Annotated in this window: 101 protein-coding genes and 1 tRNA gene (2 of these 102 only partly in view); 43 read left to right on the top strand and 59 right to left on the bottom strand. The window is 67.4% G+C overall.

The genetic code is table 11. The features are described from left to right. Together ACW5DW_RS09925 and ybeY are read left to right on the top strand one after the other, a co-directional pair. A protein-coding gene (locus ACW5DW_RS09925; RefSeq protein WP_457018681.1) for a PhoH family protein crosses the window boundary here: on the top strand, positions 1 to 280 show its end. The gene continues 698 nt to the left of window position 1, outside the view; only the last 280 of its 978 coding nucleotides appear in the window; the start codon falls outside the window, past its left edge; it ends in the stop codon at positions 278 to 280. Positions 281 to 518: 238 nt separating this feature from the next. Then, entirely contained in the window at positions 519 to 1019 is a 501-nt protein-coding gene (gene ybeY / locus ACW5DW_RS09920; RefSeq protein ID WP_457018680.1) for an rRNA maturation RNase YbeY, read from the top strand. Positions 1020 to 1043: 24 nt separating this feature from the next. Here ybeY and ACW5DW_RS09915 read toward each other — a convergent pair whose 3' ends face one another. Continuing rightward, positions 1044 to 1523 carry a hypothetical protein gene (locus ACW5DW_RS09915; protein WP_457018679.1) on the bottom strand — a complete coding sequence of 160 codons (480 nt, stop codon included), beginning with the start codon at positions 1521 to 1523 and terminating at the stop codon, positions 1044 to 1046. Positions 1524 to 1798: 275 nt separating this feature from the next. On the opposite strand from ACW5DW_RS09915, the gene ACW5DW_RS09910 reads away from it, so the two are divergent. The 6 genes from ACW5DW_RS09910 to ACW5DW_RS09885 all read left to right on the top strand — a co-directional run bounded on the left by ACW5DW_RS09910 (position 1799) and on the right by ACW5DW_RS09885 (position 9682). Then, positions 1799 to 2671: an HlyC/CorC family transporter gene (locus ACW5DW_RS09910; RefSeq protein WP_457018678.1), complete on the top strand. Its 873-nt coding sequence runs from the start codon at positions 1799 to 1801 to the stop codon at positions 2669 to 2671. 60 nt (positions 2672 to 2731) lie between these two features. Then, positions 2732 to 3964 (top strand): lipoprotein N-acyltransferase Lnb domain-containing protein, encoded by a 1233-nt coding sequence (locus tag ACW5DW_RS09905; protein WP_457018677.1) that lies wholly within the window; start codon positions 2732 to 2734, stop codon positions 3962 to 3964. A 196-nt stretch (positions 3965 to 4160) separates the two neighbouring features. Beyond that, the gene (locus tag ACW5DW_RS09900) at positions 4161 to 6200 is read left to right on the top strand and encodes a glycoside hydrolase family 97 protein (protein ID WP_457018676.1); all 2040 of its coding nucleotides are present in this window, start codon (positions 4161 to 4163) and stop codon (positions 6198 to 6200) included. A gap of 77 nt (positions 6201 to 6277) precedes the next feature. Then, positions 6278 to 7276 carry a magnesium and cobalt transport protein CorA gene (locus ACW5DW_RS09895; RefSeq protein WP_457018675.1) on the top strand — a complete coding sequence of 333 codons (999 nt, stop codon included), beginning with the start codon at positions 6278 to 6280 and terminating at the stop codon, positions 7274 to 7276. Between the two features lie 106 nt (positions 7277 to 7382). Then, on the top strand, positions 7383 to 9458 hold the full coding sequence (locus ACW5DW_RS09890) for a carbon starvation CstA family protein (protein ID WP_457018674.1): 2076 nt from the start codon (positions 7383 to 7385) through the stop codon (positions 9456 to 9458). Further along, positions 9458 to 9682: a YbdD/YjiX family protein gene (locus ACW5DW_RS09885; protein WP_457018673.1), complete on the top strand. Its 225-nt coding sequence runs from the start codon at positions 9458 to 9460 to the stop codon at positions 9680 to 9682. Before ACW5DW_RS09890 ends, ACW5DW_RS09885 begins: the two co-directional genes overlap by 1 nt. Positions 9683 to 10021: 339 nt before the next feature. On the opposite strand, the gene ACW5DW_RS09880 is transcribed toward ACW5DW_RS09885, so the two are convergent. The 8 genes from ACW5DW_RS09880 to ssb all read right to left on the bottom strand — a co-directional run bounded on the left by ACW5DW_RS09880 (position 10022) and on the right by ssb (position 19595). After that, a complete protein-coding gene (locus ACW5DW_RS09880) occupies positions 10022 to 11278 on the bottom strand; it encodes a DUF819 family protein (RefSeq protein ID WP_457018672.1) in 1257 nt (418 codons plus the stop codon). 75 nt (positions 11279 to 11353) lie between these two features. Further along, on the bottom strand, positions 11354 to 13414 hold the full coding sequence (locus ACW5DW_RS09875) for a prolyl oligopeptidase family serine peptidase (RefSeq protein WP_457018671.1): 2061 nt from the start codon (positions 13412 to 13414) through the stop codon (positions 11354 to 11356). Positions 13415 to 13637: 223 nt separating this feature from the next. After that, the gene (locus tag ACW5DW_RS09870; RefSeq protein ID WP_457018861.1) at positions 13638 to 15518 is read right to left on the bottom strand and encodes an alpha/beta hydrolase family protein; all 1881 of its coding nucleotides are present in this window, start codon (positions 15516 to 15518) and stop codon (positions 13638 to 13640) included. Between the two features lie 164 nt (positions 15519 to 15682). Further along, positions 15683 to 16564: a dTDP-4-dehydrorhamnose reductase gene (rfbD, locus tag ACW5DW_RS09865; protein WP_457018670.1), complete on the bottom strand. Its 882-nt coding sequence runs from the start codon at positions 16562 to 16564 to the stop codon at positions 15683 to 15685. Continuing rightward, on the bottom strand, positions 16561 to 17118 hold the full coding sequence (gene rfbC / locus ACW5DW_RS09860; protein WP_457018669.1) for a dTDP-4-dehydrorhamnose 3,5-epimerase: 558 nt from the start codon (positions 17116 to 17118) through the stop codon (positions 16561 to 16563). Before rfbC ends, rfbD begins: the two co-directional genes overlap by 4 nt. Further along, positions 17115 to 18002: a glucose-1-phosphate thymidylyltransferase RfbA gene (rfbA, locus tag ACW5DW_RS09855; protein WP_457018668.1), complete on the bottom strand. Its 888-nt coding sequence runs from the start codon at positions 18000 to 18002 to the stop codon at positions 17115 to 17117. Before rfbA ends, rfbC begins: the two co-directional genes overlap by 4 nt. Beyond that, complete coding sequence (gene rfbB, locus ACW5DW_RS09850; protein ID WP_457018667.1) at positions 17999 to 19054, bottom strand: dTDP-glucose 4,6-dehydratase; 1056 nt, start codon at positions 19052 to 19054, stop codon at positions 17999 to 18001. The genes rfbA and rfbB overlap by 4 nt, the downstream gene beginning before the upstream one ends. A gap of 37 nt (positions 19055 to 19091) precedes the next feature. Next, on the bottom strand, positions 19092 to 19595 hold the full coding sequence (gene ssb / locus ACW5DW_RS09845) for a single-stranded DNA-binding protein (protein WP_457018666.1): 504 nt from the start codon (positions 19593 to 19595) through the stop codon (positions 19092 to 19094). A gap of 161 nt (positions 19596 to 19756) precedes the next feature. Between ssb and ACW5DW_RS09840 the strand changes: the two genes are divergently transcribed. Beyond that, on the top strand, positions 19757 to 20755 hold the full coding sequence (locus ACW5DW_RS09840; RefSeq protein ID WP_457018665.1) for a polyprenyl synthetase family protein: 999 nt from the start codon (positions 19757 to 19759) through the stop codon (positions 20753 to 20755). Between the two features lie 129 nt (positions 20756 to 20884). Here the strand turns inward: ACW5DW_RS09840 and ACW5DW_RS09835 are convergent, their stop codons facing one another. The 4 genes from ACW5DW_RS09835 to ACW5DW_RS09820 form a co-directional block, all read right to left on the bottom strand. Next, positions 20885 to 21622 carry a dienelactone hydrolase family protein gene (locus ACW5DW_RS09835; protein ID WP_457018664.1) on the bottom strand — a complete coding sequence of 246 codons (738 nt, stop codon included), beginning with the start codon at positions 21620 to 21622 and terminating at the stop codon, positions 20885 to 20887. 168 nt (positions 21623 to 21790) lie between these two features. Beyond that, complete coding sequence (gene murD, locus ACW5DW_RS09830; RefSeq protein WP_457018860.1) at positions 21791 to 23221, bottom strand: UDP-N-acetylmuramoyl-L-alanine--D-glutamate ligase; 1431 nt, start codon at positions 23219 to 23221, stop codon at positions 21791 to 21793. Continuing rightward, a complete protein-coding gene (gene murL / locus ACW5DW_RS09825) occupies positions 23211 to 24608 on the bottom strand; it encodes a UDP-N-acetyl-alpha-D-muramoyl-L-alanyl-L-glutamate epimerase (RefSeq protein WP_457018663.1) in 1398 nt (465 codons plus the stop codon). Before murL ends, murD begins: the two co-directional genes overlap by 11 nt. Further along, positions 24605 to 27199 carry a bifunctional aspartate kinase/diaminopimelate decarboxylase gene (locus tag ACW5DW_RS09820; RefSeq protein WP_457018662.1) on the bottom strand — a complete coding sequence of 865 codons (2595 nt, stop codon included), beginning with the start codon at positions 27197 to 27199 and terminating at the stop codon, positions 24605 to 24607. Before ACW5DW_RS09820 ends, murL begins: the two co-directional genes overlap by 4 nt. 91 nt (positions 27200 to 27290) lie before the next feature. Here ACW5DW_RS09820 and ACW5DW_RS09815 point away from each other — a divergent pair, with 91 nt between their 5' ends. Then, on the top strand, positions 27291 to 28175 hold the full coding sequence (locus tag ACW5DW_RS09815) for a PhzF family phenazine biosynthesis protein (RefSeq protein ID WP_457018661.1): 885 nt from the start codon (positions 27291 to 27293) through the stop codon (positions 28173 to 28175). A 146-nt stretch (positions 28176 to 28321) separates the two neighbouring features. Here the strand turns inward: ACW5DW_RS09815 and ACW5DW_RS09810 are convergent, their stop codons facing one another. From ACW5DW_RS09810 to ACW5DW_RS09800, 3 genes are all read right to left on the bottom strand, one after another. After that, a complete protein-coding gene (locus ACW5DW_RS09810) occupies positions 28322 to 29077 on the bottom strand; it encodes a glycine zipper 2TM domain-containing protein (protein ID WP_457018660.1) in 756 nt (251 codons plus the stop codon). A gap of 106 nt (positions 29078 to 29183) precedes the next feature. Continuing rightward, positions 29184 to 29870 (bottom strand): alpha/beta fold hydrolase, encoded by a 687-nt coding sequence (locus tag ACW5DW_RS09805; protein ID WP_457018659.1) that lies wholly within the window; start codon positions 29868 to 29870, stop codon positions 29184 to 29186. Continuing rightward, positions 29863 to 30297: an OsmC family protein gene (locus ACW5DW_RS09800; protein ID WP_457018658.1), complete on the bottom strand. Its 435-nt coding sequence runs from the start codon at positions 30295 to 30297 to the stop codon at positions 29863 to 29865. The genes ACW5DW_RS09805 and ACW5DW_RS09800 overlap by 8 nt, the downstream gene beginning before the upstream one ends. 485 nt (positions 30298 to 30782) lie before the next feature. Between ACW5DW_RS09800 and fusA the strand changes: the two genes are divergently transcribed. The 6 genes from fusA to ACW5DW_RS09770 all read left to right on the top strand — a co-directional run bounded on the left by fusA (position 30783) and on the right by ACW5DW_RS09770 (position 35846). Next, complete coding sequence (fusA, locus tag ACW5DW_RS09795; RefSeq protein WP_457018657.1) at positions 30783 to 32846, top strand: elongation factor G; 2064 nt, start codon at positions 30783 to 30785, stop codon at positions 32844 to 32846. Between the two features lie 10 nt (positions 32847 to 32856). Continuing rightward, complete coding sequence (locus ACW5DW_RS09790) at positions 32857 to 33276, top strand: DUF2784 domain-containing protein (RefSeq protein ID WP_457018656.1); 420 nt, start codon at positions 32857 to 32859, stop codon at positions 33274 to 33276. 138 nt (positions 33277 to 33414) lie between these two features. Beyond that, positions 33415 to 33810 (top strand): HU family DNA-binding protein, encoded by a 396-nt coding sequence (locus ACW5DW_RS09785; RefSeq protein WP_457018655.1) that lies wholly within the window; start codon positions 33415 to 33417, stop codon positions 33808 to 33810. 102 nt (positions 33811 to 33912) lie between these two features. Next, a complete protein-coding gene (locus ACW5DW_RS09780) occupies positions 33913 to 34566 on the top strand; it encodes a tellurite resistance TerB family protein (RefSeq protein ID WP_457018654.1) in 654 nt (217 codons plus the stop codon). Positions 34567 to 34638: 72 nt separating this feature from the next. Beyond that, on the top strand, positions 34639 to 35070 hold the full coding sequence (locus tag ACW5DW_RS09775; RefSeq protein ID WP_457018653.1) for a hypothetical protein: 432 nt from the start codon (positions 34639 to 34641) through the stop codon (positions 35068 to 35070). 122 nt (positions 35071 to 35192) lie between these two features. Then, a complete protein-coding gene (locus ACW5DW_RS09770; protein ID WP_457018652.1) occupies positions 35193 to 35846 on the top strand; it encodes a YybH family protein in 654 nt (217 codons plus the stop codon). A 263-nt stretch (positions 35847 to 36109) separates the two neighbouring features. Here the strand turns inward: ACW5DW_RS09770 and ACW5DW_RS09765 are convergent, their stop codons facing one another. After that, a complete protein-coding gene (locus ACW5DW_RS09765; RefSeq protein ID WP_457018651.1) occupies positions 36110 to 38356 on the bottom strand; it encodes a DUF5916 domain-containing protein in 2247 nt (748 codons plus the stop codon). Between the two features lie 118 nt (positions 38357 to 38474). After that, a complete protein-coding gene (locus ACW5DW_RS09760; RefSeq protein WP_457018650.1) occupies positions 38475 to 38960 on the bottom strand; it encodes an SET domain-containing protein in 486 nt (161 codons plus the stop codon). Between the two features lie 257 nt (positions 38961 to 39217). Between ACW5DW_RS09760 and ACW5DW_RS09755 the strand changes: the two genes are divergently transcribed. The 13 genes from ACW5DW_RS09755 to ACW5DW_RS09695 all read left to right on the top strand — a co-directional run bounded on the left by ACW5DW_RS09755 (position 39218) and on the right by ACW5DW_RS09695 (position 53901). Next, entirely contained in the window at positions 39218 to 39676 is a 459-nt protein-coding gene (locus ACW5DW_RS09755; protein ID WP_457018649.1) for an SUF system Fe-S cluster assembly regulator, read from the top strand. A gap of 17 nt (positions 39677 to 39693) precedes the next feature. After that, positions 39694 to 41157: a Fe-S cluster assembly protein SufB gene (gene sufB, locus ACW5DW_RS09750; protein ID WP_457018859.1), complete on the top strand. Its 1464-nt coding sequence runs from the start codon at positions 39694 to 39696 to the stop codon at positions 41155 to 41157. Between the two features lie 136 nt (positions 41158 to 41293). After that, entirely contained in the window at positions 41294 to 42058 is a 765-nt protein-coding gene (gene sufC, locus ACW5DW_RS09745; protein ID WP_457018648.1) for a Fe-S cluster assembly ATPase SufC, read from the top strand. Then, a complete protein-coding gene (gene sufD, locus ACW5DW_RS09740; protein ID WP_457018647.1) occupies positions 42055 to 43317 on the top strand; it encodes a Fe-S cluster assembly protein SufD in 1263 nt (420 codons plus the stop codon). The genes sufC and sufD overlap by 4 nt, the downstream gene beginning before the upstream one ends. Before the next feature lie 71 nt (positions 43318 to 43388). Beyond that, positions 43389 to 44591: a cysteine desulfurase gene (locus ACW5DW_RS09735; protein ID WP_457018858.1), complete on the top strand. Its 1203-nt coding sequence runs from the start codon at positions 43389 to 43391 to the stop codon at positions 44589 to 44591. 243 nt (positions 44592 to 44834) lie between these two features. Beyond that, entirely contained in the window at positions 44835 to 45377 is a 543-nt protein-coding gene (locus ACW5DW_RS09730) for a GNAT family N-acetyltransferase (protein ID WP_457018646.1), read from the top strand. Continuing rightward, the gene (locus ACW5DW_RS09725) at positions 45374 to 45706 is read left to right on the top strand and encodes a non-heme iron oxygenase ferredoxin subunit (RefSeq protein WP_457018645.1); all 333 of its coding nucleotides are present in this window, start codon (positions 45374 to 45376) and stop codon (positions 45704 to 45706) included. The genes ACW5DW_RS09730 and ACW5DW_RS09725 overlap by 4 nt, the downstream gene beginning before the upstream one ends. A 555-nt stretch (positions 45707 to 46261) precedes the next feature. Next, on the top strand, positions 46262 to 48628 hold the full coding sequence (locus ACW5DW_RS09720) for a TonB-dependent receptor domain-containing protein (RefSeq protein ID WP_457018644.1): 2367 nt from the start codon (positions 46262 to 46264) through the stop codon (positions 48626 to 48628). A 117-nt stretch (positions 48629 to 48745) separates the two neighbouring features. Next, on the top strand, positions 48746 to 49390 hold the full coding sequence (locus ACW5DW_RS09715; protein WP_457018643.1) for a PepSY-associated TM helix domain-containing protein: 645 nt from the start codon (positions 48746 to 48748) through the stop codon (positions 49388 to 49390). Positions 49391 to 49412: 22 nt separating this feature from the next. Then, positions 49413 to 49928 carry a DUF2271 domain-containing protein gene (locus tag ACW5DW_RS09710; RefSeq protein ID WP_457018642.1) on the top strand — a complete coding sequence of 172 codons (516 nt, stop codon included), beginning with the start codon at positions 49413 to 49415 and terminating at the stop codon, positions 49926 to 49928. 37 nt (positions 49929 to 49965) lie between these two features. Next, positions 49966 to 50847, top strand: a complete 882-nt coding sequence (locus tag ACW5DW_RS09705) for a DUF4198 domain-containing protein (protein WP_457018641.1) — start codon at positions 49966 to 49968, stop codon at positions 50845 to 50847. A gap of 454 nt (positions 50848 to 51301) precedes the next feature. Next, a complete protein-coding gene (locus tag ACW5DW_RS09700) occupies positions 51302 to 52270 on the top strand; it encodes an FAD:protein FMN transferase (protein ID WP_457018640.1) in 969 nt (322 codons plus the stop codon). Then, positions 52267 to 53901 carry a sulfite reductase subunit alpha gene (locus ACW5DW_RS09695; RefSeq protein ID WP_457018639.1) on the top strand — a complete coding sequence of 545 codons (1635 nt, stop codon included), beginning with the start codon at positions 52267 to 52269 and terminating at the stop codon, positions 53899 to 53901. Before ACW5DW_RS09700 ends, ACW5DW_RS09695 begins: the two co-directional genes overlap by 4 nt. Positions 53902 to 53970: 69 nt before the next feature. Here ACW5DW_RS09695 and ACW5DW_RS09690 read toward each other — a convergent pair whose 3' ends face one another. Beyond that, on the bottom strand, positions 53971 to 54558 hold the full coding sequence (locus ACW5DW_RS09690; protein ID WP_457018638.1) for a HutD/Ves family protein: 588 nt from the start codon (positions 54556 to 54558) through the stop codon (positions 53971 to 53973). 304 nt (positions 54559 to 54862) lie between these two features. Next, positions 54863 to 55198, bottom strand: coding sequence for a ComEA family DNA-binding protein (locus ACW5DW_RS09685; RefSeq protein WP_457018637.1), 336 nt, complete (start codon positions 55196 to 55198; stop codon positions 54863 to 54865). Positions 55199 to 55401: 203 nt separating this feature from the next. Between ACW5DW_RS09685 and ACW5DW_RS09680 the strand changes: the two genes are divergently transcribed. Both ACW5DW_RS09680 and ACW5DW_RS09675 read left to right on the top strand, forming a co-directional pair. Beyond that, positions 55402 to 56895: a M20 family metallopeptidase gene (locus ACW5DW_RS09680; protein WP_457018636.1), complete on the top strand. Its 1494-nt coding sequence runs from the start codon at positions 55402 to 55404 to the stop codon at positions 56893 to 56895. A gap of 77 nt (positions 56896 to 56972) precedes the next feature. After that, positions 56973 to 57239, top strand: a complete 267-nt coding sequence (locus ACW5DW_RS09675; protein WP_457018635.1) for a GlsB/YeaQ/YmgE family stress response membrane protein — start codon at positions 56973 to 56975, stop codon at positions 57237 to 57239. A gap of 6 nt (positions 57240 to 57245) precedes the next feature. Here ACW5DW_RS09675 and cysC read toward each other — a convergent pair whose 3' ends face one another. Continuing rightward, complete coding sequence (cysC, locus tag ACW5DW_RS09670) at positions 57246 to 59114, bottom strand: adenylyl-sulfate kinase (RefSeq protein WP_457018634.1); 1869 nt, start codon at positions 59112 to 59114, stop codon at positions 57246 to 57248. Between the two features lie 132 nt (positions 59115 to 59246). Beyond that, positions 59247 to 60173 (bottom strand): sulfate adenylyltransferase subunit CysD, encoded by a 927-nt coding sequence (gene cysD, locus ACW5DW_RS09665; RefSeq protein WP_457018633.1) that lies wholly within the window; start codon positions 60171 to 60173, stop codon positions 59247 to 59249. A gap of 138 nt (positions 60174 to 60311) precedes the next feature. Between cysD and ACW5DW_RS09660 the strand changes: the two genes are divergently transcribed. The 3 genes from ACW5DW_RS09660 (at position 60312) to ACW5DW_RS09650 (ending at position 64708) form a co-directional block, all read left to right on the top strand. Beyond that, on the top strand, positions 60312 to 62153 hold the full coding sequence (locus ACW5DW_RS09660) for an assimilatory sulfite reductase (NADPH) flavoprotein subunit (RefSeq protein WP_457018632.1): 1842 nt from the start codon (positions 60312 to 60314) through the stop codon (positions 62151 to 62153). 102 nt (positions 62154 to 62255) lie between these two features. After that, positions 62256 to 63974, top strand: a complete 1719-nt coding sequence (gene cysI / locus ACW5DW_RS09655; RefSeq protein WP_457018631.1) for an assimilatory sulfite reductase (NADPH) hemoprotein subunit — start codon at positions 62256 to 62258, stop codon at positions 63972 to 63974. Next, positions 63971 to 64708, top strand: a complete 738-nt coding sequence (locus ACW5DW_RS09650) for a phosphoadenylyl-sulfate reductase (protein ID WP_457018630.1) — start codon at positions 63971 to 63973, stop codon at positions 64706 to 64708. Before cysI ends, ACW5DW_RS09650 begins: the two co-directional genes overlap by 4 nt. A gap of 167 nt (positions 64709 to 64875) precedes the next feature. Here the strand turns inward: ACW5DW_RS09650 and ACW5DW_RS09645 are convergent, their stop codons facing one another. The 4 genes from ACW5DW_RS09645 to ACW5DW_RS09630 all read right to left on the bottom strand — a co-directional run bounded on the left by ACW5DW_RS09645 (position 64876) and on the right by ACW5DW_RS09630 (position 70150). Beyond that, positions 64876 to 67164, bottom strand: coding sequence for an FG-GAP-like repeat-containing protein (locus tag ACW5DW_RS09645; RefSeq protein WP_457018629.1), 2289 nt, complete (start codon positions 67162 to 67164; stop codon positions 64876 to 64878). Positions 67165 to 67395: 231 nt separating this feature from the next. Beyond that, on the bottom strand, positions 67396 to 68028 hold the full coding sequence (locus tag ACW5DW_RS09640) for a CoA transferase subunit B (RefSeq protein WP_457018628.1): 633 nt from the start codon (positions 68026 to 68028) through the stop codon (positions 67396 to 67398). Next, complete coding sequence (locus tag ACW5DW_RS09635; protein ID WP_457018627.1) at positions 68028 to 68735, bottom strand: CoA transferase subunit A; 708 nt, start codon at positions 68733 to 68735, stop codon at positions 68028 to 68030. The genes ACW5DW_RS09640 and ACW5DW_RS09635 overlap by 1 nt, the downstream gene beginning before the upstream one ends. Positions 68736 to 68839: 104 nt before the next feature. Continuing rightward, complete coding sequence (locus tag ACW5DW_RS09630) at positions 68840 to 70150, bottom strand: glycosyltransferase (protein ID WP_457018626.1); 1311 nt, start codon at positions 70148 to 70150, stop codon at positions 68840 to 68842. A 191-nt stretch (positions 70151 to 70341) separates the two neighbouring features. On the opposite strand from ACW5DW_RS09630, the gene ACW5DW_RS09625 reads away from it, so the two are divergent. The 3 genes from ACW5DW_RS09625 to wecB all read left to right on the top strand — a co-directional run bounded on the left by ACW5DW_RS09625 (position 70342) and on the right by wecB (position 73308). Then, positions 70342 to 71088: an electron transfer flavoprotein subunit beta/FixA family protein gene (locus ACW5DW_RS09625; RefSeq protein ID WP_457018625.1), complete on the top strand. Its 747-nt coding sequence runs from the start codon at positions 70342 to 70344 to the stop codon at positions 71086 to 71088. A gap of 93 nt (positions 71089 to 71181) precedes the next feature. After that, positions 71182 to 72120, top strand: a complete 939-nt coding sequence (locus tag ACW5DW_RS09620) for an electron transfer flavoprotein subunit alpha/FixB family protein (RefSeq protein ID WP_457018624.1) — start codon at positions 71182 to 71184, stop codon at positions 72118 to 72120. A gap of 48 nt (positions 72121 to 72168) precedes the next feature. Then, on the top strand, positions 72169 to 73308 hold the full coding sequence (wecB, locus tag ACW5DW_RS09615) for a non-hydrolyzing UDP-N-acetylglucosamine 2-epimerase (protein ID WP_457018623.1): 1140 nt from the start codon (positions 72169 to 72171) through the stop codon (positions 73306 to 73308). 79 nt (positions 73309 to 73387) lie between these two features. On the opposite strand, the gene ACW5DW_RS09610 is transcribed toward wecB, so the two are convergent. The 20 genes from ACW5DW_RS09610 to ACW5DW_RS09515 all read right to left on the bottom strand — a co-directional run bounded on the left by ACW5DW_RS09610 (position 73388) and on the right by ACW5DW_RS09515 (position 99584). After that, the gene (locus tag ACW5DW_RS09610) at positions 73388 to 73891 is read right to left on the bottom strand and encodes a hypothetical protein (RefSeq protein WP_457018622.1); all 504 of its coding nucleotides are present in this window, start codon (positions 73889 to 73891) and stop codon (positions 73388 to 73390) included. 85 nt (positions 73892 to 73976) lie between these two features. After that, the gene (locus ACW5DW_RS09605; RefSeq protein WP_457018621.1) at positions 73977 to 76868 is read right to left on the bottom strand and encodes an acyltransferase family protein; all 2892 of its coding nucleotides are present in this window, start codon (positions 76866 to 76868) and stop codon (positions 73977 to 73979) included. Then, positions 76865 to 78328, bottom strand: a complete 1464-nt coding sequence (locus ACW5DW_RS09600; RefSeq protein WP_457018620.1) for a hypothetical protein — start codon at positions 78326 to 78328, stop codon at positions 76865 to 76867. The genes ACW5DW_RS09605 and ACW5DW_RS09600 overlap by 4 nt, the downstream gene beginning before the upstream one ends. A 329-nt stretch (positions 78329 to 78657) precedes the next feature. Then, the gene (locus tag ACW5DW_RS09595; protein WP_457018619.1) at positions 78658 to 79578 is read right to left on the bottom strand and encodes a glycosyltransferase family 10 domain-containing protein; all 921 of its coding nucleotides are present in this window, start codon (positions 79576 to 79578) and stop codon (positions 78658 to 78660) included. Then, the gene (locus tag ACW5DW_RS09590; protein WP_457018618.1) at positions 79575 to 80153 is read right to left on the bottom strand and encodes a class I SAM-dependent methyltransferase; all 579 of its coding nucleotides are present in this window, start codon (positions 80151 to 80153) and stop codon (positions 79575 to 79577) included. The genes ACW5DW_RS09595 and ACW5DW_RS09590 overlap by 4 nt, the downstream gene beginning before the upstream one ends. Beyond that, complete coding sequence (gene fcl, locus ACW5DW_RS09585; protein WP_457018617.1) at positions 80150 to 81118, bottom strand: GDP-L-fucose synthase; 969 nt, start codon at positions 81116 to 81118, stop codon at positions 80150 to 80152. The genes ACW5DW_RS09590 and fcl overlap by 4 nt, the downstream gene beginning before the upstream one ends. After that, on the bottom strand, positions 81111 to 82151 hold the full coding sequence (gene gmd / locus ACW5DW_RS09580) for a GDP-mannose 4,6-dehydratase (protein ID WP_457018616.1): 1041 nt from the start codon (positions 82149 to 82151) through the stop codon (positions 81111 to 81113). Before gmd ends, fcl begins: the two co-directional genes overlap by 8 nt. A 338-nt stretch (positions 82152 to 82489) precedes the next feature. After that, on the bottom strand, positions 82490 to 83776 hold the full coding sequence (locus ACW5DW_RS09575) for a nucleotide sugar dehydrogenase (protein ID WP_457018615.1): 1287 nt from the start codon (positions 83774 to 83776) through the stop codon (positions 82490 to 82492). Between the two features lie 15 nt (positions 83777 to 83791). After that, positions 83792 to 86224: a glycosyltransferase family A protein gene (locus tag ACW5DW_RS09570; protein WP_457018614.1), complete on the bottom strand. Its 2433-nt coding sequence runs from the start codon at positions 86222 to 86224 to the stop codon at positions 83792 to 83794. Further along, positions 86221 to 87909 (bottom strand): class I SAM-dependent methyltransferase, encoded by a 1689-nt coding sequence (locus ACW5DW_RS09565; RefSeq protein WP_457018613.1) that lies wholly within the window; start codon positions 87907 to 87909, stop codon positions 86221 to 86223. The genes ACW5DW_RS09570 and ACW5DW_RS09565 overlap by 4 nt, the downstream gene beginning before the upstream one ends. Before the next feature lie 31 nt (positions 87910 to 87940). Further along, positions 87941 to 90679, bottom strand: a complete 2739-nt coding sequence (locus tag ACW5DW_RS09560) for a glycosyltransferase family 2 protein (protein ID WP_457018611.1) — start codon at positions 90677 to 90679, stop codon at positions 87941 to 87943. 78 nt (positions 90680 to 90757) lie between these two features. Further along, a complete protein-coding gene (locus ACW5DW_RS09555; RefSeq protein ID WP_457018857.1) occupies positions 90758 to 91549 on the bottom strand; it encodes a DUF6270 domain-containing protein in 792 nt (263 codons plus the stop codon). After that, positions 91549 to 93591 (bottom strand): glycosyltransferase family 2 protein, encoded by a 2043-nt coding sequence (locus ACW5DW_RS09550; protein ID WP_457018609.1) that lies wholly within the window; start codon positions 93589 to 93591, stop codon positions 91549 to 91551. The genes ACW5DW_RS09555 and ACW5DW_RS09550 overlap by 1 nt, the downstream gene beginning before the upstream one ends. 69 nt (positions 93592 to 93660) lie before the next feature. Next, the gene (locus ACW5DW_RS09545) at positions 93661 to 94461 is read right to left on the bottom strand and encodes an ABC transporter ATP-binding protein (RefSeq protein ID WP_457018608.1); all 801 of its coding nucleotides are present in this window, start codon (positions 94459 to 94461) and stop codon (positions 93661 to 93663) included. Between the two features lie 3 nt (positions 94462 to 94464). Beyond that, positions 94465 to 95313: an ABC transporter permease gene (locus tag ACW5DW_RS09540; protein ID WP_457018606.1), complete on the bottom strand. Its 849-nt coding sequence runs from the start codon at positions 95311 to 95313 to the stop codon at positions 94465 to 94467. A gap of 7 nt (positions 95314 to 95320) precedes the next feature. Further along, a complete protein-coding gene (locus ACW5DW_RS09535; protein ID WP_457018604.1) occupies positions 95321 to 96502 on the bottom strand; it encodes a cystathionine gamma-synthase in 1182 nt (393 codons plus the stop codon). A 64-nt stretch (positions 96503 to 96566) separates the two neighbouring features. Then, positions 96567 to 97943 (bottom strand): pyridoxal-phosphate dependent enzyme, encoded by a 1377-nt coding sequence (locus ACW5DW_RS09530; RefSeq protein ID WP_457018603.1) that lies wholly within the window; start codon positions 97941 to 97943, stop codon positions 96567 to 96569. Positions 97944 to 98078: 135 nt separating this feature from the next. Continuing rightward, a complete protein-coding gene (locus tag ACW5DW_RS09525) occupies positions 98079 to 98297 on the bottom strand; it encodes a YdcH family protein (RefSeq protein WP_457018601.1) in 219 nt (72 codons plus the stop codon). A gap of 391 nt (positions 98298 to 98688) precedes the next feature. Next, positions 98689 to 99285, bottom strand: a complete 597-nt coding sequence (locus tag ACW5DW_RS09520) for a hypothetical protein (protein WP_457018599.1) — start codon at positions 99283 to 99285, stop codon at positions 98689 to 98691. Next, the gene (locus ACW5DW_RS09515; protein WP_457018598.1) at positions 99282 to 99584 is read right to left on the bottom strand and encodes a DUF4398 domain-containing protein; all 303 of its coding nucleotides are present in this window, start codon (positions 99582 to 99584) and stop codon (positions 99282 to 99284) included. The genes ACW5DW_RS09520 and ACW5DW_RS09515 overlap by 4 nt, the downstream gene beginning before the upstream one ends. A 177-nt stretch (positions 99585 to 99761) precedes the next feature. Here ACW5DW_RS09515 and ACW5DW_RS09510 point away from each other — a divergent pair, with 177 nt between their 5' ends. Then, on the top strand, positions 99762 to 100868 hold the full coding sequence (locus tag ACW5DW_RS09510; protein ID WP_457018596.1) for a PilT/PilU family type 4a pilus ATPase: 1107 nt from the start codon (positions 99762 to 99764) through the stop codon (positions 100866 to 100868). A gap of 160 nt (positions 100869 to 101028) precedes the next feature. Here the strand turns inward: ACW5DW_RS09510 and maiA are convergent, their stop codons facing one another. The 6 genes from maiA to rplM form a co-directional block, all read right to left on the bottom strand. Next, positions 101029 to 101688 carry a maleylacetoacetate isomerase gene (maiA, locus tag ACW5DW_RS09505; RefSeq protein WP_457018595.1) on the bottom strand — a complete coding sequence of 220 codons (660 nt, stop codon included), beginning with the start codon at positions 101686 to 101688 and terminating at the stop codon, positions 101029 to 101031. A 200-nt stretch (positions 101689 to 101888) separates the two neighbouring features. Then, on the bottom strand, positions 101889 to 102875 hold the full coding sequence (locus ACW5DW_RS09500; protein WP_457018593.1) for a fumarylacetoacetate hydrolase family protein: 987 nt from the start codon (positions 102873 to 102875) through the stop codon (positions 101889 to 101891). A gap of 274 nt (positions 102876 to 103149) precedes the next feature. Next, positions 103150 to 103893, bottom strand: coding sequence for a 2OG-Fe dioxygenase family protein (locus ACW5DW_RS09495; protein WP_457018592.1), 744 nt, complete (start codon positions 103891 to 103893; stop codon positions 103150 to 103152). A gap of 276 nt (positions 103894 to 104169) precedes the next feature. Next, positions 104170 to 104244: transfer RNA gene (locus ACW5DW_RS09490), tRNA-Gln, on the bottom strand. 48 nt (positions 104245 to 104292) lie between these two features. Next, positions 104293 to 104685, bottom strand: coding sequence for a 30S ribosomal protein S9 (gene rpsI, locus ACW5DW_RS09485; protein ID WP_457018591.1), 393 nt, complete (start codon positions 104683 to 104685; stop codon positions 104293 to 104295). 3 nt (positions 104686 to 104688) lie between these two features. Continuing rightward, entirely contained in the window at positions 104689 to 105117 is a 429-nt protein-coding gene (rplM, locus tag ACW5DW_RS09480) for a 50S ribosomal protein L13 (protein WP_457018590.1), read from the bottom strand. Positions 105118 to 105316: 199 nt separating this feature from the next. Here rplM and coq7 point away from each other — a divergent pair, with 199 nt between their 5' ends. Then, positions 105317 to 106012, top strand: a complete 696-nt coding sequence (gene coq7, locus ACW5DW_RS09475) for a 2-polyprenyl-3-methyl-6-methoxy-1,4-benzoquinone monooxygenase (protein WP_457018589.1) — start codon at positions 105317 to 105319, stop codon at positions 106010 to 106012. Positions 106013 to 106093: 81 nt separating this feature from the next. On the opposite strand, the gene speD is transcribed toward coq7, so the two are convergent. Next, positions 106094 to 106888 carry an adenosylmethionine decarboxylase gene (gene speD / locus ACW5DW_RS09470; protein ID WP_457018588.1) on the bottom strand — a complete coding sequence of 265 codons (795 nt, stop codon included), beginning with the start codon at positions 106886 to 106888 and terminating at the stop codon, positions 106094 to 106096. Positions 106889 to 107070: 182 nt separating this feature from the next. On the opposite strand from speD, the gene crp reads away from it, so the two are divergent. Together crp and ACW5DW_RS09460 are read left to right on the top strand one after the other, a co-directional pair. Continuing rightward, a complete protein-coding gene (gene crp / locus ACW5DW_RS09465; RefSeq protein WP_457018856.1) occupies positions 107071 to 107706 on the top strand; it encodes a cAMP-activated global transcriptional regulator CRP in 636 nt (211 codons plus the stop codon). Beyond that, positions 107703 to 108176 (top strand): GNAT family N-acetyltransferase, encoded by a 474-nt coding sequence (locus ACW5DW_RS09460; RefSeq protein ID WP_457018587.1) that lies wholly within the window; start codon positions 107703 to 107705, stop codon positions 108174 to 108176. Before crp ends, ACW5DW_RS09460 begins: the two co-directional genes overlap by 4 nt. Before the next feature lie 11 nt (positions 108177 to 108187). Here the strand turns inward: ACW5DW_RS09460 and ACW5DW_RS09455 are convergent, their stop codons facing one another. The 5 genes from ACW5DW_RS09455 to ACW5DW_RS09435 all read right to left on the bottom strand — a co-directional run bounded on the left by ACW5DW_RS09455 (position 108188) and on the right by ACW5DW_RS09435 (position 112111). Next, a complete protein-coding gene (locus tag ACW5DW_RS09455) occupies positions 108188 to 108907 on the bottom strand; it encodes a haloacid dehalogenase-like hydrolase (protein ID WP_457018586.1) in 720 nt (239 codons plus the stop codon). Further along, a complete protein-coding gene (gene trpC / locus ACW5DW_RS09450) occupies positions 108904 to 109731 on the bottom strand; it encodes an indole-3-glycerol phosphate synthase TrpC (protein WP_457018585.1) in 828 nt (275 codons plus the stop codon). Before trpC ends, ACW5DW_RS09455 begins: the two co-directional genes overlap by 4 nt. A gap of 133 nt (positions 109732 to 109864) precedes the next feature. Beyond that, entirely contained in the window at positions 109865 to 110227 is a 363-nt protein-coding gene (locus ACW5DW_RS09445; protein WP_457018584.1) for an antibiotic biosynthesis monooxygenase family protein, read from the bottom strand. Between the two features lie 34 nt (positions 110228 to 110261). Then, complete coding sequence (gene trpD / locus ACW5DW_RS09440) at positions 110262 to 111299, bottom strand: anthranilate phosphoribosyltransferase (RefSeq protein WP_457018583.1); 1038 nt, start codon at positions 111297 to 111299, stop codon at positions 110262 to 110264. 233 nt (positions 111300 to 111532) lie between these two features. Next, positions 111533 to 112111 (bottom strand): anthranilate synthase component II, encoded by a 579-nt coding sequence (locus tag ACW5DW_RS09435; protein WP_457018582.1) that lies wholly within the window; start codon positions 112109 to 112111, stop codon positions 111533 to 111535. A gap of 137 nt (positions 112112 to 112248) precedes the next feature. Here ACW5DW_RS09435 and ACW5DW_RS09430 point away from each other — a divergent pair, with 137 nt between their 5' ends. Further along, positions 112249 to 112506 (top strand): DUF2249 domain-containing protein, encoded by a 258-nt coding sequence (locus tag ACW5DW_RS09430; protein WP_457018581.1) that lies wholly within the window; start codon positions 112249 to 112251, stop codon positions 112504 to 112506. Positions 112507 to 112509: 3 nt separating this feature from the next. Continuing rightward, on the top strand, positions 112510 to 113178 hold the full coding sequence (locus ACW5DW_RS09425) for a hypothetical protein (RefSeq protein WP_457018580.1): 669 nt from the start codon (positions 112510 to 112512) through the stop codon (positions 113176 to 113178). 53 nt (positions 113179 to 113231) lie between these two features. Here the strand turns inward: ACW5DW_RS09425 and ACW5DW_RS09420 are convergent, their stop codons facing one another. Further along, positions 113232 to 113967, bottom strand: partial view of an SIMPL domain-containing protein gene (locus ACW5DW_RS09420; protein ID WP_457018579.1) — the 3' portion only. It continues 59 nt past the right edge of the window; the window shows 736 of its 795 coding nt (coding positions 60-795); the start codon falls outside the window, past its right edge; it ends in the stop codon at positions 113232 to 113234.

The following is a 113967-nucleotide window of genomic DNA, read 5'->3' as shown; positions in this document are numbered from 1 at the left end:
CCTCGACGAGGCGCAGAACACCACCATCGAACAGATGAAGATGTTCCTGACCCGCCTCGGTTTCGGGTCGACCGCGGTGGTCACCGGCGACATGACCCAGGTCGACCTGCCCAAGCACGTGAAGTCCGGCCTCAAGGACGCGATCGAGGTATTGCGCGACGTCAACGGGGTCAACTTCACCTTCTTCGAGGCGCGTGACGTGGTCCGCCACCCGCTGGTGGCGCGGATCGTCGAGGCCTACGAGCGCCGTGACGCGGAGCCGCCGACCGAAGGGCGCTGATTGGCCACGGATTTCGCGGATGGACGCGGATGGACGCGGATTTTGAACGTCAGGTGGGGCTGCACGGCCCGTTGCAACCCCTGCCAAGATCACTGTGCGCAGTCGTCGCTGCCCTTCCGGATGACACCGGCATGCCCGGCCAACTTTCATCCAGATCCACGTCCATCCGCGTATTCCGCGACAAAACGCTGTGCCCGGGCACGCCCCACCGCGCCCCGCTGCGCCTAGAATCGCGATGATGACCCAAGGCCCTGTCCACCTCGATATCGCCGTCGGCTACGCGGCGCCCCGCAAGGGGATCCCCGCTGCGGCCAGTTTCCGTCGCTGGGCCGGCGCCGCCCTGGCGGGCCGCATCCGCGAGGCCGATCTCGCGATCCGCATCGTCGACGAGGCCGAAGGCCGCGCGCTCAATCGCCACTACCGCGGCAAGGATTACGCAACCAACGTCCTGAGCTTTCCAGCCGAACTGCCCGAAGGCCTGCCGCCCGGCGTGCGCATGCCGCTGTTGGGCGACCTGGTGATCTGCGCGCCGGTGGTGGCGCGCGAGGCACGCGAGCAGAGCAAGTCCACTGCCGCGCATTACGCCCACCTCACCGTGCACGGCGTGCTGCACCTGCTCGGCTGGGACCACGAGGACAGCCGCGAGGCAGATGCGATGGAACAGCTCGAGCGCGAAATCCTCGCCGCCCTCGGCATCCATGATCCGTACCTGCTGCCCGAAGACCAGGCGGAGCCCTGACCCTTCCGCACGTGCGCCCTGCCCTTACAGGCAGTCGATCAGGCCATCCATGATCGAGCGCTGGGTGCCGGGCAACGCCGCGTACAGCGGTTCGTCGACTGCGAGCGCATCGAGCAGCTGGTCGATCGTCGTGCCAGCCGCCAGCGGGGTGCGGCACTGCCAGAACGCGCGCTGCACGCCGATCCGACCGGTGGCCTGGGCGATCTCCTCGTGGCTGGCCGCGAACACCCACGTACACATGCCGATCCGCCCGCTGGCCCGATGCACCGAGCAGCGGTAGCGCAGCGACTGGATGTTGCTGTACTCGCCCTCGCAGAATGTGTCGCCGCAGATCCAGTCGAAGTCCCGCCGCAGCGCGTGGGTCAGGTTGAACCAGGCCTCGTACTGCGTGTCGGTCTGGAAGTACTCGGTCGCCTCGCCATAGCCGGGCCGGTCGACGGCCAGGCCGATGGCGGGCAGCAGGCAGGCCAGCGCACAGGCGGCCAGTCGTGTGATGGATTGCATGGAACGTCCTCCTTGACGTCGTGACGGGTGGAGACGCCAGCATCCCCGCCCACCGGGCCCGTAGTCCGTCGGCGGCGACCGCAGCGTGGTGTGGGAAAACCCCGAGGGCGCACCGGTCCGCCCGCGCCGCGGCCGTCCCGGAGCGACGAATGGGCGCTTCCCACCCCAGCAGATCGCAGCGTTCCGGGCCGGGCCATTTGGGCAGACGGCCCCGACCCGGGTAGACTTGCCCCGCTGCCCGCAACGGGCGATTTTCGAAGCAAACCTTTACTGCAATGTCCGAGGACGACAGTAGTAGCGCCTCCGAGACCCCGGAAAAGCGGCGCGGTTGGCTGGAACGGCTCAGTTCGGCCATCTCCGGTGAACCCAGCACCCGCGAAGACCTGGTCGAGCTGCTGCGCGACACCCATTCCGATGGCCTGATCGAAGCCGACACCCTTCGCATGATGGAGGGCGCGCTGGCCGTGTCCGACATGACCGTGGGCGACGTGATGGTGCCGCGGGCGCAGATGGTCGCGCTGTCGGCCGAGGCGAAGTTCCTGGACCTGATGCGGCAGGTGGTTGAATCGGGCCACTCGCGCTTCCCGGTGCACGGCGAGGACAAGGACGAGATCCTCGGGATCCTGCTGGCCAAGGACCTGCTGCGCTGCGCGGTGGCCGACAACGGCCCCGGCTCGGTCCATGAGCTGCTGCGGCCGGCGGTGCTGATCCCCGAATCGAAGAAGCTCAACCTGCTGCTGCGCGAGTTCCGGCAGTCGCGCAACCACATGGCGATCGTGATCGACGAGTACGGCGGCGTCGCCGGGCTGTTGACGATCGAGGACGTGCTGGAGGAGATCGTCGGCGAAATCGACGACGAACACGACGACGCGGAAGACCCCAATGCGCTGATCGCCGCGCAGGCCGATGGCCAGTACGCGGTCGATGCGCTGACCCCGATCTCGGATTTCAACGAGCGGTTCGGCGCGGACTTCGACGACGACGAATACGACACCATCGGCGGCCTGGTCACCGCCGAGATCGGCCACCTGCCCGAAGCCGGCGAAGAGCTGACCCTGGGCCGCTTCGGATTCCGCATCACGCGCGCAGACGCGCGTCGCCTGCATGCGCTGCAGGTGAGCGTGCATGCCGATCGCGTTGCGGACTGACGCTGCCCCATGAATGCAGGAACCCTGGTCGCAACGGCGGCAGTGGCGGCGGTTGAAAGAATGACGATACCGGCGAAAATGACAATGCAGGCGTCTTGTGCGCGCGCCGGACGGCGCGGCCTGGCGTGGCTGCCTTCGCTGATGTTGCTGCTCGCGCTGCTGGCGCTTGCGCCGGCCATCCAGGCCGCGCCGCGCATCGGCGTGATGACCATGCAGCCGGGCGAGATCTTCTTCGAACGTTTCGGCCACAACGCGATCGTCGTCGATGATCCGGCGCTTGCCGAGCCGGTGTCCTACAACTTCGGCTTCTTCGACATGGAAGAGCCGGACTTCATGTCGCGCTTCGTTCTGGGCGACATGCGCTACCGGCTGGTGGCGCTGCCGCTGTCGCAGGACCTGGCCTATTACCGCGACGTGGGCCGCGGCGTATCGGTGCAATGGCTGGACCTCGATGAGGCGCAGGCGCGCGCGCTGGCAGATGCGCTGGCGGAGAACGCGCGACCTGAAAACGCGGTCTACCGCTACGACTACTTCACCGACAACTGCTCCACGCGCGTGCGCGACGCGCTCGACGCGGCGCTGGGCGGGACGCTGCAGCGCCAGTTCACGAGCCGCTCGCGGGGCAATACCTTCCGCGGCGATGCGGTGCGGCTTGCGTCGCCCGCAGCCTGGATGTGGCTGGGTTTCGACCTGGGCCTGGGCCCGTCCGCGGACCGGCCCAACTCGCTGTGGCAGGACGCGTTCGTGCCGATGCGACTGGCTGATGCACTCGCCGGACTCCGGCTCGATGACGGTCGCCCGCTGGTCACCGGCACCGAGCAGCTGCTGCCGCACCGCCTGCGCGCGGAACCGGCCGAAGCGCCGCGCCCGTGGTGGCCCTGGCTGCTGGCCGGGCTGCTGCTGGCCGCCGGCATCGGGATGCTCGGGCGCACGCGCCCCGCCGCGCTGGCCGCGGCTGCGCTGCCGTTCTGGACGATCTGCGGCGTGCTGGGCCTGGTGATGCTGGCCCTGTGGGGCTTCACCGACCACCGCGCGGCCTGGGCCAACCACAACCTGTTGCTGCTCTCGCCGCTGGCGCTGCTGCTGCTCCACGGCGGCTGGCGGATCGCACGCGGCCGCGAGGCGGGGCCGGTGTTCCGCGTGCTGGCCTGGATCGTGGCGGTGGGCGCGGTGATCGCACTGTTCCTGCACCTGCTGCCGGTGCTGCCGCAGCGCAACGCACACTGGATCGCGCTGCTGCTGCCGGTGCATGTGGCACTGGCCCGCGGGCTGGCGATGCGCAGGCGCGAGTAGCCGCCGCGCACGCATGCGCGTCTCGACGCGCCGCATGCATGCGCCTGTCATTCCGAACGCAGTGGGGAATCTGCTGCGGGGTACGTCGATGGACGGGTGGGACAGCGCGGTATATCCGCTGCATACGTATGCACGGATCGCGCCGCCAACGCTGTGGCAACATCGGGCCGATCCCGGGAGCCAGAGAGAACGCACGATGCCGATCCGCAACCTGTCCGCCGCCCTGCTGCTGTGCACTGTCGCGACGGCCGCGACGGCCGCCGCGCCATCGCCGACGGCACAGGCCTGCTCGCCCGGCAAGACGCTCTGCGTCGAACTCACCACCGACAACGACGGCCGTCCCAGCTACACGGTGATGCGCGAGGGCCGCAGCGTCATCGCGCCTTCGCGGTTGGGCATGATGTTCACCGACGTTCCGAAGTTCGAGCGCAATCTCGAGATCGCCGCGCAGCGCCACGACAGCTTCGACCAGACCTGGGAACAGCCCTGGGGCGAGCGCCGCGAGATCCGCAACCACTACAGCGAACTCACCGTCACCCTGCGCGAGCGGACTGGCCCGAAGCGCGATTTCGACGTGGTCTTCCGGCTCTACGACGACGGGCTCGGCTTCCGCTACGTGTTCCGCGACCAGCCGGGACTGGAGCGGCTCAACATCGCCGAGGAGCTCACCGAGTTCACCCTGGCCGAGGACGCCACCGCCTGGTGGATCCCGGCGTTCGAATGGAACCGCGAGGAATACCTCTACCACACCACCCCGCTGCAGCAGGTCGGCGATGCACAGACGCCGATCACCCTGCGCACCGGAGACGGCCTGCACGTGTCGATCCACGAAGCGGCGCTGGTCGACTATTCCGGCATGAACCTGACCCGGGTCGAGGGACGCAAGCTCAAGGCCGCGCTCACGCCGGGCAGCGGCACCTCGGCGAAGGTCTCGGTGGCCACGCCTTTCAGCACGCCGTGGCGCACCCTGCAGATCGCGCCACGCGCGGGCGATCTGGTGGAGTCCTCGCTGATCCTCAACCTCAACGAACCCAACCGTCTTGGCGATGTGTCCTGGGTGAAGCCGATGAAGTACGTCGGCGTGTGGTGGGAAATGCACCTGGACCTCAAGACCTGGGCCTCCGGCCCGAAGCACGGCGCCACCAACGAGAACGTGCGGCGCCACATCGACTTCGCCGCCGAGCACGGTTTTGGCGGCGTGCTGGTGGAAGGTTGGAACATTGGCTGGGACGGCGACTGGTTCGGCAACGGCGAGGAGTTCAGCTTCACCCGGCCCTACCCCGACTTCGATATCGAGGCGCTGAGCGCGCACGCGCGCAGCAAGGGCGTGGTGCTGGTCGGCCACCACGAAACCTCGGGCCACGCGGCGCACTACGAATCGCAGCTGGGCGATGCGTTCGACCTGTATCAGCGGGTCGGCATCCCGGCGGTCAAGACTGGCTACGTCGCCGATGCCGGCCAGGCCAAGGTGCGCGATGCAGAGGGCAACGTCGTCTACGCCTGGCACGAGGGCCAGGACATGGTGAACCACCACCAGCGCGTGATCACCGAGGCGGCCAAGCGGCGGATCTCGGTCAATCCGCACGAGCCGGTGAAGGATACGGGCCTGCGCCGCACCTGGCCCAACGCGATCACCCGCGAGGGTGCGCGCGGCATGGAGTTCAGCGCCTGGGGCCATCCGGGCAATCCACCCGAACACGAGGCCAACCTGGTGTTCACCCGCCTGCTGGCCGGGCCGATGGACTACACGCCCGGCATCTTCGGCATGCAGACGCGCGCGTCCGGCGGCATCGAGACCACCTGGGCCAAGCAGCTGGCGCTGTACGTGGTGGTCTACAGCCCGCTGCAGATGGCGGCCGACCTGCTGGACAACTACGAGGCCAACCCGGGCCCGTTCCAGTTCATCAAGGACGTGCCGGTGGACTGGGACACCACGCGCGTGCTCAATGGGGAGGTCGGCGACTTCGTGACCATCGCGCGCCGCGAACGCGGCGGCGACGACTGGTACCTGGGATCGGTGACCGACGAGGCGCCGCGCACGCTGGAGGTGACGCTGGACTTCCTCGATCCGGGCCGCCGCTACAGCGCCCAGATCTACCGTGACGGCGAGCAAGCCGACTACCGCACCCGGCGCGAGGACATCCTGATCGAGACCCGCGAAGTCACTGCCGCCGATACGCTGCACCTGCGGCTTGCCCCGGGCGGCGGCCAGGCCATCCGCTTCGTCGCGCAGTAGGATCGACTGCGCGCCAGCCGCGCGCCCCGGCCCGCACCCGGTTGCCGAGCCGTGCCGCGCTGGCGCAGGATGGGGCGATGGAAACAACCCCTGCCGCCAACCCGCCCAGCGTGATCAACTGCGTCGTCTATGCGCGCGACGGCGTGCGCCGCGACGTGTCGCTGGAAGCCATCAGCGATGTCCTCGCCGAAGAAGACGGCAGCTTCGTCTGGATCGGGCTGTACGAGCCGGACGATGCGGTCCTGGAAACGCTGCAGGAGGAATTCGGCCTGCACGATCTGGCCATCGAGGACGCGCACAAGGCCCACCAGCGACCGAAGGTCGAGGCTTATGGCGACTCGCTGTTCCTGGTCGCCAGCACCGCGCAGGTGGTCGCGCAGAAGATCGCCTATGGCGAAACCCACGTGTTCTTCGGACCGCGCTACCTGGTCACCGTGCGCCACGGCGCATCCCTGTCGTATGCGCCGGCGCGCTTGCGGGTGGAGCGCGAGCCGGGGCTGCTGGCGCTCGGCCCCTCGTTCGGCCTGTACGCGGTGCTCGACGCCATCGTCGACAACTACCTGCCGATCGTGGACGAGTTCAAGGCCACCCTGCCGGCGCTGGAGCAGGACATCGTCAGCGAGTCCTTCGATCGCGCCACCGTCATCCGCCTCTACGACCTCAAGCGCGAGTTGACCTACATGCAGGTCAACGTGGCGCCGATGCAGGACGTGTTGTCGCAACTCGTCCGCAGCAGCAGCCCGCTGATCCCGGAAGAGGCTCGGCTGTACCTGCGCGACGTGCTCGACCACTGCGTGCGCATCAACCAGACCATCGAGGTGCTGCGCGACATGCTGAGCACCGCGTTGGCCGTGAACCAGGCGCTGGTGACCCAGGCACAGGGCGAGGTGGTGAAGAAGCTCGCCGGCTGGGCCGCCCTGCTCGCGGCGCCAACGCTGATTGCGAGCTGGTACGGAATGAACTTCCCGCACATGCCCGAACTGGACGGTCGCTGGAGCTACCCGTTGCTGATCGCGGTGGTGGCGCTGGTGGTGGCGACGCTGTACCGCTACCTGCGCAAGGTGCGCTGGCTGTAGCGCACGTCCGCCCGCCCGGGGGCAGCCGCTTGCGGCAGCGCAATATTGGCGATCGGCGCGGATCGGCGTAAAAGGCCTTCTGTACCCCCAACAGTCGAGGCGATCCATGAAAGGCGGATTCGGCAAGGTCCTGTGGGCTGCACTCGCACTGATCGGCGCGATCTGCCTGGGTACGGTGGCACTGCGCCGCGGCGAATCGATCAACGCGCTGTGGATCGTGATCGCCGCGGTGTCGATCTACCTGGTCGCATACCGTTACTACGGGCTGTTCATCGCCAACCGCGTGCTCGGCCTGGACCCGACCCGCGCCACCCCGGCGGTGCTGCGCAACGACGGCCTGGATTACGTGCCCACAAACAAGCACGTGCTGTTCGGCCACCATTTCGCCGCGATCGCAGGCGCCGGCCCGCTGGTGGGCCCGGTGCTGGCCGCGCAGATGGGCTACCTGCCCGGCACGCTGTGGCTGATCTTCGGGGTGGTGCTGGCCGGCGCGGTGCAGGACTTCATGGTGCTGGTGATCTCCAGCCGCCGCGACGCGCGCTCGCTGGGCGACCTGGTGCGCGAGGAGATGGGCAAGGTTCCCGGCACCATCGCCCTGTTCGGCGCCTTCCTGATCATGATCATCATCCTGGCGGTGCTGGCGATGATCGTGGTGAAGGCGCTGGCCGAAAGCCCCTGGGGCATGTTCACGGTGATCGCGACCATCCCCATCGCGATCTTGATGGGCATCTACATGCGCTACATCCGGCCCGGGAAGATCGGCGAGATCTCGGTGGTCGGCATCATCCTGCTGGTGGCGGCGATCTGGTTTGGCGGCGACGTGGCCGCACATCCCACCTGGGGCCCGGCCTTCACCTTCACCGGCACCCAGATCACCTGGATGCTGATCGGCTACGGCTTCGTCGCCGCGGTGCTGCCGGTGTGGCTGCTGCTGGCGCCGCGCGACTACCTGTCGACCTTCCTCAAGATCGGCACCATCGTCGGCCTGGCGATCGGCATCCTGATCGTGATGCCGGATCTTCGGATGCCGGCGCTGACCCAGTTCACGGACGGCACGGGACCGGTGTGGAAGGGCTCGATGTTCCCGTTCCTGTTCATCACCATCGCCTGCGGCGCGGTGTCGGGATTCCACGCGTTGATCAGCTCCGGAACAACCCCGAAACTGCTGGCCAACGAGGGCCACGCGCGCTACATCGGCTACGGCGGCATGCTGATGGAATCGTTCGTGGCGATCATGGCGATGGTCGCGGCATCGATCATCGACCCGGGCGTCTACTTCGCGATGAACAGCCCGGCGGCGGTGATCGGCACCGACGTGGAGACCGTTGCACGCACCGTCTCCGAATGGGGCTTCGTGGTCACTCCCGAGGTGCTCACCGCAACGGCCGCCGACATCGGCGAGAACTCGATCCTGTCCCGCGCCGGCGGCGCGCCGACGCTGGCGGTGGGCATCGCACAGATCTTCCATGCGGTGATCCCCGGCGAAGGGATGATGGCGTTCTGGTACCACTTCGCGATCCTGTTCGAGGCGCTGTTCATCCTCACCGCGGTCGATGCCGGCACGCGCGCGGGCCGCTTCATGCTGCAGGACCTGCTGGGCAATTTCGTGCCGGTGATGCGCAGGACCGAATCCTGGGGTCCGAACCTCATCGCCACCGCCGGCTGCGTGGCGCTGTGGGGCTACTTCCTCTACCAGGGCGTGAACGATCCGCTGGGCGGCATCAACATGCTGTGGCCGCTGTTCGGCATCGCCAACCAGATGCTGGCCGGCATCGCGCTGATGCTGTGCACGGTGGTGCTGTTCAAGACGAAGAAGGACCGCTACGCCTGGGTCTCGATCGTGCCGACCATCTGGCTGCTGGTGTGCACCACCTATGCCGGCTGGATCAAGATCTTCGATGCCGATCCGGGCGTGGGCTTCCTGGCGCAGGCGAACCGCTACAGCGACGCGATCGGGCGCGGCGAGCTGATCGCGCCTTCGAAGGACTTCGACGGGATGTCGCAGATCATGATCAACAACTACGTCAACGCCGGGCTCACCGCCTTGTTCCTGCTGGTGGTGCTGAGCGTGCTGTTCTATTCGATCGTGGCGATCCGCAAGGCCCGCGCCAGCGCGGTGCGCACCGACCGTGAGACGCCCCACGTGGCGCTGACCCCCGAACAGCAGCAGATGTACCTCTGATGGGTGGCCAGCTCGTCACCCTCGACCACTTCGCCACCCACAAGCAGGTGTGGCGAAGGCTGGTGCAGACCGCGCGCCTGTGCTGCGGCGTTCCGGACTACGACAACTACGTCCGGCACACGCTGGAAAAGCATCCCGACCGCGAGCCGATGGACTACAAGACCTTCTTCCGCGAGCGCCAGGAGGCACGCTACGGAGGCCGAGGCGGGTTTCGCTGTTGCTGATGCAGCCGCTGCCTGCGCTGGATCGATCAACGGGGCCGGAAGGCCCCGTTTTTTCGCTCCGCTCGCGGACATTGCATGAGGGCGCATTACTTGCGGATCGGGCGCGTTGCTTGCGGATGGGGCCACAGCGCCGCGGGAGGGGATGGTGCAAGCGGCACATGGATGTGCCGCGGCCGCGAGTGCGGACATGGACGTCTGCCCGAGCGGTTCGCCATCCCCTCCCGCGGCGCTGCGGCCCCTTCCGAAGCCCATGCGCCTCGGGCTTGCAACGACAGGTCGCCCAGAGCTCCGGAGAGTGTCGGCCACTCGCAGCGGAAGTGTTCGGCCAGGAAGCCGCCCCTACTGCCCCGCCATCATCCGCAGGACCTGGCCCAGGAAGTACGCGATCACCGTGCCGCTTGCGTAGCCGACGGTGCCCAGCAGTACGCCCACCGGCGCGAGCGTCGGGTGGAAGGCAGCCGCGATCACCGGCGCCGACGCAGCGGCGCCCACGTTGCCCATCGAACCCACGCCGAAGTAGAACAGCGGCGCCTTCACCAGCTTCGCGGCGTACCAGATCACCGCCACATGGATCGACATCCACAGCAGGCCGATCAACGCCAGCTCCGGACGGTTGGCCAGCTTGAGGAAGTCCATCTGCATGCCGATGCAGGCGATCAGGAAGTACAGGAACACGGTGCCGACCTTGGAGGCGCCCGCGTTCTCCAGACGCCGCACCCGGGTGAAGCTGAGCACCAGGCCGCCGAGGGTCGAGAGCACCACGATCCAGACGAAGGGCGCATCCAGGCTGAACTGCGATGACCACGGCGCATTGGCCTTGAACCACGCCGACGCGGGCTCGGCGATCGCGTGCGCCAGGCCGACGATGCCGAATGCCCAGGCGATGATGATCATCAGGTCGGACAGCGTCGGGATCCGCGCATTGGCCGCCTCATGGGCGGAGATGCGCTGCTGCATCTCGTCCAGCGCGCGGGTGTCGGCGCCATTGCGCGCGTCGATCTGCGGGGCACGGTTGGCCAGGAACAGCAGGGTCGCCATCAGCAGGCTGGCGATGGCCACGTCGACCACGGCGAACTGGCCGAACAGCGTGGCATCGACATCGTAGATCTCGCGGATCGCCACCATGTTGGCGCCGCCACCGATCCAGCTGCCCGACAGTGCCGCCATGCCCTTCCACGTGTCGCCGGCCACCGCGGCCGGCCACAGCCACTCCATCAGCTGAAAGGTCACGACCGCGCCCAGCACGATGCCCAGCGTACCCATGCAGAACACGAACAACAGCTTCGGACCCAGCCGCAGGATGCCCTGGATGTCGATCGACAGGGTCAGCAGCACCAGCGCCGCGGGCAGCATGAGCCGGCTGGCCAGGTAATACAGGCTGCTGCCTTCGCCATCGACCAGGCCGACGGTGTTGTACAGCGCCGGCACGAAGTAGCACAGCAGCAGCGCCGGCACCCAGGCGAAGAACTTCTTCCACATCGGCGTGGGGCCGGTGGCCAACCAGAAGATCAGCCCCAGCGTGGCGGTGATCAGCCCGAAGGCGACGATGTCGTTGCTGATGATTGCAGTCGAGGCTGCGGCGTTGTCGATCGCCATGCGCGGCTCCAGTGGATCGCGGGAAAGCGCCCGCGCAGAAGAGGAAAGCCGGCTGGCGCCGGCTTTCCGCGGAAATCACTCGCCGGTGTGGCGCTTGAGCCAGGCATTGACGGTGTCGTGCCAGAGGATGCTGTTGTGCGGATTGAGCACCCAGTGATTTTCGTCCGGGAAGTACAGCAGCTGCGATTCGATGCCGGCGCGCTGCAGCGCGGTGAAGCTGGACAGGCTCTGGTCGAGCGGCACGCGGAAATCGTTCTGCCCCGCCACCACCAGCATCGGCACCTTCCACTTGTCGATGTGGCGCGCCGGGTTGAACTTCTCGTATGCCTGCGGCTGCTCAGCCACGGTGCCGCCGAACTCCCATTCGGTGAACCACAGCTCCTCGGTCACCAGGCCCATCGAGCGCGTGTCGAACACGCCGTTGTGGTTGACCAGGCACTTCCAGGGCGCGCTCCACTGGCTGGCGATCCAGTTGACCATGTAGCCGCCATAGCTGGCGCCCAGCGCGCAGGCCCGGTCGCCGTCGAGGAAGTCGTACTGCGCCAGCGCCGCCTCCCAGCCCTTTTGCAGGTCGACCAGCGGCTTGCCGCCCCAGTCGCCGCTGATCGCATCGGTGAAGGCCTGGCCGTAGCCGGTCGAGCCGTGAAAATCGATCATCACCACCGCGTAGTCCTGGCCGGCGTAGGTCTGCGGGTTCCAGCGATAGCTCCAGCCGTTGCCGAAGCTGCCCTGCGGGCCACCGTGGATCAGGAATGCGACCGGGTAGCTGCCGCCTTCCCGGTAGCCGGCCGGCTTGACCACGTAACCGTAGACCGTCGCACCGCCCGCGCCCTTGAACGAGAACTGCTCGTAGGCACCGAACTGCACGTCCGGCAGGCGCTCGGCGGCGGTCGCGGTGATCTGGCGCAGGCCCTGGCCTTCGCCCATGGCGACGTAGAGCGTGTCGCCGCTGTCGATGGTGTTGCGGGTCAGCGCGATCGTGTCGCCCTCGACCGCAAAGGCCGAGACCGTGCCGTCGCCGACCAGCTCGGTGACCTCGCCGCTGGCGACGTCGATGCGGAACAGCGGGTACTCGCCCGTGCTCTGCGCGGTCACGTACAGTGACCTGCCATCGGCAGCGGACTTGAGGCTGCTCGGCGAGCGGTCCCAGTCCGGGGCGATTTCGCGCGTGCGGCCGCTGGCCACGTCCATCGCCATGATCGCGTAGCGATCCGCCTCGAAGCCGGGGCGCTTCATCGCCCGATAGAACAGCGTCGCGCCGTCGGCGCTGTAGACCGGGCCGGCGTCCCAGGCCTTGTTGGCTTCGGTGAGGTTGACCGGCGCGGCGCCGTCGAGCGTCAGGCGGTAGAGATCGAAGTTGGTCGACCAGGGCTCGCTGTTGCCGGCAATGCGCACGCTCGCGACGACATGGCCGCCATCGGGCGACCAGGCGTAGTCGCCGGCATCGCCGAAGGGCTTGGCCGGAATGTCGCCGTCGAGCGCGCCGCTGAGCAGGCTGGCATCGGCGACCGGAACCGTGCCTGCGCCCGGCAGCGTGGCGACGAACAGGCGGCTGCGGCGCCCGTCGTTCCAGGTATCCCAGTGGCGCACGAACAGCTGGTCGTAGACGCGCCCGCTCGCCTTGTCCGCAGCGCGCGCATCGAGCTTCTTCTTCGTGCAGGCAAGGTCTGCCGCGCATTCGGCGAAGGTGTCGGCGCTGAACGCCACGCGCGCGTCGTCCGGGGACAGCCGGTAGCTGCCTACGTCGAGCGCGAAGGCCGTGAGCTGGCGCGGCTCGCCGCCGCCCGCGGGCATCGCGTAGAGCTGCTGCGACCCGCCCTTCGCACTGAGGAAGTACAGCGTCTGCGCGTCCCTGGAGAACGAGGGCGAGTTGACGTTCCAGCCCTCGGGCGTGATCCGCTTCGGCGGCGCCGCGTCGCGCGTGAGCAGGTGCCGCGCGTACAGCGCCGTGGTCGCCTTGAGCTCGGCGTCGACGCTGCGCTGGGCGAAGACAACGACATGCCCGTCAGGCGAGAGCAGCGGCGATGACACGCGGTCAAGCTGGACCAGGTCGCGCACGTCGAAGCCGCGTGCGTCAACCAGGGCAGGAAGCGCGGCGAGCAGGCAGATCGGCAGCAGTGCATGTCGCAGCATCATTCGGACCACTCCTGGAAGGGATGCCCGGATGGTAGGCGCTCGCGCACCTGCCACGCAAAGGGCTTCCGGCACATGCGCCGTGGCGCCCACAAGCCCGTCTGAGGGCTTCAGCTTCACGGCGGCATGGCCGGACTCCGGCACATCGGCGTGCGGCGGGTGGCCAGCCAGAAAGTCAGACCCATGCCTTCCTGGGAACCCTGCCTCGACCAGCGCGCGGGCTGCCTCAGTCCGGGGCGGAGTCCATGTGACGGGCAAGGAATCCCAGCAGGCGGGTATAGAACTCCCTGCGATGCGCGACCTCGTAGAAGCCGTGGCCCTCCTTCGGGTAGTACAGGGCTTCGACCGGAACGCCGGCGCGCTTCAGCGCCGACTCCATGCGTTTGGTGTGCTCGACCGGGGCGACGAAATCCTCGCCACCCGCCGCGAGAAACACGGGGACCTTGATTTCTGCGGCGCGCCGGGTCGGGGATACGGCCTCGAGCGCGGCCGCATCGGACCCGACCCATTCGCGCATCCACGTCGCGGTCGAGCGGCTGCGGCCGATATCGTCCCGCTGCATCATCGGCAGGTCGTAGACGCCGACATAGCCGATGGCGCACCGGTACAGACCGGGTTCGCGCACCACGCCCATCAGCGCGGCGTAGGCACCATAGCTCGCGCCGTAGATGCAGATCTGCTGCGGATCGGCATGACCCTGCCCGATCGCCCAGCGGGTCGCGTCGGTGACGTCGTCCTGCATCGCCGCGCCCCACTGGCGCGCGCCCGCCTGCCTGAACGCGCGGCCATGGTTGCCCGATCCGCGGAAGTTCACCTGCAGCACCGCATAGCCGGCGGCGGCGAGAAGCTGGGCGTCGGCGTTGAAACCCCAAGCGTCGAAGACGCCGAATGGACCACCATGCGGCATGACCACCATCGGCAGGGATTTGCCGTCCGATCCCAGCGGCACCGTCATCAACCCATGGAGGACGACGCCATCGCGCGCCTTCAGTTCGATCGGCGTCATCGGCGCCATTCGCGTGGAATCGATCTGCTTGTCGCGCACGACGAGCAGCTCCGCGTTCGCCGTGCCGGTATCGAACAGGTAGAAGCTGCCCGGATCGACATCGCTCTCCACCAGCACCACTCGCAGGCTTCCGTCGAGCGTGGAAGACCGGACCGATGCCCGGGTCCCGGGGAAAGCCCGCTGGAGCATGTGCTGCAGGCGTGCCTCCGCGCTCTGCTCGTCGAAGAACGCCAGCCGCGGCTTGCCTCCGAGGTACCAGGCGCCGATCGGACGAACCCCGCCGTGGAGATGGACCGGCTGCGGATCGACGACGGCATCGCCGGCGACGTCCTTGCGTTCTCCCGTCACGGTGTCCAGGGCGACGATCCGGTCGGGCCCGGTCGGTTGCGACACGCGCAGGTAGGCGATCGTGTCGCCCTCGGCGAATCCCAGCGGCCGCTCGACCCGGTTGCTGGTGCGCTCGTGGTTGATCTGTTCCCAGGGCGCCGAATCGTCCCTGCGATGGAAGAGCTGGCTGTAGTTGTCCGACACGTGCCCGACCGTGAAGCGCACCCGCCCCTGGTGGTCGGTGACGAAGTCGGCCGCCGACACGGGAGAGGGCGCCACCAGCGCGCGCCGGCCGTCGTAGACGTTCATCCGCTCGATCCGGGAATACGGATCCCTGGCGAACGAACGGATCGTGACCAGGACGTGTTGGTCGTCGTCCGGCAGCGGATCGACCAGGAATGCGGCGACCCTGCCCTCCCTGTCGACACCGATCCGCGTGCCCGTCTGGACCCCCTTGGCCCGATAACCCACCAGCAGTTCCTTGCGGCCGCCATCGGCGTTCATGCCGAACAGCTCACCGGTCAGCAGCGGATCGTCGCGGGTACCGAAGGTCTCGGCCAGCGACATCAGCACCCGCTCTTCGTTGACCCACCAGAAGTCGTGCACGTGCGTACCGCGTGCGAACCGCATGACGGCGCTGGCGCCCGTCTCCCCGCGCGCGACGATCATCAACCCGGTCTGGCCATCCACCCGCATCGTCATCGCGAGGTGCTCGCCCGTTGGCGAAATCTTGACGTCGCGGATGCCGCCCTCTTCGATGAACGGTTCGACCATGTGCGGCTGGACCGCATGGCCGGCCAGCGGTATCGACACCAGCGCAAAGAACGCCCACACCGCGAGTGCGGCAGCACAACGCATGCCCATGATCTTCCCCCTCATCGACGACATCCCGTCCCCGTGGACCGGTGCAGGGATCCCCATCCCTCGCCGACGCGAGCCTATCGCAGAACGGTCGCCAGCGCAGTCTCCCAGTCGGGCAACCTGATCCCCGTATCGCACTCGAGCCTGGAACAGTCCAGCCGCGAGTAGGCCGGCCGGCGCGACGGCGTGGGATAGTCGGCGGTGGCGATCGGAACGATGCTGGGCCGGCGCTCGATCCGGCCCAGCGCATGTGCCCGCTCGACGATGGCCTCCGCGAATCCGTGCCAGCTGGTTTCGCCTTGCGCGGTCAGGTGCCACAGGCCGGACACAGCGAACGGCTTTGCGAGGATATCCGCCGTGACATCGGCGATCAGCGCTGCGGGCGTCGGTGTGCCGATCTGGTCGGCGACCACGCGCAGCTCGTCGCGCTCTCGCGCCAGCCGCAGCATCGTCGACATGAAATTTCTGCCGTGGTCGGCGTAGACCCAGGCCGTGCGGAGGATCATGTGCCGGGCACCGCTTGCGCGGATCGCCTGCTCGCCGGCCAGCTTGCTCTCCCCGTACACGTTGATCGGCGCGACAGGATCGTCTTCGCGGTACGGGCGCGTGCCCGTGCCGTCGAACACGTAGTCTGTGGAGTAATGCACCAGCAGCGCGTCGCGCGCGGCGCACGCGGCCGCGAGCGCCGCGGGTGCCTGCGCATTTGCGCGGAACGCGGCCTCGCGCTCGGACTCGGCGCGGTCGACTGCGGTATAGGCGGCGGCGTTGACCACGATGTCGGGGCCGATGCGCGCGACGAGCGCGGGCAGCGAATCAGGCACGTCGAAGTCGGCGGCTTCGCACGCCTGCCCATCGGCAAGGCGTCCGCCCCTCGTGCCGCACACCAGCTCGCCAGCCGCCAACGACCGCCGGAGCTCGCGCCCGACCTGGCCGTTGGCGCCAAGCAGCAGGATCCTCATGGCGCGTAGAGCGGCAGCCGTTCGGTCGGGACGTCGGCCAGAAACGGCGCCCGGGCATCCTTGGGCGACAGCTGTGGATCGGCCAGCGGCCAATCGATGGCGAGGTCGGCGTCGTTCCAGCGGATACCGGCGTCCGCGGACGGATCGTAGGTCGCCGTACACAGGTAGCTCACCAGCGCCTGCTCGCTGAGCACGACGAATCCGTGTGCGAACCCTTCCGGGATCCAGACGTGGCGGCGGTTCTCCGCGCTCAGCAGCACCGCGGCCCACTGGCCGAAATTCGGCGAGCCACCGCGGATGTCCACGGCCACGTCCCACACCTCGCCTTCCAGGACCGACACGTATTTCCCTTGCGGCCTGGGCCACTGGTAGTGCAGTCCGCGCAGCACGCCCCGAGCCGAGCGCGACACGTTGCCCTGCACGAACGCTGGCGACAGCCCGTGCGCGGCGAGCCTGTCCCGGTTGAAGGATTCGTAGAAAAAGCCCCGCTCGTCGTCAAACACCTTCGGTTCGATCACCACGCAGCCCGGCAGGCCGGTCTCGACCAGCTTCAAGGCACGAACCCGCGATCGGGCAGCCCCAGCAGGTAGCGGCCGTAGCCGTTCCCCACCAGCGGAGCTGCAAGCGCCTGCAGCTGCGCTTCGTCGATCCAGCCATTGTTCCAGGCGATCTCCTCGGGGCAGCATACGCGCAGGCCCTGGCGCGCCTCGATGGTCCCGATGTAGTTGGAGGCCTCGAGCAGCGACTGATGGGTGCCGGTGTCGAGCCAGGCGTAGCCGCGTCCGAGGCGCTCCAGGTGCAGTTGGCCCCGTTCGAGGTAGCAGCGGTTGAGGTCGGTGATCTCGAGTTCGCCACGCGACGAGGGCTGCAGCGTAGACGCGAAGTCGGCGGCGCGGCCGTCGTAGAAATACAGACCGGTGACGGCATAGTTCGAGCGTGGCGCAGCGGGCTTTTCCTCGATATCCACCACGCGGCCTTCGCGGTCGAACTCGGCCACGCCGTAGCGCTCGGGATCTGAAACCCAGTAGCCGAACACGGTCGCGCCGCCGTCTCGCGCGTCGGCGCGGCGGAGGATGTCGGTCAGGCCCGGGCCGTGGAAGATGTTGTCGCCCAGCACCAGGCAGCTGGGTGCGCCGTCGAGGAAATCACGGCCGATGACAAAAGCCTGCGCCAGTCCGTCCGGACTGGCCTGCGCGGCGTATTCGATGCGCATGCCCCACTGCGAGCCGTCGCCAAGCAGCGCCTTGAACAGGTGCTGCTCGTGCGGCGTGTTGATGATCAACACCTCGCGGATGCCCGCCAGCATCAGCACGCTGAGCGGGTAGTAGATCATCGGCTTGTCGTAGACCGGCAGCAACTGCTTGCTGATGGCCTGGGTGATCGGGTACAGCCGGGTCCCGGAACCGCCCGCGAGCACGATGCCCTTGCGCGCGATCATGCCGTCTCCCCGATGCGTTCGAGGCGATAGCTGCCGTCGAGCACGCGCTGCACCCAGGCCTGGTTGGCCAGGCACCAGTCGACGGTCTCGGCGATGCCGCGTTCGAAGCTGTACTTCGGCGCCCAGCCCAGTTCGTCACGCAGCTTGGAGGCGTCGACCGCGTAACGGCGGTCGTGGCCGGGTCGGTCGGCGACGAAGGTGATCTGCGACGCGCGCAGCTTGCCATCCGGGCGTGGCCGACGCTGGTCGAGCAGCGAGCAGATCGCCTGGACCACTTCGATGTTCTGCTTCTCGGCGTCGCCGCCGATGTTGTATGTCTCGCCCACCCGCCCCCGGGCGAGCACGGTGCGAATCGCCTCGCAGTGGTCGGCCACGAACAGCCAGTCGCGCACCTGCCTGCCGTCGCCGTACACCGGCAACGACTCGCCTGCCAGCCCCCGCGCGATCACCAGCGGGATCAGCTTCTCGGGGAAGTGATAGGGTCCGTAGTTATTCGAGCAGTTGGTGGTGAGCGTGGGCAGCCCGTAGGTATGGTGGAACGCCCTGACCAGGTGGTCCGAGGCCGCCTTCGACGCCGAATACGGCGAGTTCGGCGCGTAGGGCGTTGATTCGGTAAACCGGCCGGTCTCGCCGAGCGCCCCGTAGACCTCGTCGGTCGACACGTGCAGGAAGCGGAACGCGGCCCGCGCCTCGGCCTCGAGCGACTTCCAGTGGTCGCGCGCCGCCTCCAGCAGGGCCAGGGTGCCGACGACATTGGTCTGGACGAAGGCCGCCGGGCCGTCGATCGAACGGTCTACGTGGCTTTCCGCAGCGAAATTCAGCACCGCGCCCGGCTGGTACTCGGCCAGTAGCCGCGCGACCAGTGCGCGGTCGCCGATGTCTCCGTGCACGAAGACATGGCCGGGGTTGCCGTGCAGTCCCTCGAGCGTGTCGAGGTTGCCCGCGTAGGTCAATGCATCGAGGTTGACGACGCGCACGCCGCGCGCCACCGCGTCGAGGACGAAGTTGGCGCCGATGAAACCGGCGCCACCGGTCACCAGCCAGGTCGTCACGGGCGCTGCCTGCATGCGCGGTCGGATGGGCGTCGGCTCAGAAGGGAATGTCGTCGTCCGAGAAGTCGTCCACCGGCGGCGCCTGGCGCGAGGGGGCCGGCTGCTGGCGCGGGGCCGATTCCTGCCGCGGGGCCGCTTCCTGGCGCTGCGGGCGCGGGCTGCGCTCGTACGAGCCACCACCACCACCACCACCACCACCACCTTCACCACGGCCGCCGAGCATCTGCATCTCGTCGGCGACAATGTCGGTGTAGTAGCGCTTCTGGCCGTCGTCGCCGGTGTGCTCGCTGTAGCTGATCCGGCCCTCGACGTAGACCTGCGAGCCCTTGCGCAGGTACTCGGCCGCGATCTCGCCGAGCTTGCCGAAGAAGGTCACCCGGTGCCACTCGGTCTTTTCCTGGTTGTTGCCGTCCCGGTCCTTGCGCACCGAGGTGGTGGCCAGGCTGATCTTGGTGACGGCCATGCCGCCCTGTGTGTACCGGGTTTCGGGGTCGTTGCCGAGATTGCCGACAAGGATCGCCTTGTTGATGCCGCGGGCCATGGGATTCCTCAGGTGTCGCCGGCGTGCCCGGCGAAAGGCATTGGATTATAGCCCGGCGGCCACCGGCGTCGGGCCGCACCGCGCCGACGCGTAGGACTACGCCGCACGGCCGGCGCGGCAGGCTTCGTATAATCGCCGGCTCCCCCATCCACGGACCGTCCATGGACGCCCCTGCCCCCGCCGCGCCCGGACTCGACCTGCCCGCCATCCAGGCGCTCGCCGCCGCCGACATGGCCGCGATCGACGCCCTGATCCGCCGCCGGCTGGCCTCGGACGTGGTCCTGATCAACCAGATCGCCGAACACATCGTGTCGGCCGGCGGCAAGCGCCTGCGGCCGATGCTGGTGGCCCTGGCCGGCCGCGCCACCGGGGCGGTCGACGCGCGCCACCACCAGCTGGCGGCGATCATCGAGTTCATCCACACCTCGACCCTGCTGCACGACGACGTGGTGGACGAATCGGACCTGCGCCGCGGGCGCCGCACCGCCAACGCGCTGTGGGGCAACGCGCCCAGTGTGCTGGTGGGCGATTTCCTGTACTCGCGCAGCTTCCAGCTGATGGTCGAACTCGACAGCATGGCGGTGATGCAACTGCTGGCCGACACCACCAACCGCATCGCCGAAGGCGAGGTGCTGCAGTTGCTGCATGTGCACAACCCCGACACCGACGAGGCCGCCTACCTGGGCGTGATCGAGCGCAAGACCGCGGTGCTGTTCGCCGCCGGCACGCGCCTGGGCGCACTGGCCTCGGGCGCTGACGAGGCCACCCAGCAGGCGCTGTACGACTACGGCATGCAGCTCGGTTATGCCTTCCAGATCGCCGACGACGTGCTCGACTACAGCGGCGACGCCGCCGCGCTGGGCAAGAACCTGGGCGACGACCTGGCCGAGGGCAAGGCGACCCTGCCCCTGATCCATGCCATGACCCGGGCCGACGATGCCACCCGTGCGCGCCTGCGCACGGTGATCGAGCAGGGCGACACCGGCGCGATGCCGGAGGTGCTGGCCGCGATCGAAGCGGCCGGCAGCCTGGAATACAGCCGCAACCGGGCGCGCGACTATGCGGCGGCCGCGGAGGCCGCGCTGGCCCGCCTGCCGGAGAACGAAGCGATGGCCGCGCTGCGCGGGCTGGCGCGGTATGCGGTGGATCGGGGGTCTTGAGGGGTCGGTTGTTCCCGATCGCGGCTGAAGCCGCTCCTACAGCGGAAGCATGGATCGATGCCCTGTAGGAGCGGCTTCAGCCGCGATCGTCAGCTCCGCCCCTTTGATCGACCCGTACCCCGCTCCGCCTCAATCGCGCCCGAACACTTCCTCGAAAAAGCCATCCATCATCCGGTACGCACGCCGCGACGCGCGTGCGTCGTAGCGGCAGTTGCTGGCCGGATCGCTGCCGGCGGAGGGCTCGGCGAAGCAGTGCACCGCGCCGCTGAAATTGACGAACTGCCAGTCCGCGCCAGCCGCATCCATTTCCTGCTCGAAGGCCAGGATCTGCGCATCGTCGACCGCGGTGTCGTCGGCGCCGTTGAGCACCAACACCGGTGCGCTGATGCGCGCGACGGTCTTCGACTGTGCGCCCGGGGCCAGGCCACCGTGCAGGCTGACCACGCCGGCCACGTCGGTGCCACTGCGCGCCAGCTCGAGGACCGCCGAGCCACCGAAACAGAAACCGAAGGCGCCGATCCGGCCCGCATCCAGCGGTACCTTGCCCGCCTGCGCCTTGAGCGTGTCGACCGCGCCCTGCATGCGCGCGCGCAGCGGCCCGCGGTCCTCGCCGCGCAGGCTGCCGGCGAGCTTGCCGGCCTGGCTGCTGTCGGCGGGCCGGTTGTCCTTGCCGTAGACGTCGGCCACCAGCACCACGTAATCGTCGCCGGCAACGGCCTTCGCGCGCTCCAGCGCATCGTCGGTGACGCCCATCCAGTTGGGCACCATCACCAGGCCGGGACGCAGGTCGTCGTCTTCATCGTCGTAGACCAGCCAGCCGCTGAAGCTGTCCTCGCCTACTTTCCATTCCAGCGGCTCGGCCTTCATTGCGGCGGCAGCTGGGGCCGCCTACAGCGCGGCTGCAAGCAGTGCGGAGAGGGTGACGGAACGGTACATGGGCGGACTCCGTGCGGGAAGCAGGCAGCCTAGCGCAGTACGGCGTGGGTGGGCGTGCGGGGTGTCGGGGTCGGCCGACGCAGTGTTGGGCACGCGCCTTCAGACGATGCCGATCCCCTGGATCGCCGTGATCGCGGCCGGATCGAATCCCGCCAGGGCGGCGAAGTGGCGCCCGCGCTCGGCGTAATCGCGGTAGGCGCCGAAGCTCGGCGCGCCGGGCGAGAGCAGGACCACGCCCTCGCCTTCCAGCGCGACCTTCGCTGCCGCCACGGCTGCGGCCAGGTCGTCGGCCGCATGCAGAGCGAAGCCCGCAGCCACGGCCGCATCCTCCAGCAGCGCATGGATGCGCGGCCCGTTCTGGCCCATGGTCACGATCACCGCCGGGGGCCGCTGCCGCATGGCGGCGGCGAATCCGCTCCAGTCCAGGCCGCGGTCGTGGCCGCCCACCAGGATCGCGACCCTGCGCCCGGCGAACACGTCCAGTGCCGCCAGGCTGGCGTGCGGCGTAGTGCTGATCGAATCGTTGACGAACTCGACCCCGTCGCGCGTGCCCAGGCTCTGCAGCCGGTGCGGCAGCGGCCGGAAGCTGGCGGCATGCGGCGCGAGCGCCTCCGCGTCCAGGCCCAGCGTCTCGATCGCGGCCAGCACGCCGCACAGGTTGCCGCGGTTGTGCCGGCCCGGCAGCGGCAGCGTGCGCGTATCGAGCACTTGTCGCTCGCCGCGCCACAGCGCGTCGCCGCGCAGGTGCCAGCCGGCTTCGTCGCCGAACCAATGCACCTGGCTTTCGGCCAGGCCGCCGCCAAGTGCCGCCAGGGTCGGATCGGCGGCATTGAGTACGGCAACGCGCGGATGCCCTTCGGTCACCAGCGCCAGCTTGTCCTCGACGTAGCGCGCCTGTCCGCCGTGCCAGTCCAGGTGCTCGGGGAAGATGTTGGTCACCAGCGCCACGTCCGGGCGCACGCCGCTCGCGGCCACGTCGCGGGTTTGGTAGCTGGAGAGTTCGACCACCCAGTACGCTGCGTCGCCATCGAGCAGCTCCAGCAGCGGCTGGCCGATGTTGCCGGTCAGCGCAGTGCGATGGCCGCCGGCGCGCAGCAGGTGCGCCAGCAGCGCCGAGGTCGTGCTCTTGCCCTTGGTGCCGGTCACGCAGACCGTGCGCGCATCCGGGCGCGCGGCGAACCACAGCGCGGTGCCGCCGATGAAGCGCGTGCCCTGCGTTGCGGCCGCGAGCACCTCGGGCCGGTACGCGCTGATGCCAGGCGACTTGATCACGATATCAAAGGCCGACAGCCGTTCGGCGCTCGCCTCGGTCTCGACCGCCAGCCCGGGATCGCCCAGCGCCCGCGCGTCTTCCGCTTCCGCGCTGGTGCAGAACAGGGTCAGCCAAGCAGGAAACCGTTGTTCCGATTCCCCATTGCCCGTTTCCCGTGCGGGCACTGCGCGCAGCGCCGCATATGCCGCCCGCCCCTCGCGACCCCAGCCCCACAGCGCAACGCGCTTGCCGGCAAGCGCGGCGATCTCAGGCGGCAAGGCGCGCACGCAGGCGCTCCCACAGCGGCGCGGGGATGCCGTGCTCGTCGTCGACGACCAGCAGGGCTTCGACGTCGACCTCGTCGTCGCCCAGCTGCGGCGCGATCTCGCGCGCGAACCTGGCCACGATCGCGTCCTCGCGCCACTCCGGGCGCGCCGCCAACGCAGCCATCGCGGCGCGCGATTCACGGCCTTCACCCACGCATTCGAACGGCTTGTGGTCGCGATACTCCAGCAGCGCGTCGTAACCGGCTACCTGCGCCAGATCGTCGAGCAGGTTCCGGCCAAAGATGCCAACCAGCCGCGGCTTGGGCATGAACGGCGCCAGCGCCAGGAACACGAAGTGGCACTTCGGGCACACGCCGCACCAGCGGTTGACCGGGCGCTCGCCGAGCAGGTGGAAATTGCGGTTGCAGCTTGAGAAGTGCGCGTCGTAGCGGTCGATTTTCGCGAACTGGCGCGCCACCGCCAGCTCGCTCAGCGGCCGCAGCAGCGAGTAGTAGCGCAGTTCCCCGGCCACGTGCGAGCGCAAGTGCGCGGCAAAGGCCTGTTCGAACGCCCAGCCCTTGGACCACTGGTGGTTCACCTCGCCGGTGATGCTTCCATCCGGCGCGAGGATCAGGCTGCCGTAGCTGGCCGAGCGCTCGTTGGAGAACACCACCTGGTCCACGCCCAGCACGATCGCGGCAAAGGCCAGGATCGCCGAGTTCACCGCGGTCACCGGGATGTGGCCGTTCCACGCGCCCTGGCGGTTGTAGTCGAACAGTTCCGGCGCCAGCTGGCGGCCGATGTTGAGCGTCGGCAGGCCGGTGCGCTCGGCGCAGGCGCGGATCAGCTGCGAGCCGCCGATCCAGGTGACGGTCTGCTCGACGCCAAGCGCGCGCAGCGCCTCGATGCTGACCAGCGAATCCTTGCCGCCGCCGATGGCTACGAGGGCGTGGTGGCGCAGGTCGTCGATGAGGACACCATCCCCACCCAACCCTCCCCTTGAAGGGGAGGGCTTCTCCGCGGGGAAGCTGATCCGGCCGTGCAGGTCCAGTCCATTGCGGTAGGCGAACTCCCCAAGCCCGTGGACGTAGACGTCCTCCAGTAGCCCGGCCGTGGCCGCATCGATGGCGTAGGACTCGATGCGGATCTCCGGCGGCACCGCCGCCTTGTAGTAGCTCACGCCGGCGACCAGATGCAGCAGCTGCAGCGCGCGCTCCGCGGCTGCAGCGCGCGCGCCGTCGAGCTCGAACGGCGCGCCCGGCACGGTCACGGTCTCGACCAGCTCCGGCCCGTCGTCGAAGGCATAGACCAGCTGTGCGACGCCGCTGGCCGCATCGAAGCCGCAGCGCACGAAGCGGAAGGCGCGGATCGCGTCGCGCTGGAAAACCCACTGGCTCATTCGATGATGTCCTCGACCGGCAGCGCCCGCAGGTTGTAGGTGCTGGCCATGGTGTAACCGTAGGCGCCGGCGTCGGCCACCAGCATCACGTCGCCTGGCACAGTGGCCGCCGGCAGCTTCACGCGATGGCCAAAGATGTCGCTGGATTCGCAGATCGGCCCGACCACGTCGAAACCGCGCGCGTCCGCATCCTCGATCCGCGACAGGTTCACGATGTCGTGCCAAGCGTCATACAGCGCCGGCCGGATCAGCGCATTCATGCCCGCGTCCATGCCGACGCGATGCACGCCATCCTTCTCCACCACCTGGCTGCAATGGGCGAGCAGCACGCCGGCCTCGGCGACCATGAAACGGCCTGGCTCGATCGCGAGCTGGAAGCCCGGATGCACCGCCTTGACCTCGGCCAGGCCTGCGCCCCAGTCCTCCAGGTCGAAGGGCTCGTCATCGGCCGCATAGGGAATCGGCAGGCCACCACCGATGTCCAACACCTCCACCGTGCCGATTCGGCGGGCGAAGCCGGCCATCTCGTCGACCATCTGCCGCCAGTGCTCGCGCGTCTCCACGCCGCTGCCCAGGTGCGCATGCAGGCCGGTGATGCGCACGTCCAGCGCGCGCGCCAGTACGTCGAACTCCTCCACCCGGCCCGCCGCCAGGCCGAACTTCGAAGCCTTGCCGCCGGTGGTGACCTTCTCGTGGTGGCCGTCGCCATGGCCGAGGTCGATGCGCAGCCACAGGTCGCGCCCCCGGAACACCTCGGGCCAGCGCTGCAACAGCTCGCAGTTGTCGACCGTGACCGTGATGCCGCGCGCGAAGGCCTGCGCGTATTCGTCGATCGGCGCGAAGCTGGGCGTGAACAGCACACGCGCCGGATCGAAGCCGGGCACGCTGTCGAACACGTGCTCCACTTCGCCCAGCGACACGCACTCCAGGCCGAAGCCCTCGGCCGCGATCGCACGCAGGATCGCCGGGTGCGAATTGGCCTTGATCGCGTAGTAGCGCCGGTCGACTGCGTCCACCGCCAGCAGCTGGCGGGCGCGCTCGCGCACCGTCGGCAGGTGGTAGACATAGCGCGGCGTGCCGCTCCCGGCCAGCGCCAGCAACTGCTCGCGCGCGCCGCGCCACCACGGCACCGGCCGCGGCCGCGCGGTGCCGAGGATGTCCTTCCACCGCGGGCCGAACACCGCAGTCTCGTAGACCGGCATCGCGCCCGAATCGATCAGCTCTGCGTGCAGGATCGGCAGCAGGCCGTCGGCATCGACCTCGTCGATCACGAAGGTGAGGTTGAGGTCGTTTGACGACTGCGAGATCAGGTGCACGCGCTCGCGCCCGAACGTCGCCCAGACATCGGAGAGCTTGTGCAGCAGCGAGCGCATGCCAAGGCCCACCAGGGTGATCGCCGCGCAGGGCGCGATCACCTTGACCCGGCAGATCTGCGCCAGGTCTTCGGACAGGCGCGCCAGCACGTCAGTGCTGACCAGGTTTTCGCTGGAGTCGAGCGAGACGGTCACGTTGGTCTCGGCCGAGCCGATCAGGTCCACCGACAGGCCATGACGGCGGAAGCGCTCGAAGATGTCGGCGAGGAAGCCGACCGACTGCCACATGCCCACCGTTTCCATCGACACCAGCACGATGCCGTTGCGGCGGCTGATCGCCTTGACCCCCGGCACTGGGGCGGCATCGCCGTCGATGCGCGTGCCCGGCAGGTGCGGGCGTTCGGTGTCGAGGATCGCCATCGGCACGCCGCTCACCCGGCACGGGCCCAGCGAGCGCGGATGCAGCACCTTGGCGCCGGTGGTCGCGATTTCCTGCGCCTCGGCATAGTCCAGGCGCGTGAGCAGGCGCGCGTCGGGCACTTCGCGCGGATTGGCGGTGAACATGCCCGGCACGTCGGTCCAGATTTCCACGCAGCGCGCGCGCAGCAGGCCACCGAACAGCGCCGCCGACGTGTCCGAACCACCGCGGCCGAGCACGGCGGTGCCGCCGTCGCCATGGCGGGCGATGAAGCCCTGGGTGAGCAGCAGGCGCGACGGCTGCGCGGCGAAGCGCGTGCGCCAGTCGTCGTCCACCTCGCGTCGGCAGGACACCGACAGGCGCCGGCCCCAGTCGCTCTGGTTGGGCAGTTCGATCGCATCGAGCCAGCCGCGCGCATCGGTCCAGCCGAAATCCAGGCCCCGGGATCGCAGATAGGCTGCGCCCAGGGTCGAGGACAGCAGTTCGCCCTGCGCCAACACTTCGGCCTGCCAGCCGAGCGGACGCATACCGGCGCGCGCGTCCGACAGCAGTCCACGCAGCGCATCGAGGCGCTCACCCAGCACCGTGTCGGGATCGAGTTCGAGTTCCTGCACGAAGGCGCGGTGACGCGCGACCAGCGCATCGACGCGCGCGACGCTGTCCGCGGCGCCATCGGCAATCGCGGTCAGTTCGTTGGTTACACCCGAAAGCGCCGATACCACGACCAGCACGCGGCCGCCGCATTCCTCCGCGCGTTTGCGCGCCAACTCGCCGATGGTGTCCCAGCGATGGCGTTGCGACACCGAAGTGCCGCCGAACTTGAGCACGAACCAGGGCGTGCCGGTCGAAGGAGATGGCATGGGGACGAATGGATTCCGGTATAACGGGCGGCCCCATCCGCGCGCGCGGATGGCAAACGCGAATTCTACCCGGACCACAGGCCAGCTCCGCATGCCCGATCGCCGTTACCTGCAGCTCGACGTCTTTGCCGACCGCCCCGGCGCCGGCAATCCGCTCGGCGTGGTGCTCGACGCGAGCGGACTCGACGACGAGGGCATGCAGGCGATCGCACGCTGGACGCGGCTGCCCGAGACCACCTTCGTCTTCCCCGCGCCAACGCCTGAAGCCAGCTACGGCATCCGCATTTTCAGCCCGCGTCGCGAGGTGCCCTTCGCCGGGCATCCCAGCGTCGGCACCGCGCACGCGGTGCTGCAGGCCGGGCTGGCAACGCCGCGCGACGGCCTGCTGGTGCAGGCCGGGATCGCCGGCGAACTGCCGCTGCGCGTGCGGGGCGAGGGCGCGTCGCGCACGATCGCGGTGCGCACGCCGCGCGCGCGCATCGTCGAAGTCGCCGGCGCCGACCATCCGCAGCTGCGCGACGCCATGACCGGGCTGGCGACAGGTGCGCTGCCGCAGGCGCTGGTCGACGGCGGCCGCCGCTGGTGGCTGGCCGAACTCGCCAGCGAAGTCGCACTGCGCGGCGCAGCGCCGGACTGGGCCGCGATCGAACGCCTGGCGCATGCGACCGACAGCATGGGTCTGTGCGCGTTCGCACGCAGCGACAGCAGCGACAGCAGCGACTATGCGCTGGCGGTGCGCGCCTGGGTGGGACAGACGGCCTGCTTCGAGGACGCGGCCTCCGGTGCGGCCAATGCCACGCTGGCCGCATGGCTGGCGTCGCGCGACGCCCTGCCCGGATCCGACGGCAGCTACCGCATCAGCCAGGGCCGCGAGGTCGGCTTCGACGCGATCATCGAACTGCAGGTCGACGAGGCCGGCGATGTCTGGTCCGGCGGCCGCGTGCAGACCGTGATCGACGGGGTGATCCGCTGGTAGCCGCCGGCGCGCGCCGGCGAGGACGTCCCCCTTGTTTCCTTTTCCGGTGAGGCAGTAGAAGCAGGACCGTCAGCGACTTTCGCAAGCGGCCGCGCAACGCAACAGGGGCCCGAAGGCCCCTGCATCTTGCGCCGCAATGGCACCGCTTATTCCGCGCGCACGTCCACCCGCACCCGGATGCGATCGCCGGGGTGATAGCTGGTGCGGGTGGTGTACTCCCGCCCCGCATATTCGTAGATCACGTCGTAGCGATCGACGGCCTGGTCCTGGGCATCGCGCCCGTAGGTGTCGTATCCGCCCATGCCGTCGCCGCGGTATGGATCCGGTTCGCAGACGGTGACGTAGGCATCGCGTTCGCGGTTGGCGTCATAGATGCCGCGTCCGGCCATGCCGCCGACCATCGAGCCAACCGCCGTACCGACATAGCGTCCGCTGCCGTTGCCGACCTTGCTGCCGAGCACCGCGCCGGCGATGCCGCCGATCACGGTCGCGACCATGCGCCCGTTGTCGTCGCGCCGTGTCTGGCCGTAGCGGTCGCCGTATCCGTCGCTGGCGTAGCGCCCGTCGTCGTAATAATCGTCACCGCGATAGGGATCGCTCGACACGTAGCCGTCGCGGCGCGTCTGGCAGTGGCGCTGCGCCTGTACCGGCCGGCTGCGGCCGTCGAACACCGGGTCCACCCGCAGTACGCGTGCCCAGTCGTATTCGCCTTGCGCGTAGCGATCCTGCTGCACGGGAAGGTCGGAGCCACGCAGCTGATCGGCTTCATGCCGGTCGCTGCCGGAGCGGTCGCTGTAGTCGCCATACGGCGCCGGGCCGTAGCGATCATCGTGGACTTGTGCGGACGCAGTGCCGCCTGACAGCACCAGCGCGACGGCAAGCGCAATGGCCATGGGCTTCATCGTGGAGCTCCCCGCGCCGGAACTGGAGGCGCTTGGACACGCTAGGCGCGCACCGCTAACGCAGGGCTGAATCGAAAGCGCTTGCCACACGACCACGGCAGGTCATTTACCGCGCCGACAGCCAGGTCAGTGCCTGCGCGGCACAGTCGGCGGCGCCGCGCCCGAGCAGCGGACCGACGTGGCTCACCGCCTGCGCGCGCAGCAGCGACGCATCCCAGTCACCGGCGAACGCCGCGGTCAGCGCCGGAGGCACGTCGTCGTCGACCATCGAAACGATGCACAGCAGGGGACAGGCCGGCCGCGCCACCGTAATACCGGCGTACGCCTCGCGCATCGCCCGCCCGCTTTCATCGCGCCAGTGCCGGAACGCGAACAGCGCGGTGGCTTCGTCGGCATCGGGCAGCGCGCGCCGGGTGCCGGTCAGGCGCGCATCGCGCTGCCAGGGCACGACGTCGGGCCAGTCGCGATGCGGCAATTGGGCGTGCCAGGGCGCGGGCGGCAGCGGATTGACCAGCACCGCGGCATCGGCCGCATCAGCGCACACCGCGGCCAGCAGGCCGCCGAGGCTGGCGCCGACCACCGCGCGCGGACGCGGCAGCGCTTCCAGGCCCATGCGGACCTGGGCGGCGTAGTCATCAAACCGGGTTTCGGACAGGCCGCGCGGCGAAGCCTGCAGGTCGGGCGCATTCACCTGCAGGCGCGCGGCTTCGAACACGCCCTGCCACATGACCCACTCCCAGCCGCCACCGCCGCCGCCGTGGACCATCAGAACCGAACGTAGCGGTTCACCCAAGCAATTCGGCCTCCAGCGTGATCGGCACTGCGCTCAGCGCGCGTGAGACCGGGCAGTTCTGCTTGGCGTCCTCGGCGATTTCGCGGAACTTCGCCTCGTCCAGCCCAGGCACCTTTGCCTTCATCTTCAGCCGGATCGCGCTCAGCGACGGGCCGCCTTCCATCGACAGATCGACCTCGGCGCTGCCGTCGAGCGACTGCGGCGGATGCCCGGCCTCGGTGAGCTTGGCCGACAGCGCCATGGTGAAGCAGCCGGCATGCGCGGCCGCGATCAGCTCCTCGGGATTGGTGCCCTTCTCGTCGCCGAAGCGGCTGTTGAACCCGTAGCGCGTGCCGTCGAGCAGGCCACTGGCGGGCGTGCTCAGGCTGCCCTTGCCGGTCTTGAAGTCGCCTTCCCAGTGGGCGCTTGCCTTGCGGGAGATACCCATCGTCTTGCTCCTTGTTCGGGGGAAAGCAGGCAGCGTACGCAGCGGCGCGTTACCTCCGCGTAAGGTCGTGGCGTTGGAAGGAGATTTCTCCCTTCGGTCGAAATGACAAGTGGATTTCAGCCGGAATCACGCTGGTGCTGCAGCGTGACTCCCACCTGCCGTTCTCGACTCCCGCCTGTCATTTCGACTCCCGCCTGTCATTTCGACTCTCGCCTGTCATTTCGACCGAAGGGAGAAATCCCGCCCGGGCCGGCTTGCTGCGTCGCAACGCGCCCCGCGCTTGGCGACGCGCTAAGGTGTGCTCCCGCCATGACCGCCCTCGAGCGAACGCTCGAACGGCAGCGTTCCTCCCGCGGACAGCCATGACGGCGCCATGCGGACCGCCCGCAGGGTTCCGGAGATGTGCGCCGGTTCCTCCGCGTTGCCGGTCCGCGCGCCCCGCGCCGGCCACCGGCGCGTCGTCACGACAGGGAGGAAACGGCACCATGCCCCACTCGACACAGCAGATCCGCAACGTGGCCCTCGCAGGCCACCCCGGCGCCGGCAAGACCACCCTGTTCGAAGCCCTGCTGCATGCCGGCGGCGCAATCCAGACGGCAGGCAGCATCGAACGCGGCAGCACCGTGTCCGACTTCGACCCGATCGAGAAGCAACGCGGCCACTCCGTGGACGCCGCCATCGCCAGCATCGACCACCACACCGGCAGCGGCGAGTCCTTCCACCTCAATCTGATCGATCTGCCCGGCTATCCGGATTTCCGCGGCCCGGCGCTGTCGGCGCTTGCGGTCGTGGAGACCGCGCTGCTGGTGGTCGATGCCGCCGGCGGCGTGGAGTACGGCACGCGGCGGATGATGGCGCGCGCCGGGGAGCGCGGCCTGTGCCGCGCCATCGTGGTCAACCGCATCGATGCCGAAGGTGCCGATCCCGGGCGCGTGCTCGAGCGGCTGCGCGAAGCCTTCGGCCCGCAAGTGCTGCCGGTCAATCTTCCCGCCGGCGGCGGCACGCGGGTGGTCGACTGCTTCGGCCAGGTGGACGGCGACAGCGACCTGGGCCAGGTCGCGGACTGGCACCGCCGGATCCTCGACCAGGTGGTCGAGATCAACGAAACGGTGATGGACCACTACCTCGACCTCGGCGAGGCGGGCCTGTCCGGCGACGAACTGCATGGCGCCTTCGAGCAGTGCCTGCGCGAAGGCCACCTGGTGCCGGTGTGCTTCTGCTCGGCGCGCAGTGGCGTCGGGATCGGTGAGCTGCTGGACGTGGTCGGCCACCTGTTCCCGCATCCGGGCGAAGCCAATCCGCCGCCATTCTTGAAGGGCGGCGGCGCCGGTGCACGGCCGATCACGACCACGCCCGATCCCGACGCGCACGTTGTCGCCGACGTGTTCCGCATCGTGCACGACCCCTTCGTCGGCAAGCTCGGCGTGTTCCGCGTCTACCAGGGCACGGTGCGCAGGGACGCGCAGCTGTTCGTCGACGACGGGCGCAAACCGTTCAAGGTCGCCCATCTTTTCAGGCTGCACGGGCGCGAGCACGTGGAGATCGACCACGCGGTCCCGGGCGACATCGCCGCGGTCGCCAAGGTCGAGGACCTGCATGTGGACGCGGTGCTGCACGACAGCCACGACGAGGACCACATCCACCTCGCGCCGGTCGCGTTCCCCAAGCCGATGTTCGGCCTGGCGGTCGTGGCCGGCAGCCGCGGCCAGGAACAGAAGCTGGCGACCGCGCTGCAGCGGCTCGCCGAGGAGGATCCCTGCTTCCAGGTCGAGCACGAGGAGGAAACCAACGAGACGGTGATCCGCGGCCTGTCCGACCTGCACCTGCGCATCAACCTGGAGCGGCTGAAGGAGCGTTTCGGCGTGGACGTGGACACGCGCGCGCCGCGCATCGCCTATCGCGAAACGATCGCCAGCGCTGCCGAAGGGCACCACCGCCACAAGAAGCAGACCGGCGGCGCCGGCCAGTTCGGCGAGGTCTCGCTGCGGGTCGAGCCGCTGCCGCGCGGTGCCGGGTTCGAGTTCGTCGACGCGGTCAAGGGTGGCGTGATCCCCGGGCAGTTCCTGCCGGCCGTGGAGAAGGGCGTGCGCCAGGTGCTGCACTCTGGCGCGATCTCGGGCCATCCCATGCAGGACCTGCGCGTGATCGTGCACGACGGCAAGCATCATCCGGTCGACAGCAAGGAGGTCGCGTTTGTGGCCGCCGGCAGAAAGGCCTTCCTCGATGCGATCGGCAAGGCCAGGCCGCAGGTGCTCGAGCCGATCGTCGACCTGGCGGTGCACGCGCCGGAAAGCGCCATGGGCGACATCAGCGGCAGCCTCGCCGGCAAGCGCGCGCGCATCAACGGCACCGACGCCACCGGCAACGGCGAGATCGCGGTCAGCGCGCAGGTGCCGCTGTCGGAGCTGGAGGGCTATGCCGCGGAGCTCAAGTCGATCACCGCCGGCCGCGGACGCTATACCCTGGAACAGAGTCATTACGAAGCGGTGCCGGCGCAGGTGCAGCAGGCGCTAGTGGCGGCGTATTCGCCGCGCCACGACGACGACTGAGCGCGCCGGGATGTCGCCGCACATCGCCGCCGCGCTCGCCGACGCGGTGCTTGCCCTGCACGCGGGCGTGGTGGGGTTCGTGGTGCTGGGCACGCTGGCGATCCTGGCGGGTGGCCCGCTCGGCTGGCGCTGGGTGCGCAGCTTCGCGCTGCGCGGCACGCACCTGGCGCTGATGCTGGTGATCGCACTGCAAGCCTGGTTCGGTCAGTTGTGCCCGCTCACCAGTTGGGAACAGGCGCTGCGAATCCGTGCCGGACAGGACACTTACGGCGGATCCTTCATCCAGCACTGGCTGTCGCGACTGATCTTCTTCGAGGCCCCCTGGTGGCTGTTCGTGCTGGCCTATTCCGTCTTCGCCGCGATCGTCCTGGCCTGCTGGTGGCGCTGGCCACCGCTGCGCCGGCCCGCGCGCGAGGCCCACAACCGCTGACGCGACAGCGCGATCGACGCATTTTTTTCGTGGTTTCCTATTGGCGGGGCGTTGCGGATGCCCTACATTGCGCCTGCCGGCACGTTCGGCCAGAACAGAACGCAGACCACACAGACACAGACGAGGGAACACAGACCCATGGCAAAGAAGAAGGCTCCGACCAAGAAGGCGGCAGCTCCTAAGAAGGCTGCCAAGCCGGCCGCCAAGGCGACCGCACCCAAGGCGATCAAGGAAGCCCTGACCAAGTCGGGCCTGATCGCGCACATCGCCGAAGCCACCAGCCTCGCCGCGAAAGACATCCGCGCCGTGCTCGGTTCGCTCGAAGGCGCGATCCACGGCTCGCTCAACAAGAAGGGCACCGGCAGCTTCACCCTGCCGGGCGTGGCCAAGTTCAGCGCGGTCAGCGTGCCTGCCAAGCCCAAGCGCAAGGGCATCAACCCGTTCACCAAGGAAGAGCAGTGGTTCGCCGCCAAGCCCGCCTCGGTGAAGGTCAAGGTGCGTCCGCTGAAGAAGCTCAAGGACGCCGCGGGCTGATCCCGGCACCTTCGAAGCAGGACACGGAAACGGGACGGCGATTGCCGTCCCGTTTCCATTTGTGCGGGTAGCATGCGTCCATCCCCCAACGGACGCCCGACCATGAGCCTCAACGGATTCCTCGACCAGCTGCTCAAGTCGGCCGCGCCGACCACGCTCTCCGGCAAGGACGGTCGCGGTGGACTGGGCGGCATGCTCGGCTCCGATTTCGGCAAGGGCGCGATGAGCGGTGGCGTGCTGGGGCTGCTGCTGGGCCGCAACAAGGCCACGCGCAAACTCGCGACCTATGGCGGCCTCGCGGCGCTGGGCGTGATGGCCTATCGCGCCTATGGCGACTACCGCGCGCAGCAGGGCGCGCCGGTGCAGCCGGAAACCGTCGACCGCCTGCCGCCGCCGCAGGCCAGCGTCCACGGCGAGGCGATCCTGCGGGCCCTGGTCGCAGCCGCCAAGGCCGACGGCCATATCGACGCGCGCGAGCGCGAGGTGATCGAAGGCGAATTCGCGCGCATTGCGCCGGGCGCGGAAGTGCAGCGCTGGCTCAAGGCCGAACTCGACAAGCCGCTGGATCCGGCCGAGGTGGCGCGTGCCGCGTCCACGCCCGAGATCGCATCGGAGATGTACCTCGCCAGCCTCGTCGCGGCCGACGCACAGAACTTCATGGAGCGCGCCTACCTGGACGAGCTTGCGCGCCAGCTTGGGCTCGAGGACGCACTGAAGCAGCGGCTGGAGCAGGAATACCGCAGCGCGGCCCTCTGACGCGGCGCGCCTCACCGGCATCTGCATCCGTCACCGGGTAGCATCCCCGCATCGCCAACGGGACATCGCACGATGGACAAGCGGTTCTGGATCTGCGGCACCGTGGTCTCGTTCACTGCGCTGCTGCTGTCGTTCCTGATCCACGGCGTGCTGCTGGCGCCGGACTATGCAGCGCTTGCGCACGAGTACCGCGATGCCCGCGACGGCGCGCGCCAGTTGCCTTGGGTACTGCTGGCGCACGCCCTGCTCGGCTTCGCGATGACCTGGATCTTCAGCCAGGGGTTCGTGCAGGAGCGGCACACATTGCGGCAGGGCTTGCGTTTCGGCCTTGCGATGGCGCTGGCGGCAGCGGTACCGGGCTGCCTGCTGGCTTACGCCGCGCAGCCGCTGCCGGCAGGCTTCATCGCGCGGCAGGCCGCCCTGGGCACCACCAGCATGCTGTTGCTCGGCGTGCTGCTGGCCTGGCTGCAGCCGCGACGCCACGCACTGCGGGATCCGAGCTGACGCGGTGCATGCGGGCGTCGCTGGCACACTTCCCCTCCCGTTCGCACGTGATCCTGCCGATGCCACGCCGCCTTCGCCATATCGTCCCTGTTGCCGCACGATGGCTCTGTCTGGCAACGCTGATGGCGCTTGCCGGCTGCGGTGAGCCCGAGCCGACGCAGGGCGGCCAGGTCGCGCCCGACGCACCGCTGCCTGGACCACAGCAGGCCGGGGGCTCGGTCACCGACATGCCTGCTGCGCCTGGACCCGGCGGAGTGCCGCTGGCCGGATCGCCGCCGCCCCCGCCACCACCGGAGCCACTTCCAGGCAACGGCAGCTTCGGCCTGCCTCCGCTGGAACAGAACCCCGAGGCGGGTCTGGTCGCGCCCGGCGCCGTGGGTGTCGCCGCAGCACCGGCGCCAGCCACGTCCGGCCTGGAAGATCCACGCGACGTGCTGCGCGGCTACTACGCCGCGATCAACGCGCGCGACTTCCCGGCCGCGCATGCCGCGTGGTCGGATGGCCAGGGCGCGGAGCAGACGCCGGCACAGTTCGCAGCCACGTTCGCCGGCACCACCTCGATTGAACTCACCGTCGGCGAACCGCGTCCGGCCGAAGGCGCGGCGGGTTCGGTCTACGTGGAAGTGCCGGTCACGGTCACCAGCAGCCGCGCCGACGGCAGCGTCCAGCACCAGGCGGGGCGCTATACCCTGCGCCGCTCGCAGGTCGACGGCGCCACCGCGGCCCAGCGCGCTTGGCGCATCGCCGCGGTGGACCTGCGCGACGCCGCGCGCTGAAGGCGCGTGGGCAGACCATTGCGATCTGGCGGCACGGTCATATCGCACGACCCCGATGTCGTCTCGCTATCGATGTCGTCTGGATATCGATGTCATCTCTATGGAATCGATGTCATTTCGAACGAGGTGAGAAATCTCCTGCCCGGTGAAGCAGATCTCTCACTGCGTTCGAGATGACGGATCGGGGTTCGATGACGGATCGGCGCATCACCGCACCGCGGCAACGGATCGCATGCAGCGGTCGATGACCTGCAGACGTCGCGCTAGATCTCGAAACGGTAGCTGAGCTTCACCAGCAGTTGCTCGTCGTCGCGCAGGTCGAAGCTGTCCACCAGCGCATTGTCCACGCCATCGGCGATCGCGCTTCGGTCGAAGCCGCCGCGGCCGTAGACCACATACAGGTGCGACAGCGGCGCCAGTTCATAGCGGTAGCGGATCTGGAAGGCGAGGTTGCGCACGCTGAAATCCTCGACCGGGTCCGCTGCGGCGATCGCATGCCCGGTCGGGTCGAAGCGCCAGGCCTGGCGCAAGCGCGCATCGATGCCGATCGCCTGCAGCTTCACCCGCAGCTCCTGGCGTTCGCTGATGTTCCAGTCCAGGCCTGCCAGCAGCTTGGCTTCCTTGCCTTCGAACGCCCCCACCAGGTTGCCGCTGTCGGCGCCCTGCCAGATCAGCCAGTCCGGCCGCTGGATCAGGGCTGCTCCGGCGTTGAGGCTGAAGGCATCCGTGACGAAATAGGTCGCGCCGTACCACAGCGCGCCACCGAGCTTGCGGTTGCCTTCCAGACCGCCGCCGAACAGCTCGACCTCGACGTCGTGGGCCCAGCGTCCCTTGCGCGGCCGCTCGAACTCGTAATAGGCGTTGAAGTTGGCCGGCAGGCGCACGTTCCCGCGCCCGCGCAGCAGCGTGTCGCTGACCCCGCGACTGTTGATGTTGACCTGTGCAAATGCGCTGCTGCCGTCGCGCAACTGGGCCTGGCGGCTGATCCGCAGCTGGTCGTTGAGGCGGTCGCCGTGGTTGTTGTGATTGCCGCTCACGCGCGCGCGCCAGTCGACCGAGGCGGCGCGCGATTCGTCGGGCAGGTCGGTGAAGCGGCGCGAGACCTGCCAGTGCAGGTAGTTGACGCTGTTGCGCGCCAGATAGCCGGCGTCGTTGATCTCCAACTCGTCGCCGAAGTGCATCGCGATCCACTGCTGGCGCCAGCCGTGGTCCATCTCGTAGTCGGCCCACAGCGTGGCGCCGAGATCACTGCTGCGGGTGCCGTCGTCATCGATGCGGCTGCCCAGCACGCGGCTGCGCAGGTTCCAGCGCGGCGTCGGCCGCCAGTTGTGGTCCACGCCCAGCACGGTGGCTTCGCGATCGAGGAACGGCCGCTCCACGCGGGTCAGCATCACGCCGAGGTTCTGGTCCTGGAAGTCCTGCACCAGGCGCAGCGCATGGAAGCTGCGTCCGGCCTCGCCCGCCTCGTCGGCCGAAAACACACCGTACTTCACGTCGCCGACGCTGCCGTTGAGCTTGACCGCGGCGGCGATGTCGCTGGCGCCGCCGCCGTCATCGGCCGGCCCGCCGATCCGCCGGGTGTAAAGCAGCTGGCTGGAATCCGAGGGCGTGGTGTATTCGAAGATGCCCTGGTTCTCGGTGAAGAACGGGCGCTTGTCGCTGACGAAGGTCTCCGTGGCGCTGAAGTTCACCACCAGGTCGTCGCTTTCCACCTGACCGAAATCGGGGTTGACCGTGGCCGAGAGCTGGAAGCGGCCGCTCGGCTTCCAGAACAGGTCGGCACCGGCGTTGCCCTCGCCGCCGCCGCGGACGTTGTCGTACAGACCGGAGACATAGGGCGTGACCGCCAGCAGCGACTGGTCGTAGCCGGGCACCACCAGCGGCGCGAAGTCGGACAGGTAGCGCGAGCGCTCGAAGCTTGCCGTCGGCCAGGCCACGCGCTCACCGGTGGAGCCGATCACGCGCGCCAGGTAGAGCTTGAGCGTGCGCTCGCCATCCTCGATCGGCTGCATCGACGCGGTGTGCCAAGGCACCAGGATCTCGGCGCTCCAGCCGGCCTCGTCCTCGCTGACCGCCTGCTGCCAGAGCCCGTCCCAGTCGGAACTGAACTGGTTCTCGTTGGTGATGATCTCGTCGGCCATGCCGCCGGTGGAGCTGACAGTGAAGGCGTATCCGGTGCGCCCGCCACCATCGAAGTCGATGAACACGTTGACCCGGTCCACCTGCTCCTGGAAATCGCGTCGCACCTTCTGCCGGGTGCGTGGCACTTCCGGCGGCTGCGCATTGCGGAACGCGACCGCCAGGCCTTCGGGGGTGGCCAGCACCCAGGCTTCGGTGGGCAGCGAACCGGGTTCGCCGGTCAGCGGTTGGACCTTGCGGAAATCGGCGATGTGGCGAGCGCCGGCCCATTCGTCGGCACCGATGTGGCCATCGATCTCCACGGCTGCTGCCGGCGCAGCCAGCGCCGACAGCAGCACGCATCCCAGCCAGATCAGATCCCTGCGCCCCACGCGATGCCCCTCCGGCACTGTCCGGGGCGCAGATTAGGGGCGCGCGCCCATCGCAGCGCGTCCCATCGGTCATGGCAACCTTCTGCCCGCTCCGGGCATCGCCCGCGCGGCGCGAACCTCAGCGCTTGGGACGCTTGGGCTGGAGCATGGTCCCGGTGCACTTCTTCGAACCGCACTTGCAGGCCCAGAGCTTCTTGGCCTTGGCGGTATGCGGCTCGTCCAGGACGATGCCGTAGTTGTAGGTCAGCTCATCGCCCGGCTTGATGTTGCGCAGCGCGTTGATGAAGACCTTGTCCTTGTCCTTGCGGCCCTTGGCATCTTCCTCGACCTCGGATTCGCAGTTGGGATCGCAGCTGTGGTTCATCCAGCGCGCGACGTTGGCACTGACGTTCGCATCGATGACGTATTCGTCATTGAGCGTGAACAGGAAGGTGTGCCCGTTCTCGTCGTCCTCGCCGTAGTCCTCGTCCACCTCCGCGTGGGTGCGCAGCACGCCCTTGTAGCGGATCACCCGCTCGCCCTTCTTGATCAATTCGCTGGCGAATATGCCGTTGCCGTGGATCGGCGACATGCGGGCTTCGATCTTCTTCTTGTTCTTGGACATCGCGGATAGCGTTTGCGGCGGGAGGCGGCATTGTGGCATGACCGGCGCGGACTGCCGGGCGCCGCCCGTACCGCCCAGCATCCGACGAGGCAAGCTTCGCGCCTGACGGATGCGGGCGGCAGTCGCGGGTGTGGGACGGCGTGTTGCGCCCCATACCGCGGCGGCGGCGCCGCGCATGAATGCCCGCGCGCCGTGGGTTTGAGGCGAGACGCCTTAAAGCGTACAATTTTGGTCCGCTTTCAAGGAATGCCCCCGCCATGCTCCGCGTCACCAAGCTCACCGACTACGCCACCGTCGTGCTGACCGTGCTTGCCGCGCGGCCGGACGCCGTGCTGAGCGCGAGCGAGCTGGCCGAACGCGCCGGGCTTGAAGTCCCCACCGTGAGCAAGCTGCTCAAGCCGCTGGCGCAGGCCGGGCTGGTGGAAGGCTTCCGCGGCGCCCACGGCGGCTATCGCCTGGCGCGGCCGGCGGCCGAGATCAGCCTGGTGGAGATCGTCGAGGCGATGGAAGGCCCGCTGGCGATGACCGAGTGCAGCCTCGACCACGGCGACTGCGGCATCTCGCAGCAGTGCGGCGTGCGCGGCAACTGGCGCCGCATCAACGACGTGGTCTCCGCCGCGCTGCGCGCCGTGAGCCTGGCGCAGATGCTCGGCGACGTTCCGCCTCCGCAACCCCAATCCGGCCGGCGCATCGACGCGCGACTGGCCAACGCATGAACCCCACAGGCAGCCAGATGGCCACCCAACTCGCAGAAGCACCCGTCGCCAACAGGGAAATCCACGAACAGCTCGGCCGTCGCTACGACGCCGGCTTCATCACCGACATCGAGTCCGACTCGCTGCCGGTCGGCCTGGACGAGGATGTCGTCCGCGCCGTGTCGGCCAAGAAGGGCGAGCCGGAATGGATGACGCAGTGGCGCCTGGCCGCGTACCGGCACTGGCTGACCATGACCGCGCCGCACTGGGCCAAGCTCAGGATCGCGCCGATCGATTTCCAGGCGATCAGCTACTACTCCGCGCCCAAGGGCCCGAAGTACAAATCCTTCGACGAAGTGCCGCAGGAACTGCTCGACACCTACGACAAGCTTGGCGTGCCGCTGCACGAGCGCGCCCGGCTGGCCGGCGTGGCGGTGGACGCGGTGTTCGATTCGGTCTCGGTCGGCACCACCTTCCGCAAGGAGCTGGCCGAGAAAGGCATCATCTTCTGCTCGATGTCCGAAGCGATCCAGGACCACCCCGACCTGGTGCGCAAGTACCTGGGCACGGTGGTGCCGGTGGGCGACAACTACTTCGCGGCGCTGAACTCCGCCGTGTTCTCGGACGGCTCGTTCGTGTTCATCCCCAAGGGCGTGCGCTGCCCGATGGAACTGTCCACCTACTTCCGCATCAACGCCGGCCACACCGGCCAGTTCGAGCGCACCCTGATCATCGCCGAGGAGGGCTCGCACGTGTCCTACCTCGAAGGCTGCACCGCGCCGATGCGCGACGAGAACCAGCTGCACGCGGCGGTGGTCGAGCTGGTCACGCTGGACGATGCCGAGGTCAAGTACTCGACCGTGCAGAACTGGTACCCCGGCGACGAGAACGGCGTGGGCGGCATCTACAACTTCGTCACCAAGCGCGCCGAATGTCGCGGCGCGCGCAGCAAGGTGGTCTGGGCGCAGGTCGAAACCGGCTCGGCGATCACCTGGAAGTACCCGTCCTGCGTGCTGCTGGGCGACGACTCGTCCGGCGAGTTCCATTCGGTCGCGCTCACCCACCACTGCCAGCAGGCCGACACCGGCACCAAGATGATCCACGTCGGCAAACGCACCAAGAGCAAGATCGTCAGCAAGGGCATCAGCGCCGGCCGCGGGCAGAACACCTACCGCGGCCTGGTCAAGATCGCCGCTGGCGCGGAGGGCGCGCGCAACCACACCCAGTGCGACAGCCTGCTGATCGGCAAGAAGTGCGGCGCGCACACCTTCCCCTACATCGAGGTGAAGAACCCGAGCGCCACGGTCGAGCACGAGGCCACCACCTCCAAGATCAGCGACGACCAGATGTTCTACTGCCGCGCCCGCGGCATCTCCGAGGAAGACGCGGTGAGCCTGATCGTCGACGGCTTCTGCAAGCAGGTCTTCCGCGAGCTGCCGATGGAGTTCGCGGTGGAAGCCAAGAAGCTGCTGGACGTGAGCCTGGAAGGCTCGGTCGGCTAAGCCAGAAACCTCCCTTCCCCCGCATGCGGGGGAAGGTGCCCGAAGGGTGGATGGGGGACGGTCCGACGCGACGCACCCCCACCCCGGCCCTCCCCCGCAAGCGGGTGAGGGAGCGAAGACAACTACGGAACCCACCATGCTCAAGATCGACAATCTCCACGCCGCCATCGGCGGACGCGACATCCTCAAAGGCCTCTCGCTGCACGTGAAGCCGGGCGAGGTGCACGCCATCATGGGCCCCAACGGCGCCGGTAAATCCACGCTTGGCAACATCCTCGCCGGTCGCGAGGGCTACGAGATCAGCGCGGGCACGGTCGAGTTCGATGGCCGGCCGCTGCTGGAACTGGCGCCGGAAGAGCGCGCTGCCGCCGGCGTGTTCCTGGCCTTCCAGTACCCGGTCGAGATCCCCGGCGTGAACAACACCTACTTCCTGCGCAGCGCGCTCAACGCGCAGCGCAAGGCGCGCGGCGAGGAGGAGCTGGACTCGATGCAGTTCCTCAAGCTGGTGCGCGAGAAGCTGTCGGTGCTGCACCTGGACGACAAGCTGCTGCATCGCGGCGTCAACGAGGGCTTCTCGGGCGGCGAGAAGAAGCGCAACGAGATTTTCCAGCTTGCCGTGCTGGAACCGCGCCTGGCGATCCTGGACGAGACCGACTCGGGCCTGGACATCGATGCGCTGCGCCACGTCGCCGAAGGCGTCAACACGCTGCGCTCGCCTGATCGCGCCTTCGTGGTGATCACCCATTACCAGCGCCTGCTCGACCACATCAGGCCCGACGTGGTGCACGTGCTGGCCGATGGCCGCATCGTCGAATCCGGTGGGCCGGAGCTGGCGCAGCAGCTGGAGGAACACGGCTACGAATGGATCGCCGGCCGCCAGGCGCCGGGGGCCGCCGCGTGACCAGCCCGCTGCTCGAATCGCTGGCCTCGGGATTTTCCGGCGACGCCTCGCGCCGCGCCCTGCTCGATGCAGCACTGCGAGATGGACTGCCGGGCGCACGCAGCGAGCGCTGGAAGTACACCCCGCTGCGCGCGCTGGAGCGGCGCAGCTTCAGCCAGACCGGGGGCGCGCCCGCGATCGATCCGGCTCTGCTTGCCGATGTTCCGGCGCCACGGCTGGTGTTCGTCAACGGCCACTTCGACGCGGCGCTGTCGCAGCTCGATCAACTGCCCGACGGCGTCCAGCTCGCTGCAGGCGAACCCGGCGAACCGGTAACCCCCGCCGAAACCACCGGTGATGCGCCCATGGCACCGGGCGATTCGGTATTCGCGCGGCTCAACGCGGCGCTGGCGCAGACCGGCGTGCGTCTGCGCGTGGACCCGGGCGCGCAGGCGGAACGCCCCGTCCACCTGGTCTTCGTCGGCGCGGCCGGCGAGGCGGACGCACTGGCCTGGCACCTGCACCACCGTATCGAGGTGGGTCCCGGCGCCGCACTGCGCGTGGTCGAGCACCACCTCGCTGCTGGCGAGCATCGCCACCTCGACACCGGCACCGTCGAGATTTCGGTCGCGCAGGGCGCGCTGCTCGAGCACGCGCGGGTGCAGCGCGCGGCCGACGGCGCGACCTCGTTCGCGCGGACCGATGTCGTCCTGCAGGCCGACGCGCGCTATCACCGCGTCGACCTGGAACTCGGCGGCGCGCTGTCGCGCCATGAGCTCAACGTGCGCCTGGAGGGCGAGCGCGCCGCGCTGGCCGCACATGGCGTGCTGCTGGCCAACGGTCGCCGCCACCTCGACACCCGGCTCGGGATCGAGCACGTCGCGCGCGATACCAGCTGCGAGCTGCTGTGGCGCGGCATTGGCGCCGGCCGCGGCCGCGCGGTGTTTCATGGCGGCATCACCATCCACAAGGGCGCCGACGGTACCGATGCGCGGCTGTCGAACAAGAACCTGTTGCTGTCGTCCACCGCGGAGATCGACACCCAGCCGGTGCTGGTGATCCACGCCGACGAGGTGCAGGCCGCGCACGGCGCGACCGTCGGCCAGATCGACGCGAACGCGCTGTTCTACCTGCGCGCGCGGGGCCTGCCGCAGGACGAGGCGCGGCAGCTGCTGACCGCCGCATTCTGCCGCGAGCCGCTGGTCGCGGTGCAGGACCCGGCCGTGCGCGACGCCCTGCTGGCGCGCCTGGATGCGACGCTGGAGGGGTTGTCGGCGTGAGTACGACGGGCCTCACGCGCCCCCATCCCGGCCTTCCCCCGCAAGCGGGGGAAGGAGTAGGACGCGATTGGCTGAAGGTACGCGCCGACTTCCCGCTGCTGCAGCGGCAGGTCCACGGCAAGCCGCTGGTCTACCTGGACAGCGCCAACACCGGACAGAAGCCGGCCGTGGTGATCGAGGCGATGGACGCGTTCTACCGCCACCACAACGCCAACGTGAGCCGCGCGGTGCATACGCTCGGCACCGAGGCCACCGAAGCCTTCGAAGCCGCGCGCACCACGCTGGCGCGCTTCATCAACGCACGCAGCGACGAGCTGGTGCTGTGCAGCGGCACCACCTTCGCCATCAACCTGGTCGCGTATTCGTGGGCGCTGCCGCGGCTGCGCGCCGGCGACGTGATCCTGGTCTCGCGCATGGAGCACCACGCCAACATCGTGCCCTGGCAGCTGGTTGCCGAGCGCACTGGCGCCACGGTACGGGTCGCGGAGATCACGCCCGATGGCACGCTCGACCTCGACGCGTTGCGCCAGGCGATGACCCCGGAAGTGAAGCTGCTGGCGATCAGCCACGTGTCCAACGTGCTGGGCACAGTCAACCCGGTGCGCGAGATCTGTCGCGAGGCACGTCGGCGCGGCATCGTCACCATGGTCGACGGCTCGCAGGCCGTGCCGCACCGGGCGGTGGACGTGGCCGCGATCGGCTGCGACTTCTATGCGTTCACAGGCCACAAGATGTGCGGCCCGACCGGCACCGGCGTGCTCTGGGGCCGGCGCGAGCACCTGCAGGCGATGCCGCCGTTCCTGGGCGGCGGCGAGATGATCCGCGAGGTCAGCTTCGACGGCACCGTGTTCAACGATCCGCCGCACCGCTTCGAGGCCGGCACGCCCAACATCGCCGGCTTTGTCGGCCTGCGCGCGGCGGTGGACTACCTGCAGGGCATCGGCATGGATGCGATCGAGGCGCGCGAGGCCGAGTTGCTCGCGCACCTGACCGAAGCACTCGACGCCGCCGGTGGCGTGCGCATCATCGGTCGCGCGCCGGAGAAGGCGGCGGTGGTGTCGTTCCTGGTCGAAGGCGCGCATGCGCACGACCTGGCGACCCTGCTCGATCTCGAGGGCGTGGCCGTGCGCTCCGGCCAGCACTGCGCGCATCCGCTGCTGCAGTTCTATGGCGTCGCGGCGACCTGCCGCGCCTCGGTGGCGTTCTACAACACGCATGAAGAGATCGACGCGTTCGTGATGGCGCTGCAGAAGGTGCGCCGGCTGCTGGGATGAGTGGCCTGTCCCCAGTCCTGTCATCTCGAACGCAGTGAGAGATCTGGTCCTCGGCGAGCCGCCCGTCTCAGGTGGCGGGATCTCTCACTGCGTTCGAGATGACAAGTTTGGGCGATGCCCCCTTGGTGCGTTGGCCGATGCCGCATGCGCGGCCCTTTCCCCGCAACACTCGCTTTTCAGACGCATGGCCGGACACGCCACGCTTCGCGGACACCCCTTGGATCGTCGCACTAGAATGCCGGTATGCCGCCTGACGCCCCCCGAACCGCCACCCTTGACGACATCCCAGCCCTCGTGGCACTGGTCACCTGCGCCTACCGCGGCGAGGCCAGCCGCGCCGGCTGGACCACCGAAGCCGACCTGCTGGACGGCGCGCGCATCGATCCGCAGGTGCTGCGCGCCGACATGGCGCGGCCGCGCAGCCGCGTGCTGGTGGTGGATGGCAGCGACGGCCTGGTCGCCTGCGCACACGTGGCCGACGACGGCGATGCCGCGTATTTCGGCATGTTCGCCGTGCAGCCTGGCCTGCAGGGTGGCGGTCTCGGCGCCCGCCTGCTGGCCGAATGCGAGCGCGTCGCCCGCGAGGAGTGGGCATTGCCGGCGATGCGGATGACCGTGATCGACCTGCGCGACGAGCTGATCGCCTGGTACCAGCGCCGTGGCTACCGCCGCACCGGCATCCTGAAGCCGTTTCCCTACGGCGACGAACGTTTCGGCGTCCCGCTGCGCGACGACCTGCGGTTCGAGGTGCTGGAGAAACGCTTCGACGACGGGGCAGGCGCATGAGCGAGACCTGGACCCGCATCTGCGCGACCTCGGAACTGCTGCCCGGCGAGATGCAGACCGGCTTCGACGAGGTCACCGGTGCCGGCATCGTGGTGTTCAACCTCGACGGCAGCCTCTACGCGCTCGAGGACAAGTGCACGCACGAGGATTTCGAACTGTCGGCCGGCAGCTTCGAGATCGGCGACGGCACTGTGGAATGCGTGCTGCACGGGGCCCGCTTCGACATCCGTGACGGTCGCGCCCTGCGCGCACCGGCGTATGAGCCGGTGGCGAAGTTCCCGGTCAGGGCCGTCGATGGTGGCGTCTGGGTGCGGGACGACCGGGATTGAGATGGCCTGGCTCCTTCGGGAAGCTGGGCTCCCTGGTGCCCGGCATTCCGTGAAAGCGGTGCCTCGTGCAGGTGCCTTCGAGCGAGTTCGCCGGGACACATTCATCGAACGCGTGAATAGCTGAAGTCAGCATGGATCCCCGCTTGACCAGCCTGCGGCTGTTGCGAAGCCCTTCGCGCGGATGACGAGATATTGGGTGGCCTCGGTACAAGCGACAGTCGCTGCCTAGGCGTCTCTACCAGTCTCACAGCGGCATGAGAGGCAGAAAGCAGCACCCAGCGTCGCCCCAAGCGATGTTGCGATTGCGTTTGATAAGGATTCTCGTTTACCATTTTCACGCGGGGGCGCATCTGCTGCCGCCCTTCGGGAAATCCAACGTGTCCAGGCGCCTGCTCCAGTCCGCTCCTGCTTCGCCGACCGCCGCATGGCGGCCGCCGGCGAACGCACCGCCGTGCGCCTGACCGCCACGCCCATCTCTTCGCGTCCGGCCCGGCCGCCAGCCCAGCGCCCGCCCCGCCGACCAGGTCGCCCCACGCCACCTTGAACGACGACATCATGCCCACGTCCTCCCTGCGCAGCCTGCTGCGCCGCTCGCCCCTGACCTGCGCCCTCGCCCTGGGCCTCTCGGCCCACGCAGCGGCTGCCCCGACTCCCGCTCCGGGCCCGGCACCGGTCGACTTCGACGCCGTCGTGGTCACCGCCGCCGGCTTCGAGCAGAAGATCACCGACGCGCCCGCCAGCATCAGCGTGATCACCCGCGAGGAGCTGACCACGCGGCCGTACATCACCCTGATCGATGCGGTGCGCGACCTGGAGGGCGTGGACGTGGGGGAAACCTCCGACAAGACCGGCCAGAAGACGATCAGCATGCGCGGCATGGGTGCGGACTACACCCTGATCCTGATCGACGGCCGACGCCAGAACAACCACGGCGACATCTACCCCAACAACTTCGGCGGCAACCAGTTCAACCACATCCCACCGCTGGACATGATCGAGCGCATCGAAGTGATCCGCGGCCCGGCCTCCACCCTGTACGGCGCCGACGCCCTGGGCGGCGTGATCAACATCATCACCCGCAAGGTCGGTGACAGCTGGAGTGGTTCAACGACGGTTTCGCGCAACTTCCAGGAAAACGACGACTTCGGCACCGACACCACCCTCGACTTCGCCGTCAGCGGCCCGTTGGTCAAGGACAGGCTCGGCCTGGGCGTGCGCGCTTCGCGCTACGACCGCGACGCATCCACACCCGAATACGAGATCATCACCGCACCCGACGGCACCGAGTTCGAGCGCTCACTGGGCTTCGGCGGCGGCGGCAAGACGGTGGACAACACCAACAAGACCATGGGGGCCACCCTGAGCTGGACGCCGAGCGAATACCAGAGCCTGGTCTTCGACTACGACAAGTCCGAACAGGTCTACGACAACACGCCCTACATCAACAACCTCGGCACCGAGACCTATCCGCTGGGCACCGTCGACGGGATCGAGGGCCTGTGGCGCTCCGCGCCGCGCGTGGGCTATGCCGCAGACCAGGAGTTCACCCGCGACCAGTGGGCGATCACCCACCAGGGCCGCTGGGAGTGGGGCAGCAGCTTCGTCTCGCTGGCGCACATCGACACTGCCAACCACGGCCGCACCCTGCCCTTCACCGTGGCCGAGCGCCTGCTCCACCTGGACATGTACTGCGATGACGCAGCCACCTGCGACGCCGGCCCGTATGCGGGGCTGACCCGCGACGAGCGCCGCCAGCTGGTCGCCGACACCTTCCTGCCGCGCCCCAAGCGCACCATGGAAAGCAACCAGTACACGCTGGACGCCAAGCTCGACTTCGCCCTGGGCGAACAGCATCACTTCATCGTCGGCGGCCAGGCCATCGACGGCGAACTCGCGGACGGCGTGTTCGGCCTGGAGGGCGGCGGCGAAGGCAACGGGACGGTGCAGGAGCACAAGATGTGGTCGCTGTTCGCCGAGGACAACTGGAGTCCGATCGAGGCGCTGACCATCACCCTCGGCCTGCGCCACGACGACCACAACGTGTTCGGCAGCCACCTGAGTCCGCGCGCCTACGCGGTCTGGGATATCGGCCCGGCCTGGACGCTCAAGGGCGGTGTCAGCACCGGCTACAAGACGCCCAAGACCACCGACCTGTACGACGGCATCACCGGTTTCGGCGGCCAGGGCACCTCGCCTTTCGTCGGCAACCCCGACCTCCAGCCCGAGACCAGCGTCAACAGCGAGATCGCCGTGTACTGGACCTCGCCCGACAGCCGCCACAATTTCAATGCCACCGTCTTCCGCAACGATTTCGAGGACAAGATCGCCCGGGGCGAGTCCAACCTGAGCTGCGAACAGACCGGCGGCGTGCGCCCCTGCGCCAATCTCGGCGACTTCGCGCAACTCGGCTACACGACCTACGCGCAGAACATCAACATCGACGAGGTCCGCATCCAGGGCGCCGAACTGGCCGGGCGCTGGGGCATCACCGAAGCCCTGTCGCTGCGCGCGAACTACACCTACACCGACAGCGAGCAGCTCAGCGGCGCGCAGGCGGGCCTGCCGTTGACCGACACCGCCAAGCACATGGCCAACGCCACCCTCGGCTGGCAGGCGACGGACCGCTTCAGCATGCAGCTGATCTCGGAGACGCGCTCCAGGCGCTACCGCGACATCATCGACGGCGTGCGCCACGATTACGAGGACTACACCGTGCTCCACCTCGGCGCGCAGTACCGGTTCAACGACAACGTCAGCGTCAACGCGCGGATCAACAACCTGCTCGACGAGGACTTCACTTCGTTCCAGACGCTCTGGACGGAGAACGCGAACACCGGCGAATGGGCCCCGACCTACCTGGACGACTACAACAACAAGGACAAGGCGCGGAACCTGTGGCTGAGCGTCAACGTGCAGTTCTGAGCGCACGTGCACGCACGCGCCCCGAGGTTCCGGGCGCGGGCGTCACAGCCGGGCGGAATGAGAACCCTTCTCGTCTGACGCATATAATTGCCCACCCCTCCCCCTCGACCCTTCTTCATGCCGGCCCACGAGGCTCCGTTACCCGACCTGGGCCGCCAGCAGCGCCGCGGCTTCTGGCTGCGCACGCTGCACCAGTGGCACTGGATCAGCTCGGCGCTGTGCCTGGTGGGCATGCTGCTGTTCGCGGTGACCGGGATCACGCTCAACCACGCGTCGAAGATCGAGGCCGAGCCGCGCACCGACAACCGCCAACTGGTGTTGCCGCTGCAGCTGCAGGCGTCACTGGCTGGCGACGACGAGCAGACCGCGCCGCTGCCGCCGGCGGTGGCGACCTGGCTGTCGGACACGCTCGATGCGCCGATCGGCACGCGCAAGGCCGAATGGTCGGCCGACGAGGTCTACCTGTCGATGCCCGGTCCGGGCCGGGATGCCTGGCTGAGCATCGACCGCGCCAGCGGCGAGCTGGAGTACGAGCGCACCGATCGCGGCGCGATCTCGTACCTCAACGACCTGCACAAGGGCCGCAACAGCGGGCCGGCCTGGGGCTGGTTCATCGACATCTTTGCCCTGGCTTGCGTTGTATTTACCGTCACCGGCCTGTTGCTGCTGCAGATGCATGCGCGCCAGCGCCGCATGACCTGGCCCTGGGTCGGCCTGGGCCTGCTGATACCGGCGCTGCTGGCGCTGCTGTTCATCCACTGATTCGAACATCAAGAGGTTTGCCATGCGCATCCAGCTGACCGTTGCACTGGGCAGCCTGCTCGCCCTCCCGGCGCAGGCCGCCGACGTCACCGTCTCGGTGCAGATCCCGCAGATGAAGGTCGCCGAATACCACCGGCCCTACGTGGCGGTATTCGTGGAAGGCCCGGGCGGCAAGCACGCGGCCAACCTCGCTGCCTGGTACATGAGCAAGGACACCAGCGAAGGCCACGGCACCAAGTGGCTGCCCGACCTGCGCCAGTGGTGGCGCAAATCCGGGCGCACGCTCGAGGTGCCGGTCGACGGCGTCACCGGGCCCACGCGCCCGGCCGGCACGCACGAGCTGGGCTTCGACGATTCGCACCCGGAGCTGTCGAAGCTGGCGCCGGGCGAGTACACGCTGGTGGTCGAGGCCGTGCGCGAGGTCGGCGGCCGCGAACTGCTCAAGATCCCCTTCAGCTGGCCGGTCAAGGCCGCGCAGTCCGGCCGCGCGCAGGGCAGCAGCGAACTCGGCACCGTATCGCTCAGGCTCACGCCCTGAGCGCGCACGCATATCCCCTTCGATCAAGGAGTCATCCATGAAGCGTACGTCCCTGCTCGCCCTGGCGATCGCCGCGCTGCTGCCGCTGTCGGCCGCCGCGCACAAGCAATGGATCATCCCCTCGCAGGCCGTGGTCAACGGCAGCGACGTGTGGGTGACCTTCGACGGCGCGGTGTCCAACCAGCTGTTCTTCCCCGACCACGTGCCGATGCGCCTGGACAACGTGACCGCCACCGCGCCGGACGGCAGCACGGTCGAGCTGCAGAACGCCAGCACCGGCAAGTACCGCAGCACCTTCGACGTGCAGCTCGCGCAGCAGGGCACCTATCGCATCGCCAACGCCAACGACGGCCTCTCCGCGCGCTGGGACACGCCCGAAAGTCTCGCCGCCAAGGCAGCGGCGGAAGCCGAAGGCAAGCCGGTCAGCGGCCCGGGCGCGGCCCCTGCAACGCGCGGCGGCTTCCTGCGCAATGCAAGCGCTGAAGAACTGGCGACCAAGGTACCGAAGGACGCGCAGAACCTGCAGGTCACCCAGACCGTCGGGCGCGTGGAAACCTTCGTCACCAACGGCGCTCCCAACGAGACCGCGCTCGCACCGACCGGCAAGGGCATCGAACTGGCCCCGGTGACGCACCCCAACGACCTGGTCGCGGGCGAGGAAGCCACCTTCCGCGTGCTGGTCGACGGCAAGCCTGCCGCCGGGCTGGAATTCGAGATCGTGCGCGGCGGTACCCGCTATCGCAACGCGCAGGAAGACCAGGCCGCGACCAGCGATGCCGAAGGCCTGCTGCGGATCACCTGGCCGGAGCCCGGCATGTACTGGCTGGAAACCAGCGTGCAGGACGACAAGCCGTCGATCCCGCAGGCCACCCAGCGCCGCCTGTCGTACGTCGCCACGTTGGAAGTACTGCCGCAGTAGTGACCGCCGCGCTGCCTAGCCGCCTAGCCCCTTGCCGTCGTCATCCCGGCGAACGCCGGGATCCATTTTGATCCTGCATTGAGCTGTGATGGCCGGAACCTCCGCAACTGCCCCAACTTTGGAGTCGCGCGCCCATTTGACGCCTCCGGATGGACGCCACGCCCTGTCGCCCCGTAGCCGCTCCTCCCTCGGTCAGGGCATCCTGCCCTGACTCGGGCGCGCGCCCGTCCGCTGCGCGGTCGGTCCGGCCCGGCGCATGGCGCCAGGCGCTCACCCGGTCGCGCGGCAGTGCCGCGCGAGCAGACCGGGTTCGCCCATGGCGCGCTTGTCCGCGGCCACAGGACGCCAGTGCGCGGCTAACGGGTCGTTGCTGTCGCGGCTCCGATCCGCCGTTATGCGCAACGTCAGAGATAACTCAGAGAGCACACGTCGGGACCCCTTCACCAGACCTTGCATGACAACCGCCCATTCCACCGCCAGCCCGCTCGTCCTGCACACGCTGTACGGCGAAACCATGGGCACGCGCTGGCGCGTGGACCTGCACGCACCGCGCAGCGAGCCGCTGGACCTGCTGCATGGCGCGGTGCAGGCGCGGCTGGACGCGATCGTGTCGCAGATGAGCAGTTGGGAACCCGGCTCGGACCTCTCCCGTTTCAACCGCGCGCCCGCCGGCAGCTGGCAATCGCTGCCCGATGATTTTTTCCGGGTGATGGACTGCGCGCTGCAGGTGGCACACGACAGCGATGGCGCCTTCGATCCTGCCATCGGTGCACTGGTTGGTGCCTGGGGCTTCGGCGCGCACGCGCACGCACGCGGCGTGCCGGACGGTGCAACGCTCGCCAGTGCACGCGACGCATCCGGCTGGCGCCAGCTGCAGCTGGATCGCGACGCGCGGCGCCTGCGGCAGCCCGGTGGACTGGCGCTGGACCTGTCCGCGATCGCGAAAGGCTACGGCGTGGACGCGGTGGTGGAGCTGCTGCGCCAGCGCGGCATCGGCGCCGCACTGGTCGACGTCGGCGGCGAACTGCGAGGCCATGGGCGCAAGCCCGACGGCACACCGTGGCGCGTGCTGGTCGAGAGCGGCGACGTGGACGACGCCGAGCCCTGCGTGGTCACGCTCGACGATGCGGCGATCGCCACCTCCGGGGCGTACTGGCAGCGCTTCGAGGTCGACGGCCGCGAGCTGTCGCACACCATCGATCCACGCATCGGCGCGCCCGTGGCCGATGCACCTGCCGCCGTCAGCGTCATCGCGGGCAGCGCGATGCTGGCCGACGCCTGGTCCACCGCGCTGACCGTGATGGGCCTGGAGGCCGGCGCCGCGTTCGCCGAAGCGCAAGGCCTTGCGGCCCGGCTGCTGCCAGCGGACGCGAACGCGCAACCGCTGACGACGCCGGCATTCGAGGCCTGCCTCGCGCCATGACCGCGACGGCGCCCACGACGCCACCGCGCTGGCCTGCCCTGCTCGGCAACGCCGCAATGTTGGCGGCGCTGCTTGTCGCCGCGCTGGCCCTGCTGCCCCTGCACAACGAGCCCTGGTGGCCGGCCTCGCCGCGGCCACGCCACTGGTGGCTGGCCGCCGGCAGCCTGGTGGCGTATCTCGCAGCAGTCGCATGGCTGCTGCTGCGCACGCGCGACCGCGAGACGCAGGCATCCGACACCGGCGCAGCGCTGCCCTGGCTGGTCGCCCACGCCAGCCAGACCGGCTTCGCCCTCGAGCTGGCCACGCATACCGCCGCCTCGCTGCGCGCCGCCGGCACGCAGGTTGCGCTGCTGCCGCTGTCGGCGGTCGATGCGGCGATGCTGGCGCGCACCCGGCGCGCGCTGTTCATCGTCAGCACCACCGGCGAAGGCGACCCGCCTGACCCGGCGCTGCCCTTTGTGCGTGCGGCGATGGCGGGGCACGCGGGCCTCGCGGATCTGGAGTACGCGGTGCTGGCGCTGGGCGACCGCAGTTACGCGCACTTCTGTGGGTTCGGACACCAGCTCGAGCAGTGGCTGCGACAGTCCGGCGCCAATGCGATGTTCGACCTGACCGAGGTCGACAACGGCGACCCGGGCACGCTGCGACACTGGCAACATCACCTGGCCCTGGCCGCAGGCGCGGAGGCGATGCCCGACTGGGCGCCGCCGCGCTACGAATGCTGGCGACTGGCGTCGCGCCGCCTGCTCAATCCGGGCAGCCTGGGCGGCCCTGCGTTCCACCTCGCGCTGCAGCCGCCGCCTGGGACGGCGCCCGCGTGGCAGGCCGGCGACATCGCCGAGATTGGTCCGCGCAATCCAACTGCCGAGGTCGATGCACTGCTGGCAGCCTGCGCGCTCGATGGCGCGACCGTGGTGCGGTTCGGATCGCAGGCGATGCCACTGCGCGAGGCGCTGTCGCGCGCGCAGTTGCCCGATGCAGTGACTCCGCCCGTCGATGCGCAGGCGCTGGTCGATGCGCTGCAGCCGCTGCCGCACCGCGAGTACTCGATCGCCTCGCTCCCCGGCGATGGTGCGCTGGAGCTGCTGGTGCGGCAGATGCAGCGCGACGATGGCCGCCCGGGCCTGGGCAGCGGCTGGCTGTGCCTGCATGCCGATGTGGGCGACGGCATCGACCTGCGCATCCGCCGCAATCCCAACTTCCATCCGCCCGTCGGCGAACGGCCGCTGCTGCTGATCGGCAACGGCACCGGCATCGCCGGGCTGCGTTCGCTTCTCAAGGCCCGCGAGGCCGCGGGCGCCGGCCGCAACTGGCTGCTGTTCGGCGAGCGCCAGCAGGCCTGCGATGCGTTCTTCGCGCAGGACATCGAGCGCTGGACCCGCAACGGTGTGATCGAGCGCAGCGACCTGGTGTTTTCCCGCGACGGGGCCGGCCCGCGCTACGTGCAGGACGCGCTGCGCGCTGCGGCGCCCGCGCTGCGGGCCCGGGTTGCGGACGGCGCCAGCATCCTGGTCTGCGGCAGCCTCCAGGGCATGGCGCCCGGCGTCGACGCCGCGCTGCGCGAGGCGCTGGGCGAAGACACGCTCGAGCGCTTGCGCGCGGAGGGCCGCTACCGGCGTGACGTGTACTGAATCGCCGCCGGGCGATGTCCCACAGCCGGTGTACGCGCCTGCCCGCGCGCAGCGCATGCAGCGCCCGCGTCAGCGTGTCGGGCCGTTAATCCGCACCAGCAGCGCCTCGCCGCCGCCTTCGATCACGTAGCGCGTGCGTTCGCCGTTGGCGGCCAGCAGCGCGGTGTCCCCCGTCGCCAGCGCGGGCAGCGCTGCGTCCCCGCCGATGCGCGCGTGACCGCCCAGCAGGTGCACGATCCAGGTCGAGCCCGGATCGACGAAGACCAGCATCGGGCCCGCCAGCGGGCGATGCCAGAGCTGCGCCGAGGCGGCGTCGCGATGCCACATCAGGTTGAACACCTCGCAGCGCCCGCGCGGCTCGCCGGCCAGCGCGCGTCCGCCATCAAAACGGAGTCGGCCATGGGGCGGATCCAGTTCGACAGGCGACTCGTCTTCGAAGCGCAGCTGCAGGCCTTCGCCGCGAAGCAGGACCAGCTCGCGCTCGACGCCCGGAAACCGCGAGAACGGCGCGACAGCCTCGAGTTCGGCAATCGAGATGCGCCAGCGCCAGCTGTCGGCACCGGGCTCGGCGTGGATTTCGCGGGTCCAGCCCGCATGGTTGGCCCAGCGCAGCCGGCGGTATTGGTTGGCTGGGATGACGCGCGAGCGCGAAGTCATTCCGCCAGTGTAGCCATGGCGGCGAGATCCCTCGCTGCGCTCGGGATGACAGCGTCTGCTCAGGGCAATGCTGAAGAAGTCCGGTTTGTCATTCCGAACGAAGTGAAGAAGAGCTTTACAACGGCGAAGCCGGTCAATCCCGGAACTTCGTGGCGGTCCGATACTGCAGACGTGAAGCCGCCCGTCCATGCCATCCTGGCGCGGAACGGGCGGCGGGTACGTCCCTGTGGCGGCCTCCGGCCGGTCCCCGGAGCATCCCTGCTCCCGTCGCGGGCGCGCGTCCCTGCGCGTCCGCCAACTGGGGTCAGCGGGTCTGCGCGGCGGTGCGGCCGGCGGCGGCACCCGCCGCGGCCGGCTTGGCCGGGCGCGGGGCGGAGACGACGATGCGATCGCGGTTCTGTTCGACCGTGCGCAGGCCGATGCCCTTCACCTGGGCTAGTTGCTCGGGACTCTGGAACGGCCCGTTGGCCTTGCGGTGGGCGACGATGGCGTCGGCCTTGGCGGCGCCGACGTTGTGCAACACGCGATCGAGCGTGGCGGCGTCGGCGGTGTTGATGTTGACCTTCTCGGTGGCCAGCGCGCTGCCGGCCAGCAGCAGGGACAGCGCCAGCGTCGAGAACAGTGCCTTGATCTTGTTCATGTCGGATCTCCTGGTGGTGAAGTCGGGTTTCCTTGCCCCCGGCGCGGTCTCCGCGGCCGGTAAGCACAGTCTCCTGCGCTGCGCCGCCGAGCGGCATCGCCGCAGGCGCTGTGGCGCTACCGGGTTACGCCGCATACGGGCGTCGGAAAAGCCCTACACGCACCCCACGGGTAGAATTGGCGTTTTCGCACCGGACACGCCTGATGGACGCCAGCAAGATCGACCGCTACGTCGGCGCCAAGTGGGACGACGAGATCGTTCCGCAGCTCGTCGAATACATCCGCATCCCCAACAAGTCGCCGATGTTCGACGCCGACTGGGTGAAGCACGGCTACATGGCCGACGCGGTGAAGCTGATGGAATCCTGGGCGCGCGCGCAGCCGATCCCGGGCATGCAGGTGGAAGTGGTGCAGCTGGAAGGCCGCACGCCGCTGATCTACATCGAGATCCCCGCCGCGCACGGTGGCAGCGACGACGACTGCGTGCTGCTCTACGGCCACCTCGACAAGCAGCCGGAGATGACCGGCTGGGACGACGACCTCGGCCCGTGGAAGCCGGTGCTGCGCGGCGACAGGCTGTACGGCCGCGGCGGCGCGGATGACGGCTATGCGATCTACGGCTCGCTGGCCGCGATCCTCGCGCTGCACGAGCAGCAGCTGCCGCACGCACGCTGCGTGGTGCTGATCGAGGCCTGCGAGGAATCGGGCAGCTACGACCTGCCCGCTTATGTCGACCACCTCGCCGACCGCATCGGCCAGCCCTCGCTGGTGGTGTGCCTGGACTCGGGCTGCGGCAACTACGACCAGCTGTGGTGCACCACCTCGCTGCGTGGCCTGACTGGCGGCAACCTTACCGTCACGGTGCTGGAGGAAGGCGTGCACTCGGGCGACGCTTCGGGCGTGGTGCCGTCGAGCTTCCGCCTGCTGCGCCAGCTGCTGTCGCGCATCGAGGACGAGACCACCGGCCGCATCGTGCTTGAAGGCCTGCATGCGGAGATCCCGGCCGAACGCCTGGCCCAGGCGCGGCGCGCGGCCGAGGTGCTGGATACCGCCATCTACGACAAGTTCCCGCTGCTGCCGGGCATGCGCCCGATGGCCGACGACCTGACCGAGCTGGTGCTCAATCGCACCTGGCGCCCGGCGCTGTCGGTGACCGGCGTCGGCGGCATTCCGGCGCTGGATTCGGCCGGCAACGTGCTGCGTCCGCATACCGCGGTGAAGCTGTCGCTGCGCCTGCCGCCCACCGTCGACGGCAAGCGCGCCGGCGAATTGCTGCAGGCCGAACTGCTGCGCGATCCGCCCAACGGCGCGCAGGTCACGGTGGCGCTGGAGAAGGCTGCCACCGGCTGGAACGCACCGGCGCTGTCGTCATGGCTGGAGCGCGCGATCGATACCGCCAGCCAGGAGTTCTTCGGCCAGCCGGCGATGTACATGGGCGAAGGCGGCTCGATCCCGTTCATGGGCATGCTCGGCGAGAAGTTCCCCGGCGCGCAATTCATGATCACCGGCGTGCTCGGCCCGCATTCCAACGCGCACGGGCCGAACGAATTCCTGCACATCCCGATGGGCAAGAAGGTCACCGCCTCGGTGGCGCGGGTGATCGCCGAACACCATCTGGCAAGCCAGCGCGGCGAAACCACCGGTGCGGCCGTCGCGCCCGACAGCGGCGCCCGCCACGGCGACCACGGCTGCTGCTGAGACTACTTCGGCGGGGGGCTGGCGCGTACGCGTCGGCCCTGCCAGCCTTGCCACTTCAACGACGACAGGGGAAACAGATGGACGGTATTTTCGGCGGCAGCAGCTGGCTGTGGATCATCCTGGTGGGACTGGTGGTGGGCGTGCTGGCACGCCTGCTCAAGCCGGGCCGCGACCGCATGGGCCTGATCCTGACCACCCTGCTGGGGATCGGCGGCGCGCTGCTCGCCGGCTGGTTCGGCCGCACCATGGGCTGGTATGGCGCGGGCGAGAAGGTGGGCTTCCTGGCCGCGCTGGTCGGCGCGATCGTGATCCTGCTGCTGGTGGGGATGCTGCGGCGTCGCTGAGCCGGCTCAGTCGAGCAGGCGTGCGATCACCTGTTCGGCCAGCACGCCTGCTTCCGCGGACTGCGTGTCGAGCACCAGCTCGGGATGCTCCGGCGGCTCGTAGGGCGAGTCGATGCCGGTGAAGTTGGGCAGCTCGCCGCGCCGCGCCTTGGCGTAGAGGCCCTTGACGTCGCGGCGCTCGGCATCTGCCAGCGGCGTGTCGACGAAGACCTCGATGAAGTCGCCCGCGTCGAACAGCGCGCGCGCAGCCGCGCGCTCGGCGCGGAACGGCGAGATGAAGCTGACCAGCACGATCAGGCCGGCCTCGGTCATCAGTTTCGCCACCTCGGCCACGCGGCGCTGGTTCTCGACCCGGTCCTCGTCGGTGAAGCCGAGGTCGCGGTTGAGGCCGTGGCGCACGTTGTCGCCGTCGAGCAGGTAGGTGTGCAGGCCGCGCGCCAGCAGGCCGCGCTCGACCAGGTTGGCGACGGTCGACTTGCCGGCGCCCGACAGCCCGGTGAACCAGACGCAGCGCGGCTGCTGGCCCTTGATCGCGGCGCGCGCCTTGCGGTCGACGTCCAGCGCCTGCCAGTGGATGTTGTCGGCGCGGCGCAGACCGTGGCGGATCATGCCCGCGCCGACGGTGGCGCGGCTGATCGGATCAACCAGGATGAAGCCGCCCAGCGCCTTGCTCTCGGCGTAGGGCGCATAGGCGACCACGGCGTCGAGCGACAGGACCAATTCGCCGATCTCGTTGAACTCCAGGCGCTTGGCCGCCAGCGGCTGCAGGCTCTCCGGATCGTGCCGGAACTTCAGCTCGCTGATCCGCGCGCCGACCGTGCGCCCACCGAGTTTGAGCTGGTAGCGGCGCCCGGGAAGCAGCGGCGCTTCGTCGAACCACAGCACGTCGGCGACGAACTGGTCGCTGTGGGCGAGCGGCTCGTTGCCGCCGGCCAGCACGTGGCCGCGGCCGGCATCGACCTCGTCTGCAAGCTGCACCGCCACCGCCGTGCCGGGACCCGCCGACCCGGTGCTTACCCCGCCGATGCCAAGCGCGGCCACGTGGCTGGCGGCGCCGGCCGGCTCCACGCGTACCGCATCACCCACCCGCAGCGTGCCCGCGGCGATGGTGCCGGCCAGCCAGCGGCCGCCTCCGGCATCGCGCAGCACCGACTGCAGCGGCAGTCGCACCGGCAGCGCGGGATCGGGCGTCGCGATCTCGACGTTCTCAAGGTGCTCGAGCACGCTCGGCCCGGCGTACCAGTCGATCGACGGCGAGCGCGTGGTGATGTTGTCGCCGACTGCGGCGGCCACGGGAATCGCGACCACGTCGGGCACGCCCAGCCTGGCCGCGTGCGCGCGAAAGCGCGTCGCGATCGCGTCGAACACCGCCTGGTCGTAGCCGGTCCGGTCCATCTTGTTGACTGCCAGCAGCACATGGCGCACGCCGAACAGCGACAGGATCGCAGCGTGGCGGAAGGTCTGCGGCAGCAGGCCCTTGGTGGCATCGACCAGCACGATGGCCAGGTCGGCCACCGAGGCGCCGGTGGCCATGTTGCGCGTGTACTGCACGTGGCCCGGGCAGTCGGCAATCAGGAAACGGCGCCTGGCGGTCTGCAGGTGGCGCCAGGCCACGTCGATGGTGATGCCCTGTTCGCGCTCGGCGTCCAGGCCATCGAGCAGCAGCGCGTAGTCGATCTCGCCGCCGCGCGTACCGTGGGAGGCACTCGCCCGAGCCAGCGCGGCGCGTTCGTCGTCCGGGACCCGGCCGGCCTCGTGCAGCAGGCGCCCGATCAGGGTGCTCTTGCCGTCATCGACGCTGCCGCAGGCGATCAGGCGCAGGAACCGTGAGCCGGATGCCGGCCCGCGCGACTCCAGATCCGGAGCCAGGGACACAGGCGCAGTGTCTGCGTCACGCACCGGATGCCTGTTGACGGCCACGCTATTCATCGCTGTCCTTCTTCCTTCCACGACCCTCGTACTCCGAGGCCTGTCATCCCGAGCATGCGCGCCACCAACCACTGCACATCAGAAATACCCTTCCCGCTTCTTCTTCTCCATCGAATCGCCATCGGCGTGGTCGATCAGGCGACCGGCGCGCTCGGACTGCGCGCTGGTTTCCATTTCCGCGATCACCGCGTCGAGGTCGGCGGCCGACGATTCCACCGCACCGGTCAGCGGGTAGCAGCCCAGGGTGCGGAAGCGCACGCGGCGCTGCTCCACCCTCTCGCCCTCGCGCAGCACGAAGCGCTCGTCGTCGACCATGATCCAGGTGCCGTCGCGGCGCACCACGGGGCGTTCGGCCGCGAAGTACAGCGGCACCACGTCGATGTTCTCGCGGCGCACGTAGCGCCACACGTCCAACTCGGTCCAGTTGGACAGCGGGAACACGCGCACGCTCTCGCCTTCGGCCACGCGTGCGTTGAACAGGTTCCACAGCTCGGGCCGCTGCCGGCGTGGATCCCAGCGATGCTTGCCGTCGCGGAAGGAGAACACGCGCTCCTTGGCGCGGGATTTCTCCTCGTCGCGCCGCGCGCCGCCGATGGCGGCGTCGTAGCCGCCCGCCTCCAGCGCCTGCTTGAGCGCCAGGGTCTTCATCACTTCGGTGTGCACGCTTGCGCCATGGCTGAACGGGCCGACCCCGTCGCGCACGCCGTCCGGATTGATGTGGACGCGCAGCTCGATGCCGGTTTCTGCGACGCGGCGATCGCGGAAGGCGATCATCTCGCGGAACTTCCAGGTGGTGTCCACGTGCAGCAGCGGGATCGGCGGCAGAGCCGGCGCGAACGCCTTGAGCAGCAGGTGCAGCAGCACCGAGCTGTCCTTGCCGATCGAATACAGCAGCACCGGGTTGCGGCACTCGGCCGCGACCTCGCGCAGGATGTGCAGGCTCTCGGCCTCGAGCCGATCGAGGTCGGTTGCGTCCACTGCGGGGGCTGGATGGAGAAGGCTCATGTCGGCGGCGATTGTAGCCAACACCCCCACCGTCCCCGTAAATCACCGCAGGGCATGACTGCATAACCGTCGATCCTTTCCGGCCCTGTCTGCACACGCCTAGCCTGTGGCGCACAGTCAAGAAGGACCCACGCGAGGATGTCCGCACCCGCCGCACTGCCTGCACTGCCGTTTCCCCAGGACACGGCCGATGCGCTGTTCCGCCTCACCCAGGGGCTGGAGCCCGCCGGGCTGTGGTGGCTGTCCGGATATGCCGCCGGCCTGGCCAGCCGCGGCGCCCTGCTCGCCCCCGCATCCGCCGCAGCGCCGCGCGCGGATGCAGCGGACAGCCCGCGGCTGACCATCCTCTACGGCAGCCAGACCGGCAATGCCCGCCGCGCGGCCGAGGCGCTGCTCGAGAAGGTGCAGGCCGCCGGCCTGCCCGCCCGCCTGGTGCGCACCGATGCCTACGCCACCCGCGAACTCGCCGGCGAGCGCCTGCTCTACGTGGTGATCAGCACACAGGGCGAAGGCGATCCGCCGGACGACGCGATCGGCTTCGTCGAGTTCCTGCAGGGCCGGCGCGCGCCGAAGCTGCCCGAGCTGAAGTTCGCCGTGCTCGGCCTCGGCGACACCAGCTACGCCGATTTCTGCGGCATTGCCTGCCGCATCGACGCGCGCCTGGCCGAACTGGGCGCGCAGCGCGTGGCCGACCCGGGCCTGGCCGACCTCGACATCGACACCATTGCCGGGCCTTGGCGCGAGCTCGCGCTGGAGCAGGCGCGCGAACACCTCAAGTCCGCGCCAACCGCCACCGCGGCGCATATGGCCACCGTCACCCCGCTGCGGCCGGCGGCGAGCTGGTCGCACGAGCGCCCGTTCCCGGCCGAAGTGCTGGCCAACCAGTCGCTCAGCGGGCGCGAGTTCCGCGGCACCGGTTTCCGCCGCTACGGCACGGTCGACAAGGACGTGCGCCATATCGAGCTGTCGCTGGACGGTTCGGGCCTGGCCTACGAGCCCGGCGACTCGCTCGGCATCCGCCATCGCAACCCCGAGGCGCTGGTCGTGCCGGCGCTGGAGGCCGCCCGCCTTGGCGGCGATGCCGCCATCAGCCTGGACGGCGAAAGCCTGCCGCTTGCCGAATGGCTGGCGACCCGGCGCGAGCTCAGCCGGCTGTCGCGGCCGTTCCTGGCCGCGCTGGCCGAACGCTCCGGCGCGGCCGACCTGCGCCAGCTGCTCGAACCCGGCAACCCTGGCTTCGCCGCGCTGCTGGCCGACCACCAGCTCGCCGACGTGCTGCGCCGCTGGCCCGCGGACTGGGATGGCGCCTCGCTGCTGGCGGCGCTGCGGCCGCAGGCGCAGCGGCTGTACTCCATCGCCTCCAGCCGCAAGCGCGTCGGCGAGGAAGCGCACCTGACCCTGGACGTGGTGGCCTACAGCGCCCACGGCCACGAACACATCGGCGCGGCCAGCGGCTTCCTCTCCGCGCTGGAGGACGCCGGCCAGGTGCCGGTCTACATCGAACCCAATGAGCGCTTCCGGGTTCCGTCCGATCCGTCGCGCGACATCATCATGATCGGCCCGGGAACGGGCGTGGCGCCGTTCCGCGGCTTCGTGCAGGAGCGTGCGGAAACCGGCGCGGGCGGGCGCAACTGGCTGTTCTTCGGCGCGCGCCACTTCAACACCGGCTTCCTCTACCAGGTCGAGTGGCAGGACGCGCTGCAGCGCAAGGAGTTGCACCGGCTGGACCTGGCCTTCTCGCGCGACCAGGCGGCCAAGGTCTACGTGCAGGACCGGCTGCGTGAGCAGGGCCGCGACGTCTTTGAGTGGCTGCAGGGCGGCGCGCATCTGTACGTGTGCGGCGCGATCGCGATGGGCAAGGACGTGCACGCCGCGCTGCTGGACATCGTCGCCGCGCACAACGGTGGCGATGCCGAGGCGGCCGCCGATTACCTCACCCGCCTCCAGGCCGAAGGCCGCTACGGCCGCGATGTGTACTGACCCGATGCCATCCCTTCCCCCGCCTGCGGGGGAAGGTGCCCCCACCCCGGCCCTCCCCCGCAAGCGGGGGAGGGAGCAAGCAAGCCAGAGTTCCGCCAGACCATGAGCCATCCTTCCGTCGAAGACATCAAGACCAGCAGCCGCAGCCTGCGAGGGACGCTGCTCGAAGGCATGGCCGATCCGGTCACCGCCTCGCTGTCGTTCGAGGACCAGCGCCTGGTCAAGTTCCACGGCAGCTACCAGCAGGACGATCGCGACATCCGCGACGAGCGCCGCCGCCAGAAGCTCGAACCCGCGCACCAGTTCATGATCCGCATCCGCGCGCCGGGCGGCGTGTTCACCCCGGAGCAGTGGCTCAAGCTCGACGCCGTCGCCACCACCTGGGCCAACGACTCGCTGCGCGTCACCACCCGGCAGACCTTCCAGTTCCACGGCGTGATCAAGCGTGAGCTGAAGGCGACGATGCAGGCGATCAATGCCGCCGCACTCGACACCGTCTCGGCCTGCGGCGACGTCAACCGCAACGTGCTGGGCGCGAGCAACCCGCTGCAGTCGCAGCTGCACGCGCAGGTGCACGAATGGGCGCAGCATCTGTCCGAAGCCTTCCTGCCCAGGACGCGCGCCTATTACGAGATCTGGCTGGACCAGGAAAAGCTGGCCGACAGCGGCATCGAGGAAGACCCGATCTATGGCGCCGCCTATCTGCCGCGCAAGTTCAAGATGGCCGTGGCGGTGCCGCCGCTCAACGACGTGGACGTGTTCGCCAACGACTTCGGCCTGATCGCCATCGTCGACGACAGCGGCCAGCTGGCCGGCTTCAACGTTGCCATCGGCGGCGGCATGGGCGCGAGCCACGGCGATCCCAAGACCTATCCGCGCCTGGCCAACGTCATCGGCTTCGTGCCGCCCGAGCGCGTGCTCGAGATCGCGAAGGCGGCGGTCACCGTGCAGCGCGACCTCGGCGACCGCATCGAGCGCAAGCACGCGCGCTTCAAGTACACCATCGACGACCATGGCCTGGACGCCATCGTGGCGCAGATGGAGCAGCGCGCCGGCTTCCGCCTGGAGCCTGCGCGTGCCTTCCATTTCGACCACAACGGCGACCGCTTCGGCTGGGTCGAGGGCGATGACGGGCGCTGGCACCTGACCCTGTCGCTGCCGTCGGGCCGCATCGCCGACCGGCCCGGCGCCCCGCACCTGAGCGGACTGCGCGAGATTGCGCGCATCCACCAGGGCGAGTTCCGCCTCACTGCAACGCAGAACCTGATCATCGCCGGCGTCCCGGCGAACGAGCGCGCGCGCATCGAGGCCCTGGTCGTACAGCACGCGCTGGACGCCGAGAACCGCGCGCCCACCGCACTGGCGCGCAGCGCCGTGGCCTGCGTCGCGCTGCCAACCTGCGCGCTCGCCATGGCCGAGGCCGAACGCTACATGCCCGACCTCACCGCGAAGCTGCAGCCGCTGCTCGAAGCGCACGGCCTGGCCGAAGCGCCGATCCTGCTGCGCGTCTCGGGCTGCCCAAACGGCTGCTCGCGCCCCTACCTGGGCGAGATCGCGCTGGTGGGCAAGGCACCGGGCCGCTACAACCTGATGCTCGGCGCCGACCATCGCGGCCAGCGCCTGAACACGCTGTACCGCGAAAACATCACCGAAGCGGAAATCCTCGCCGCGCTCCAGCCGCTGTTCGCGAGCTACGCGGATTCGCGACTGCCTGGCGAGGGTTTCGGCGATTTCCTGCTGCGCACCGACGTGGTCGATATCCCCGAGAAGGATCGCCGCCGCGGTCCGATCGCCAGCACGCTCCTGGAAGAGCCCGCATGAACCTGCCCACGCCCGCCGCCGCCGCCGAATCGCCGCAGGCGCTTGCCGAACTCAACCGCTGGCTCGGCGGTCGCCGCGCCGAAGAGCGCCTGGAATGGGCCCTGCACACCCTGCCCGGCTCCCACGCCCTGTCGTCGAGCTTCGGCGCCCAGGCCGCGGTCTCGCTGCACATGACCACCCGCCAGCGCGCCGACCTCCCGGTCATCGTGATCGATACCGGCTACCTGTTTCCCGAAACCTACCGCTTCATCGACGAGATGACGGACCAGCTCGGACTCAACCTCAAGGTCTACCGCCCGCAGATCGGCGTCGCCTGGATGGAAGCCCGCATGGGCCGCATCTGGGAAGAAGGTGCGGACGGCATCACCCGCTACAACCGCCTGCGCAAGGTCGAGCCCATGCAGCGCGCCTTGGCCGAACTCGGCGTCGGCACCTGGATCGCCGGCCTGCGCCGCAGCCAGAGCCGCAGCCGCGCCGGCATCGACTTCCTCGAGCGCAAGGACGGCCGCTGGAAGCTGCACCCGATCGCCGACTGGAGCGACCGCGATGTCGGCCAGTACCTGTCCCGCCACGGCCTGCCCTACCACCCGCTATGGGATCAGGGCTACGTCTCGATCGGGGATGTGCATACGACGCGACCGCTGTCGGATGGGGTCAGCGAAGAGGCCACACGCTTCTTTGGATTGAAGCGGGAGTGCGGATTGCATTTTGACGAAACTTCGCTGGTCGGGTGAACAGACACAGCCCGAGCAGGACGACTGAGATTGCAGCAAAGACCTAGCCCGGCCCCTTGAGCACGGCCCTGCCTGCAACGGATCCGCCCACGCAAAACCCACCGTGATGGCAACGATGCGCTGGCATTCCAGCGCATCATCCACTCGGATTGGGGACGTCCCCGCCTCTACCTGAGCACTCTCCAGCTGCCACCCGGGGCAACCGGCAGAGAGGTGCGGGTCGATACATTCCCTGAAAACCAGACGACATTAGCGCCAGTGTTCCTGCGCCAGAGCACATCGTCGCGACCGTCCCCGTTGTAGTCAGCCACCGCGGCGATCGTCCAGGTTGAATCGAGGCTCGACAGCGACCAGCGGGTGTTCAAGTTTCCGGCTCGCCAGACAACGCTGGCGCCATTCGCGGCGTGCCTCCAGATCAGGTCTGCCTTCCCATCGCCATCGAGATCTCCCGAGGCAGCCAAGCTCCACGTCGGCACCAGAGCGGCCAAGCTCCTGCGCTGCGCATACTCACCGGCGGACCAGACCATGTTGGCGCCCGTATTGGATCGCCACAGTAGATCATCCTTGCCGTCCCCATCCAGGTCGGCGACTGCCGCCAATGCCCACGTACTGTTGACGGGAGACAAGCTTTTCCGCGTCGCGGAATTGGCCGAGTACCAGACGATCAGTCCACTGGTCCGCGAGTCGCGCAGGACCAGGTCGTCCTTGCCATCACCATTGAGGTCACCCACCCCGCTGATCTGCCATTGTGCGGCCAGGCTGGTCAGGGTAGCTCGTGTGTTGGAATTGCCCGAATACCAGATCAGGGTGGTGGTGCCCCGCCTCCAGACAAGATCACTCATGCCGTCGCCATTGAAGTCACCAATCCCGGCGTGCAGCCAGGTGGAGTCCGCTCCGGTCAACGCCTGACTACCGAAGCCCGGCGAAGCCCACAGCTGGTTCTGGCCACTGGAGTTGTTCCTCCAGACAACGTCGGACAGACCATCGCCGTTGAAGTCGCTGTAGGCGTTCACCATTGGAACCACGGTATTCCTGAAACGAGCGACGATCGGCATGGTGCTATTCATGCTGCGAACGTTGTCGGTAGTCGAGGTTCCGGTCGGACGATTGCTGAAGCGCACCGCGGGGTTGGCGAAATACGGCGCTTCAATCTGGGCGTTCCCGGAGGGATACGCCATGATCGTGAAGAACCCGGTCGGGGACGCTTCACGGTAGCCGTACGAGTAGCTGTGCACGCCAGCATCCGTCGCGTTGTCGCGGTCATGGGCCTGGCCCATCAGGTGGCCGAGCTCGTGCGCCAGCGAAAACTGACTGCAGAAGTAGGTGTTGTTGTCGCCTTCGTCGCGGTCGGACCCATCGCTGACGACGGCGTACCCGAATGCCTCATCGGCAGTGGAGATGCCCGACTGGTCCATTCCCAGCAGCCAGGCGATACCGCAACCGTCCTGCTCGGGTTCCCGGTAGCGCCGAACGAAGGCCACAAGGTCCGCGCCATACTCGTTGCGCGCGGCACGCAGTGCATTGAAGGCCGCGTTTGGCGTGACCGGCTGCTGGGTGTCGACGTTGTAGCCGGTGAGCTGCTGCAGCGCGTCGCGGTTACGGGTGTTGTCCGCATAGCTGACGGACATGGCATGCACCAGGCGCAAGCGCATGTTCACGCCGCTGTTGGCGTAGGCAGCGTTCGCGGCAGCCGCCAGATTGCTCATCAGGGTGATCGCAGCCGCCTGGCTGCCGAGCTCGCTGGCAATCGTGCTGGAGTAACCGATGAGGACGTCAACTACAGCGGTCGCCTTGTTGGGAATAGCGTCGCTGGTGGCCATCGATTTGGAGTCCAGATGGCGTGACACCGCGGCCGCCAATGCGCGGCTCTCCGGCGGCATGAGAACGTCGTTGCCGTCCTTCGGCCGGCCTCCATTGGCCGCCACCAGGCGCGGATCGGTGGCCACCACCCAGGCGCCAGAGCGATCGGTGCGTACGCGATAATGCGCGTCATCGCCGTTGATCATGCCGAACACGGCCTTCTCGCCGAACGTAAGGACTGCGCTCGTGCCATCGTCGCTGCGGCCGATCCATGTCCAGTTGCCGTCAGGCTGCTCTTCGTGCCGTTCGTACTGGAGATCCAAGGCTTGGCCGTCGGGGGTGTTGAGCACCAGGCGCCCGCTACCGATCGCGTTCAGCGCATGTTCTTCGCTGATCGCCACCGGGTGCCAGGTATACGCGCCTGAGGTCCGCGCCTTGCGCGCGCCACCGTAGGCCAGCAGTTCGCCCCGATCGGGCAGCGCGGCGAAGCTTGCGGTGGACTCCCGCATCGCGGCCAGCGACGCGGCTGTCGGTGCGGTGTCCGGGTTGGCCAGTCCGACGCTGTCCGCCGTTCCGCTTGCCGGGACGATGTCCGACTCCGAAGTGCAGCCGGCCATGCCGGTGATCAGCATCAGTCCCAGCAAATGTTTGCGCATGTCGCAATCCCGAGTATGGAAATAGGCCCCGCCCCCCGCGGAGAGTCTTGCAGCATAAGCCAGCGCTGCCCCGACCGGAAGCCGAAAGGAGCGCTGCGGTGGAGTTGCCATGGTCGTTCGCGCAGCGACAGGGCCGCTTCAAGTCTTTGAAACGGCACTGCAGATCAGGTTCTCTCTCACGCCGGAACGACAAAACGCGGCGGCCAGCCTAAACCGGGACTGAAGCCATGCTCAAGCGGACAGGAGTGGCACCCCGGTCCTCTGGATCAGCACATCCCGCGTGACGTCCGGGGCCATTTCGAGCACCCGCAGCCCTGAAGATGTGACATCGAACACGCCCAGGTCGGTAATCACCCGGGTCACTACTCCTACACCGGTCAGCGGCAGGCTGCATTCGGGCAAGATCTTGTGCTCGCCGTTCTTCGCCGTATGTTCCATCAGCACGACCACGCGCTTGACCCCGGCCACCAGGTCCATCGCCCCGCCCATGCCCTTGACCATCTTGCCGGGGACCATCCAGTTGGCCAGGTCGCCCTTGTCGGTGACCTGCATCGCGCCGAGGATGGCCAAGTCGATGTGGCCGCCACGGATCATCCCGAAAGAGTCGTGGCTGCCGAAGTAGCTGGCGCCCTTGCGCGCGGTGACAGTCTGCTTGCCGGCGTTGATCAGGTCGGCGTCGACCTCGTCCTCACCCGGGAACGGGCCGATTCCCAGGAGGCCGTTTTCCGACTGCAGCCAGACGTCCACGCCATCGGGGATGTAGTTGGCCACCAGCGTCGGCAGGCCGATACCGAGGTTCACGTAGGCGCCATCGGTCAATTCCTGTGCGGCGCGCTGCGCCATCTGGTCGCGGGTCCAGGCCATCAGTTCGCTCCTCGCACGGTGCGCTGCTCGATGCGCTTCTCGGGGTTGGGATTGACCACGATGCGGTCGACATAGATGCCGGGCAGGTGCACGTGGTCGGGATCGATACTGCCGGTCGGGACGATCTCCTCGACCTCAACCACGCAGACCTTGCCAGCCATCGCACAGGCGGGGTTGAAGTTGCGCGCGGTCTTGCGAAAGACCAGGTTGCCCGCCTCGTCGGCCTTCCACGCCTTGACCAGCGCAACGTCGGCCACCAGCGCGGTTTCCATCACGTACCAGTGCTCGCCGAATTGGCGGGTTTCCTTGCCCTCCGCCACCACCGTGCCGTAGCCGGTCCGGGTGAAGAAGGCCGGGATCCCCGCCCCGCCAGCACGCAACCGCTCGGCCAGCGTCCCCTGCGGGTTGAACTCCAGCTCCAGCTCACCGCCCAGGTACTGGCGCTCGAACTCCTTGTTCTCGCCCACGTAGGAGGAAATCATCTTGCGGATCTGGCGGGTTTCCAGCAGTTGGCCGAGGCCGAAGCCGTCGACGCCGGCGTTGTTGGAGATCACGGTCAAGTCCCGGGCCGCGGAATCCCGCAGCGCGGCGATCAGGGCCTCGGGGATGCCGCACAGACCGAAACCGCCGACGGCGAGGGTCTGGCCGTCGGCCACGAGATCTTCGAGCGCCGTGCGGGCGTCTGGGAAGTGCTTGGATGTCGCCATGGCTGCCTCTGTATGCGCGAATGCCACGATTCTACCCAGCGAGGATGATCGTGCCACGTACCTTAGGGCAATGCCTGGCCGGCAATGCGTCGCCCCCAGTGCCGCTACGAAGACTTCGCCAGCCCGCGCACGATCTCGAAGAGCCGCCGCCCGATATCGGTCCACTCGTATTCGGGAAAGAGCCCGGGGCGCAGGTCGAACCGTGTTGCCAGGTCGCCATCGCGCTTGAACTGCAGGAGTTGCCGCAGCGTCTCCACCACCGCATCGGTGCGATCGGCGGCCACGATGCCCCGACGTCGTCCGTGGAGCATTGCCGCGACGTCCGCGCCCCCGCCGATGTGAAGGATCGGGCGCGTCGCACCGATGTACTCAAACAGTTTGCCGGGGACCTGCACCTCGTCATCGTTCGCGATATTGACCAGGATGTCCGAGCCACGCTGCAGTGCCAGCGCCTGTGGATGGGTCAGGAAACCTGTCAGACGCAGCTTGTCCGGATACGCCGCGGACACTTCGTGCAACCAGGCCGGCGGGGTGCGGGTGGCGACGGTCAGCCTCACTCCCTCGCACTCGAGCACGGCCTCGACGAGTGCGCGTGGATGCCTGAATGCGTAGAAGCTGCCCGTGTACACCAGCTCAAGCGTCCCCGCGTCGAACGACACGGGTGAGGCGGCCGGGGCCGCGGCCGTCTCCAGGCTATCGTAGCCTTGCGGCAAAACGCTGAAGCGCGTCGCATCGACACCATGGCGCGCTGCCAGCATCGCCTTCGTCGTTGCCGTCGTCACGGTGACATGACCTGCATTCCTGCAGGTCCATGCTTCGACCCGACGCGCCCGCCAGCGCCACCTTGCCGGTGTATAGGTCGACAGGACCGGATCCCCAAGGTCTGCAAGCCACGCGAAGCCCAGCTCGCGCGCCATGCGACCCAGCCGCAATGTCGTGGCCGGTTCGTGGGAGCTGATCACCACGTCCGGGCGGAACTCTTCCAGCAGTTGCCGCAACCGCAGGCGCGCGGCCACCTCCCACTGTCCGAATGCATCTGGAAACGTGAACGCCCCGACGACCCGATCAAGGCGCGCCACCAAGCGTCCTTTCCAGTTCAGCATGCTGTCCGGGGCAGGTGCCAGCGCCGTGTCGACTGGCCGCGGCCCCGCGACCATGGTTTCCGGCGATGCCGTGGATTCGCTGACGTGCCTCGATTGAAGGTGCGCGACCAGGCCCGATGCCGCGCCCGGGGGGGTGCGCTCGACAACCAGTCCCTCGGGCAGCGGCAGTCGAACGCGCTCACCATCGCGCCTGACCGTCAGTACGAGGACCTTCGCTTCGTGCCGGACCAGCTCACGCGCCAGTCGGGACCAGCGCAGCGACTGCGGGGAAGGGCCAGGCGGGAATTCATAGGCAATCAACAGGATCCGCAAGGCTTGCTCCGGGACCTACGGGGGTGCACAGGGTCCGATTCTCGCATCCAGCGCCCGGTGACTGGCTACCCGGGGACTGGCCCGCAAGCCAGGGGGCGCGCGTTCCGTCTGTTCGCATCGCATCGCGAGGACCGGTAAAATCGGACGCATTCGGCGCTCTGTCGCCCCGCCTCCCCAAGGACTCCCTTTCCATGAAGATCCTCGTTGCCTACAAGCGCGTGGTGGACTTCAACGTCCGCATCCAGGTCAAGCCGGACGGCTCCGGCGTGGTCACCGAAGGTGTCAAGCTGTCGGCCAATCCCTTCGACGAGATCGCGCTCGAGGAGGCACTGCGCCTGCGCGACAAGGGGATTGCGACCGAAGTCGTCGTCGTGACCATCGCCCCCGCTGATGCCGCCGCTCACCTGCGCAACGGCTTGGCGATGGGCGCAAACCGCGCGATCCATGTGGTCACCGACCGCGCCATCCAGCCGCTGACCGCCGCCCGCACGCTGCTCAAGCTCGTCGAGAAGGAGCAGCCGGACCTGGTGATCCTGGGCAAGCAGGCGATCGACGACGATGCCAACCAGACCGGGCAGATGCTTGCCACGCTGTGGGGCCGCCCACAGGCGACCTTCGCCTCCAAGCTCGATATCGCCAACGGCAAGGCGACGGTGGTGCGCGAGGTCGATGCAGGTCTCGAGACACTTGAAGTCGACCTGCCGGCGGTGGTGACCACCGACCTGCGCCTCAACGAGCCGCGCTTCATCAAGCTGCCCGACATCATGAAGGCCAAGAGCAAGCCGATGGAAACACTGCAGCTGGACGACCTGGGCGTGGAGTCGGGCGATTTTCTCGAGACGACCGCCTACGCCGCGCCCGGCGGGCGCAGCAAGGGCGTGATGGTCAAGGACGCGGCGGAGCTGGTCGCGGCGCTGAAGGAAAAAGGACTGCTGTAACCCTTGTCGCTGCCGCCCAGGCGGACCCAGCGACTTACCCCATCAAAGGCACCGGATTCCCGATTCTGCGGGAAACGGCCAGGAGCACATCCCATGTCCAGAATCCTCATCGTCGCCGAACACCTCGGCGGCAAGCTCAATGCCTCCACCGCACGGACGGTGAGTGCTGCGCAAGCGCTATCGCCCGAGGCGATCGATGTGGCCGTGTTCGCGGCCGATCCGTCCGTCGTTGCCGCCGAGGCTGCCCAGGTTGCCGGCGTGTCGAAGGTGCTCGCCGTCGCCAACGATGCCAACGCGCAGCCCGTCGCCCAAATCCTGGCGCCGCAGGTAGTGAAGCTGGCCGAGGGGTACAGCCACGTATTCCTGCCCAGCACGACGTTCGGCAAGGACCTCGCACCCTGCATCGCCGCGCTACTGGGTGTCGCGCAGGTTTCGGACCTGATGGCGGTCGAGGGCCCGCATGAGTTCAAGCGCCCGATCTACGCCGGCAACGCGATCATCACCGTGCGCGCACCGGCCGACCGCACGGTCGTAGCGACGGTCCGCACCGCATCCTGGCCGGAGGCCGGCAAGGGTGGCAGCGCGGCGGTCGAGGCTGTCAGCGTGGACGCCACGCTGCCCAGCCATACCCGGCACCTTGGCCTGGCTGCGGCCAAATCCGACCGCCCCGACCTGCAGAGCGCCAAGCGGGTGGTCTCCGGCGGCCGCGGCGTGGGATCGAAGGAAAACTTCGAGGTCATCTACAAGCTCGCGGACCGACTTGGCGCGGCAGTAGGTGCTTCGCGCGCAGCGGTCGACGCAGGCTACGTGCCCAACGAGCTGCAGGTTGGGCAAACCGGCAAGATCATCGCCCCGGAGCTGTACGTGGCCGTCGGTATCTCCGGTGCGATCCAGCATCTGACGGGAATCAAGGACGCCGGCATGATAGTGGCGATCAACAAGGACGCGGACGCACCGATCTTCGAGATCGCGGACATCGGGCTTGTGGGGGATCTGTTCCAGCTGCTGCCCCAGCTTGAAGCTGCGCTGTAGACAAGGCGTCCCCACCCAACGTACCCGCGATCTTCCGACAGCAGAGAGATGGCAGCAATCAAGCAGGTGATGTTCGTCTTCGGCACCCGGCCCGAAGCAATCAAGATGGCCCCCGTCATCAAGGCCGTACGCCAGGCGCAGGGACTGAAAGCGACGGTCGTCGTCACCGCGCAGCACCGCGGCATGCTCGATCAGGTGCTGTCGTTCTTCGCGATCGACCCCGACGTCGACCTTGACCTGATGCGGCCCGACCAGGGCGTAGCCGACCTGTTCGGGCGCGCGCTCGCGGGGGTCCACAACGTGATCCAGTTGCACCGACCCGATCTTGTACTCGTGCACGGGGATACGACCACGACGCTGGCCGCGGCAATGGCCGCCTTTTACGCACGTGTCCCGGTTGGGCACATCGAGGCCGGCTTGCGTACACACGATATGCAATCGCCTTTCCCCGAGGAAATGAACAGGCGGCTGACGGCGCCGCTGGCGCAATTGCATTTCGCGCCGACGTCAAGGGCGGCCCGCAACCTGCAGGACGAAGGGATTCCGGCTGCGCAGGTTCACGTCACCGGCAATACCGCAGTGGATGCGATCCTGCAGGCTGCCGCAGGGATCGACTCGGACCCAGTGCTTCAGCAGCAACTGGATGCCCAGTTGCCCGGCATCGCGGGCGATCGCGGGCTCGTTCTGGTCACCAGTCATCGCCGCGAGAACTTCGGCGCGGGATTCGATCGAATCTGCGACGCGCTGCGGGATATCGCGAGCTCCGGGGTCGATGTGGTCTACCCGGTCCACCCGAACCCGAACATCCGCGTCCCGGCACAGCGTGCACTTGCAGGCGTTCCCGGCATCACGCTCGTCGAGCCCATGGACTACCTTCCTTTCGTGCGCCTGATGCAGCGCGCCGACCTGATCCTCACCGACTCGGGCGGGATCCAGGAAGAGGCGCCATCCCTCGGCAAACCGGTTCTCGTAATGAGGGATTCCACCGAACGCCCCGAGGGCGTGGAGTCAGGCGTGATCCGCCTGGTGGGGACTGATCCTTCGCGAATCAGAGGCGCCGTCATCGAACTGCTCGATGACCCGGGTGCCTATAGGACGATGGCCAATTCTGCCAACCCGTATGGCGACGGCAAGGCATCGCAGCGGATTGTCGAGATCCTCGGCCAGCAAACACCCGGCAACAGCTGAGCCCGGTACTGCGCACCGCGGCAGGCTGCCCCGGTGGCGCATTCCGAGACCGGGCTAGCGTCCGCGCCGAACCGGGTCCTCAGTTCGAGCTTGCCCCGTCCCGCCAGTAGAAGGTCGCAAGCCCACCAGCATTCGCGTCCTGCAGTTCGACCTGGAGGGCCGGACCCTTCGGGATCAATACGACCCTGACCCGCTCGCCATCCCCGGACCGAAAAATGCGGGTCGCGATGCCATCCGCATCCTCGGTGGCGCTGGCTTGCTGATAACCAGCCTCGACAAGGACCTTGCGAAGCGCGTTTCCAGCTTCGGCCGGCGCCCCCCTGAACTCTGCCCGCGCAACATGCGATGCGTCGGCACCCTCGCCACTCGTCGACCTGGACCGCATCGAGAAGCCGCCGGGCAGGACAACCCCGTCGCCAATGGCCAAGGTCTCGCGCCCCGCCTTCGCGGCGGGCTGGGCCTGCGACGCGGACTCGGCTGCCGGCGCGGTGGCCGCTCCGGTCGTCGGAGCATCCGTTCGGCCGCAGCCGGACAACGCCAGGACGAGGGCCAACGGGGCAACCAGAAGGTACTTGGGATTCATGGGAAACACTCCGGGGTATTCGGATACGGAACGGGTCGTTTTTGACCGGGCGCAAAGAATAAACGCTTTGCCAGCAGGCTTCACGTCATCGCCCCAATGCCGGTTCAGCGCCTGACACGGATAGCAGTTGCGCTTCAACGGCCGGCGCCAGTGTCCGTGCGAAGGTCCGGGTGGGCTGGGTGCCGTCCCGATAGACCAGCACCCCATCGATGATCGGCTCGCATCTGCGATCGGTGCAGAACGCACTGGTCAGATCGAGTTGCGCCACCCCCGGCGTCTCCGCAGCGACCAGATCGAGCGCGCCTGTCCGCAGGCTGCTTGCACGATCGTCTCCGCATATCGAAGGATCCCTGCGCATCAACAGACATTGCGGGACGCTCTGGGAAAGCACCGGAAGCGACCTCAGCACGACCACTTTGATCCCCGCATCCTGCAGTTCTCGAACCAGTGACGCGGAGCCAGCAGCCAACCTCGGGGTCGCCAACTCGATCGTGCGCGAACGATCATCGGTGTATGTAGGTGACTGCGCAAGCAGCACAAGGTCCGGCTGCGATTGAATCACTGCCCGTGTCACGCGTGCGCTCCAGGACGTGCATTCGGTGTAGGGCCGGCGCAGCTTTCTGTTCCAGACGGGTCTATCGGACCAGAAGCAGCTTTCCTTGAGGTAGGTCTCGATGCGCCAACCGCGCTCGACCGCACCTTCCTTCAGCGCTGGAAGGATATTGGCGCCTGTCGCATCGCCAACCACGGCGACGCGCAGTCGCGTCGACTCCAGCTTCGACCCGTACCGGCACACCTTGAGCGTCGCATGCCTCAGCGGCTGCAAGCAGCCGTGGGCGAAGGCATCGTCCCGGTCCGCCGCTGCCAGTTCGGGCGACGGCCTGGACACCACGACCGAAGGCCCGGGCGCCGAAGTTCCGGGTGCGCGAAGAGCGGGCAACGGCACCCCCAATCTCTGCGCGAGCACCGGCGCCAGCGTGCGCATGTAGCTGGCCGTGACATGGTGGGAATCGCGGTACACGAACACGTTGCCGATCACAGGCGGGCAGCGGCCATCGCGGCAGAACATGTCGGTGAAATCCAGAAGCGAATGACCGGAAATCCCTGCGAAGCTGGATAGCGCATTGTGGAACAGCACCTTGTCCTGTTCCCCCGTGCAGGCTTCGTAAGGCGGCTCATTGCTTGCCACGCAGTCGCGTACCAGCGTGGTCTGCCAGGGCGTCGGCCGGATCACCGCAAGCTTCGTGTCCTTGCGGAGCCCGGACCAGACATCGGCCATGCCGCGTGCGATATCGTCCGCCTGCGACTGCGGGCTCCGTCCCTGCCGCCCCGCAATGCGGTGCCTTGGCGACTGGCTGATCACGACAAGGTCGAACGGCTGCTTGTTGAGGTAGTCGATGACGTTGCGCGTCCAGGCATTGCACTGCACATAGGGCTTCGTCAGCTTCTGGTGGTAGACCGGCAGCCCGGAGGTGATGCAGCTGGTCTTGGTCAGGCCTTCGATGTAGACGTCATGATCGCGTGCCAGCAGTTCGAATGCAGGCAGCCAATGGACGGCATGGGAATCCCCGACGACGGCAATGCGAAGCCGCGCCCCCGGATCCCCGTACCGGCATGGCTTGACCTCGGTACCGCCAATGTTCTGGATGCAGTCCTGCTGGTAGGCATCGGCGACATCCTGCTCGACGTGCGGAAGCCTGGGCAGGAACTCATCGGGCAAGGGATCCTGCAGTGGCTCCTGGCGCAACATCACCATCGCGCCCGGGTATCGGGAGTCCTCCGCAGCCGGCTGCTGCTCGTCGCCCTCGCCAACCGCGGACGCCATCCACAACGCTGCCACCACCACCAGCAGGCTTGCCGCCAGGCCGGACGCAATCGTGCGCCATCGGGCCGCGGATCCATGCCCGCGGCGGAACGGGTCTTCCACGTAGCGCTTCGTCAGGGCCGCCAGTATCAGCGCAGCCGCCATCAGCGCCAGACCATCCAGCCACCCAGGGTCGACCCCTGCCCACGCCTTGTAAAAGACGATCAGCGGCCAATGCCACAGGTAGAGCGAATACGATACGTCGCCAATGAATCCAGCTGGCTTGGACGCCAGCCAGCGCGTCGCGACGCTACGCCCGTACGCACCCCCGCCGTACAGCGCCAGCGCAGCTCCCAGCGTCGGACCCAGGGCAAGGTATCCCGGATAAGGAAGTTCACCGGAAAGCAGCACCCCGGAAAGGGCGATCGCAACCAGTCCGACCAGCAGGCACGTGAATGCCGTTGCGGCGCGAGGCACAGGAAGAAACACAAGCATTCCGCCCGCGGCCAGCTGCCAGACCCTCGACAGCGTCGAAAAATAGGCCGCCGAGTTCCCGGCCAGACCGGACCAGACCGAGTACACGAGGGATGCCGACAACACCAGGCCGAGCAGCCCGATGGTGGTGGCTAACCCACCGCGCCGGCGGCCGACGTACCAGGCTGACGCCAGCAGCAGTGGCCAGAAGAAATAGAACTGCTCTTCAACCGACAGTGACCAGAAATGCTGGACGGGGGACGCAGCGCCGTCCAGCGCCAGGTAATCGACAGCCTGATGGACCAGCCACCAGTTCTCGACATAGAGCGCGGCTGCGGCCACCTCATGGCTCACCGAGCGCCAGTTGGTGACAGGCAGAAACAGCAGTGTTCCGAGCAGGATCGCCATCAGCACCACGAGCGCCGCGGGCAGCAGCCGCTTCACCCGCCTCGCGTAGAAGTCGGCAAACCCGATGCGCCCGTGCAGTTCCAGTTCCCTCCTGAGCAGCGAGGTGATCAGGAACCCGGAAATAACGAAGAACACGTCCACGCCAATGAAGCCGCCCGGCAGGATCCCGGGCCACACGTGGTAGACCAGCACCAGCAGGACTGCAATCGCGCGCAGTCCCTGGATGTCAGGCCTGAAATGACTCTTCGAGCCGCCGGCTGTGCCGGCAGGCCCGACCGCCCACCCGCTCAACGCCCCCCCCTGCAATCTCCGGCACGCTCGCGCATCAGCTCACCCAGGAGCTTGAGCGTGGTCCGGTCGAAATGGCGCGGATCGACCACGTCGCCCAGCGGCACGTCTACGCCCAACCGGACAAGCTCCACGTGTCCGGCAGGGCCCGAGAGTTCGCTCCATATCGCGTTGAGCCGGGCGAAGCGCTCGCAGGTGATGCCGTCCACCGCGCGTTCCTGGCTGAACTCAGGTTTAGGCAGGATCACGATCAGCCGGCTCCCCGTCTCCTTGGACAACACAATCAGCCGCTCCACCGCGCTCCGGTACACCGCATCGCTCGGCGGCTTGGACCAGTACCGCGTGTCGTAGTCGAAGAACGCACCATAGATCAGCAGCGGCTGCGGCGACTCTCCCAGGCCGGGGCCCAGCGCGTCCTCCAGCTTGAACGTTCGCGGCCAGTTGTCGAACTCCACGTCCTGCCCGCCCATGTAGTGCGCGATGGCCCCGGACTGGCAGTTCGCCATTACCCGGATCGTCGGCGTGCCTGCTTCCGACTCTGCCCCCGTCCTCTGTGCAAATTCTTCGGAGTCAGGTTGTACCAATCTGATCCAGTCTGGCTTGGTGGCTTCGACCGGTGGCGTGACCGACTTGAAGGTCTTCTTGAGCACCGATGCCAAGGCGTTCTCGACCCCCATGTTCATGGTCCTGCACGAGAACAGGAAGTGTCGCAGGACCGTCTTGTTCTCAACTGCCGCAAAACCAACGAGACCGTAATAGCCATACCGGTCCCACACGAAGACCGAATAGGTTTCGTTTCGGGCTACATCAATGATGTATTCGGGCATCGAGCCCGGCTCGACACGCGACTTGGTGAAGTTCAGCTGGTTCGTGCGGTTGATCAGCTCCTCGATGCGTCCCGCATATCGAAGGTTGTCGGTCCTGCGCACCAGGGCCACGGCAATGTCACACGACCGCAAGAACTCCTCGTTCGATGACTGGCCAGTCTCGCGGTCGGCACGCTTCTGCTCGAGGATCCGGTATTCCGGAATCCGCGACTTGCTGATTCCCTTGGTCTTCTCCAGCAGTTCCGCGAGGAACACATCGGCCGCGTCACCCCTGGCGTCGATCGTGCGGATGCCCGGATTGACGAACTCCACCTCGCGCAGGTTCATCTCATTGTCATCGATGAACACGACGTCGGGCGCGCGCAGCTGCATGTCGCTGATGATGCGCTTGACGAGTTCGCCTTTGGGCTCGAAGGAGATTTCGGGGAACACAAACTCGTTCCACAGGCCGAACCGCTCGAGCTCGAATTTCGCCGTCTGCCGATCGTTCTTGGAGCAGATTGAGTGGACCACACCGGCACCGTTGAGCTGCCGGATCGCATCAATCCTTGACTGATGGAGGATCGGCACATCGCCTTCGGCCAGGGTGCCCTGCCAAAGCGTATCGTCCAGATCCCAAATTAGAAGTTTTGACATACGACTTTAAGATTGACGAGAAAGGTGCACGTTAAATTGAACAGGTGTCGACCCGAGAACATCAGATAGGCACCAAGTCGACCGACCCGCTGTGTGGCTGGGCTCTTGCATGCGCTCGAACAGACCGTTCAGGCATCGCGGGCCTGTCGCCTGACAGTGAAGAACTGCTCACCGAAGACGTCTATGCCGCACGCACTTGCAACTGGAATAGTCTACGGCGGGAGAAATACTCCAGCACGCTGCCCAGGCAACCGCGGTCATCGCAAACGCCGGCAGGCTCTGGCTGACCGCTTGCGCATCCGCGTACTGGAACCTGCGGACTGTTGAGATCAAATCTGCCTAATGCGCGACACAAATATGTCAATGATCGCTGCGCTGATTCTACTTTTTGATGCTGTCCTATGAATCTTTTCGATGTCACTGTATGCGCTTTCCATAATCCGGAGACGATCGTCTAGAGTCATGGATCTCATGTGCTCGAATAAATCCTCAACCGACGAGAAGTTTGCACAGTTGATATAGCTATCCTTGCTGACCACAGATTCGACACCGCTTCCGGTGCCGTAGTAAACCGGGACACAGCCCACACGGAAAGAGTCCCAGATCTTCTCCGTCACGTAGTTCTCGATGATTGTGTTCTCGAGAGACAGATTGAAGGCGTAAACCTGCAACGCTTCAAGCTTGGCGTCGTGCCAAGCACCAGCCCGACTCTCTCCTTCAAGGGCAACCGAGTTGGGCCAGTTTTTGCCGAAAACATGGCAAGCCTTGAACTTTCCTTGCAAGTCCATCGCCAACCTCTGCCGATATTCGGTGAGATCGACATTGACGCCGTGACGATATCTATCGTTGTATTTACGGTACGTTGCAAGAATCGAGCAGAATTCTGATTTTCCCTTCGCCAACTCCTTAGCACGCACTGGCTCAAACTGGGCAAACGGAAAGAAAAAAAGCGGATCCAAGTATATGTCGCCATTCCAGGCAGTACTTACGTGAACCTCACGGCCCGACGTTAAGTCGCGGATGGTCTTCCCACCCGCTAAGAGCCATGATGGCTCGTGTGTCCACAAATAGTACGTTCTGTTGAAGTGAAAGAAGCCCGCGACGTCGTACAGAAACCTGCCGACAAAAACATCCGCGTCCTCGGCGGCATCCACAATAATAATATCCTGGGGCAACTTCAGCTTATCACGTCTATGCCCCCTCTGAAACGGAGTAGACGTCATATCTCCGGCAAAGAATACTCTCTTCACGGCTGGCTGACCTTAGCGGTCTTTACGGCTTCAATATTCAGAGAAACCAGAACTCCGCTCTCCTTGTCCATATGCGGAATATAAGCCTGAGAATAGTCGTCCATGCCGCTATGCTCCGTGTGACGCCAATCCCATCGACGCGTTTCCAGGAAGCCTGCATCTCGTAGTGCCCGTGTGAGCGAAAGCTCATCAAAGATCACATGGTGAAAGTCGTACTGGTCCCGCTGTCCGCCGCATACGAGACCACATATATCTTCGATCCCGCGAGGAAGACCGCCAGACACATAAAGTCGGGCCGCGGCCGCGAAATCCGGCACTGCCAGGCGCAACACACCGCCAGGAGCCAGCACTCGCTGCCATTCCTGCAGCACGGCTGCATACGTCATGCGCCCAAAGTGCTCCAACACGTGGCATGCGTAGATCAAACTGACAGAGTTGTCCGGGATGAAGGACAGGTCTTCCACTCTGCCTACATGGTCGACGTGCGGAAGGTCGAGCGCGTCAACGTGAAACCAGCCGGGGATATGCCTGCTCCCACATCCAAGATGCAATTTCTCGTAGCTCACCATGCTCATTCACCATTCCTGTCTGAGGCAACGCGCAAGTTTTCGTACTCTCGCAATGTGCGTATCAGTCCAGCTTCCAGACTGACGCTCGGCCGCCAGCCCATAGCGAAAAGCCGTCCCGAGTCCATGAGTTTTCGTGGGGTACCATCCGGTTTGGAAGGATCGACCACGATGCGCCCGTCATAGCCCGCAGCCGCTGCGATCCCTGTCGCCAGATCGTATATCGATATCTCTTCCCCGGAGCCGACATTGACGTGCAGATCATCGGAGTAGTTCTTCATAAGGAAGACCAAGGCGTCGGCCAGGTCATCGGCGTGCAGGAACTCGCGGAGAGGTGTCCCCGTCCCCCAGATTTCGATGGTGTCTCGCCCCGCCTCTCTAGCTTCGACCACCTTCCGTACGAGAGCAGGCAAGACGTGGCTGGTGGTGAGATCGTAGTTGTCTGCAGTTCCGTAGAGATTGGTGGGCATGGCTGATATGAAATCGTCGCCATGCTGGCGCCTGTACGCCTGACAAAGCTTGATTCCCGCGATCTTCGCTATCGCGTACCACTCATTCGTCGGCTCCAGCGGACCGGTGAGCAATGCATCTTCCAGGATTGGCTGCGGTGCCATTCTTGGGTATATGCAGGACGACCCCAGGAACATGAGTTTCGAGACGCCTGCCCGGTGCGAAGCGTGAATGATATTGGTCTCGATCATCAGATTCTCGTAGAGAAAATCCGCCGGCCAAGTATCGTTGGCAACAATTCCACCGACCTTCGCTGCCGCGAGAAAGACAGCATCTGGCCGTTGATGCTCGAACCAATCCTCTACGGCACTTTGGCGCGTAAGGTCCAGCACATTCCGCGGAGCAGTGACGGTTTCGCAACCCTCGCGCTCCAAGCGTCGCAGCAGCGCCGAGCCTACCATTCCCCGGTGACCGGCAACGAATATCTTCTTGCCGCTCAGGTCAAACGGTACTTTCTCAGGCATTGCGGCGAGCCTCTGCCAAGTCGGCCGCGGCCATCTCCTTTACGAGCTGATGAAAGCTGGTTCGTGGGACCCAGCCCAGTTTCGCCCGCGCCTTGCCTGCATCGCCCAGGAGTGTTTCAACTTCGGCCGGCCGGAAATACTGGGGGTCCACCTTGACGACGACACGGCCGGATTCATCGCGCGCAACCTCATCAAGGCCATCGCCTTCGAAAGTGATTTTCATCCCGATCTCGTCTGCGGCCGCCCGAATAAAGTCGCGCACCGAATACTGCACGCCTGTTGCGATTACAAAGTCTTCCGGCTCGTCCTGCTGGAGCATCAGCCACATCGCCTCAACGTAATCACGTGCGTGCCCCCAGTCGCGGCGTGCATCCAGATTGCCCAGCTTCAGTACGGATTGATTGCCGAGTTTAATGCGCGCAAGGGCACGGGTGATCTTGCGGGTAACGAAGGTTTCCCCTCGAACTGGGCTCTCGTGGTTGAAAAGTATCCCGTTGCATGCGTACATGCCATAGGATTCACGATAATTGACCGTGATCCAGTAGGCGTAAAGTTTGGCAACAGCATAAGGCGAGCGCGGGTAGAATGGCGTCGTTTCACGCTGTGGAACTTCCTGAACTAGTCCATACAGTTCGGATGTCGATGCTTGATAGAACCGGCATGTAGGTCCGAGCCCCAGGAAGCGGATAGCCTCCAGTAAGCGCAATGCCCCCATGCCATCGGAGTTGGCCGTATATTCCGGTTCCTCGAAGGACACCGCGACGTGGCTTTGTGCGGCCAGATTGTAGACTTCGTCAGGCTTTACGGTTTGCAGGATATGAGTCAGGGAAGAACTGTCCGTCATATCTCCGTGATGAAGGACGAATTGCCCCCTTTGCCCCGGGGGGCCTTCCAAAAGGTGGTCGATGCGAGCCGTGTTAAAGAGAGAGGTGCGGCGCTTGACGCCGTGAACTTTATACCCCTTTTCCAAGAGAAAGCTGGCCAGGTACGCACCATCTTGGCCCGTGACCCCGGTGATGAGCGCTACCTTCATTATTGACGCCCTCTATTGAGCGCAGGCAATGGCCACGTCTTGTAATCTCTCGGACTGCCGGTACGGGACTCGCTGCGGACGAAGTGACCGCTGGCATCTCTTTTCGCGAGTGACATATCATTCCCTTTTTTTTTCGCAGATAAAGACGGGAGGACATTGCCATACGTGGCGTGACTACTCACACCAGCCGAATGACAGAGGAACGGCAAGTCGGACTTATTGCACCGGGCGATCCCTTGCCCCACCTGGCTCACCCCAGTCCGCGACCAGGAATGTTGCAGCCGCAAAGAGGACTTGGAAATAGAGAAACCCATGTGCTCTCCTCGAATGATCAGTAATCACAGCCTGAAAACGTTGTGCGCGCGCGGCAGCACACCCTTCACGTCGAAGATGATTCCGCCAGGCTTGAGGAACGACTCGACTGCTGCGCCGGAATCGTCGGGAACGAACTCGCGATGCCCAACAGCCAGGACAACCGCGTCGTACTGACCCGCGCCCGGGTCGGACAGCAACTCCACGCCGTATTCGTGCATCGCTTCACTGGCATCCACCCACGGATCGTGGATATCAACGCGCGCGTTCGTGGCCCGTAGCTCTTCGATCACGTCCACGACTTTGGTGTTACGCACGTCCGGACAGTTCTCCTTGAATGCCAGCCCCAGCACAAGGATGCGCGAATCCACGATGTTGATCCGCGCCTGCGCCATCAGTTTCATGACCTGGCTTGCCACATAGGGTCCCATCTCATCGTTGATTCGACGTGCTGCAAGGATCAGCTCGGGGTTGTATCCGAGCATCGCTGCCTTGTGGGCGAGATAGTACGGATCCACCCCGATGCAGTGGCCTCCAACAAGCCCGGGCGAGAACCGCATGAAGTTCCACTTCGTGCCGGCCGCTGCAAGCACCTCGTGCGTGTCGATGCCGATGCGATTGAAGATTCGCGCAAGTTCGTTCATCAGCGCGATGTTGACGTCGCGCTGGGTGTTCTCGATCACCTTGGCCGCTTCGGCGACGCGGATCGAACTGGCCTTGTGCGTGCCCGCTTCGATGATCGACGCATACAGGTCGTCGACGTAGTCTGCGATTTCGGGCGTGGACCCAGCTGTCACCTTCGTGATCTTGGTGACGGTACGTTCCTTGTCGCCCGGGTTGATCCGCTCTGGGCTGTAGCCGCAGTAGAAGTCCTCGTTGAACTTCAGGCCCGACACCTTCTCGAGCACCGGCACGCAGACTTCTTCGGTCACGCCCGGGTATACCGTCGACTCGTAGATCACGATATCGCCGCGCTTGAGGATCGAACCGATCGCCGCACTGGACTTCAACAGCGGGTCGAAATCGGGGCGGCGCGCCGTGTCGATGGGTGTGGGCACGGTAATAATGAAGACGCTGCAGTCGCGGATCTTGTCGAGGTCGCAGGTGAAGGTGAGCCTGGATGCGGCCGCCAGTTCCTCGCTGTCGACCTCAAGCGTACGATCGTGTCCATTGCCCAGCTCTGCCACACGCTCGGCACTGATGTCATAGCCCACCACATCCATCCTGTGCCCGAATGCCACCGCGAGCGGCAAGCCCACGTAGCCGAGCCCCACGATGGCCAGGCGCTTCTCGGCGCCGGAATTCTCGGTCATTTGTTCAAGTTCCTGTCATGTTGATAACGCGCGCACACGGTTGCCGAAGGCGGCGGGACCGGCATGCCGGTCGACGAATGCAGGCCCGTGTTCCAACGTGCGGCGGCGCAGCTGTGGGCTGGAGCCGAGCGTCTGGATGACGCGAGCCAGGTGTGACGGCGCCGCGTAGACCGCGGCCTGGCCGAATTGTAACCGCCAGCCCGGATCCAGGATCGGAATGCAGCCGGCCGCCATCGCCTGAAGGACGCCCGTCGGGGGCGACGACGCGCCCTCCGGCGGCGTCGGATCGATCCAGAAATCGACCAGCGCCAGGTAGGTCGGCTTGAGGGCGATCGCGCGATCGTAAACGGTCCATGGTGCGGGCAGACCATCCGCGTCGCGGCCTCCGGCAGTGGCCCATGCGAGCACTGGCCGCTCGTGCAGCTTGGCCAGGCGGTCCAGCCAGGGCTGCAGGCGCCCCGCCGGCGGGATCTCGACCCCCAGGACCGGCTCACGCGGCTCGACGCTCTCCCGCGCGGGTGTCCGCCAGTGCCGCGGCGCCACAGCGCGGGGCCACCTGCGGTCAGCGACGGGCGTGGCTGAGCCGTTGGCTGGCTCCCTCGGTATCCACAGAGGGTTGAGCCCGAATATGACCCTGCAGGCCCGCTCCGACAGGCTCCTGTCGTCACCGGCGTGCGCGCCCGACTGCGCGGCCGTGTCTTCGAGCAGAAGCACCCGGTCCACGTCGATGGACGAACGCAGGAGGGTCATGTAGGTCAGCAGCGCCGGTTGGGTGACCACCAGCGTCCCGACGCGCGCATGGCCACCCAGGTCGATCTCCTCCACCGCCTGCCGCTGGAGCAGGTCCTGTACCTGCACGTCGTACGGTTCGACGGCCAGGGGGGTCAGGTTGGTGAACAGGTCCTGCTGGATGATGGCGACCCTGCGTTGCGACTCCGCGATGACGGCGATTTCATCGGAGGTTTGCTCGGCGCCGGGCGAGGACAGTCGGTAATCGGACAGAAAGGCAATATCCAACGCCGCGCCTGCCCGCGGAACCGACTGGAACCGCGAGGGCCTGGGGAACTTCTGTTCCGCCGGGTCCGGCGTGCGGATCGTGATGTTCGAGTTGCGGCCATGCCACGCCTCGAAACTGCGGCGATACATGGCGCGCGCAGGGTGCCGCCAGCCGGGGCGGAGCTCGGCCCGGGACAGCGACCCCTTGCTGAGCCTGATGAAGGTCAGGATGTCGGGCAGCACGGCGATGCGCTTTTCGCCGAAATGCAGGCGAAGGCGCGTCGAAAACTCGGTGTCGGCGCCCTTGCGGGAAGGGTCGTAGTAGCCGATTGCGTCCATGACCGGGGCGCGCCTGAACAGCAGCGACGACTCATTGGTCCTGAACGCGGGAACTCCGGGCAGGCTGACAAGCAGGTTGTCGTCGGCCCGCAGGCCCGTGCAGTAATTCGCCACCAGGCCCTTGTCCGCACGCAGCATGGCAACCTGGCGTTCGATCCGGCTGGGGTGCGCCCAATCGTCCGAATCGTGGACCGTGAAGTATTCGCCGGAGGCCTCGGCAAGCGCCCGGTTGCGGGCGACGTAGGTGCCGCCGTTGCGCTCCTGCCTGAGCAGCCGGATGCGCTCGGGGTCAAGGTCGACTGCTGCGGCGAGGATCGCGTCGTAGTCGGCCGGAGAGCCGTCATCCACCAGCAGGATTTCCAGGTTTCGCCAGGTCTGGTTGACGATGGAGCCTACGGCCGAGATCAGGCTCGCGTCGGGGCACCAGCTGCTGATCGCTATCGTCACCAGCGGACCTTCGACCGTGCCGGCAGCCAGGTCACACGCAAGTCCGTCGAACGGGAACGGATCGATGGAAGCGACGCCAACCGGCTCGACGCGCCGCTCCCACAGGATCTGGTTCACCCGCGCCAGCCAGCGTTCCATCGATGCATGCGGACTGCCGGAGAACGGATTGGCCAGGTCGCACAAGGCGTATCTGTGCTCATAGCTCTCTTTTGGCAGCAGCTCGAGCAACGCCACCGCGGCGGCGTAGTCGGCGATGCACAGGGCGACCTGCAAGGCCGAGTTCACGTGGCGCCGGGGCAGGTAGCGTGGGCCATGCACCTTCACGATTGCCTGGTAGATGGCGTGGGCGTCCCGCCGATCACCCGCAAAGATGTCCTGCATGGCGAACAGCCTGGCCAGGCGCGACGCGACGGCCGGATCGAATGAACGCCACCGGCTCGCTTCGACCGACGCGGGGTCGCGCATTGCCACATGTGCGATGGACAACACCGCATCGAGTCCCGCAAGGCCACCCGATGCGAGCCAGGCCAACACCTCACGCGCTGGCGCCGAGCGCATGCGCAGTGCAGTGGCATCGAAAGCAGCGTGCTCCTTGGGCCCCGTGAGCGATTCCAGCATGTCACGAACCACCCTCGGAGCCAGGCCGCTGGCGATGCCGGAACTCACGGGTTGTCAGCTCCTGCCGCTGCAGGCGCAGGTTCGAGCGCCAGCACGACCGTCCTGGGACCGAGGCTATCGGCTGGCTTGAGGCGCGGGAACTCCTGGCTCCAGCGCTCAAGCATCTCCTCCTCGTCCGCCCTGGTCGCGTCGTCGACAACGACGATGCCGCCTTCGCCCAATGCCCCGAAAAATTGCGGGACCGCCGGATATCGCGCCAGAGGCCCGGTGGACGCCGGAGGGCCGTCCACCATCAGCATGTCGATCGGTGCATCCTTGCCCGCTTCTCCGATCGAGTACCAGGGATATGTCGCATCACCGATGGTTACATCGGCCAGCGGCGCGTCCCTCACTTCCGCCCACTCCTCGAGTCCGGCGCTGCGCAATGCGTCGCGCGTCCGGTCCGCATACTCGGGCAAGTGGTCATAGGAGATGATCCTGCCTGCGCCGATGCGGCGCAGCGCCAGCGCGACCCAGACGGTCGACGCACCGCTGCCCAATTCGACAACCAGCCGCGGCCGCCGCTCGAGCAGCAGCTGGACCAGCCCGTACACGGATTCCGGGTCCATCGCCCAGCCTCCGAGGAGAGGCGTCGGCAGATCGACCTGGAGTATCTGGCGAAGCTGCAGCACGGCCTCGACTTCACGTACCGTTTCGTACTTGAGCCACTGCAGTCCCCGCCGGGAGATGCTGCGCAGCTGCTTTTCGTCGCGGGATAGCGCCTTGAGCTTGCGCTTGTCGCCTTCGTAATCAGCCCGCAATTCCTCCAGGCTCTTGCTCGTAGCCTCGATTCCCTTGCTTGTAGCCTCAATGCCCTTGCTCGCCGCCTCAATGCTCTTGGTCGTCGCCTCAATGCCCTTGCTCGTCGCCTCCAGCCCCTTGCTGGTTGCCTCCACGCTCTTGCCCGTTTCCTGCAACCTGTTGTCGACGCCGTCCAGGACGGATTTCAGCTCGACGATCGCACCGGCCTGTCGGCCCAACTGCTTGACCGCTTCATCCAACGGCCCCTGGCGAGCGTCAAGCTCGCTGTGGATATCCCTGTAGACGCGCATGGCCAGGCTGGAGTGCTCCATCAGGCTGCGGCGCGTCTCCTGCGCGGCGTCCGCCTGGGCCTGTAGTACATCGGCCTGCGCCTGTAGTACCCCTGCCTGCGCCTCGCACAGCTGCACAGGGATCCCACCAATCGCCGTCTTGACCGACTCCAGCTCGACTGCCGCCGTGCGCTGGTTGCTCGTGGCGTCTACGAGCGCGGAGACCAGCGAGAGCTGGTTGGCAGCATTCACGGTGGCAGCGCCGGACTGCTCTTCGGCAATCATTGCGAGGGAGCGTTCAAGTACGGCAAGACCGCGTTTTGTTTCCTTGCGAAGGCGCACCGTCTCGTCCTGCGCTTGTCCGACCGCTCGCCGGTGTTCCTTTTCAATACGCGCCAACTGCTTCCAGAGTTCACCGGGATGCCGTTGCTGCCAGGATGCCAGCGTCTCGAGATCCGCCCTGGTCGCGGCGACCATCCGCATCAGCATGCTTGCCCGCTGGAGCAGGGCCGCAACCCCTCCGAACACCAGTAGCCACCAGGCCACCATCCCGAACACCAGGTACGCGGTGCTGCCAGTGAGGATTCCGGCCGAGATCCCGGCCAATCCCGCAAGCGCCAACGCCAATCCACCCAATCTCCGTACCGTGATGAATCTGCCCATCCGTCGCTCCACTCCGCTGTTCATGGATTTCCTAGGCCCGTCGGGCCGCATCGCCCACGCCCAGCATCGGCAGCAGCCTGGCGTAGCTTTCTCCCAACTTCTGTTTCTTCCCCGCTACCGACAACGCTAGATCCCGGCTGAGTTCCTCCCGCCATGGCGAAAGCTGCCGCACCACGTCGGTCTGCATGTCGTCATTCTTGCGGAATTCCCTGAAGAGCGTCGTTTCCTCGGTCCCTATGGGCAGCAACCAGTGCGCCTGGCGCGCAATCGCCACCAGCGGAATGCGCCGACGCCGGGTCTCCAGCGCCAGCCATACGTCCGCCATCCCCGTTGTTTCGAACCACGCGAGCTCCGGGCGCAGCAGATCCGTATGGAAGGCGACTGTACCGGTACCGAGCTGATTGACGATGATGTCGGTATCGAGTCCTTCTTCGAAGTGGAGCAGCGTCCGCCCCCGGAAGAAGCTCCTGATCGGCTTTGCATAGATGGTTCCGTGCAGGCCAACGATCACATTTCGTTCATAAAACTCGATCTTCCGGATCAGGCTCTGCACATACTCGGGCGGGTAAGCGATGTCATCGTCCACCGTGAAGCAGAACCCGTCAGGCACGTCCTGGGTGAAATGGAACTTGCCGTTGTCCCGCAGATCCGGTCCGCCCACTACGGCATTGATGCGCGAGTGCTTGAGGAAGGCGGGGACGTCGTCGTATCCATTGAGGTAGATGTTGATCGTATCCACCTGCGGCAGAAGGGCGGCCACCACGATGCGCAATTTGTCTTCACGGGGCGGGTATGTCGCCATGCACGCCGTGATCTTGTTGCCGTCATAACGGCCCTCGCCGACCAGCAACCGTCCAAACACCGGATATGGGCGCCGCACGACCGGAAACGGCATGTAAGGCCTCAAGCCGCGCTCGTCCAGGTGCTTGTGCCATTTGTCGCACATCGCCGCGTAATGCCTCCTCTGCGGCGAGAGGAAGCTTTGCGCCGCATTTCGATCCTGAACGAAGTTGATCGCATTGGCCGGGTCGCTGGTCAGGGAACCGTCCCGGAGCAGCGCCACGTACAGGACGTCTTTCACGTTGACCTGGGCTTCCAGGCCATACGTGATGCGTACGCGTCTCAGGAACTCGTCGTCTGCAGACGTCCTGACGGTATCGAAATAGCCGATCTCCTCGATCACGCTCTTCTTGACCATCTGGCTGATGTACGCCACACGCTCGGCGACGCCGTTGATCAGGATCGTGCTGCCGTCTTCTTCATTCTTCCGGACATGGTTGCAGGTACTCACGGCAACCCCTGCCCGGTTGAGCGCGTGAAACTGCTTCTCGATACGGGCAGGCAGCGAGATGTCGTCGCTGTCCATGAACGTGACGACAGAGCCGGACGACTTCGTGATGCCGAAGTTCTTGCAGAAGTACGTTCCGTTGTTCTCGCCGAAGCAGTACAGCTTGATCCTGCCGTCTTTCCTCTGCAGCGCTTCCACGCGCGCCCGGGTCGAATCGGAACTGCTGTCATCGACGACGACCAGTTCCAGGTTGCGCCAGCTCTGCTCGAGTATCGAGCGGATCGCCGCTTCGACGTAGTTCTCCGTGTTGTACGTTGTCATGATGACGGAGATGAGCGGCTCGCCCGGGTAAGTCACCTCCGCACCGACCACACCCCCCTTCTTCCGGGACATGTAGGGCACCCCTGCAATCCGGACGCTCTGCGGGGGAGGAATGGTCTGCGGAGCAGGTGCACCTGCAGCGCCCGCTCCGGCAGAACCAGCCTTGCCGGGCGCCGCAACCTGAGGCTGCCCCTGGCCAGAGGCCTGGAGCTCTGCCCGGCGGTCGTGCTCGCCGGTCGTCGGGTGGGCCGACGGCACCGCCCGGGTGATCTGCGGTGAGGACACCGCCTTCCCGGCCCGCATGGGCCACCGGAGTAGCCCGGATAGCCGCCGCAGCGCGCTGAAGATCCTGCCGTTGAGGAGGGCCTCGTGGCGCGAATGGAGCATGTCTGTGCGGGTACGCATCTCCGCCTTCAGCCGCGAAAGTTCGAGCGCCTGCAGTTCGATCTGCCCTGCAGAACGTTGCTCAACCCTGGCCAGGTGCCCGCGCAGTTCGATGATTTCCGACTGCAGCGAAGCAATCTCGTCGGAACTGTCGACGCCGCTGCGTCCGCCTTCGGATACTTGTTCCACCATGACCACGCCGTCCGGCTCACCGTTCCCCGCTTCCGGCACGACCAACGCCGGAACGACAGGGATCTCCGGTTCGACCCGGATCACAGGTTTACTCCCCGGCCCCAACTTCCTGGTCCCGCCGATGAGTGCCTTGAGCGGTGCCCGCTCGGCCCGGGTGCCTACGGGGATGAGCAACACGACGGGATCCCGCCGTACACAGGCCATGCTGGTGTAGCCGTGATTGCACAGGAAACCGCCCAGCCTCTTGGACTCCTCCGCGTGCGGTGAATGAAGCTCGACGACTGCCCGATGCTCGGCCGCGATCCGGCCAAGCACATCCGCCCATCCGCGGGCGGGTTCGACGGGCAGCAGGATCAGGCCTACGCGGCCCGACTGGCTGCCGATCAGGCCTGTCTGGAAAGCATGCAGTTCTGCAAGCCCCAACTGTTCAAGTATCGGGCCGCCCAGGACGTCGCCGCCGGCGGGCATCCGCCGAACCTGCACTGCCACCTCCGGGCTGTGCAGCTCTTCCGTCGCACTTTCGGGTCGAGCGTGGACCTGCAGAACAAGGTCACCGGTACGCACCAGCGCACCGATCACGTCCATCCGCGGGTCATGGAGTCTATTCACGGATTCATTTCACCTGAGGCGGGCGACGCCCGCACAAAAAACCAATGCACGAAGTCACTGCCCACCTCCGTCCTCGACCCGGAGGATCTCCCGATCGGCGTCGAGCCCGGCCATTGGCATATGTCCCGGCGCTGCACAGATCACCTGGAGCTGCGCAATCATGAGTTCGTACATCCTGGTCGCGTAATGGAAAGGGGCGACGCCCCATCTGTGGCCAGGGTCGGCAAATATACCATCGGGATAATCGATCACTGCGCCGACGCCGTTCCTCTGTAGATACCCGTACATGGTCTCGAGTGTGCGATTTCTTTGAGCAATCAATGCCTGGTTCTCGAGCGGCTCGCCATTGTCGAACTCTCTTGCCCAGAACGCACGGTTCACGATGATGCGGGCAGGCGGTACGGTCCGCAGCAGGCGACCGACACCCCGTTTCCAGACAGCGAGGTGCTGGTTCGTGCCTGGCGTCACCACCGGCCCCGTCCATCCGCTGACGCTGGCCAATTCACGCGAGAGCGTGAACAGCTCCGGGACGGTATTGGAGCCGCCGAACCGCGCCAGATTGAATCTTTCGTCGATGAGGTCGACCAGGAGGAAGTCGAACTGCGCTCCCTCGATGACCGAAAGCGCACGCTTGCGCAGATCGATATCGACCATCCGCCGCTGGAACCGGCTGGCGATGCGCGGCACATTTGCTCGCACGCTGGGGGGGGCGGGCCTGGTCAGGAACGCACTGGCCAGCGAGGTGCGGGCGATGTAGCCCGCCAGCTCCAGGCCATGGCCGGTCAGCGCGAACGCGTCCCGTGACACGCAGCTTCCCAAGATGAATATCCGGGGGCAAGCAGGCATCATGCGGGCAACCCCGCGGCCGTACGTTGTTCGGGATCCAGACGCAGCCCACGGGCGCGCACGCCATCTTCGTCACCCTCCCAGGTGTGCTGGGACGCATCGGCGCTACGCCGGCACAGAAAGCCGAACCCGTCGCCCACCGCGATCCTTATGCCCTGTCGACTGCAGTCGTCCAGGAACTGGGAGTCGACGCCACGCCTGCGGCCACTACCGAACGGGAGGCGGCGCAACACGTCTGTGGTGCCAGCCAGGGTTGCGCCACAGATCTCACCTCTTCGCCACCCGTCCGCCACGTGGAAAGCGAAGCCCAGCCGTGAAGGGTCGCAGTAAACGGCGCCATCAGACTCGAACCGCGTGAACAGCAGTGGCATTCCAACGACTTCCGCAGCTGCCATTTCGAGCAGGGCGTGGACTCGCGTCAGATACTCCGGAGCGTAATAGTCGTCATCGTCCATCTTTGCCCAGTACTCGCCGCGCGCGCGCGATACCGCCAGGTTGAGGCAGTCGCCAAGGCCAACGGACATGGGCGCCTCGAGCACGACAACCCGTCGACTTCCGGCCGAGAGCTCTACAGGCGGCATTTCCTGACCGTGGAGGACAACGATCAACTCGCAGCAGGTATGCGACTGCCGCCGGAAGTTTTCCAACGCTTCCAGCACGCGCTCGGGGCGACGAGTCACAAGCAGGCAGGAGAGCATGGACGTTCGCGTTGGTACGCGCACGTCGAGATCGCGCCGCATGGTCGTCAGCGCATCCAGAACGGTATGTCCGGCGAGCAACTCATCCGCCATCCTTCTGCGCCACACCGCCGTGCCGAAGTCATCGGAAGCATGTGAAAGGCCATCTTCCACGGAGGTTGCGAACGGTTGCAGGCTCTGCAGCGGCCAAGCTTCAGCAACAGCGGGATCCACCACGACGAGCGAGCCGCAGGCGGCCGCCCTCAACATTTCCTGCTGGATCCTCCAAGAGGGCCTGACTTGACTCGCGGTGAACAGTTCGGCATCCGCCATCTTGGAGAGCACCAGTTTGTCGACCCAGCTGACTGTACCCACCAGAACATGCGCATCCGATTGTGCGGCCTCGGCATTGGCAGTGGCGACATCCCAATAGCTGTCCAGCAACCAGACCGACGCGTGCGGGGACCCAACCCCTGCTGGCGTGGATGGCGCGCTTGCGTCGGCAAGCGCATCGTGGAGCACGATGAACTGCCCCGCCGGCTTCAATGCGGACAACGGGTCGGTCTTGAGTGGGTTGTGCAACCTCGGCTGGATCCTGGGGCCAATCAGCCCCAGCTTCCCCGGGGCCACGTCCTGCAGCGCGCGCTCATGGACGGCGCGATCGATGGCATAGACGTGGTCGGCGATGACAGCCCACTGCCTAAGGTAGGGATAATCACCAGGGTCACAGCGGAGCCACACCACGACTGGAATGCCCAGCGATGCGCATTGATCCAGGACCGACCGCACCGGGCCGCCTTCGACCCTGAGTTCATGCCGCCACCCTGCGTCCATGTCGTGGAGATCCGTGTCCAGGAGCAGGAACGCGGGCGATTTGTTGCGCAAGGTCTCCGATGCGTCCACCGGGCTCAGCCTCAGTACCGGCACGTCGAAGGCGAGCTCGGCAGCCAGGGTGGGACCAGAGATCACAGCGATCGCGTGTGCCGCATCACGACCAAAATTCCACTCGCGTGACTGGCAGTCCCGCCCGCACACGAGGGACTCGATCACCTCGTCCGACAACAGTCCCGCCAGGTAGGGGGCAACGTCGACGAGGCGGAAACTGACGTCGCCGCCGGTGTCGGGAAGATCCGTTCGCACGATCTCCGCGGGGATTCTCGCGTCGGGCTCGACCTTTGGCGCAACAACGGCCACCTCTGGCGTGGTACGCAGCCACCCGATCAACGCCCGTAGCGGAGCCATGATGCGCCAGGATGTGCTGCTCCGCAGTTCTTCGATCTCTTGACGCAGCCGGACCGAATCACGACGCGCTTGCAACAGCTGCCGCGACAGGCTGTTCGTCTCCAGCCGCTCACCTGCTCCCATTGGTATTACTCCCTCGCTCCAGTCCGCCTCGTCCGTCTGGATGGCGGCGATGGAACTTGGCCTCCAACGCTACGACGCCTGCTCGGAAGCCACGACCGCCTGCCGCTTGAGTTGCTCCTGGTACGCATGACGGCGGAGCAACTCCTTGTAGACGCCGACTACTTTATTGACCGAACCGACGCTCTTCACTCGACCATTGTCAATGAGGATCGCCCGATTGCAGACTTGCCGGATCAAAGAAAGACTGTGCGTTGCAAGCACCACGATTTTGCTGCCGCCGACACGGTTCATCATGCGTTCCTTGGCACGCTCCACGAACGCTGCGTCCCCGGTACCGATCCATTCGTCAAGAATCATGATGTCGTGATGCGTGGAGGTCGAGATCGCGAACCCCAGCCGCATTCTCTGGCCCGCCGACAACGTCCTGAGGCGATGCAAGGACTTGTGCTCAAGTTCTGAGAACGACAGGACGGAGGGAATAATTGCGCGCGCTTCCTCGAGCGGGGTTCCCATGGCCGCGCATCGAAGCAGGATGTTCTCGACCACGGTGGCGTCCGCATTGAAACCCAGAGACAGGTTCATCAGTGCATGTCTGGATCCTTCGACATGGATCCTGCCACGCGTAGGCTGATAGGCCCCTGTCAGTATGTGCAGCAGCGTCGACTTGCCCGCACCGTTCCTGCCGATGACGGCAAGCCTGTCGCCATCGTTGATCTCGAACGACACGGATTCCACCAGAGTCACGAACTGGCGCTTGGGCGCGGAGAACGCGGCTCCTCCCAGCACACCCCACCAGCTCCCCATACGACGTTCGCCATGAAGATACATGGGCACATCGAGGCCGACATTTTCCAGAACGAGCTTGGCCATCGATCAGATCCAGAGGGGAATGAATCGCGCGTAGCGGCGGTAAAGGATGGTCGACAGGATCAACATGACCGTCGTCATGATTGCCACGTAGATCCAGGTGACCGACTCGACGCTCCCTCCCAGGAAGGGCGACCTGATCATCTGGACCAGATGAAATGCTGGATTCACGTACATCAGGGTCGCCCGGATGCTCTCTTTGGGAACGAAGGCTGGATCCCAGAGAATCGGTGTCAGCAGGAAGCCGAACAGGAAGAGCGTCGTGGTCAGCTCCTGTATGTCCGGGTACCTGGCCCCCAGAAGTGACACCACTACCCCAAGGGCAACAACGTTGATCACGAGCAGCGGCACCGTCAGGAACAGCGTCAAGAAGCCCTGGATGCTTGCCATAGGCGATAACAGAAACGCGATCGAGACGATTGCGAACGCGGCGAATGCGGAGATTGCTGCTTTTGACAGCGCACGGAATATGTAGTCGGTAAACCGGGTCCTCCCATCCATGATGAAAGGGCGGTGCGACAGCATCACGGATGAAGTCTCGCCAATGACCTGGGTGATGAATCGCCAGATCAGATATCCCATGCCCATGTACGGCATGAACGATCGGGGATCCCGGCCCGAGAAGCCTGCGTAGAAGTTGCCAATTACCAGCACGGTCGTCGCCGGCGGAACGAACAGCCAAAGCACGCCAAGCCGGGACCGACGATAACGGCTGATGATGTCCAGCCATGCCGAAAAGGTCCAGAACTCCGGCCGCCGCAAGCTGCCAAGCGCATCGACCCACAACAACTGCCCACCCAGGGGTTTGCCGGCGGCGGCACTGCCGCTCCTGATTCCTGTCACCACGTTCGTCACGGACTCTCTAACCCCGCAGGGCGTGTGCGAGGTCCGCACACAGGTCGCGAAGGTGCTCCACCCCCACACTCAACCGCACCAGGTCATCCCCGATCCCCAGCCGCGCCCGCGTCTCTTGCGGCACCGACGCATGCGTCATCACCGCCGGATGGTTGACCAGGCTCTCCACGCCACCGAGCGATTCGGCCAGGGTGAACAGCTGGGTGCGTTCGCAGAAGCGCTTCGCTGCATCGAACCCGCCCTTGATGCGGAACGAGAGCATGCCGCCGAAGTCGTCCATCTGGCGCTTGGCCAGCGCGTGCTGGGGGTGCGAGGCAAGCCCTGGGTAGATCACGTCCTGCACGGCATCGTGCGCCTGCAGGTATTCCGCGATCGCGTGCGCGTTTTCGCAGTGCGCCTTCATGCGCAGGTGCAGGGTCTTCAGGCCGCGCAACGCCAGGAAGCTATCGAACGGTCCCTGCACGGCGCCCGCCGAGTTCTGCAGGAAGGCCATGCGCTCGGCGAGGTCGGCGTCGTCGCCGACCACCACCATGCCGCCGACCATGTCGGAGTGGCCGTTGAGGTACTTGGTCGCCGAGTGCATGACGATGTCGGCGCCGTGTTCCAGCGGCCGCTGCAGGATCGGCGAGGCGAAGGTGTTGTCGACGACGACCAGCGCGCCCTGGCGGCGCGCGATCTGCGCGATCGCGGCGATGTCGACGATCTTCAGCAGCGGGTTCGTGGGCGTCTCGATCCAGACCAGCTTCGTCTTCGGGCTGAGTGCGGCCTCGAACACGGCCGGGTCGGTCATGTCGACGAAGCTGAAGTCCAGCCCGGCGCTGCGTCGGCGCACGCGCTCGAACAGACGGAAGCTGCCGCCGTAGAGGTCGTCCATCGCAAGCACGTGGTCGCCGCTGTCCAGCAGTTCCAGGATGGTCGCGGTGGCCGCCATGCCGGACGCGAACGCGAAGCCGCGCGTGCCGCCTTCCAGGCCCGCCACGCAGCGCTCGTAGGCGAAGCGCGTGGGATTGTGGGTGCGCGAGTACTCGAAGCCCTGGTGTACGCCCGGGCTGGACTGGGCGTAGGTCGAGGTGGCGTAGATGGGCGGCATCACCGCGCCGGTGCTCGGGTCCGGAGACTGGCCGGCATGGATCGCCTTGGTTCCAAGCCCCCACGCCGCCGTGTCGACCGCCTCGCGGGGGTCCGTCATGTCGCTGAATCCATTGAATTCCGGGGCGGGGATTCTACCATTGAGCTGACCTCCGCCCGGGCGCTCACTGCACCCGCCTTCGCAACCAGTTCAGCAGGTCGATGCGGGTGATCAGCCCCAGGAACCGCTCCCCGTCGAGCACGATCGCAACCTGCCCGCGGTCGAACACCGGCAGCAGCGACTCGACCGGCGACTTGACGTCGAGGATGTCGAGCTTGCTGACCATCGCGGTCGAGACCGGGTCGCGGAAGCGGTTCTCGTCGCCGTAGACGTGCAGCAGCACGTCGGATTCGTCGAGGATGCCGACGATGCTGTCGCCATCCATCACCGGCAGCTGCGAGATCTCGTAGAGCTTCATGCGCTGGTAGGCGGTGACCAGCAGGTCGCCCGGGGCCAGCACCACGGTGTCGCGCTGCGAGTACGGCCGCAGGATCAGGTCGCGCAGGTCGCCGTGCTGTTCGCGCTCCAGGAAGCCGTTGTCGAGCATCCAGTAGTCGTTGTAGAGCTTGCTCAGGTACTTGTTGCCGGTGTCGCAGACGAACACCAGCACCTTCTTCGGCGTGGTCTGCTCGCCGCACCAGCGCAGCGCGGCGGCCAGCAGGGTGCCGGTGGACGAGCCGCCGAGGATGCCCTCCTTGCGCAGCAGCTCGCGCGCGGCCAGGAAGCTCTCCTTGTCGGGAATGGCGTAGGCCTTCTTGACCCGCGAGAAATCCGAGATCGAGGGCAGGAAGTCCTCGCCGATGCCCTCCACCATCCAGCTGCCGGACTTCTCGCTGAGGGTGCCCTCGTTGATGTACTCGGTCAGGATCGAGCCGACCGGGTCGGCCAGCACCATCTCCACGTTCGGGGCGTGCTCGGCAAAGCAGCGCGACAGGCCGGTCATGGTTCCCGAGCTGCCGCAGCCGAACACGATCGCGTCCAGCCCGCCCACGGCCTCCATCTGGCGCAGGATCTCCGGCCCGGTGCCGTGCTCGTGCGCGGCCGGGTTGTCCGGGTTGCCGAACTGGTTGATGAAGTAGGCGCCGGGCGTCTCGGACGCGATCCGCGCCGCCAGGTCCTGGTAGTACTCCGGATGGCCCTTGGCGACGTCCGAGCGGGTCAGCACCACCTCCGCGCCCATCGCCTTGAGGTTGAAGATCTTCTCCCGGCTCATCTTGTCCGGGACCACGAGGAGCAGCCGGTAGCCCTTCTGTTGGGCGACCAGCGCCAGGCCGATGCCGGTGTTGCCGGCGGTGCCCTCCACCAGGGTGGCGCCGGGCTGCAGCTCGCCGCGCGCTTCGGCGGCCTCGATCATCTCCAGGCCGATGCGGTCCTTGATCGAACCACCGGGGTTCTGGCTTTCGAGCTTGAAGTAGATCTCGCACAGGCCGGTGTCCAGGCGCTGGGCCTTGACGATCGGGGTGTCGGCGATGAGGCCGAGGACGGAGGAATGGATCGTCATGCGGGTCGGGTGCGTGCGGGAAAGCATGGATTATCGCACCGGCCCACGACCGCCGTGCTCACGGTGGTCGGCAGACAGCTCACGGGCGGCGGCGACCGACGAGGAGGCCGCCGCCGCCCGTGACGTCCAGGAACATCAGTGTTTCAGCACGTCGTAGAGACGGGTCAGGCGGTCCTTCGCAGCGAGCTTCTCGCGCTTCATCTGCGAAAGGGTGGTTTCATCGATCGGGAGCACGCCGAGTTCGGCATCGAGCACTTTCTTGTCCAGCTCCTTGTGGCGCTGGTAGAGCTGCTTGAACTCGGGATGGCCCTTGATCAGCTTGTCGAGTTCCGCCTGGGGTTGCCCTTCGAACATGGAATTCCTCCTGCGAACATGCAAACGCCCCGGCCGGTGAGGGCACGGGGCGTCGTCGGGGGTACAGACCGGACGCGGGGCGGGTCCCGCCTCCACGGCCCACCGGCGGCCTGCATTGCCGGGGGTGGGCGCCTGGTTCGTGATCGGCTCGGTCATCGGTCTGGCTCTGTCGCCAGGTGGCTGGGGAAGAAAGCTGCCGCCTGGTCATCCGACCCTACTCCTCCCCACTGGGGTGGACAAGGGCCCTTCCGGGGGCCACCGCATGCCGCCGTCACGGAACCGGCGCGGCGCACCGGACCGGTTCAGCAAGGTCGAGATGGAGCCGAATGCCCGGAAGCGCCGAAATCTCGTAAGCCTTTGATTACCGAATTGAAAACTGCCCGAGGCAGGTTCAGGGCGTGTCGCCGCCGGACTCCAGGCTGCGCATCAGCTCTTCTTCCTGGCGCTTGAGCTCGGCGGCCCGCTGGCGGGACGCGCGCAGGCGTGCGGCCTCACGCGAGGACACACCCTGCAGGACGGTTTCGGCCTCCTGCCGGGCCAGCGATTCGGCCTCGGCGGTCTCGCGCAGGCGCGCGGTTTCTTCGGCCTGGATCTGGGTCTGGATGCGCAGCCGCTCGGCTTCCCGGCGGGCGCGCGCGGCCTCGCGGCGGCTGGCCTCGAGCAGCAGGTCGGCGCGTTCGCGGTCGAGCCGGTTGATCTCGCGCCGCGCCGCTTCGGTCTGCACCGCCACTTCGGCGGTTTCGACGCGCCACTGCGCGACTTCCAGCGCGGCGGGCCGCTGCCGGCTGCTGCGCGTGGCCGCCAGCGCCTGCACGGCCTGGCGTGCCTGCATCCGTTCCAGCGAGGCCAGCGTATTGAGCGCAGGGTCCGCGTCGATCGCGACCAGGCGCTGGTTCAGGCCCGCGACCTCGGGAGTGTCCTGGGCCTGCGCCATCGGCAGCGCCAGCAGCAGGCACAGGCAGGCGGCAACTTGCAGCCGGGTCTTCATGGCGTGTCCTCACGGCGCAGGCGCTGCTGCAGGTCGGCCACTTCGGCGCGGCGCTGCTCAAGCTCGGCGCGGACCGTGGCCTCATGGCTGCGCGCGGTGGCCAGTTCGGCCAGCGCTGCAGAACGCAGCGCCAGGTCGCGCGCCTCGCCCTCTTGCCTGTTTGCCATCGCCGCCTGCGCCTGGGTCAGCAGGCTGCCTGCGCGCGCCAGCTCGGCGGCCGCGTACTGCTCGGCATCGGCATCGGATGCGCGCGACACCGCCTGCCGCGCCGAGGCAAGCTCGGCGGTAGGAGGCGGCATCGTCGCGCAAGCCGTGAGCGCCAGCACGCATCCGCATGCCAGTGCCTGCAGCGTGGTCCTGAAGTATGCGAAGCTTGTTGCCATTAGGGGGGCCGTGCCGTCTACGGGATGCGCGGCCATTGTCGACAGCCTTCGCCCGATGCGCAACGGTCAGGGCGGGCCATTGGGGATTGGTACATGGACATCGGCTATTTCCTGAAGCTGATGGCGGAAAAGAACGCGTCGGACATGTTCCTGACGACGGGCGCGCCGGTCTACATCAAGGTTGAAGGCAAGCTCTATCCGCTGGGCAATACCGGCCTGCCGCCCGGCATGGTCAAGAAGATCGCGTACTCGCTGATGGACGAGGGCCAGGTGCCCCAGTTCGAGCGCGACCTCGAGCTCAACATGGCGATCTCGCTGCAGGACTCCGGGCGCTTCCGCGTCAACGTGTTCAAGCAGCGCGGCGAAGTGGGCATGGTGATCCGCGCGATCCGCAGCACCATCCCCACGATCGAGGAGCTGCAGCTGCCGCAGGTGCTCAAGGACATCATCATGGCGCCGCGCGGCCTGGTGCTGCTGGTCGGCTCGACGGGCTCGGGCAAGTCGACCTCGCTGGCCTCGATGATCGACTACCGCAACAGCACGACCGCGGGCCACATCCTCACCATCGAGGATCCGATCGAGTACCTGCACAAGCACAAGAAGTCGATCGTCAACCAGCGCGAGGTCGGCCTGGATACCCACGCCTTCCACAACGCGCTGAAGAACGCGATGCGCGAGGCACCGGACGTCATCCTGATCGGCGAGATCCTCGACGCAACCACGATGGAGGCGGCGATCGCCTTCGCCGAGACCGGCCACCTGTGCCTGGCCACGCTGCACTCCAACAACGCCGACCAGACCATCGAGCGCATCCTCAACTTCTTCCCCGAGGCCGCGCACAAGAACGTGCTGATGAACCTGGCGTTGAACCTGCGCGCGGTGGTGTCGCAGCGGCTGGTGGTGGGCATGGACGGCCGCCGGATGCCGGCGACCGAGGTGTTGATCAACACGCCGATGATCCGCGACCTGCTGCGCCGCGGCCAGGTGCACGAGATGAAGCAGGCGATGGAAGAGTCGCTGGAAGAAGGCATCGAGAGCTTCGACCAGTGCCTGTTCCGGCTGTACAAGGATGGCCGGATCGAGCGCGAGACCGCGCTGCGCGCCGCCGATTCACGCGAAGGGCTGGATCTGAAGTTCAGGCTGTCTGAGGGCGGGAGCGGCGAGCACGATCCTTACGCGGACGTGTTCGGCAACGGCTGAGGGGCTGCGATCCGGTTACGCGGCTGCTTCCCCCGAAGGGCGGGGCCTACCAGAGCTGTCATTTCGACCGCAGGGAGAAACCTGCCATCGGAATTCCGGTAGGGCGGATTTCTCCCTGCGGTCGAAATGACAAGCCAAGGTGATCCGCCGCCAACCGCCCTCACCGCGGCGCGTCCGGCTGGCGGTCGGGGGCGGCGTCGCGGAACGCGGGCAGCTGCAGGCAGGCTTCTTCGATCGCGGCGATCACCGGATAGCGCGCCATGTCCACGCCGAAGCGGCGCGCGTTGTAGACCTGCGGCACCAGACAGCAGTCGGCGATGGTGGGGGCGAAGCCGTCGCAGAAGGTGCCGGTCGCCGGATGGTCCTGCAGCAGCGCCTCGAAGGCATCGAAACCTTCCGTGATCCAGTGCCTGGTCCAAGCGTCGCGCTCGGATTGCGGCACGTTCCATTCGCCCTCCAGGTAACGCATCACCCGCAGGTTGTTGAGCGGATGGATGTCGGTGGCGACCAGCTGCGCCAGCGCGCGCACCCGCTGGCGCTCGCGCGAGGTGGCCGGCAGCAGCGACGGCGTCGGCCAGACCTCATCGATGTATTCAAGGATCGCCAGCGATTGGCGAAACATGCGCTGCCCGTGCTGCAGCACCGGCACCAGCTTCTGCGGATTGGTGGCAGCGAAGGACGGCGCCAGCTGTTCGCCGCCCTCGCGCAGCAGGTGGACCGGCACCGTGTCGTAGGCGAGGTTCTTGAGGTTGAGCCCGATCCGCACGCGATAGGCCGCGCTGGATCGCCAATACGAATACAGCCTCAGTTCCTCGCCCACCCAACCGCCCCCTGGGCCGACCGACCCTGTCCTGCTATTACGTAGTGTCCGTGCTTCGCCGGACAGCGACGGCCCCATGCGGGCGCACGGCCCGAGCTGCCATGCCGTTCCTGCGCGCATCGCGCCGCTCATCCAGCACGCCATCGTCACCCGGCGTCGCGCTGGCCCGGGCGCCATCCATCGCGTCAGCTTCCCGCCCGTCAGGGGGCGTAGCGTTCGATCCGCTGTTCGATGGCGCCGAAGATGCTGCCGCCGTCGCGGTCGAGCATCTCGATGCGCACGCTGTCGCCAAAGGACAGGAACGGGGTCACCGGTTTGCCGGTTTCCAGCGTCTCGACGGTGCGCTTTTCGGCAAAGCACGAGGCGCCAAGCGAGGTGTCCTGGTTGGCGATCGTGCCGGAGCCGACAATGGTGCCGGCCGACAGCGGACGCGTCTTCGCCACGTGCGCCACGAGCTGCGCGAAGTCGAACTGCATGTCCACGCCCGCCTCCGGTGCGCCGAACCATTCGCCGTTGACGTGGGTGAGCAGCGGCAGGTGCAGCTTGCTGCCGCGCCAGTGGTCGCCCAGTTCGTCGGGCGTGACGAACACCGGCGACAGCGCCGAACGCGGCTTGGACTGCAGGAAGCCGAAGCCCTTGGCCAGCTCGCCCGGGATCAGGTTGCGCAGGCTGACGTCGTTGACCAGGCCGATGAGCTGGATGCGCCCGGCGGCCTGCTCCGGCGTGACCGCCATCGGCACATCGTCGGTGATCACCACGATCTCGGCTTCCAAATCGATGCCGTAGTCCTCGCTGACCACCTTCACCGGATCGCGCGGGCCGAGGAAGCCGGCGCTGGTGGCCTGGTACATGAGCGGATCGGTGTAGAAGCTTTCTGGCACCTCGGCGCCGCGGGCACGGCGCACGCGCTCGACGTGCGGCAGGTAGGCGCTGCCGTCGACGAATTCGTAGGCGCGCGGCAAGGGCGCGGCGAGCGCGTTCGCTTCCAGGTCGAACACCCCGTCGGCATCGCCGCTTTCCAGTGATTGCGCCAGCGCGTTGAGGCGCGGCGCGGTGTTGTCCCAGTCCTCCAGCGCGCGCTGCAGGGTCGGGGCGATACCCGCCGCGCGCACCGCGCGGGTGAGGTCGCGCGAGACGACGACCAGGGTGCCGTCGCGGCCGCCTTCCTTGAGTGAACCGAGTTTCATGCCTGCTCCGGAACGGGATTCGTGATTTCAATTGTAACCAGCGGGCTGGCGCGGATGCCTTTCGGTGCGCTGGCCAGGCGGAGGAATGTCAGCCCCGATGCAGCGAATGATCAGGCTGCGGCATCAGGGGCCGGCCGGGCGAGATCTCTCGCTGCGCTCGAGATGACACTTCGGGCGGTGATGCGATCGAGATGACACTTCAGGCGGGCTGCGGTCGGGATGACACTTCGGGCAGTGATGCGGTCGTGCCGTGGTGACGGCAACGCGCGCCCGCTCAGTCGTCGCCCTGGAAGGCGCCGGCGCGGAAGGTCAGCACCAGGGTATCCCGATGCCCTGGCGCATCGTCCGAGGCCGGCTGGATCGGGGTGGATTCGTGGATCACCCTGGTGTCATCGAGGAACAGCAGCGACCACGGTTCGAACAGGGTGAAACGCTGCCCGTCCGGGCCCTCGGCCTGGAACACCCGCGTCTCGCCACCCTTGATGTCGTGGCGCCCGACCAGGATCACGGCGACGAAATCCACGCCGTCACGATGCGCGCCCTCGGGCGTTGGCCGACCGATGCCGTCGGCGGTGTCGATGCGGAACTGGTGCGCCTCCACGTACCAGGGCTGCATGCCGTGCAGCGCCGAGCACCACTGGCCCAGGCCGCGCAGCAGCGAGGTCCAGGCCGGGGCGGCGATGGTTTGCGGACCGACCGGCTCGAACATGCGCAGCATGCCGCCGTGCAAGGCGTTGTAGTCGAGCGACTGCCAGTGGGCGCGGTGGGAGGCCTGCTGCACCTGTTCGCCGTCGACGACGAAGCAGGAATGGCGACGGCTGCGGTAGCGGCCGCCGTCGCGCAGATAGTCGTCGGGCGGCAAGTCATCCCAGCCCGGTTCGAGCGCGCGCAGGTCTTCCGGCCCCACCTGCGCAAGCGCCAGCACTTCTGCGGCGGGCAGTACGGCATAGCCGCGCACGCGGAGATCGTCCAGCACGCGGCGCGCATCGGACAGAGGCGGGAGGAAGGAAGCCGTCATCGGCGAATTCTAGCGTGCGGACGGCGGGGGTGAATGGTCTTCGGGGGATATGTATGCACTTTACGGTGCGTAGCTTCGGCGGGCCCCCACCCCAGCCCTCCCCCGCAGGCGGGGGAGGGAGTCCGCCCGCGCGTCCCGTCGGCCAACACGCCTCTGCCCCCTCCCCCGCGTGCAGGGGAGGGCTGGGGTGGGGGCACGCAGTTGGCGCGCAAACGAAAAGACCCGCCACAAGGCGGGTCTCTCGAGAACGCGGATGCCGCAGCACCCAGCTTGATGTGGCAGCCCCGGATGGATTCGAACCACCGAATGCCTGAGTCAGAGTCAGGTGCCTTACCGCTTGGCGACGGGGCTATGGCGCGGATTGTAACGCCACCGCAATGCGGTGGCGTCAGTGCAGCATTAACGCTTGGAGAACTGCGTGGCGCGGCGTGCCTTGTGCAGGCCGACCTTCTTGCGCTCGACTTCGCGCGCATCGCGGGTCACGAAGCCCGCCTTGCGCAGCTCGATCTTCAGCGTCTCGTCGTACTCGACCAGCGCGCGGGCGATGCCCAAGCGGATCGCACCGGCCTGGCCGGTGGTGCCGCCGCCAGCGGCGGTGACGAGGATGTCGAAGCTCTCGGTGTTCTTGGTCAGTTCCAGCGGCTGGCGCACGATCATGCGCGCGGTCTCGCGGCCGAAGAACTTGTCCAGCGGAAGGCCGTTGACGGTGATGTTGCCGCTGCCCTTGCGCAGGAACACGCGGGCGGTGGCGGACTTGCGACGGCCGGTGCCGTAATTCTGGGTGATAGCCATCGTTTAGATATCCAGGGACTGGGGCTGCTGGGCGGCGTGCGGGTGCTCGGCACCCTTGTACACCTTGAGCTTGCGGTACATGGCGCGGCCGAGCGTGTTCTTCGGCAGCATGCCCTTGACCGCCATCTCGATCACGCGCTCGGGGTGGCGCTCCAGCGCCTGGCCCAGGGACTCGGTCTTGAGGTTGCCGATATAGCCGGTGAAGCGGTGGTAGAGCTTGTCGGTCAGCTTCTTGCCGGTCACCGTGATCTTCTCGGCGTTGATTACGATGAGGTAATCGCCGGTGTCGACGTGCGGGGTGTAGACGGGCTTGTGCTTGCCGCGCAGGCGGCGCGCGAGTTCGGAACTCAGGCGGCCCAGCGTCTTGCCGGTGGCGTCGACGAGATACCAGTCGCGCTGGACGGTCTCGGACTTGGCGGTAAAGGTCTTCATTGAGTGACTCCGGGCGGGTGCCTGGTCGGGCTGGTTCCGTGACCGGAACTTCGCCTCGCGTTGTGGGGGTGGAACACAGAAGCGGAATTGTAGCCCGCACGCCCGGCGCGTGCAAGCCAGCGGGCTCCCGCGCTGGCGCCGGGCAGTGCCAGGCGCCAACATGGCGGCTTCCGACCGGCGCCGCCCCTGGGAAGACAGCATGCCAGACACCCCCGCCCCGACCCTTCCGGCCACGATCCCCGCCCCGCCGCGCGCCGCGCCGCGTCGTCTCAATCCGCTCGACCGCGTCCTGGTCGAGGCGCAGCGGGCGCTGGAGACCCTGCTCGGCCAGCCCGCCGCCAGCCGCGACAACCCCGCTGGCACCACGCCCGATGCCGCGCTCTCGCCCGGCGAGCGCCGCCACGCCGCGGGCCTGATGCGGATCAACCATGTGGGCGAGGTCTGCGCGCAGGGCCTGTACTTCGGCCAGGCCGCCGTCGCCCGCGAGGACGCCACCCGCGAACACCTGCTCGAGGCGGCGCAGGAGGAAACTGACCACCTGGCCTGGTGCGCCGACCGCCTGCGCGAGCTGGACAGCCGTCCCAGCCTGTTCAACCCGCTCTGGTACGGCGGCAGCTACGTGCTGGGGCTGGCGGCCGGGCTGCGCGGCGATGGCTGGAACCTCGGCTTCGTGGTCGAGACCGAGCGCCAGGTCGAGGCGCACCTGGACGAACACCTGCAGACGCTGCCCGACGCCGACCGGCGCAGCCGCAAGATCCTGCAGCAGATGAAGATCGACGAGGCCCGCCACGCGCTCAACGCGGAGATGGCCGGCGCGCGCATCCTGCCGCAGCCGATCCCGAGCCTGATGGCGGCCGCGTCGAAGTTCATGAAGGCGGTGGCGTACCGGGCCTGAAGCGCTGGCGACAAGCACGCTCCACGACGCAAAAGGCCCCGCAATGCGGGGCCTTGCCGTATCGACCATCCCGCGCGGGGCTCAGTCGATCAGGTTGCGCCCGTGGTACAGCTCCTCGATCTCGCGCTTGAGCCGCGCCTCGATCTTCATCCGCTCCTTGAACGAGAGGTTGCGCGCCTTTTCCTCGAACAGGTACTGGTCCAGGTCGAACTCTTTCAGGTGCAACTTGGTGTGGAAGATGTTTTCCTGGTAGACGTTGACGTCGAGCATCTCGTAGCGCGCCCTGATGTTCTTGGCCAGGTAGTCCTGGATCGAGTTGATCTTGTGGTCGATGAAGTGCTTCTTGCCCTTGATGTCGCGGGTGAACCCACGCACGCGGTAGTCCATCACCACGATGTCGGACTCGAGGCTCTCGATCAGGTAGTTCAGCGCCTTCAGCGGCGAGATCACGCCGCAGGTCGACACGTCGATGTCGGCGCGAAAGGTCGCGATGCCGTTGTCCGGGTGGGTTTCCGGATAGGTGTGGACGGTGATGTGCGACTTGTCCAGGTGCGCGACCACGGCTTCGGAGATGATCTCCTTGCCGGCGTCCTTCTTGTCGATGATCGGCTCCTCGGAGATGAGCATGGTCACCGACGCGCCCTGCGGATCGTAGTCCTGGCGGGCGATATTGAGGATGTTGGCGCCGATGATCTCGGCCACGTCGGACAGGATCTGGGTCAGGCGATCGGCGTCGTACTGCTCATCGATGTACTCGATGTAGCGCCTGCGCTCGTCTTCCGACGAGGCATAGCACACGTCGTAGATGTTGAACGACAGCGACTTGGTGAGATTGTTGAAGCCCTGGAGCTTCAGGCGAGGCAGTGGTTTGACCACGTCGGACGGTCCCCGGGCGGACGGACGAAGTGCGGAATTATGCGGCAAAGTGGGTGGCCATGGGGCAACGCCGTTTGCCCCGGGGCCACGGACGGCCTAATCTCGGCGGTTCCCCCGTTCCCCCTTGCATGAAGCAAAGCCCTGTGGCCCTGATCAGCAGCTATCGCCGCCCTTCCCATCCGATGGCACCGTCCCCCGCGACCATCGAACGCTTCCTCGCCCACTGCCATCGTCGGCGCTATCCGCCGCGCACGGAGGTGTTCCGCCCTGGCGATCCCGCCAGCACGCTGTACTTCGTCATCAGTGGCTCGGTCAGCATCATCACCGAGGAGGACGACGGCCGCGAGCTGGTGCTCGGCTATTTCGGCAACGGCGAATTCGTCGGCGAGATGGGGCTGTTCATCGAGACGGACGTGCGCGAGGTGATCCTGCGCACGCGCGTCCCGACCGAGCTGGCCGAGATCAGCTACGAGCGGCTGTACCAGCTGCTGGACGGCACCCTGGCCAACGACGCCACCTCGATCATGTTCGCGATCGGCGTGCAGCTGTCACGGCGCCTGCTCGACACCAGCCGCAAGGCCGGGCGTCTGGCCTTCCTCGACGTCACCGACCGCATCATCCGCACCCTGCACGACCTGACCCGCGAGCCGGAGGCGATGAGCCACCCGGAAGGGACCCAGCTGCGGGTATCGCGGCAGGAGCTGGCGCGCCTGGTCGGCTGCTCGCGCGAGATGGCGGGCCGGGTGCTGAAGAAGCTGCAGATCGACGGCAAGCTCCACGCCCGCGGCAAGACGATCGTGCTTTACGGGACTCGATGAGCGGCGGCCCGTTCGCGTATCGCGGCGACCTGCCGGACGCCGACCTGCGCTGCGTGGGCCCGATCGACGCCGACGATGTCGCCGCCCTGCTCTGCGAGCTGGGCTACCCCTGCGACGAGGAGGATGCCGCGCGCCGGATCCGCACGATCCTCGACAACGACCGCCAGGCGCTGGTGGTCGCGCGCGTGGAGGGCGCCGTCGCGGGGCTGGTGGCGCTGGATTTCATGTACTACCTGCCGCTGGATACGCTCACCTGCCGCATCACGGCGCTGGTGGTCAGCGCATCGGCCCGCGGCCAGGGCCTGGGCCGCCAGCTGCTGCGCGAGGCCGAGCGCCGCGCCCGTACAGGTGGCGCCGCCCGGCTGGAGCTGGCCAGCGGTTCGCAGCGCACCGACGCGCACGCGTTCTACCGCGCCTGCGGCTTCAGCGACGGGACGGTGCGGTTCATCAAGCGACTGGGCGACGCGTAGGGCGACATCCCCTACTCTTTTGCGACGCCCGCCACCGGCTCCCCGCCACGGTCCCGGCATCCCCAGTTGAGGATCGGCGTGCCCGCCGGCAGGGTGCGCCGGAACATCTCCACGCTGTCGTGCTTGGGATTCACCACCACCGGCGACGTCGCCGCCAGCAGCAGCGGCAGGTCGGCGCTGGAGTCCGAATAGGCGATGTCGACCTCGCCCAGCCCGCGCTCGCGCAGCATCCGCATCTTTTCCTCGGCGTGGCAGTGGCGCACGGCGACGATCGCGCCCAGGCGCGGCCCGACCTGGGTGCCGATCACCGGCACCGCCTCGTGCGCGACGAAGGCCAGGATCGCGCGCGCCAGCTCCGGCGGCGCGCCGGTGGCGATCACAACCCGGTCGCCGGCCTCGCGATGCCGGTGCAGCACAGCCAGCGCCACCGGCAGCAGGCGTTCGCGGATCTGCGCCTCGTGGGTGGCGACGTAGCGGTCGATCGCGGCGTCCAGCGTGCGTGGGCCGGACATGCCGACCGTCCCGATCCAGACGAATCCCGAAATGCCGTAGCGGCGCGTGGGCAGGAACGCCACCATCGGGCCGAATAGCGGCGCGGCCAGCAGCGCCAGCCCCGTGCGCCACCAGCTGCGCCGGATCAGCCAGGCGAACAGATGGCTGCCCGAGTCGCCGTCGTAGAGCGTGTGGTCGAAGTCGAAGACCACGCGGCGGGCATCGGCGGCATCGCTCATGCCGGGAAGAACAGCCCGCGCAGCGCCTCGCCCGGATCGGGTTCGCGCATGAAGGCCTCGCCGACCAGGAAGGCGTCGATGCCCGCTTCGCGCATGCGCGCGACATCGGCGGCGGTATGGATGCCGCTCTCGGTCACCAGGCGTCGGTCGCGCGGCACCGCGCCGCGCAGCGACAGCGTGGTGTCGAGCGAGACCTCGAAGCTGCGCAGGCTGCGGTTGTTGACGCCGAGCAGCGGCGCCGGCACCTGGATCGCGCGCTCGAGCTCGTCGATGTCGTGCACTTCCACCAGCACGTCCAGGCCGAGCTGCATGGCGGTACCGGACAGCTCGGCGAGCTGCGCGTCCGACAGCGCGGCGACGATCAGCAGAATGCAGTCGGCGCCCAGCGCGCGCGCCTCGTGCACCTGCCAGGGGTCGATGATGAAATCCTTGCGCAGCACCGGCAGCGTGCAGGCTGCGCGTGCTTCCTGCAGGTACAGGTCGGCGCCCTGGAAGAAATCGACGTCGGTGAGTACCGACAGGCAGGCCGCGCCGCCGGCCTCGTAGCTGCGTGCGATCTGCGCCGGGTGGAAATCGGGGCGGATCACGCCTTTGGAGGGGCTGGCCTTCTTGACCTCGGCGATCACGGCCGGCGCGCCGGCGGCAATCTTCGCCTCGATCGCATCGGCAAAGCCGCGCGTTGGCGGCATGTCGGCGGCCAGCTCGCGCATCTCCGCCAGCGGGCGCGCGGCGGCCCGTGCGGTGACCTCCTCGGCCTTGCGCGCCAGGATCTTCTGCAGGATGTCCTCGCTGCGCGGCAGCGTGGAACGCAACAGGTGGTTCAAGGCCGTGTGTCCTCTTCAACGGGGGTCGCCGGGGCGGCACGCGCCAGCCCCGGCGGAAGGTGAGCATGATCGCAGGATCCGCCCGTCGGGCGCGACCCCGCCCCGGGCGCCGCGATGGGGAGAGGCTTGCGCCTCATCCGGCGCCTTCGGCAGGTCCCTCGCCGCGATCCCAGCCATAGGCGCGCTCGACTCGGGCAATACGCAGTTCGAAATGCCGGTACCACTCGGCGCGGCCGCGCTCGCGCGCTGCGGTGTGTTCGGCATGTTGGCGCCAGGCGCGGATCGCGTCCTCGCTGTCCCAATACGCCACCGTGATCCCGAATCCATCCTCGCCGCGCACCGATTCGACGCCAAGAAAGCCGGGCTGCAGCTGCGCCAGCTCGACCATGCGCTCGGCGGTCGCGCCGTAGCCGTTGTCGATGTCGGTGCGCTGGGCGCTGAAGATCACCGCGTAGTACGGCGGCGCGGGCAGTCGGGCGAACGTGGCGGGATGCATGGCGGGTTCTCCGGATGCCGGGCGCGGTGACGCGTCAGTCTGCGCCCGCGAGCCGGCGCGTGACCGCGACGAATGCCTCCAGCTTCTGCAGCGCGGCACCGGAGGCAACCGCCGCCCTTGCACGCGCGATGCCATCGCCGATCGAATCGGCGACACCGGCCACGTACAGGGCCGCGCCGGCGTTGAGTGCCACGATCTCCAGCGGCAGGCCCGCTTCACCGCGCAGCGCGCGGAGCAGCATCGCCTTCGATTCGGCCGGGTCGGCCACGCGCAGGTTGCGGCTGGCAGCCATGCCGATGCCGAAATCCTCCGGATGGATCTCGTACTCGCGCACCACCCCGTCTCGCAGTTCGCCCACCATCGTCGCCGCGCCCAGCGAGATCTCGTCCATGCCATCGCGGCCCCAGACCACCAGCGCACGCTCGGTGCCAAGCTCCTGCAGCACGCGCACCTGGATGCCGACCAGGTCGGGGTGGAACACGCCCATCAGCACGCTGGGCGCGCCGGCAGGGTTGGTCAGGGGCCCCAGGATGTTGAAGATCGTGCGCACGCCCATCTCGCGTCGCACCGGCGCCACCGCCTTCATCGCGGGATGGTGGATGGGGGCGAACATGAAGCCGGCGCCGACCTCGTCGATGCAGCGCGCGACCTGCGCCGGCTGCAGTTCGATCGCCGCACCCAGCGCCTCGAGCGCGTCGGCGCTGCCCGACTTGGACGACACGCTGCGGTTGCCGTGCTTGGCCACGCGCGCGCCCGCCGCAGCGGCCACGAACATGCTGGCGGTGGAAATGTTGAAGGTATGCGAGCCATCGCCACCGGTGCCGACGATATCGACCAGATGCGAACGGTCGGGCACGTCGACGGGGAGCGAGAGCTCGCGCATCACCCTGGCGGCGGCCGCGATCTCGTCGACCGTTTCCTTCTTGACGCGCAGACCGGTGAGGATCGCCGCGGTCATCACCGGCGAGACTTCGCCGCGCATGATCTGCCGCATCAGGTCGATCATTTCGTCATGGAAGATCTCGCGATGCTCGATGGTGCGCTGCAGGGCTTCGTGGGGGGTGATGGACATGGCGGGAACCGTGATTGGGACTCGTGAGAGGTGAGGGATGGGTGGCGGGAGATCGAACGGTGTCATCCCAAGCGCAGCGAGGGATCTGCTCGACTCATGCCGCCGGACACAAGATCCCTCGCTGCGCTCGGGATGACAATTTTGCTTGGGACGGCAGCCCGCGTCCGCCGACAGCCCGGGCTTGGACGAGTCGCTGCGCCCGGATGGCAGCTTGTGTCCGACAAGCGCCTGCATCAGCGCGCGAGGAAGTTCTTGAGCAGCGCATGCCCGTGTTCGGTCAGGATCGACTCGGGATGGAACTGCACGCCCTCGACCGGGTGCTCGCGGTGGCGCAGGCCCATGATCTCCTCGACCGATCCGTCCTCGTTGTCGGCCCAGGCCGTCACTTCCAGGCATCCGGGCAACGAGTCGCGCTCGACCACCAGCGAGTGGTAGCGCGTGGCCTCGTAGCCGTCGGGCAGGTTGGCGAACACGCCCTTGCCCTCGTGGCGGATCGGCGAGGTCTTGCCGTGCATGATCCGTCCCGCACGCACCACCTTGCCGCCATAGGCCTGGCCGATGCTCTGGTGGCCCAGGCACACGCCGAGGATCGGCACGCGCGCGCCGAGCGCCTCGATCACGCCGACCGACACCCCCGCCTCGTTGGGCGTGCAGGGTCCCGGTGAAATGACGATGCGCTCCGGCGCAAGCGCATCGATCTGCGTGACCGTCAGCTCGTCGTTGCGCACCACCTTCACCTCCGCCCCCAGTGCCTGCAGGTACTGCACGAGGTTCCAGGTGAAGCTGTCGTAGTTGTCGATCATCAGCAGCATGCTGGTCCCTTCGCGCTGTCTGCGCTTCCTCGTTCCGCTTGGCCAGCGGGCGTCGATCTCGTGATGGCCTGACCTGGATCAGGGCGCGGCGCCCCTCGTCCGCGCAGGCTGGCGCGCCCGACCACAGGAGCCACGCCATGACCGACGCAGCCGGCAACACCGACTACACCGCCCATCCCTTCGACGCGCGCGGCATCGCGCGACGCTTCCGCCATTCGGCGATCTTCGGCGCGCTGGGTGCGCTGCTGCCGGGTGAGGCGATGCGCTTCGTCAACGACCACGACCCGCTGCCGCTCCTGGGCCAGTTGGTGGACCGTTTCGGCGACCGCGTCGAGATCCTGTACCGCCAGCGTGAGCCGGGCGCGATCGTGATCGACTTCATCGTCCGGGCCTGAACCGTGGGCTTCCCGGCGTTCTTCGAGCAGGCACCGGTGCTGCGCCTGCGCGACGGCCTGGCCGCGCTGCTCGGCGTCACGCCGGATGGGGTGATCGAGTATCGCTACGCGGATGCAGTGCGCCTGGCGGGCCACTCCTGCCCGACCGTGGCGGGCGCCTGGCTGTGCGCGGGCGCCTGGCTGTGCGCGGGCGCCTGGCTGTGCGCGCGCGCCGGGCTGCGTGCGCTCTACGGCGACACCCTGCCCGAACGCGGCAATATCGCGGTCAGCCTGCCCCAGGCCGAGGACGCGGGCGTGTCCGGCGTGATCGGACAGGTCATGACCCTGGTCACCGGCGCGGCCGGCGCCGACGGATTCAAGGGCCTGGCCGGCGGCCACGCCCGCAATGGCCTGCTGCGCTACGGCGATCCCGGTATCGGTGCGCTGCGCATGCGCAGGCGCGACAGCGGCCAGGTCGTGGAGGTGGCGCTGGACACATCGCCGGTACCGGTCGAGCCCGACCAGCGCAACCTGTTCGCCCTGGTTGTGCAGGGACAGGCCGACGCCGCGCAGCAGCGCCGGTTCGGCGACGCCTGGCAGGGGCGCGTACGCCGGATGCTGCTCGAGCATGCGGAAGATCCGGCGGTGGTGCAGGTGCGCTGGCCCGCGCAGGGGCGCGCGACGGCCGGCTGAGGCAGCCATCGTGCCGCAGTGTCCGCGGCGGCTGTCGATCGCGCAGGGCACGGTCAGTCCGCCAGCAGGAAGATCGCGTACAGGTGCTCCGCGATGTTGATGGTGCCCACCTCAATGCTCTCCGGCGTGATACGGCTGCCGGTGACGGTGACGCTGTCCACTGCGGACGGGGCGTCGAACACAACCGGCGGTTCGTCCGGTGGCGCGGGAAGCCCGCCCACGCGCCGCGAGGCACGCGGCCATTGGCCGGCTTGCACCCCGTAGGCAAAGCTGGGGGCAACGTCGGAGACGCTGTACAACCCCCGGATGCGCGTGCCATAGCTGCGCGCAAGCAGGTCCGCGGTGGCCCGTGCCTGCTTCATCGCCTCGGCCTTCAGATCGGCACGGAGGTCCTCCTCGCCCGAGTAGGCGGGCTGGATGCCGTTGAGCATCACCTCCTCGCCAGCCACCAGGCCGGACAGGAACCCGCGGGTGCTGTCGGCATCGGGGAACGTGACACGCAGCTGCCTGGCTGCCCGCGTTCCCTTGAACACGCGCTTGTTGTTTTCGTATTCGTACTCGGGCGCGATCGAGAACACCGCAGCGTCAATCGACCCGGCGATGGCGCGGCCGCCCTTGAGCGAGTCGATGAGCGTGGCAAGATTGGCTTGCACCTGTTCCCGCGCGCGGCCGGGACTCATGTCGACCGTGGCCAGGGTCATCGAAACGGTGAAGCGGTCCGGCACCACGTCGCGGTTGGCTTCCCCCTTCACCAGCAGGTGCGGCAGCGACGGCAGTGCGTTGACCTGT

The organism is Luteimonas sp. A482 (assembly GCF_054072655.1).
Note: the sequence above shows the minus strand (reverse complement) of the source record. Positions and strands in the feature narration are given on the sequence as shown.

Excerpts from the sequence above, each read along its gene's own strand:
- ACW5DW_RS09430 (WP_457018581.1), top strand. The coding sequence starts at position 112,249 with ATGACCGACGCAGCCGGCAACACCGACTACACCGCCCATCCCTTCGAC.
- gmd (WP_457018616.1), bottom strand. The coding sequence starts at position 82,151 with ATGAAGGTAGCGCTCATCACCGGGGTCACGGGCCAAGATGGTGCGTAC.
- ACW5DW_RS09560 (WP_457018611.1), bottom strand. The coding sequence starts at position 90,679 with ATGGACGTGATCGGTGCGCTGGTGCGTACCGGTGACCTTGTTCTGCAG.
- ACW5DW_RS09660 (WP_457018632.1), top strand. The coding sequence starts at position 60,312 with ATGTCCGCACCCGCCGCACTGCCTGCACTGCCGTTTCCCCAGGACACG.
- ACW5DW_RS09495 (WP_457018592.1), bottom strand. The coding sequence starts at position 103,893 with ATGACGGCTTCCTTCCTCCCGCCTCTGTCCGATGCGCGCCGCGTGCTG.
- ACW5DW_RS09715 (WP_457018643.1), top strand. The coding sequence starts at position 48,746 with ATGCCGGCCCACGAGGCTCCGTTACCCGACCTGGGCCGCCAGCAGCGC.
- ACW5DW_RS09455 (WP_457018586.1), bottom strand. The coding sequence starts at position 108,907 with ATGAGCGATGCCGCCGATGCCCGCCGCGTGGTCTTCGACTTCGACCAC.
- ACW5DW_RS09650 (WP_457018630.1), top strand. The coding sequence starts at position 63,971 with ATGAACCTGCCCACGCCCGCCGCCGCCGCCGAATCGCCGCAGGCGCTT.
- ACW5DW_RS09905 (WP_457018677.1), top strand. The coding sequence starts at position 2,732 with ATGACGATACCGGCGAAAATGACAATGCAGGCGTCTTGTGCGCGCGCC.
- ACW5DW_RS09500 (WP_457018593.1), bottom strand. The coding sequence starts at position 102,875 with ATGAAACTCGGTTCACTCAAGGAAGGCGGCCGCGACGGCACCCTGGTC.
- ACW5DW_RS09625 (WP_457018625.1), top strand. The coding sequence starts at position 70,342 with ATGAAGATCCTCGTTGCCTACAAGCGCGTGGTGGACTTCAACGTCCGC.
- ACW5DW_RS09710 (WP_457018642.1), top strand. The coding sequence starts at position 49,413 with ATGCGCATCCAGCTGACCGTTGCACTGGGCAGCCTGCTCGCCCTCCCG.
- ACW5DW_RS09785 (WP_457018655.1), top strand. The coding sequence starts at position 33,415 with ATGGCAAAGAAGAAGGCTCCGACCAAGAAGGCGGCAGCTCCTAAGAAG.
- ACW5DW_RS09510 (WP_457018596.1), top strand. The coding sequence starts at position 99,762 with ATGGACATCGGCTATTTCCTGAAGCTGATGGCGGAAAAGAACGCGTCG.
- ACW5DW_RS09840 (WP_457018665.1), top strand. The coding sequence starts at position 19,757 with ATGGACGCCCCTGCCCCCGCCGCGCCCGGACTCGACCTGCCCGCCATC.
- rplM (WP_457018590.1), bottom strand. The coding sequence starts at position 105,117 with ATGAAGACCTTTACCGCCAAGTCCGAGACCGTCCAGCGCGACTGGTAT.
- ACW5DW_RS09685 (WP_457018637.1), bottom strand. The coding sequence starts at position 55,198 with ATGAACAAGATCAAGGCACTGTTCTCGACGCTGGCGCTGTCCCTGCTG.
- ACW5DW_RS09820 (WP_457018662.1), bottom strand. The coding sequence starts at position 27,199 with ATGCCATCTCCTTCGACCGGCACGCCCTGGTTCGTGCTCAAGTTCGGC.
- sufC (WP_457018648.1), top strand. The coding sequence starts at position 41,294 with ATGCTCAAGATCGACAATCTCCACGCCGCCATCGGCGGACGCGACATC.
- ACW5DW_RS09910 (WP_457018678.1), top strand. The coding sequence starts at position 1,799 with ATGTCCGAGGACGACAGTAGTAGCGCCTCCGAGACCCCGGAAAAGCGG.
- ACW5DW_RS09525 (WP_457018601.1), bottom strand. The coding sequence starts at position 98,297 with ATGTTCGAAGGGCAACCCCAGGCGGAACTCGACAAGCTGATCAAGGGC.
- ACW5DW_RS09675 (WP_457018635.1), top strand. The coding sequence starts at position 56,973 with ATGGACGGTATTTTCGGCGGCAGCAGCTGGCTGTGGATCATCCTGGTG.
- ACW5DW_RS09620 (WP_457018624.1), top strand. The coding sequence starts at position 71,182 with ATGTCCAGAATCCTCATCGTCGCCGAACACCTCGGCGGCAAGCTCAAT.
- ACW5DW_RS09755 (WP_457018649.1), top strand. The coding sequence starts at position 39,218 with ATGCTCCGCGTCACCAAGCTCACCGACTACGCCACCGTCGTGCTGACC.
- ACW5DW_RS09535 (WP_457018604.1), bottom strand. The coding sequence starts at position 96,502 with ATGACGGACCCCCGCGAGGCGGTCGACACGGCGGCGTGGGGGCTTGGA.
- ACW5DW_RS09780 (WP_457018654.1), top strand. The coding sequence starts at position 33,913 with ATGAGCCTCAACGGATTCCTCGACCAGCTGCTCAAGTCGGCCGCGCCG.
- ACW5DW_RS09515 (WP_457018598.1), bottom strand. The coding sequence starts at position 99,584 with ATGCCGCCTCCTACCGCCGAGCTTGCCTCGGCGCGGCAGGCGGTGTCG.
- ACW5DW_RS09550 (WP_457018609.1), bottom strand. The coding sequence starts at position 93,591 with ATGGGAGCAGGTGAGCGGCTGGAGACGAACAGCCTGTCGCGGCAGCTG.
- ACW5DW_RS09530 (WP_457018603.1), bottom strand. The coding sequence starts at position 97,943 with ATGACGATCCATTCCTCCGTCCTCGGCCTCATCGCCGACACCCCGATC.
- ACW5DW_RS09680 (WP_457018636.1), top strand. The coding sequence starts at position 55,402 with ATGGACGCCAGCAAGATCGACCGCTACGTCGGCGCCAAGTGGGACGAC.
- ACW5DW_RS09885 (WP_457018673.1), top strand. The coding sequence starts at position 9,458 with ATGGGTGGCCAGCTCGTCACCCTCGACCACTTCGCCACCCACAAGCAG.
- ACW5DW_RS09555 (WP_457018857.1), bottom strand. The coding sequence starts at position 91,549 with ATGCCTGCTTGCCCCCGGATATTCATCTTGGGAAGCTGCGTGTCACGG.
- ACW5DW_RS09690 (WP_457018638.1), bottom strand. The coding sequence starts at position 54,558 with ATGACTTCGCGCTCGCGCGTCATCCCAGCCAACCAATACCGCCGGCTG.
- ACW5DW_RS09790 (WP_457018656.1), top strand. The coding sequence starts at position 32,857 with ATGTCGCCGCACATCGCCGCCGCGCTCGCCGACGCGGTGCTTGCCCTG.
- ACW5DW_RS09815 (WP_457018661.1), top strand. The coding sequence starts at position 27,291 with ATGCCCGATCGCCGTTACCTGCAGCTCGACGTCTTTGCCGACCGCCCC.
- ACW5DW_RS09720 (WP_457018644.1), top strand. The coding sequence starts at position 46,262 with ATGCCCACGTCCTCCCTGCGCAGCCTGCTGCGCCGCTCGCCCCTGACC.
- murL (WP_457018663.1), bottom strand. The coding sequence starts at position 24,608 with ATGAGCCAGTGGGTTTTCCAGCGCGACGCGATCCGCGCCTTCCGCTTC.
- ybeY (WP_457018680.1), top strand. The coding sequence starts at position 519 with ATGACCCAAGGCCCTGTCCACCTCGATATCGCCGTCGGCTACGCGGCG.
- ACW5DW_RS09760 (WP_457018650.1), bottom strand. The coding sequence starts at position 38,960 with ATGTCCAAGAACAAGAAGAAGATCGAAGCCCGCATGTCGCCGATCCAC.
- ACW5DW_RS09880 (WP_457018672.1), bottom strand. The coding sequence starts at position 11,278 with ATGGCGATCGACAACGCCGCAGCCTCGACTGCAATCATCAGCAACGAC.
- trpD (WP_457018583.1), bottom strand. The coding sequence starts at position 111,299 with ATGTCCATCACCCCCCACGAAGCCCTGCAGCGCACCATCGAGCATCGC.
- coq7 (WP_457018589.1), top strand. The coding sequence starts at position 105,317 with ATGCCAGACACCCCCGCCCCGACCCTTCCGGCCACGATCCCCGCCCCG.
- ACW5DW_RS09640 (WP_457018628.1), bottom strand. The coding sequence starts at position 68,028 with ATGGCCTGGACCCGCGACCAGATGGCGCAGCGCGCCGCACAGGAATTG.
- cysD (WP_457018633.1), bottom strand. The coding sequence starts at position 60,173 with ATGAGCCTTCTCCATCCAGCCCCCGCAGTGGACGCAACCGACCTCGAT.
- crp (WP_457018856.1), top strand. The coding sequence starts at position 107,071 with ATGGCACCGTCCCCCGCGACCATCGAACGCTTCCTCGCCCACTGCCAT.
- rfbD (WP_457018670.1), bottom strand. The coding sequence starts at position 16,564 with ATGAGGATCCTGCTGCTTGGCGCCAACGGCCAGGTCGGGCGCGAGCTC.
- ACW5DW_RS09520 (WP_457018599.1), bottom strand. The coding sequence starts at position 99,285 with ATGAAGACCCGGCTGCAAGTTGCCGCCTGCCTGTGCCTGCTGCTGGCG.
- ACW5DW_RS09900 (WP_457018676.1), top strand. The coding sequence starts at position 4,161 with ATGCCGATCCGCAACCTGTCCGCCGCCCTGCTGCTGTGCACTGTCGCG.
- ACW5DW_RS09725 (WP_457018645.1), top strand. The coding sequence starts at position 45,374 with ATGAGCGAGACCTGGACCCGCATCTGCGCGACCTCGGAACTGCTGCCC.
- ACW5DW_RS09895 (WP_457018675.1), top strand. The coding sequence starts at position 6,278 with ATGGAAACAACCCCTGCCGCCAACCCGCCCAGCGTGATCAACTGCGTC.
- fcl (WP_457018617.1), bottom strand. The coding sequence starts at position 81,118 with ATGCCTGAGAAAGTACCGTTTGACCTGAGCGGCAAGAAGATATTCGTT.
- ACW5DW_RS09435 (WP_457018582.1), bottom strand. The coding sequence starts at position 112,111 with ATGCTGCTGATGATCGACAACTACGACAGCTTCACCTGGAACCTCGTG.
- ACW5DW_RS09770 (WP_457018652.1), top strand. The coding sequence starts at position 35,193 with ATGGCGCTTGCCGGCTGCGGTGAGCCCGAGCCGACGCAGGGCGGCCAG.
- sufB (WP_457018859.1), top strand. The coding sequence starts at position 39,694 with ATGGCCACCCAACTCGCAGAAGCACCCGTCGCCAACAGGGAAATCCAC.
- ACW5DW_RS09835 (WP_457018664.1), bottom strand. The coding sequence starts at position 21,622 with ATGAAGGCCGAGCCGCTGGAATGGAAAGTAGGCGAGGACAGCTTCAGC.
- ACW5DW_RS09610 (WP_457018622.1), bottom strand. The coding sequence starts at position 73,891 with ATGAATCCCAAGTACCTTCTGGTTGCCCCGTTGGCCCTCGTCCTGGCG.
- cysI (WP_457018631.1), top strand. The coding sequence starts at position 62,256 with ATGAGCCATCCTTCCGTCGAAGACATCAAGACCAGCAGCCGCAGCCTG.
- fusA (WP_457018657.1), top strand. The coding sequence starts at position 30,783 with ATGCCCCACTCGACACAGCAGATCCGCAACGTGGCCCTCGCAGGCCAC.
- ACW5DW_RS09460 (WP_457018587.1), top strand. The coding sequence starts at position 107,703 with ATGAGCGGCGGCCCGTTCGCGTATCGCGGCGACCTGCCGGACGCCGAC.
- ACW5DW_RS09800 (WP_457018658.1), bottom strand. The coding sequence starts at position 30,297 with ATGGGTATCTCCCGCAAGGCAAGCGCCCACTGGGAAGGCGACTTCAAG.
- ACW5DW_RS09775 (WP_457018653.1), top strand. The coding sequence starts at position 34,639 with ATGGACAAGCGGTTCTGGATCTGCGGCACCGTGGTCTCGTTCACTGCG.
- ACW5DW_RS09700 (WP_457018640.1), top strand. The coding sequence starts at position 51,302 with ATGACAACCGCCCATTCCACCGCCAGCCCGCTCGTCCTGCACACGCTG.
- rpsI (WP_457018591.1), bottom strand. The coding sequence starts at position 104,685 with ATGGCTATCACCCAGAATTACGGCACCGGCCGTCGCAAGTCCGCCACC.
- ACW5DW_RS09635 (WP_457018627.1), bottom strand. The coding sequence starts at position 68,735 with ATGGCGACATCCAAGCACTTCCCAGACGCCCGCACGGCGCTCGAAGAT.
- ACW5DW_RS09730 (WP_457018646.1), top strand. The coding sequence starts at position 44,835 with ATGCCGCCTGACGCCCCCCGAACCGCCACCCTTGACGACATCCCAGCC.
- ACW5DW_RS09810 (WP_457018660.1), bottom strand. The coding sequence starts at position 29,077 with ATGAAGCCCATGGCCATTGCGCTTGCCGTCGCGCTGGTGCTGTCAGGC.
- ACW5DW_RS09565 (WP_457018613.1), bottom strand. The coding sequence starts at position 87,909 with ATGGGCAGATTCATCACGGTACGGAGATTGGGTGGATTGGCGTTGGCG.
- ACW5DW_RS09645 (WP_457018629.1), bottom strand. The coding sequence starts at position 67,164 with ATGCGCAAACATTTGCTGGGACTGATGCTGATCACCGGCATGGCCGGC.
- ACW5DW_RS09695 (WP_457018639.1), top strand. The coding sequence starts at position 52,267 with ATGACCGCGACGGCGCCCACGACGCCACCGCGCTGGCCTGCCCTGCTC.
- ACW5DW_RS09445 (WP_457018584.1), bottom strand. The coding sequence starts at position 110,227 with ATGCATCCCGCCACGTTCGCCCGACTGCCCGCGCCGCCGTACTACGCG.
- rfbA (WP_457018668.1), bottom strand. The coding sequence starts at position 18,002 with ATGATCGCGCGCAAGGGCATCGTGCTCGCGGGCGGTTCCGGGACCCGG.
- ACW5DW_RS09915 (WP_457018679.1), bottom strand. The coding sequence starts at position 1,523 with ATGCAATCCATCACACGACTGGCCGCCTGTGCGCTGGCCTGCCTGCTG.
- ACW5DW_RS09870 (WP_457018861.1), bottom strand. The coding sequence starts at position 15,518 with ATGGTCGAACCGTTCATCGAAGAGGGCGGCATCCGCGACGTCAAGATT.
- ACW5DW_RS09875 (WP_457018671.1), bottom strand. The coding sequence starts at position 13,414 with ATGATGCTGCGACATGCACTGCTGCCGATCTGCCTGCTCGCCGCGCTT.
- ACW5DW_RS09590 (WP_457018618.1), bottom strand. The coding sequence starts at position 80,153 with ATGAGCATGGTGAGCTACGAGAAATTGCATCTTGGATGTGGGAGCAGG.
- ACW5DW_RS09575 (WP_457018615.1), bottom strand. The coding sequence starts at position 83,776 with ATGACCGAGAATTCCGGCGCCGAGAAGCGCCTGGCCATCGTGGGGCTC.
- ACW5DW_RS09890 (WP_457018674.1), top strand. The coding sequence starts at position 7,383 with ATGAAAGGCGGATTCGGCAAGGTCCTGTGGGCTGCACTCGCACTGATC.
- ACW5DW_RS09545 (WP_457018608.1), bottom strand. The coding sequence starts at position 94,461 with ATGGCCAAGCTCGTTCTGGAAAATGTCGGCCTCGATGTGCCCATGTAT.
- ssb (WP_457018666.1), bottom strand. The coding sequence starts at position 19,595 with ATGGCCCGCGGCATCAACAAGGCGATCCTTGTCGGCAATCTCGGCAAC.
- wecB (WP_457018623.1), top strand. The coding sequence starts at position 72,169 with ATGGCAGCAATCAAGCAGGTGATGTTCGTCTTCGGCACCCGGCCCGAA.
- ACW5DW_RS09600 (WP_457018620.1), bottom strand. The coding sequence starts at position 78,328 with ATGTCAAAACTTCTAATTTGGGATCTGGACGATACGCTTTGGCAGGGC.
- ACW5DW_RS09705 (WP_457018641.1), top strand. The coding sequence starts at position 49,966 with ATGAAGCGTACGTCCCTGCTCGCCCTGGCGATCGCCGCGCTGCTGCCG.